Origin of the sequence: Paraburkholderia strydomiana, from assembly GCF_046030495.1 — a bacterium.
Classification (GTDB): Bacteria; Pseudomonadota; Gammaproteobacteria; order Burkholderiales; family Burkholderiaceae; genus Paraburkholderia; species Paraburkholderia strydomiana_A.
This window is the reverse complement of the sequence record NZ_JAQQCJ010000008.1, coordinates 1-115,343: the sequence shown is the minus strand read 5'-3', so window position 1 is coordinate 115,343 and position 115,343 is coordinate 1. Positions and strand designations below refer to the sequence as shown.

96 protein-coding genes and 3 tRNA genes are annotated in these 115,343 nt (G+C 64.5%); 33 read left to right on the top strand and 66 right to left on the bottom strand.

Annotated features, from left to right (window positions below; genetic code table 11):
- Positions 1-168 precede the first annotated feature (168 nt).
- The 6 genes from PQQ53_RS12995 to mltG form a co-directional block, all read right to left on the bottom strand.
- Positions 169-909: an ankyrin repeat domain-containing protein gene (locus tag PQQ53_RS12995; RefSeq protein ID WP_408324359.1), complete on the bottom strand. Its 741-nt coding sequence runs from the start codon at positions 907-909 to the stop codon at positions 169-171.
- 52 nt (positions 910-961) lie between these two features.
- Positions 962-1,753 carry a TatD family hydrolase gene (locus PQQ53_RS12990; protein ID WP_408152607.1) on the bottom strand — a complete coding sequence of 264 codons (792 nt, stop codon included), beginning with the start codon at positions 1,751-1,753 and terminating at the stop codon, positions 962-964.
- 33 nt (positions 1,754-1,786) lie between these two features.
- Positions 1,787-2,311: a GNAT family N-acetyltransferase gene (locus PQQ53_RS12985; RefSeq protein WP_408142342.1), complete on the bottom strand. Its 525-nt coding sequence runs from the start codon at positions 2,309-2,311 to the stop codon at positions 1,787-1,789.
- Positions 2,312-2,428: 117 nt separating this feature from the next.
- Positions 2,429-3,463 (bottom strand): DNA polymerase III subunit delta', encoded by a 1,035-nt coding sequence (locus tag PQQ53_RS12980; protein ID WP_408324358.1) that lies wholly within the window; start codon positions 3,461-3,463, stop codon positions 2,429-2,431.
- A gap of 94 nt (positions 3,464-3,557) precedes the next feature.
- On the bottom strand, positions 3,558-4,178 hold the full coding sequence (gene tmk, locus PQQ53_RS12975; protein ID WP_408142346.1) for a dTMP kinase: 621 nt from the start codon (positions 4,176-4,178) through the stop codon (positions 3,558-3,560).
- Positions 4,178-5,188 carry an endolytic transglycosylase MltG gene (mltG, locus tag PQQ53_RS12970; protein WP_408142347.1) on the bottom strand — a complete coding sequence of 337 codons (1,011 nt, stop codon included), beginning with the start codon at positions 5,186-5,188 and terminating at the stop codon, positions 4,178-4,180. The genes tmk and mltG overlap by 1 nt, the downstream gene beginning before the upstream one ends.
- Positions 5,189-5,266: 78 nt before the next feature.
- Here mltG and ygfZ point away from each other — a divergent pair, with 78 nt between their 5' ends.
- Together ygfZ and PQQ53_RS12960 are read left to right on the top strand one after the other, a co-directional pair.
- Positions 5,267-6,340 carry a CAF17-like 4Fe-4S cluster assembly/insertion protein YgfZ gene (ygfZ, locus tag PQQ53_RS12965; RefSeq protein ID WP_408324356.1) on the top strand — a complete coding sequence of 358 codons (1,074 nt, stop codon included), beginning with the start codon at positions 5,267-5,269 and terminating at the stop codon, positions 6,338-6,340.
- A 115-nt stretch (positions 6,341-6,455) separates the two neighbouring features.
- The gene (locus PQQ53_RS12960; RefSeq protein WP_408324354.1) at positions 6,456-7,301 is read left to right on the top strand and encodes an NRDE family protein; all 846 of its coding nucleotides are present in this window, start codon (positions 6,456-6,458) and stop codon (positions 7,299-7,301) included.
- A gap of 134 nt (positions 7,302-7,435) precedes the next feature.
- On the opposite strand, the gene PQQ53_RS12955 is transcribed toward PQQ53_RS12960, so the two are convergent.
- The 5 genes from PQQ53_RS12955 to PQQ53_RS12935 all read right to left on the bottom strand — a co-directional run bounded on the left by PQQ53_RS12955 (position 7,436) and on the right by PQQ53_RS12935 (position 12,877).
- Positions 7,436-8,395 carry an alpha/beta hydrolase gene (locus PQQ53_RS12955; RefSeq protein ID WP_408324352.1) on the bottom strand — a complete coding sequence of 320 codons (960 nt, stop codon included), beginning with the start codon at positions 8,393-8,395 and terminating at the stop codon, positions 7,436-7,438.
- A 132-nt stretch (positions 8,396-8,527) separates the two neighbouring features.
- Positions 8,528-9,436 (bottom strand): SDR family oxidoreductase, encoded by a 909-nt coding sequence (locus PQQ53_RS12950; RefSeq protein WP_408142353.1) that lies wholly within the window; start codon positions 9,434-9,436, stop codon positions 8,528-8,530.
- A 78-nt stretch (positions 9,437-9,514) separates the two neighbouring features.
- Complete coding sequence (locus tag PQQ53_RS12945; RefSeq protein WP_408324350.1) at positions 9,515-10,513, bottom strand: NADP-dependent oxidoreductase; 999 nt, start codon at positions 10,511-10,513, stop codon at positions 9,515-9,517.
- A 131-nt stretch (positions 10,514-10,644) separates the two neighbouring features.
- Positions 10,645-11,133, bottom strand: coding sequence for a PaaI family thioesterase (locus PQQ53_RS12940; RefSeq protein WP_121318223.1), 489 nt, complete (start codon positions 11,131-11,133; stop codon positions 10,645-10,647).
- Between the two features lie 241 nt (positions 11,134-11,374).
- On the bottom strand, positions 11,375-12,877 hold the full coding sequence (locus PQQ53_RS12935) for an aminotransferase-like domain-containing protein (protein WP_408324348.1): 1,503 nt from the start codon (positions 12,875-12,877) through the stop codon (positions 11,375-11,377).
- Positions 12,878-13,055: 178 nt separating this feature from the next.
- Here PQQ53_RS12935 and PQQ53_RS12930 point away from each other — a divergent pair, with 178 nt between their 5' ends.
- Positions 13,056-13,448 (top strand): hypothetical protein, encoded by a 393-nt coding sequence (locus PQQ53_RS12930; RefSeq protein ID WP_408324346.1) that lies wholly within the window; start codon positions 13,056-13,058, stop codon positions 13,446-13,448.
- A gap of 143 nt (positions 13,449-13,591) precedes the next feature.
- The gene (locus PQQ53_RS12925; protein ID WP_408324460.1) at positions 13,592-14,038 is read left to right on the top strand and encodes an LEA/WHy family protein; all 447 of its coding nucleotides are present in this window, start codon (positions 13,592-13,594) and stop codon (positions 14,036-14,038) included.
- A 137-nt stretch (positions 14,039-14,175) separates the two neighbouring features.
- Here the strand turns inward: PQQ53_RS12925 and PQQ53_RS12920 are convergent, their stop codons facing one another.
- The 3 genes from PQQ53_RS12920 to PQQ53_RS12910 form a co-directional block, all read right to left on the bottom strand.
- Positions 14,176-15,354, bottom strand: coding sequence for an acetyl-CoA C-acyltransferase (locus PQQ53_RS12920; RefSeq protein ID WP_408152599.1), 1,179 nt, complete (start codon positions 15,352-15,354; stop codon positions 14,176-14,178).
- 291 nt (positions 15,355-15,645) lie between these two features.
- Positions 15,646-17,736, bottom strand: coding sequence for a 3-hydroxyacyl-CoA dehydrogenase NAD-binding domain-containing protein (locus PQQ53_RS12915; protein ID WP_408324344.1), 2,091 nt, complete (start codon positions 17,734-17,736; stop codon positions 15,646-15,648).
- 169 nt (positions 17,737-17,905) lie between these two features.
- Positions 17,906-19,585 carry a 3-(methylthio)propionyl-CoA ligase gene (locus PQQ53_RS12910; RefSeq protein WP_408324342.1) on the bottom strand — a complete coding sequence of 560 codons (1,680 nt, stop codon included), beginning with the start codon at positions 19,583-19,585 and terminating at the stop codon, positions 17,906-17,908.
- Between the two features lie 196 nt (positions 19,586-19,781).
- On the opposite strand from PQQ53_RS12910, the gene PQQ53_RS12905 reads away from it, so the two are divergent.
- The 5 genes from PQQ53_RS12905 to PQQ53_RS12885 all read left to right on the top strand — a co-directional run bounded on the left by PQQ53_RS12905 (position 19,782) and on the right by PQQ53_RS12885 (position 23,742).
- The gene (locus PQQ53_RS12905; RefSeq protein WP_408142370.1) at positions 19,782-21,338 is read left to right on the top strand and encodes a protein adenylyltransferase SelO; all 1,557 of its coding nucleotides are present in this window, start codon (positions 19,782-19,784) and stop codon (positions 21,336-21,338) included.
- Positions 21,339-21,411: 73 nt separating this feature from the next.
- A complete protein-coding gene (gene msrB / locus PQQ53_RS12900) occupies positions 21,412-21,834 on the top strand; it encodes a peptide-methionine (R)-S-oxide reductase MsrB (RefSeq protein WP_408324340.1) in 423 nt (140 codons plus the stop codon).
- 272 nt (positions 21,835-22,106) lie between these two features.
- Positions 22,107-22,637 (top strand): septation protein A, encoded by a 531-nt coding sequence (locus PQQ53_RS12895; protein WP_121318237.1) that lies wholly within the window; start codon positions 22,107-22,109, stop codon positions 22,635-22,637.
- 1 nt (position 22,638) lies between these two features.
- Entirely contained in the window at positions 22,639-22,953 is a 315-nt protein-coding gene (locus tag PQQ53_RS12890) for a BolA family protein (RefSeq protein ID WP_121318239.1), read from the top strand.
- A gap of 9 nt (positions 22,954-22,962) precedes the next feature.
- Positions 22,963-23,742 (top strand): peptidylprolyl isomerase, encoded by a 780-nt coding sequence (locus PQQ53_RS12885; protein ID WP_408142374.1) that lies wholly within the window; start codon positions 22,963-22,965, stop codon positions 23,740-23,742.
- 131 nt (positions 23,743-23,873) lie between these two features.
- Here PQQ53_RS12885 and purL read toward each other — a convergent pair whose 3' ends face one another.
- Complete coding sequence (gene purL / locus PQQ53_RS12880) at positions 23,874-27,959, bottom strand: phosphoribosylformylglycinamidine synthase (protein ID WP_408324338.1); 4,086 nt, start codon at positions 27,957-27,959, stop codon at positions 23,874-23,876.
- Positions 27,960-28,252: 293 nt separating this feature from the next.
- Here purL and PQQ53_RS12875 point away from each other — a divergent pair, with 293 nt between their 5' ends.
- From PQQ53_RS12875 to pgi, 3 genes are all read left to right on the top strand, one after another.
- Positions 28,253-29,551, top strand: a complete 1,299-nt coding sequence (locus PQQ53_RS12875) for an FAD-dependent oxidoreductase (RefSeq protein ID WP_408324336.1) — start codon at positions 28,253-28,255, stop codon at positions 29,549-29,551.
- 147 nt (positions 29,552-29,698) lie between these two features.
- Positions 29,699-31,291 (top strand): NAD(P)H-hydrate dehydratase, encoded by a 1,593-nt coding sequence (locus tag PQQ53_RS12870; RefSeq protein ID WP_408142380.1) that lies wholly within the window; start codon positions 29,699-29,701, stop codon positions 31,289-31,291.
- Between the two features lie 284 nt (positions 31,292-31,575).
- On the top strand, positions 31,576-33,198 hold the full coding sequence (pgi, locus tag PQQ53_RS12865; protein ID WP_408324334.1) for a glucose-6-phosphate isomerase: 1,623 nt from the start codon (positions 31,576-31,578) through the stop codon (positions 33,196-33,198).
- Between the two features lie 248 nt (positions 33,199-33,446).
- Here the strand turns inward: pgi and PQQ53_RS12860 are convergent, their stop codons facing one another.
- On the bottom strand, positions 33,447-34,133 hold the full coding sequence (locus PQQ53_RS12860) for an ABC transporter ATP-binding protein (protein WP_408152594.1): 687 nt from the start codon (positions 34,131-34,133) through the stop codon (positions 33,447-33,449).
- Here PQQ53_RS12860 and PQQ53_RS12855 point away from each other — a divergent pair.
- The gene (locus PQQ53_RS12855; RefSeq protein ID WP_408142385.1) at positions 34,132-34,836 is read left to right on the top strand and encodes an arylesterase; all 705 of its coding nucleotides are present in this window, start codon (positions 34,132-34,134) and stop codon (positions 34,834-34,836) included. The genes PQQ53_RS12860 and PQQ53_RS12855 overlap by 2 nt on opposite strands.
- Positions 34,837-34,953: 117 nt before the next feature.
- Positions 34,954-35,292: a hypothetical protein gene (locus PQQ53_RS12850; RefSeq protein WP_408152593.1), complete on the top strand. Its 339-nt coding sequence runs from the start codon at positions 34,954-34,956 to the stop codon at positions 35,290-35,292.
- Positions 35,293-35,411: 119 nt separating this feature from the next.
- Here PQQ53_RS12850 and PQQ53_RS12845 read toward each other — a convergent pair whose 3' ends face one another.
- From PQQ53_RS12845 to tig, 8 genes are all read right to left on the bottom strand, one after another.
- Positions 35,412-37,349 (bottom strand): SurA N-terminal domain-containing protein, encoded by a 1,938-nt coding sequence (locus PQQ53_RS12845; RefSeq protein ID WP_408142389.1) that lies wholly within the window; start codon positions 37,347-37,349, stop codon positions 35,412-35,414.
- 86 nt (positions 37,350-37,435) lie between these two features.
- Positions 37,436-37,512: transfer RNA gene (locus PQQ53_RS12840), tRNA-Asp, on the bottom strand.
- 47 nt (positions 37,513-37,559) lie between these two features.
- Positions 37,560-37,635, bottom strand: a tRNA-Val gene (locus tag PQQ53_RS12835).
- A gap of 56 nt (positions 37,636-37,691) precedes the next feature.
- Positions 37,692-37,964 (bottom strand): HU family DNA-binding protein, encoded by a 273-nt coding sequence (locus PQQ53_RS12830; RefSeq protein WP_408142391.1) that lies wholly within the window; start codon positions 37,962-37,964, stop codon positions 37,692-37,694.
- Between the two features lie 338 nt (positions 37,965-38,302).
- On the bottom strand, positions 38,303-40,723 hold the full coding sequence (gene lon / locus PQQ53_RS12825) for an endopeptidase La (RefSeq protein WP_408142393.1): 2,421 nt from the start codon (positions 40,721-40,723) through the stop codon (positions 38,303-38,305).
- Positions 40,724-40,923: 200 nt separating this feature from the next.
- The gene (clpX, locus tag PQQ53_RS12820; protein ID WP_121318261.1) at positions 40,924-42,195 is read right to left on the bottom strand and encodes an ATP-dependent Clp protease ATP-binding subunit ClpX; all 1,272 of its coding nucleotides are present in this window, start codon (positions 42,193-42,195) and stop codon (positions 40,924-40,926) included.
- Between the two features lie 187 nt (positions 42,196-42,382).
- Positions 42,383-43,036: an ATP-dependent Clp endopeptidase proteolytic subunit ClpP gene (gene clpP / locus PQQ53_RS12815; RefSeq protein ID WP_007182010.1), complete on the bottom strand. Its 654-nt coding sequence runs from the start codon at positions 43,034-43,036 to the stop codon at positions 42,383-42,385.
- A 186-nt stretch (positions 43,037-43,222) separates the two neighbouring features.
- Positions 43,223-44,569: a trigger factor gene (gene tig, locus PQQ53_RS12810; protein ID WP_408142396.1), complete on the bottom strand. Its 1,347-nt coding sequence runs from the start codon at positions 44,567-44,569 to the stop codon at positions 43,223-43,225.
- A gap of 624 nt (positions 44,570-45,193) precedes the next feature.
- Between tig and PQQ53_RS12805 the strand changes: the two genes are divergently transcribed.
- Complete coding sequence (locus tag PQQ53_RS12805; RefSeq protein ID WP_408324332.1) at positions 45,194-46,339, top strand: glycerate kinase; 1,146 nt, start codon at positions 45,194-45,196, stop codon at positions 46,337-46,339.
- 63 nt (positions 46,340-46,402) lie between these two features.
- The gene (locus tag PQQ53_RS12800) at positions 46,403-46,855 is read left to right on the top strand and encodes a MarR family winged helix-turn-helix transcriptional regulator (RefSeq protein WP_408142400.1); all 453 of its coding nucleotides are present in this window, start codon (positions 46,403-46,405) and stop codon (positions 46,853-46,855) included.
- A 143-nt stretch (positions 46,856-46,998) separates the two neighbouring features.
- Here the strand turns inward: PQQ53_RS12800 and PQQ53_RS12795 are convergent, their stop codons facing one another.
- On the bottom strand, positions 46,999-48,483 hold the full coding sequence (locus PQQ53_RS12795; RefSeq protein WP_408324330.1) for a DUF3999 domain-containing protein: 1,485 nt from the start codon (positions 48,481-48,483) through the stop codon (positions 46,999-47,001).
- 348 nt (positions 48,484-48,831) lie between these two features.
- On the opposite strand from PQQ53_RS12795, the gene PQQ53_RS12790 reads away from it, so the two are divergent.
- Positions 48,832-49,119, top strand: coding sequence for a hypothetical protein (locus tag PQQ53_RS12790; protein WP_408152685.1), 288 nt, complete (start codon positions 48,832-48,834; stop codon positions 49,117-49,119).
- Between the two features lie 104 nt (positions 49,120-49,223).
- Here PQQ53_RS12790 and PQQ53_RS12785 read toward each other — a convergent pair.
- Positions 49,224-49,310: transfer RNA gene (locus PQQ53_RS12785), tRNA-Leu, on the bottom strand.
- 220 nt (positions 49,311-49,530) lie between these two features.
- Between PQQ53_RS12785 and PQQ53_RS12780 the strand changes: the two genes are divergently transcribed.
- Positions 49,531-50,355, top strand: coding sequence for a squalene/phytoene synthase family protein (locus PQQ53_RS12780; RefSeq protein WP_408324328.1), 825 nt, complete (start codon positions 49,531-49,533; stop codon positions 50,353-50,355).
- A 116-nt stretch (positions 50,356-50,471) separates the two neighbouring features.
- Here the strand turns inward: PQQ53_RS12780 and PQQ53_RS12775 are convergent, their stop codons facing one another.
- Positions 50,472-51,701 carry a DUF1501 domain-containing protein gene (locus PQQ53_RS12775; RefSeq protein WP_408324326.1) on the bottom strand — a complete coding sequence of 410 codons (1,230 nt, stop codon included), beginning with the start codon at positions 51,699-51,701 and terminating at the stop codon, positions 50,472-50,474.
- Between the two features lie 765 nt (positions 51,702-52,466).
- Positions 52,467-52,796, bottom strand: coding sequence for a hypothetical protein (locus PQQ53_RS12770; RefSeq protein WP_408152588.1), 330 nt, complete (start codon positions 52,794-52,796; stop codon positions 52,467-52,469).
- 229 nt (positions 52,797-53,025) lie between these two features.
- Here PQQ53_RS12770 and gluR point away from each other — a divergent pair, with 229 nt between their 5' ends.
- From gluR to PQQ53_RS12750, 4 genes are all read left to right on the top strand, one after another.
- The gene (gluR, locus tag PQQ53_RS12765) at positions 53,026-53,760 is read left to right on the top strand and encodes a two-component system response regulator GluR (RefSeq protein ID WP_006048917.1); all 735 of its coding nucleotides are present in this window, start codon (positions 53,026-53,028) and stop codon (positions 53,758-53,760) included.
- Positions 53,761-53,804: 44 nt separating this feature from the next.
- Complete coding sequence (gene gluS / locus PQQ53_RS12760; RefSeq protein WP_408142411.1) at positions 53,805-55,154, top strand: two-component system sensor histidine kinase GluS; 1,350 nt, start codon at positions 53,805-53,807, stop codon at positions 55,152-55,154.
- A 185-nt stretch (positions 55,155-55,339) separates the two neighbouring features.
- Positions 55,340-55,888 (top strand): peroxiredoxin, encoded by a 549-nt coding sequence (locus PQQ53_RS12755; protein ID WP_408152587.1) that lies wholly within the window; start codon positions 55,340-55,342, stop codon positions 55,886-55,888.
- Between the two features lie 72 nt (positions 55,889-55,960).
- Positions 55,961-56,503, top strand: a complete 543-nt coding sequence (locus tag PQQ53_RS12750) for a carboxymuconolactone decarboxylase family protein (RefSeq protein WP_408142415.1) — start codon at positions 55,961-55,963, stop codon at positions 56,501-56,503.
- Positions 56,504-56,618: 115 nt separating this feature from the next.
- On the opposite strand, the gene ispF is transcribed toward PQQ53_RS12750, so the two are convergent.
- A complete protein-coding gene (ispF, locus tag PQQ53_RS12745; protein WP_408142417.1) occupies positions 56,619-57,098 on the bottom strand; it encodes a 2-C-methyl-D-erythritol 2,4-cyclodiphosphate synthase in 480 nt (159 codons plus the stop codon).
- A 43-nt stretch (positions 57,099-57,141) separates the two neighbouring features.
- A complete protein-coding gene (gene ispD, locus PQQ53_RS12740) occupies positions 57,142-57,855 on the bottom strand; it encodes a 2-C-methyl-D-erythritol 4-phosphate cytidylyltransferase (RefSeq protein ID WP_408152585.1) in 714 nt (237 codons plus the stop codon).
- A 120-nt stretch (positions 57,856-57,975) separates the two neighbouring features.
- Here ispD and mfd point away from each other — a divergent pair, with 120 nt between their 5' ends.
- The 4 genes from mfd to mscL all read left to right on the top strand — a co-directional run bounded on the left by mfd (position 57,976) and on the right by mscL (position 64,499).
- The gene (gene mfd, locus PQQ53_RS12735; RefSeq protein ID WP_408324323.1) at positions 57,976-61,458 is read left to right on the top strand and encodes a transcription-repair coupling factor; all 3,483 of its coding nucleotides are present in this window, start codon (positions 57,976-57,978) and stop codon (positions 61,456-61,458) included.
- Positions 61,459-61,624: 166 nt separating this feature from the next.
- Positions 61,625-62,857 carry an acetylornithine deacetylase gene (gene argE, locus PQQ53_RS12730; RefSeq protein ID WP_408142422.1) on the top strand — a complete coding sequence of 411 codons (1,233 nt, stop codon included), beginning with the start codon at positions 61,625-61,627 and terminating at the stop codon, positions 62,855-62,857.
- Between the two features lie 70 nt (positions 62,858-62,927).
- The gene (locus tag PQQ53_RS12725) at positions 62,928-63,962 is read left to right on the top strand and encodes a threonine/serine dehydratase family protein (protein WP_408142424.1); all 1,035 of its coding nucleotides are present in this window, start codon (positions 62,928-62,930) and stop codon (positions 63,960-63,962) included.
- A 90-nt stretch (positions 63,963-64,052) separates the two neighbouring features.
- On the top strand, positions 64,053-64,499 hold the full coding sequence (gene mscL / locus PQQ53_RS12720; RefSeq protein WP_408142426.1) for a large conductance mechanosensitive channel protein MscL: 447 nt from the start codon (positions 64,053-64,055) through the stop codon (positions 64,497-64,499).
- 126 nt (positions 64,500-64,625) lie between these two features.
- Here the strand turns inward: mscL and PQQ53_RS12715 are convergent, their stop codons facing one another.
- From PQQ53_RS12715 to PQQ53_RS12705, 3 genes are all read right to left on the bottom strand, one after another.
- Positions 64,626-66,599 (bottom strand): hybrid sensor histidine kinase/response regulator, encoded by a 1,974-nt coding sequence (locus PQQ53_RS12715; protein WP_408324321.1) that lies wholly within the window; start codon positions 66,597-66,599, stop codon positions 64,626-64,628.
- A gap of 110 nt (positions 66,600-66,709) precedes the next feature.
- Positions 66,710-67,213, bottom strand: a complete 504-nt coding sequence (locus tag PQQ53_RS12710; RefSeq protein ID WP_408324319.1) for a response regulator — start codon at positions 67,211-67,213, stop codon at positions 66,710-66,712.
- Between the two features lie 105 nt (positions 67,214-67,318).
- Positions 67,319-68,929: a sensor histidine kinase gene (locus PQQ53_RS12705; protein ID WP_408324317.1), complete on the bottom strand. Its 1,611-nt coding sequence runs from the start codon at positions 68,927-68,929 to the stop codon at positions 67,319-67,321.
- 388 nt (positions 68,930-69,317) lie between these two features.
- Here PQQ53_RS12705 and PQQ53_RS12700 point away from each other — a divergent pair, with 388 nt between their 5' ends.
- Positions 69,318-69,809: a hypothetical protein gene (locus tag PQQ53_RS12700; protein WP_408142482.1), complete on the top strand. Its 492-nt coding sequence runs from the start codon at positions 69,318-69,320 to the stop codon at positions 69,807-69,809.
- Between the two features lie 167 nt (positions 69,810-69,976).
- Here the strand turns inward: PQQ53_RS12700 and PQQ53_RS12695 are convergent, their stop codons facing one another.
- Both PQQ53_RS12695 and PQQ53_RS12690 read right to left on the bottom strand, forming a co-directional pair.
- Positions 69,977-70,111, bottom strand: a complete 135-nt coding sequence (locus PQQ53_RS12695) for a hypothetical protein (RefSeq protein WP_408142433.1) — start codon at positions 70,109-70,111, stop codon at positions 69,977-69,979.
- Positions 70,111-72,591: an AsmA family protein gene (locus PQQ53_RS12690; protein ID WP_408324315.1), complete on the bottom strand. Its 2,481-nt coding sequence runs from the start codon at positions 72,589-72,591 to the stop codon at positions 70,111-70,113. The genes PQQ53_RS12695 and PQQ53_RS12690 overlap by 1 nt, the downstream gene beginning before the upstream one ends.
- A gap of 214 nt (positions 72,592-72,805) precedes the next feature.
- On the opposite strand from PQQ53_RS12690, the gene PQQ53_RS12685 reads away from it, so the two are divergent.
- Positions 72,806-73,519: an ABC transporter ATP-binding protein gene (locus PQQ53_RS12685; RefSeq protein WP_408324313.1), complete on the top strand. Its 714-nt coding sequence runs from the start codon at positions 72,806-72,808 to the stop codon at positions 73,517-73,519.
- Complete coding sequence (locus PQQ53_RS12680) at positions 73,516-74,322, top strand: ABC transporter permease (RefSeq protein WP_408142441.1); 807 nt, start codon at positions 73,516-73,518, stop codon at positions 74,320-74,322. The genes PQQ53_RS12685 and PQQ53_RS12680 overlap by 4 nt, the downstream gene beginning before the upstream one ends.
- A 314-nt stretch (positions 74,323-74,636) precedes the next feature.
- Here the strand turns inward: PQQ53_RS12680 and PQQ53_RS12675 are convergent, their stop codons facing one another.
- Together PQQ53_RS12675 and PQQ53_RS12670 are read right to left on the bottom strand one after the other, a co-directional pair.
- A complete protein-coding gene (locus PQQ53_RS12675) occupies positions 74,637-75,200 on the bottom strand; it encodes a DUF6013 family protein (RefSeq protein ID WP_408324312.1) in 564 nt (187 codons plus the stop codon).
- Positions 75,201-75,585: 385 nt separating this feature from the next.
- Positions 75,586-76,602, bottom strand: coding sequence for a zinc-binding alcohol dehydrogenase family protein (locus tag PQQ53_RS12670; protein ID WP_408152578.1), 1,017 nt, complete (start codon positions 76,600-76,602; stop codon positions 75,586-75,588).
- A 139-nt stretch (positions 76,603-76,741) separates the two neighbouring features.
- On the opposite strand from PQQ53_RS12670, the gene PQQ53_RS12665 reads away from it, so the two are divergent.
- Positions 76,742-77,701, top strand: a complete 960-nt coding sequence (locus tag PQQ53_RS12665) for a LysR family transcriptional regulator (RefSeq protein WP_408152577.1) — start codon at positions 76,742-76,744, stop codon at positions 77,699-77,701.
- Positions 77,702-77,921: 220 nt separating this feature from the next.
- Here PQQ53_RS12665 and PQQ53_RS12660 read toward each other — a convergent pair whose 3' ends face one another.
- The 4 genes from PQQ53_RS12660 to PQQ53_RS12645 all read right to left on the bottom strand — a co-directional run bounded on the left by PQQ53_RS12660 (position 77,922) and on the right by PQQ53_RS12645 (position 83,870).
- Positions 77,922-78,227, bottom strand: a complete 306-nt coding sequence (locus tag PQQ53_RS12660) for a hypothetical protein (RefSeq protein ID WP_408324310.1) — start codon at positions 78,225-78,227, stop codon at positions 77,922-77,924.
- A 43-nt stretch (positions 78,228-78,270) separates the two neighbouring features.
- Positions 78,271-81,336 carry a DNA ligase D gene (gene ligD, locus PQQ53_RS12655; protein ID WP_408324308.1) on the bottom strand — a complete coding sequence of 1,022 codons (3,066 nt, stop codon included), beginning with the start codon at positions 81,334-81,336 and terminating at the stop codon, positions 78,271-78,273.
- Positions 81,337-81,408: 72 nt separating this feature from the next.
- Positions 81,409-82,437, bottom strand: coding sequence for a non-homologous end joining protein Ku (ku, locus tag PQQ53_RS12650; protein ID WP_408324306.1), 1,029 nt, complete (start codon positions 82,435-82,437; stop codon positions 81,409-81,411).
- A gap of 182 nt (positions 82,438-82,619) precedes the next feature.
- Entirely contained in the window at positions 82,620-83,870 is a 1,251-nt protein-coding gene (locus tag PQQ53_RS12645; protein ID WP_408142456.1) for a cytochrome P450, read from the bottom strand.
- 512 nt (positions 83,871-84,382) lie between these two features.
- On the opposite strand from PQQ53_RS12645, the gene serB reads away from it, so the two are divergent.
- Positions 84,383-85,222 (top strand): phosphoserine phosphatase SerB, encoded by an 840-nt coding sequence (gene serB, locus PQQ53_RS12640; protein ID WP_408142458.1) that lies wholly within the window; start codon positions 84,383-84,385, stop codon positions 85,220-85,222.
- A gap of 452 nt (positions 85,223-85,674) precedes the next feature.
- Here the strand turns inward: serB and PQQ53_RS12635 are convergent, their stop codons facing one another.
- The 12 genes from PQQ53_RS12635 to PQQ53_RS12580 form a co-directional block, all read right to left on the bottom strand.
- Entirely contained in the window at positions 85,675-86,859 is a 1,185-nt protein-coding gene (locus PQQ53_RS12635; protein WP_408142460.1) for a cystathionine beta-lyase, read from the bottom strand.
- A gap of 157 nt (positions 86,860-87,016) precedes the next feature.
- Positions 87,017-87,709 (bottom strand): hypothetical protein, encoded by a 693-nt coding sequence (locus tag PQQ53_RS12630; protein ID WP_408324303.1) that lies wholly within the window; start codon positions 87,707-87,709, stop codon positions 87,017-87,019.
- A gap of 53 nt (positions 87,710-87,762) precedes the next feature.
- Entirely contained in the window at positions 87,763-88,947 is a 1,185-nt protein-coding gene (bktB, locus tag PQQ53_RS12625; RefSeq protein WP_408324301.1) for a beta-ketothiolase BktB, read from the bottom strand.
- A gap of 84 nt (positions 88,948-89,031) precedes the next feature.
- A complete protein-coding gene (locus tag PQQ53_RS12620; RefSeq protein WP_408142465.1) occupies positions 89,032-89,982 on the bottom strand; it encodes a sugar kinase in 951 nt (316 codons plus the stop codon).
- A gap of 3 nt (positions 89,983-89,985) precedes the next feature.
- The gene (rimO, locus tag PQQ53_RS12615; RefSeq protein WP_408324299.1) at positions 89,986-91,383 is read right to left on the bottom strand and encodes a 30S ribosomal protein S12 methylthiotransferase RimO; all 1,398 of its coding nucleotides are present in this window, start codon (positions 91,381-91,383) and stop codon (positions 89,986-89,988) included.
- Positions 91,384-91,464: 81 nt separating this feature from the next.
- Complete coding sequence (locus PQQ53_RS12610; RefSeq protein ID WP_408324297.1) at positions 91,465-92,487, bottom strand: tRNA dihydrouridine synthase; 1,023 nt, start codon at positions 92,485-92,487, stop codon at positions 91,465-91,467.
- A gap of 375 nt (positions 92,488-92,862) precedes the next feature.
- Entirely contained in the window at positions 92,863-93,480 is a 618-nt protein-coding gene (gene phaR / locus PQQ53_RS12605) for a polyhydroxyalkanoate synthesis repressor PhaR (protein ID WP_408142471.1), read from the bottom strand.
- 132 nt (positions 93,481-93,612) lie between these two features.
- Entirely contained in the window at positions 93,613-94,353 is a 741-nt protein-coding gene (locus tag PQQ53_RS12600; RefSeq protein WP_408143228.1) for a 3-ketoacyl-ACP reductase, read from the bottom strand.
- A gap of 201 nt (positions 94,354-94,554) precedes the next feature.
- Complete coding sequence (locus tag PQQ53_RS12595; RefSeq protein WP_408152568.1) at positions 94,555-95,736, bottom strand: acetyl-CoA C-acetyltransferase; 1,182 nt, start codon at positions 95,734-95,736, stop codon at positions 94,555-94,557.
- Between the two features lie 132 nt (positions 95,737-95,868).
- On the bottom strand, positions 95,869-97,689 hold the full coding sequence (gene phaC, locus PQQ53_RS12590) for a class I poly(R)-hydroxyalkanoic acid synthase (protein WP_408143249.1): 1,821 nt from the start codon (positions 97,687-97,689) through the stop codon (positions 95,869-95,871).
- 624 nt (positions 97,690-98,313) lie between these two features.
- On the bottom strand, positions 98,314-99,177 hold the full coding sequence (gene pgeF, locus PQQ53_RS12585; protein WP_408324295.1) for a peptidoglycan editing factor PgeF: 864 nt from the start codon (positions 99,175-99,177) through the stop codon (positions 98,314-98,316).
- Positions 99,174-100,460, bottom strand: a complete 1,287-nt coding sequence (locus tag PQQ53_RS12580; protein WP_408324294.1) for an RluA family pseudouridine synthase — start codon at positions 100,458-100,460, stop codon at positions 99,174-99,176. Before PQQ53_RS12580 ends, pgeF begins: the two co-directional genes overlap by 4 nt.
- Before the next feature lie 38 nt (positions 100,461-100,498).
- On the opposite strand from PQQ53_RS12580, the gene PQQ53_RS12575 reads away from it, so the two are divergent.
- Complete coding sequence (locus tag PQQ53_RS12575; RefSeq protein ID WP_168668490.1) at positions 100,499-101,359, top strand: outer membrane protein assembly factor BamD; 861 nt, start codon at positions 100,499-100,501, stop codon at positions 101,357-101,359.
- A gap of 125 nt (positions 101,360-101,484) precedes the next feature.
- Here PQQ53_RS12575 and rlmD read toward each other — a convergent pair whose 3' ends face one another.
- From rlmD to surE, 6 genes are all read right to left on the bottom strand, one after another.
- Positions 101,485-102,915: a 23S rRNA (uracil(1939)-C(5))-methyltransferase RlmD gene (gene rlmD / locus PQQ53_RS12570; RefSeq protein ID WP_408143219.1), complete on the bottom strand. Its 1,431-nt coding sequence runs from the start codon at positions 102,913-102,915 to the stop codon at positions 101,485-101,487.
- Positions 102,916-103,076: 161 nt separating this feature from the next.
- Positions 103,077-103,853 carry a 3'-5' exonuclease gene (locus PQQ53_RS12565; protein ID WP_408143218.1) on the bottom strand — a complete coding sequence of 259 codons (777 nt, stop codon included), beginning with the start codon at positions 103,851-103,853 and terminating at the stop codon, positions 103,077-103,079.
- Between the two features lie 4 nt (positions 103,854-103,857).
- Positions 103,858-104,940, bottom strand: a complete 1,083-nt coding sequence (gene rpoS / locus PQQ53_RS12560) for an RNA polymerase sigma factor RpoS (RefSeq protein WP_408143216.1) — start codon at positions 104,938-104,940, stop codon at positions 103,858-103,860.
- Between the two features lie 11 nt (positions 104,941-104,951).
- Complete coding sequence (locus PQQ53_RS12555) at positions 104,952-105,881, bottom strand: peptidoglycan DD-metalloendopeptidase family protein (RefSeq protein WP_408324292.1); 930 nt, start codon at positions 105,879-105,881, stop codon at positions 104,952-104,954.
- Between the two features lie 5 nt (positions 105,882-105,886).
- Complete coding sequence (locus PQQ53_RS12550) at positions 105,887-106,999, bottom strand: protein-L-isoaspartate(D-aspartate) O-methyltransferase (protein WP_408324290.1); 1,113 nt, start codon at positions 106,997-106,999, stop codon at positions 105,887-105,889.
- The gene (gene surE / locus PQQ53_RS12545) at positions 106,996-107,754 is read right to left on the bottom strand and encodes a 5'/3'-nucleotidase SurE (protein ID WP_408143210.1); all 759 of its coding nucleotides are present in this window, start codon (positions 107,752-107,754) and stop codon (positions 106,996-106,998) included. The genes PQQ53_RS12550 and surE overlap by 4 nt, the downstream gene beginning before the upstream one ends.
- 232 nt (positions 107,755-107,986) lie before the next feature.
- Here surE and PQQ53_RS12540 point away from each other — a divergent pair, with 232 nt between their 5' ends.
- On the top strand, positions 107,987-108,961 hold the full coding sequence (locus PQQ53_RS12540) for an NADPH:quinone oxidoreductase family protein (RefSeq protein ID WP_408324288.1): 975 nt from the start codon (positions 107,987-107,989) through the stop codon (positions 108,959-108,961).
- A gap of 118 nt (positions 108,962-109,079) precedes the next feature.
- On the opposite strand, the gene PQQ53_RS12535 is transcribed toward PQQ53_RS12540, so the two are convergent.
- The 7 genes from PQQ53_RS12535 to PQQ53_RS12505 all read right to left on the bottom strand — a co-directional run.
- Positions 109,080-109,904 (bottom strand): ABC transporter permease, encoded by an 825-nt coding sequence (locus PQQ53_RS12535; RefSeq protein WP_042323772.1) that lies wholly within the window; start codon positions 109,902-109,904, stop codon positions 109,080-109,082.
- Positions 109,905-109,996: 92 nt separating this feature from the next.
- Entirely contained in the window at positions 109,997-110,809 is an 813-nt protein-coding gene (locus PQQ53_RS12530; RefSeq protein ID WP_121318369.1) for an ABC transporter ATP-binding protein, read from the bottom strand.
- 151 nt (positions 110,810-110,960) lie between these two features.
- Positions 110,961-111,998 carry an ABC transporter substrate-binding protein gene (locus PQQ53_RS12525; RefSeq protein WP_408143205.1) on the bottom strand — a complete coding sequence of 346 codons (1,038 nt, stop codon included), beginning with the start codon at positions 111,996-111,998 and terminating at the stop codon, positions 110,961-110,963.
- 214 nt (positions 111,999-112,212) lie between these two features.
- Positions 112,213-113,466 carry a CaiB/BaiF CoA transferase family protein gene (locus PQQ53_RS12520; RefSeq protein WP_408324287.1) on the bottom strand — a complete coding sequence of 418 codons (1,254 nt, stop codon included), beginning with the start codon at positions 113,464-113,466 and terminating at the stop codon, positions 112,213-112,215.
- Positions 113,467-113,605: 139 nt separating this feature from the next.
- Entirely contained in the window at positions 113,606-114,202 is a 597-nt protein-coding gene (gene recR, locus PQQ53_RS12515) for a recombination mediator RecR (protein WP_168668462.1), read from the bottom strand.
- Between the two features lie 306 nt (positions 114,203-114,508).
- On the bottom strand, positions 114,509-114,835 hold the full coding sequence (locus PQQ53_RS12510) for a YbaB/EbfC family nucleoid-associated protein (RefSeq protein ID WP_007182071.1): 327 nt from the start codon (positions 114,833-114,835) through the stop codon (positions 114,509-114,511).
- Between the two features lie 67 nt (positions 114,836-114,902).
- Positions 114,903-115,343: DNA polymerase III subunit gamma/tau C-terminal domain-containing protein (locus tag PQQ53_RS12505; protein ID WP_408324285.1), on the bottom strand; the 441-nt coding region annotated here is incomplete at its 5' end.

Below are 115,343 nucleotides of genomic sequence, written 5' to 3'. Positions count from 1 at the left end.
CTTTCGAGGGTCGTTTATCAGGCGGTCTTTCGCCGCATCCAGACGGCGCGCCGGCTGGCGCGCCAAGTCGTCATTCTGCACTGTTTTACGCAAGCGCAGCAGGCAGGGCGCCGCCATCTTCAGGCCAATGCGCGGCGAATCCGGCGAGCGGCCAGGCCGCCGCGCGGTTCACTTCTGCTGCGTCTGCTGCAGGCGCGCGGTCAGCCCTTCGACGACGTCCGGCTCCTTGTAAGTCTTCGCGAAATCGAGCGCCGTCATGCCGATCTGGTTCTTCACCGTCAGATCCGCGCCGTTGTCGAGCAGCAGCTTTACCGTCGACACATGGCCACCGCGCGCGGCCATCATCAGCGGCGTGGTGCCGTTCGGCGAACCCGCGTCGACGTAGGCCGAGTGGTCGAGCAGCACCTTGACGATGTCGTCGTGGCCGTTCGCGGCCGCGTAGTGCAGCGGCGCCCAGCCCTTCTTGTTGACCTCGGCGTCTTTCGCGATCAGCAGGTTGACGAAGTCCAGGTCGCCGACCAGCGCAGCCATCATCAGCGCGTTCTCGCCGGCTTTGTCTTCGATCTCGATGTTGGTTTTCGGGTTCGCGAGCAGCGCCGCGCCCACCTTGTCCGATTTCTCGCGCGCGGCGATCACCAGCAGCGGAATGCCCTGGTTGTCGATGCTGTTCGGGTCCATGCCCTTCGCGAGCAGCTTGTTCACGCCATCGACATCGTCGAACTTGACCGACTTGATCAGCGAGTCGATCGGCGCCGCCTGCGCCGGCGCCGTGACCAGCGCGCTCACCGCCGCGCACACGAAAGCGGCCGCGAGCGCGGCACGCGATGCGCCGCGGCGCGCCGAAGCCAGCGCGCCGTGCACGGCGGAAGTCGGTTGGAAGGCGGCGGACGACATCGGAATATTTTTCATATTTTACTTTAGGAGACTTTCCTATCCTGTTGATATTGCTAGACTTTATGAATCACTCGCCGGCCGGGACCGGGATCTTGAACAGCCGGAAGAAGTTTTGCGTGGTCGCGGCGGCCAGCGCCTCGTCCGGCATCTCACGCTGTTGCGCGATGAAGCGTCCGACATAACTTACGTACGCAGGTTCATTGGGCTTGCCGCGATATGGCACCGGCGCGAGGTACGGCGAGTCGGTTTCGATCAGCAGGCGCTCGAGCGGCACACGGCGCGCGACGTCCTGCACGTCGGTCGCGCTCTTGAACGTGACGATACCCGACAGCGAGATGTAAAAGTTCTGCGCCAGGGCCTGCTCGGCCACCGCCCACGGCTCGGTGAAACAATGCATCACGCCGCCCGGCTCGCTCGCGCGTTCCTCGGCCATGATCCGCAGCGTGTCTTCCGCCGACGAGCGCGTATGGATGATCAGCGGCTTCTTCGTCGCATGCGCGGCGCGGATGTGCGTGCGAAAGCGCTCGCGCTGCCATTCCATGTCGGCGATCGTGCGGCCTTCGAGCCGGTAGTAGTCGAGCCCGGTCTCGCCGATCGCGACCACTTTCGGATGTACGGCCAGCTCGATCAGCTCGGCGAGACTCGGCTCACGCATGTCTTCGTGATCCGGATGCACGCCGACCGACGCGTAGACGTTCTCGTACCGGCTCGCGATGTCCAGCACGGACGGCAGCGTCTCCAGATCGACCGACACGCACAGCGCATGCGTAACCGAATGGCTGCGCATGTTCTCGAGCACTTGCGGCAGGCGGTCGGCGAGTCCTTCGAAATTGATGTGACAGTGCGAATCGACAAACATGATGAGGTCCTGCGAAAAGTGGCTTGAGGCAGATCAGGCGGCGGCGTGAGCCGAATCGAGGCGCTTGCCGAGAATCACCAGATCGCGCTCCACGCCGTCCAGCACGGCCACGCGCGGCAGCGAGCCCCATGTGTCGAAGCCGAAGCCGCGGAACAGCCGCAGGCTTGCGTCGTTGTGGCCGAACACGAAGCCCAGCACGGTGTCGATGCCGAGCGCCGGCGCCGCCGCGAGCGAGGCCGTCAGCAGCTTTTTGCCGAGGCCCTGGCCGCGCGCGCTTTCGTCGAGATAGATGCTGACTTCGGCGGTGCGCAGGTAGGCCGGACGACCGTAGAAATCCGAAAAGCTCAGCCACGCGATCACGCGGCCGGGCTGTTGTGGGTCTTCCACCACCCACAGCGGGCGCTTGTGCGGGCCGTGCGCGTGAAACCACGCGAGCCGGCTCTCGACCGTGACCGGTTCGAGGTCGGCCGTCACTTGCCGCGACGGCACGGTCGAGTTGTAGATGGCGACGATCGCGGGCAGATCGTCGAGCGTGGCATCGCGGTAGGCAAGGCTCATGGTGCTTATATTTGAAATGAAAGACCGATTACGGGACGAACAACCGGGCCGGGGCGCGCAGCGCAAAGCCCTTTCCGGCCTGGGCAGCGAGCCGTTTGCGCTCGCCGCCGACGCGGCTTACGCGAACAGCGCGCGGTAGCCGATAAACAGTTCCTCGAACACCAGCCGCGCGTTCAGCGGATGGTTCTCGACGGCGCGCTGACGCGTCACGGTGCGCGTGAAGCGCGCAAACGCGCTGGCATCCGCCTGCGAAGCGCAGCGCGTCAACGCCGCCGAGGCCTGCGGAAAATAACGCGGCGCACCGGCAGTGCGCTGCGCCAGCAGATCGTACATCCAGCGCTGCAACCAGCCCAGTACCAGCGGCACCGGCAGCTTCTGCAGCGCCTCGCCGCAGGCGAAGGCGTCGCAATCGGGACCGGCGGCCAGTTGCTTGAGCGTCCAGTCGCGCAGCGTGCGGTTTTCGTCGCTGGCGAGCGCGAGCGCCGCGAGCGGCGCGCCGCCGGCTTCGGCGAGCAGCGCGGGCGCTTCGGCAACGCCTTGCGCGGCCAGCCACTTCGTCGCCACCTCGGGCGCGGGCACGCTCATCGGCCACTGGCGGCAGCGGCTGATGATGGTGGGCAGCAAACGGTCGATGCGCGCCGACACCATCAGGAACACGACGCCCGCCGGCGGCTCTTCCAGCGTCTTGAGCAGGGCGTTGGCTGCCGCGATGTTCAGCGCCTCGGCCGGATATAAAACGACCACACGCGCGCCGCCGCGATGCGAACCGACGCCGACAAAGTCGAGCAGGCCGCGAATCTGTTCGATCTTGATTTCCTTGCTGGGCGCGCGGGTCTTCTTGCCTTCGTCGGCGTCGGCTTTGTCGGCTTTTTCGTCGGCGCCGCCGCTCACGCCGGCTTCGGCCGCGAGTGCCTCGGGTACAACGATCCGGTAGTCAGGATGATTGCCCTGCGCAAACCAGTTGCAGGCCACGCACGCACCGCACGGCTCGCCATTGGTCTGCTGCGCCTCGCACAGCAGACCTTGCGCGAGATGCTGCGCGAAGCGCAGCTTGCCGATGCCCGCCTGCCCATGCAGCAGCAAGGCGTGCGGCCAGTGGCCGCGCAGTTGCTGCAGGCGGTTCCAGTCATCGGTTTGCCACAGATAAATCATCGTTTCTCTTTGAATTCAATCAGTTGAAAGCGTTACGTGAGATCTGACGCGAACTCTAGGTATTGCTATAAAAGGAAATTATATTTCCTTAAAATCAGAGACTTGAAATCAATTCTTCAAGCTGCTTCTGAATGCGCGCGATGCTCAGCGAGGAGTCGATGATAGCGAAACGGTAAGGCGCCTCTTCCGCGCGTCGCAAGTATTCGGCGCGCGTGCGTTCGAAAAACGCCGCCGACTCGCTCTCGAAGCGGTCCGGATCGCGCGCCGCGCTGCGCCGTTCGTTGGCGATCTCGGGCGGCAGATCGAACAGCACGGTCAGATCCGGCTGAAATCCGCCCTGCACCCAGCGCTCCAGCGTTTCCAGCTTGTCGCGCGGCAAGCCGCGGCCGCCGCCCTGATAGGCGAACGTCGCGTCGGTGAAACGGTCCGACAGCACCCAGTCGCCGCGTGCGAGCGCCGGCTCGATCACTTCGGCCAGATGCTGGCGGCGCAGCGCGAACATCAGCAGCGCCTCGGTTTCGAGGTCCATCTTCTGATGCAGCACGATCTCGCGAATCTGTTCGCCCAGCGGCGTGCCGCCCGGCTCGCGCGTCATGACGACCGAGCGGCCGGTGCTCGCGACCTTCTCTCCTAGCCGTTCGCGAAACCAGCCGAGGTGGGTCGTCTTGCCGGCACCGTCGATGCCCTCAAACGTGATGAATTTGCCCCGCGCCATCATTGCCCTCGAATGTATTTGTCCACGGCTTTGTTGTGATCGCCGAGGGTGTCTGAAAAGATGCTGCTGCCGTCGCCGCGCGACACGAAGTACAACGCGGTGCTTTGCGCCGGGTTCAGCGCCGCCTGCAGCGACGCGACCCCGGGCAGCGCAATGGGAGTGGGCGGCAAGCCCATCCGGGTGTAGGTATTGTAGGGAGTGTCGGTCTGCAGGTCTTTCTTTCTGATGTGGCCGGTGTAGCTCTCGCCCATGCCGTAGATCACGGTCGGATCGGTCTGCAGCGGCATGCCCGTGCGCAGGCGGTTCGCGAACACCGCAGCCACCATCGGCCGGTCCGAGGGTTTGCCGGTTTCCTTTTCGATGATCGACGCCATCGTCAACGCATCGTACGGCGTTTTGTACGGCAGGTTCGGCGCGCGCGCGAGCCAGGCTTCGTCGAGCCGCACGCGCATCAGCCGGTACGCGCGGCGGTAGATCTCGAGGTCGCTGGTGTTCTTGTCGAACAGATACGTGTCCGGGAAAAACAGCCCTTCACCCGTACCGAGCGAGGCCTCGGGCGCGCCGATCGCCGTCAGCAGGTCGGCGTCGCTCATGCCGAGCGTGTCGTGTTTGAGCGCCGGATTGGCGTCGAGTTCGGCGCGCATGCGCTTGAAAGTCCAGCCCTCGATGATCGTCGCCACGTATTCGTTGACGTCGCCTCGCGCGATTTTCTGCAGCACTTCGTACGGCGTCACGCCCGTCTTGAACTCGTAGTTGCCCGACTTCAGATCGGTCTGCAAGCCAAGCAGCCGCGTCATCAGGATGAACAGCTCGGGCTCGACCGGCACACCGCCGCGATTGAGCTGCAGCGCGACGCTGCGCAGGCTGCTGTGCGGTTTGACGGTGACGTCGAGTTGCGCGGGAGTCAGCTCGAGCGGGCTGGTCGCCCAGTGATATCCGCCAGCAATTGCGGCTGCGGCCAGCACAACGACGATTGAGCCGGCGACGAAACATTTCTTCAGGAGGGACATGCGAAACGGGACATGGGTGGACTGCATATAATAGCTGTTTGCTTTAGCCAAAGTCAGAATTGACTGCTCCCGGGATCCATGAACACACCGCTCGCTACCGCTTCAGGCGCTCCTTCAGGCACTCCGTCCAGCACCGCGCCGGGTTCCGCCGCTGCGCTTGCCGTGCTGCCGCGCCCGTCGGCCGATGAATTCGACGCCGTGCTCCATCACGGCGCCTACATGCCGCTCACGCAGTTCGGCGTGATCGACGCCACCGGCGACGACGCGGCGAGCTTCCTGCATGGCCAGCTGACCAACGACACCCAGCATCTCGACGCCGCCAACGCGCGGCTCGCGGGCTACTGCTCGGCGAAGGGCCGTCTGCTGGCGTCGTTCCTGACGTGGCGCAGCGGCGACACGATCCGCCTGCTGCTGTCGAAGGACGTGCAGCCCGCCGTGCAGAAGCGGCTGTCCATGTTCATCCTGCGCGCCAAAGCGAAACTGGCCGACGCGAGCGGCGAACTGGCGGTGGTGGGTCTCGCCGGCGACGTCCGCAAGGCATTGTCCGGCGTGTTCGACGCGCTGCCCGACGGCGTGCACGTGCAAGTGGACGGCACGGCGGGTTCGCTGATTCGCGTGCCCGATGCGCTCGAACGGCTGCGCTATCTGTGGATCGGCCCGAAGGCGCAGGTCGAGGCGCTGCTGCCCTCGCTCGACGACAAACTCAAGCGTGTGTCGCCGGCCGTGTGGGACTGGCTCGACATCCGCGCGGGCGAGCCGCGCATCACGCAGCCGGTGGTCGAGCAGTTCGTGCCGCAAATGGTCAACTTCGACGTGCTCGGCGCGGTGAATTTCCGCAAGGGCTGCTATCCCGGCCAGGAAGTGGTCGCGCGCAGCCAGTATCGCGGCACGATCAAGCGGCGCACGTCGCTCGCCAACGTTGATGGCGAACTGGCAGACGTCAGGCCCGGCGCGGAACTGTTCCACTCGGACGATCCGGGCCAGCCGTGCGGGATGATCGTGAACGCGGCGTCGGCGCATGTCGGCGGGGTCGATCTGCTGGTCGAGATCAAACTCGCGGCGCTGGAAAGCGGCTCGGTGCATCTGGGCGCGGCCGACGGTCCGGCGCTGCGCTTCCTCGCGCTGCCCTACGGGTTGCCGACCGAAGTCTGACGCATCGCATGACTCGAAGCGGCGCACTCAGGCGCCGCTTTTTGCTGGCCGCTTTCGCTCACCGCCTTTGCCGGCCTCTTCAACGCCCACGCCCTTCAGCGGGAGACGCCCCCCGATGTGCCTGATCGTTTTCGACTGGCGGCCCGATGCGCTCGACGGCCCGCTTTTCACGCTCGCCGCGAATCGCGACGAATTCTTTCGCCGCACGGCCGATCCGATCAGCTGGTGGCAGGACGCGCCGGGCGTCCTGGCCGGCCGCGATCTGGTGGGCGGCGGCACGTGGCTCGGCCTGTCGCGCGACGGCCGCTTTGCCGCGCTGACCAATTACCGCGCGCCGCACGAAATGCGCGCCGACGCGCCGACTCGCGGCACGCTCGTGAGCGACTGGCTAAACGGTTCGGCGCGCGCGTCGAACGGCAGCCCGCACGAGACCCCGCTCGCGTATCTGCAGCACGTCGCGCAAACCGGCGACATCTATAACGGCTTCAATCTGCTGGTGGGCGACTGGGCGCGCCGCGAGCTCGCCTGGTATTGCAACCGGGCCGAGCGCGAGCCCGCTCTGCTCTCACCCGGCACGCACGGCATCTCGAATGCGGTGCTCGATACCGCGTGGCCTAAGCTCGTCAAAAAACGCGCCGAGCTTGGGACGCTGCTCACGCGCGACGCCATGCCGCCGCTCGAACGTCTGATCGATATCATGCGAGACCCGCGTGTTGCTCGCGACGACGAATTGCCCTCCACCGGCATTCCGCTCGAACGCGAACGGGTGTTGTCAGCGGCGTTCATCGAGTCGCCGGACTACGGCACGCGCGGCACGACCGCTTTGCGGGTGACCGCGCATGGCGAGGTGGTGAGCGTGGCGATCGCCGAGCATAGCGACGACAACGGCTCGCATCGGATCGTGCGGCCCGGCGATTTCGAGCGCAGCTTCGCGTTCAACATCGAACGCGAGATTGCGTGAAATAGTCCGGCACGGTCCGTACTGCTGCGCGCCTCGTCTTCTTTCACATCACGCCGGGTCGTGCGCAAGACCGGCTGAGCCGCTTCGTCACAGCGTCACGACGATCGCACCGACGGGCGTGGAGACCGCCGCGGCTACTCCACCCCGAACGCCGCCCGCAACGCCGCCGCGGCGTCCGCATGCGCCTTCACGACATCGCGCACAAAGCCCCCCATCTTGAAGAACTCGTGGATCATGCCCGGATAGCGCGTGAGCACGACTTCGTTGCCGAACGCGCGCAGTTTGCGCGCATACGCATCGCCTTCGTCGCTCAGCGGATCGTATTCAGCAGTCGCGATCCATGCTGGCGCGACGCCGCGAAAATCGGGCGCGCCGCGCTCGCCGTCGAGCGGCGCGAAACGCCAGTCGTCGCGATTGCTTTTGTCGCGCACGTACTGCTCGAAGAACCATTGAATCGTGTCGCCCGACAGCAGGAAACCATCGGCGAAGCGCGCGTGCGAATCGGTTTGCTGATAGCCGGTCGTGCCGGGATAGATCAGCAATTGCAGCGCGAGCCGGATGCCGGCGTCGCGGGCGAGTACCGCGCAGACGGTCGCCAGCGTGCCACCCGCGCTATCGCCACCGACCGCGAGCCGTTCCCCGTCCACGCCGAATTGCGCGGCGTGCTCGTGCAGCCAGCTCAACGCGTCGAACGCGTCCTCGACCGCGGTGGGGAATTTGTGCTCGGGCGCGAGCCGGTAATCGACCGACAACACCGTGCATTGGCCGTCGCGCGCGAACATCCGGCACAACGCATCGTGCGTATCGACGCTGCCTACCGTGAAGCCGCCGCCGTGGTAATAGACCAGCGCCGGCGCGGGCTGAGCCCAGCTCGGCTCGAGCGCCTGGTACAAACGGGCGCGAATTGCCGCGCCGTCGCGCGTGGGAATGGAGAGGTCGTCGAGCGTGAACATCGGCGCGCTCGCGATCTCCAGGATCGGCGCGCTTTTCTCGTACGCGGCGCGCGCCTGTTGCGCGGTCATCTGATGATACAGCGGGCGCTTCGCCCGCACGATCATGTTGAGTATCTGCTCGATCGTTGGATTCAGCGGCATGGTGCGCGTGGTGGACCAAAAGGCGCCTGTGCGCCGAAGATTGGAAAAAAACCGGCACGCAACGCGCCGGCGATCGGACAATGTTCAGACCATGAACGCGCGCGCAATACGACGAGCAGCCACGCCTGATGCCTAGCCCGCGTTCTTCACCTCGGGCTTGAGCGACATCGGATCGGTGGGATTGCGCAATTGCTCGATGTCCTCGTGACGCAGTTTCACCGTCGCCATGATGCCCGGATGCGTGATGATATAGAAACGCCGCGCGGCGATCGCTTCGAACGTGATGTCGGCGACATCGGCGGCGCTCAGCTTGCCCGACTGCACCGCGCGCTGCAGTTGCTTGCCGGCGGCGATCTGCGAGCGCGTCGGGCGGCCGGCGTTGCGCAGTGGCTCGGGACGCGCGCGCTCCGCATCGGCGATGCCGGTCGGCACGAAGGCCGGGCACAGCAGCGAGCAGCCGACGAGACCACCCGCCGTCTGCGCGCCCTCTTCGTGCGTCGCCGGCGCCTGGGCGAGTTGCAGGTCGTGATGAAGCGTCTCGGTCAGCGCCACCACTGCATGCTTCGACGCGTTGTAGATGCCCATCGCAGGCGGCGACAGCAGGCCCGCCACCGACGCTGTATTGACGATATGCGCGGGCTCGTTCTGCGCCAGCATGATAGGCGTGAAGACCCGCACGCCGTGCGCGACGCCCATCACGTTGACACCGAACACCCACGACCAGTCGTTCGCCGTGCTCTCCCACAGGAAACCGCCCGAGCCCACGCCCGCGTTGTTGAAAAGCAGGTGCACCTTGCCGAACGCGGCGAGCGCCGCTTGCGCGAGGGCTTCGACCTGGGCCGGGTCGGACACGTCGGTCGGCACGCCGATCGCGTCGGCACCATTGCCGCGCAACGCGTCGACGGTTTGCGCGAGCGCGTCGGGATTCACATCGGCGAGCACGAGCTTCATGCCGAGCGCCGCGCCCTTCTGCGCGAACGCGCGGCCGAAGCCGCTGCCCGCCCCGGTGATCACCGCCACCTTGCCTGCGAATTCCAACATCGTCTGACTCCTGGCTTAAGCGGCGGGTTGATCCGCTCGCCCCTGGGTGCGTGAGTGACTGCTGTCGTGTTGCCGCGCTCAGATCAGCTTGACGAGCTGCTTGCCGAAGTTGCGGCCTTTGAGCAGGCCGATGAACGCTTCGGGCGCCGCGTCGAGCCCCTGCGCGATGGTCTCGCGATAGTGCAGCTTCTTCTGCGCGACCAGCGTGCCGAGCTGCTTGAGCGCTTCCGGCCACACCTCCATATGCTCGCTGACGATAAAGCCCTGCACGAGCAGCCGCTGCGTGAGCATCAACGACGGATGCTTGAGCGGCATCGGCTGGCCGTCGTAGCCCGCGATGAACCCGCACAGCGCGATGCGCCCGAACGCGTTCATACGCGCGAGCGTCGCATCGAGCACTTCGCCGCCGACGTTCTCGAAACAGCCGTCCACGCCATCGGGCGTCACGGCCTTGAGGTCCTGATACAGATTGCCGCCCTTGTAGTCGACACAGGCATCGAAGCCGAGCGTGTCGGTCACGTAGCGGCACTTGTCCGCGCCGCCCGCGATGCCGACCGCGCGCGCGCCGGCCGCCTTCGCCAGTTGCCCGACCACGCTGCCCACCGCACCGCTCGCCGCGCTGACCACCACCGTCTCGCCCGCTTTCGGCGCGATGATGCGGTTCAGCCCGTACCACGCGGTGACGCCGGGCATGCCGACCGGGCCGAGATAGGCCGACAGCGGCACGTGCGTGTCGTCGACTTTCTGCACACCGGCGCCGTTCGACGTGCCGTGCTCCTGCCAGCCGAACATCGCGACCACCTTGTCGCCGACCGCGAACTTCGGATTCTTCGACTCCACCACTTCGCCGACCGTGCCGCCGATCATCACTTCGTTCAGCGGTTGCGGCGCCGCGTACGACTTGCTGTCGTTCATGCGGCCGCGCATGTAAGGGTCGAGCGACAGGTAGTGATTGCGCACGCGCAATTCGCCATCGGCCAGCGGTGCGAGCGGCGTTTCGACGAGCCTGAAATTGTCGGGCGTAACCGCGCCTTGCGGGCGCGAAGCCAGCACGAGTTGACGGTTGATCTGGGACATGACGGTTGTCTCCTTGAGTTACCGATTGGATCGGTGAATTGTTGGAACGGCATGCATGGTTTACACCACGCGTGCCCAAGCCGCGACAGGCGCATGCGACCCGCTCGGCAGGCGCGCCGCGCAGCGGTGGTTCAGCCGTCGCTCGGGCCGGGTTTCGCCGACGGGTCGCTGCGCAAACGCTGTTGCGTCACGCCACGGCCGACCGCGAGGCGTCGCATGTATTTGAAGGTGCCGAGCGCCTTGGCGACGAAGTGGCCTTCGCTGTCGCGGATCTCGCCTTCGCAATAGGCCATCGTGGTCGAGCGGTGCAGCACGCGACCGGTCGCGCGCAACTCGCCCCGCCCCGGCTGCATGAAGTTGACCTTCATCTCGACGGTGACCACGCCGACGCCATCGCCGGCGAGACTGCGCGCGGCCATCGCGAGCGCGACGTCGGCGAGCGTCATCGTGACGCCGCCGTGCGCGACGTCCCACGTGTTCATGTGATCGGGCTGCAACGGCAGCACGACTTCGCTGACGCCATCGGCAGCGGACAACAACTGCGCGCCGAGACGATCGACGAACGGGCTTTCGGGCAACGTCGCGTTGCCGGCTTTCGGTGATGAGGATGAATCGGTCATTGCGTATTCAGGTTTCGTAGTCGGCGGAGTGCGGAGCGGGTTAGCTGCATCGTTGATTCTTGACATCGCAACATGATGGATCGCGGCCACACCCCGTTCGCCTCAGCTCGGTTCAATTCGATTCGAAGCGTCGGGCCGCGGCCTGACGTTCGTCGCACTGTCTGTCTTGCGTTTTGACGCATGACGTATGCGTTCGCGCGCATGCGCAACATGCGTGAGGCGCAGCGGGAAATGATACCCGCTATCGCTTCGACGCATGCGCCGCCATCCGTCCCGCCAATCTGCCTAACCTGCGCACCGCTTCGTCGGCCCGATCGAGATCCGTGCTCGGACAGCTGAGCCGGATGAAGTGATCGAAACGCCCCGCGTTCGAGAACACCGTCCCCGGCATCACGCGAATGCCGTCATCCAGTGCGGCCGCGAAGAAAGCCGCCGATGACACCTCGCGCGGCAACTCGATCCAGAAGAACAGGCCGCCGCGCGGCGGCGTGAAGCGCGTGCCGTCGGGAAACGACGCAGCCACCGCCGCGGCCATCCGTTCGCGCTGAAGCCGCAAGCCGTCGCGCAAGCGCCGCAGATGCCGCTCATACGCGCTCGTCTCCAGAAACCCGGCGAGCACGACCTGGGAAAGTTGCTCGTTGTGCCGCGACTGCGCGAACTTCAGCATGCCGATGCGCGGATGCCAACGCCCGCCATTGATCCAGCCGACCCGCATGCCCGGCGCGAGCGTCTTGTTGAACGACGTACAGTGGATCACGGTGCCGTCGGTGTCCCAGGCTTTCAGTGAGCGCGGCGGCGCAGCGGCATCGACGAGTTCGCGATACGGGTCGTCCTCGATCAGCGGAATGCCGGCACGCGCGCACAGTTCGACGAGGCTCGCCTTGTGCGCGTCGGGCATCACGCTGCCGAGCGGATTCTGCAGGTTCGGCACGACCACCACCGCCTTGATGTCGGGATGTGTTTGCAGCGCGAACGCGAGCGCTTCGATCGCGAGGCCCGTGCTCGGGCTGGTCGGAATTTCGAGCGCGCGCAGGCCGAGGCTTTCGAGCGCCTGCAGCAACCCGAAAAAACACGGCGATTCGACCGCGACGGTATCGCCCGGCTGCGTCACCGCGCGCAACGCGAGGTTCACGGCTTCGATGCCGCCGTGCGTCATGATGATGTCGTCCGCGCCGATCTGGATACCTGCTTCGAGCGCACGCCGCGCGATGATCGCGCGCAACGCCGGGTCGCCCTGATCGGGACCGGCGGCGGTCAGCAGCGTAGGCCGCGCGCGCAACGCGCGCAGCGCGGCTTTCTGCAATGCGTCGGTCGGATAGAGGTCGGGCGAGGCGGTCGCTCCGCCGAGATTGAGCGCCTGCGGATAGCGCTGGTAGGTCGACACGAGCGTGGAAATCGCCGAGTGAATGCCGACGAACTGCGCGGCGCCCGGCACGACCGCAGGATCGGGTTCGGCGGCGGCGGGCAACGCGGCCGCGGGTGGTACGCGCACGAAATAGCCGGCGCGTGGCCGGGCATCGATCAGCGCGGCGCGCTCCAGCACACGGTAGCTCTCGGTGGCGGTCGCGAGGCTCACACCGTGTCGCTGCATGAACGCGCGCATCGACGGCATGCGATCGCCGGGGCGCAACACGCCATTGCCGATCGCGCGGCGGTATTGATCGGCCAGTTGCCGGTAAAGCGGCTGGCTGTTCGCGCACGGCTCACTCGACGGCTCCGGCCGGTTGAGGATGGGTTCGGTCATGAGCCGATGGTGCGGACAGTTCGCGCGCCGCGACAGATACACCTTGGCCCGATTCGGACCAATACAGCATGCTGAAATGTTGCGCTGTACCGGTTCAGATTGTCGACGGCTGCGGCTGTTTTCACGTGGACGGACTCAATAAGCTGTGTGACATGAAAACGGTTTAAGGGACTCTGTCATGCATGCTCGTGAATCTCGCGCCGGTTTGCGCCGCCCCCCGGCCTTGTCTTTCGTGGCCGGTCAGGTGGCCGTGCATGACCTGCGTGCCGGTAGTTCGATCGTGGCCGTCGAGGGCGATCTGCAACTCGATTTCCGCGATCGTTCGCTCGCCTGGCTGGGCGAGGCCGTCCCGCTCACGTCGATCACCTTGCTCGAAGGTGAGCGGTTTGTGACGCCACAACGTGGCATGGTGTCGATCAGCGCCATGTGCGCACCCGGTGCGAGCCGCACAGACCCCGCCGCGTTCATCGTGCTGCCCCCGCATACCGCGACAGGCGTTCGTGACTGGCTTCGCCTGGCCGCTCGCCATCTGATCGAACTCGTCAGAACACGCTGGCGGCGCACTGCCTGACACGCCCCTGTGCACGCGACGCTGCCCGGTACAATGCATCACCAACCGCTTCATTCGAGGTGCCGGTCATGCCTTTCCAGTGCGCGCCGCTGTCCGGCCGTCTGTCCAGCCTTCGCGGCTTGTCCGCCCTCGTCGCCCTACTCATGATCGTCACGCTGACGCTCACCGGCTGCGCCGGCCTGTTCGGCGCCGATCCGTTGCGCGTCAGCGTGGCCGGCATCGAGCCGCTCGAGGGCCAAGGGCTGGAGATGCGCTTCAACGTCAAACTGCGCGTGCAGAATCCCAACGACTCGACGGTCAGCTTCAGCGGCGTGTCGCTCGATCTCGAAGTGAACGGCAAGTCGTTCGCGAGCGGCGTCAGCGACCAGGGCGGCACGGTGCCGCGCTTCGGCGAAACCATCGTCACCGTGCCGCTGACGGTGCCTGCGTTCGCCGCAGTTCGCCAGGCCTTCGCATTCGCCGGAGCCGCCGACTCGGGACAGATTCCGTACATCCTGCGCGGCAAGCTCGCGGGTGGCTTGACCGGTACGACACGATTCATCAGTCAGGGTACGTTGAGTCTGGCATCGCTCGGCGCAGCTTCGCGCTGATGCCGGCAATCGGTCCTGGCAAGCGGCTTCGACGAAGCGCGGATAGTAAGCGCGGCTAATACAGTCGGGGGCACAGGTTGGTCACGTCCGCGCCGTTATCGCCAACAGTTATCGCCAACAACGGCGCCCCCACCCCATCACACCACTTCGAACAGCCCCGCCGCGCCCTGCCCACCGCCGATACACATCGTCACGACGACCAGCTTCGCACCGCGCCGCTTGCCCTCGATCAACGCATGGCCGGTCAGCCGCGCGCCGGACACGCCGTACGGATGGCCAACCGCAATCGCGCCGCCGTTCACGTTCAGACGGTCCTGCGCAATGCCGAGCTTGTCCGCGCAATACAGCACCTGCACCGCGAACGCTTCGTTCAGTTCCCACAGGTCGATGTCCTCGACCTTCAGACCCGCCTGCTTGAGCAGCTTCGGCACTGCAAACACCGGGCCGATGCCCATTTCGTCCGGCTCGCAACCGGCCACCGCGAAGCCGCGGAAAATGCCGAGCGGCTGCAGGCCCTCGCGCTCCGCGACCTTCGCGTTCATCACGACGCAAGCGGACGCGCCGTCGGAGAACTGGCTTGCATTGCCGGCGGTAATCACGCCACCCGGCATCGCGGTGCGAATCTTCGACACACCTTCGAGCGTCGTGTCGGTGCGAATGCCTTCGTCACTGCTAACGGTCACTTCCTTCGTGAAGAGACGGCCGCTTGCCTTGTCGGCGACGCCGGCGAGCACCGTCAACGGCACGATCTCGTCCTTGAACCTGCCCGCTTCGAGCGCGGCTGCCGCACGTTGTTGCGAGCGCACGCCGTATTCGTCCTGACGTTCCTTCGAGATCGAATAGCGTTTCGCGACGTTCTCGGCGGTCTGCAGCATCGACCAGTAGATTTCCGGCTTGTTTTTGCTCAACCAGCCTTCGGCCATCATGTGGCGGTTCATCTCGTTCTGCACGCACGAGATCGACTCGACCCCGCCCGCGACGAACACGTCGCCTTCGCCGGCGATCACGCGTTGCGCGGCGAGCGCGATAGTTTGCAATCCCGACGAACAGAAACGGTTCACCGTCATGCCCGGCACGCTGACCGGCAAGCCGGCGCGCAGCGCGATCTGACGCGCGATGTTGCCGCCCGTCGCGCCTTCCGGATTCGCGCAGCCCATGATTACGTCTTCCACGCGCGCCGGGTCGAGCTTCGCGCGTTCGACGGCGGCCTGCGTCACGTGGCCGCCGAGCGTCGCGCCGTGCGTCATGTTGAAACCGCCGCGCCATGATTTGGCGAGGCCCGTGCGGGCGGTCGATACGATTACGGCGTCAGTCATGCTTGTCTCCTGTGTCGACCGGAGTCGGTGTTTTAGCGTGTCGATCCGGAGTGGGTGCTTTAGCGCCTACTCCGGTCCCATGCTTGAGCACTTACTCTGGTCTCGTGCGATTTTTGCGGTCGACCAGAGTTGGCGCTTCAGCACTTACTCCGATCTTGATGCAAGTTGGTCGTGCTTCCAGATGTCGATAGTGGCGCGCGGGCGCTTTCCCGTGCGCATCGCGCTACACGCGCAGCACCGCGCCACCTTAGTCGTTTGATTCGAGCAGCCTCGAAGGCTCGCTCAGCCTGCTCAGCCGTTGAACCCGCGCCCCTCGGCCGCCAGCTTCGCGATGCTCGGCGCGAGTTGCCACGCGTCACCATTCGGCCGCGCGGCATAACGGCGAATCGCGCGCTCCACGTTGTAGAGCCCGACCGTATCCGCGTACAGCATCGGGCCGCCGCGATGAAGCGGGAAACCGTAGCCGGTCAGATAGACCATGTCGATATCCGACGCCTTCGACGCGATGCCTTCTTCGAGAATCTTCGCGCCTTCGTTGACGAGCGCGAACACGAGGCGCTCGACGATTTCCTCGTCGCCGATCTTGCGGCGCTCGGCGTTGGTTTCCTTCGAGAACGCGCCGATCATTTCGTCGACCACCTTCGACGGATACGCAGTGCGATCGCCCGCCTTGTAGTCGTACCAGCCGCCGCCGGTCTTCTGACCGAAGCGCCCCATCTCGCACAGACGGTCGGCGATCTTCGAGTAATGCATCTCCGGATGCTCCTGATAGCGGCGCTTGCGGATTGCCCAGCCGATGTCGTTGCCGGCCAGATCGCTCATGCGAAACGGGCCCATCGCGAAGCCGAACTTCTCGATGGCCTTATCCACTTGCGCGGGCAGCGCGCCTTCTTCGAGCATGAAGAGCGCCTGACGGATGTACTGCTCGATCATCCGGTTGCCGATGAAGCCGTCGCACACGCCCGACACCACCGCCGTCTTTTTGATCTTCTTCGCGAGCTTCATCACGGTGGCGAGCACGTCTTTCGCGGTGTCCTTGCCGCGCACCACTTCGAGCAGCTTCATCACGTTGGCCGGGCTGAAGAAGTGCATGCCGACCACGTCCTGCGGACGCTTCGTGAACGCGGCGATCTTGTCGACGTCGAGCGTCGACGTATTCGACGCGAGGATCGCGCCGCGTTTGGCGACTTCGTCGAGACGCGTGAACACCTGCTCTTTCACGCCGAGCTCTTCGAACACGGCCTCGACGATCAGATCCGCGTGCTTCAGGTCGTCATAGGACAGCGTGGGCGTGATCAGCGCCATGCGCTGTTCGAGCGCTTCGGGCTTGAGCTTGCCCTTCTTCAGGGAGGTTTCGTAGTTCTTGCGGATCGTCGCGACGCCGCGCTCGAGCGCTTCCTGTTTCGTTTCCAGCAGCGTGACCGGAATGCCTGCGTTGATGAAGTTCATCGCGATACCGCCGCCCATCGTGCCCGCGCCGATCACGCCAACCTTGCCGATCTCGCGCACCGGCGTATCGGCGGGCACGTCGGGAATCTTGCTGGCCGCGCGTTCGCCGAAGAACGCATGACGCAGCGCGTGGCTTTCCGGCGTCTGCACCAGCGCGACGAAGCATTCGCGCTCGAATGCGAGGCCCTTGTCGAAACCGTTCTGCAGGCCCGCTTCCACCGCGTCGATGCATTTGTGCGGCGCCGGGAAGTTCTTCGCGATCGCCGCGACGCTATTGCGTGCGAACTGGATGAAGCCAGCCGCGTTCGGATGCTCGATCTTGCGATCACGCACTTTCGGATGCGGGCCCGTCTTCGCGCCGACCTTGCGGGCAAATGTGAGCGCCGCTGCCGGCAGATCGTCCTGGCTCGCGACGACTTCGTCGAACAGCCCCGAGTCGGCCAGCTTCTCCGACAACACCGGCGCGCCGGACACGATCATGTTCAACGACGCTTCGAGGCCGATCGCGCGCGGCAGACGCTGCGTGCCGCCCGCGCCCGGCAGGATGCCGAGCTTCACTTCCGGCAGCGCGATCTGCGCGCCGGGCGCGGCGATGCGGTAATGCGCGCCGAGCGCCAGTTCCAGCCCGCCACCCATCGCGACGCTGTGAATGGCCGCGACCACCGGCTTCGCGCTGCCTTCGACGATCCGGATGACGGTGGCGAGCGTCGGCTCCTGGGTGGCCTTCGGGGTGTTGAATTCGGTGATGTCGGCGCCGCCCGAGAAGGCCTTGCCCGCACCCGTCAGCACGATGGCCTTGACAGCCGGATCGTTCTGCGCGCGCTCGATGCCGTCGGCGATGCCCGCTCGCGTCGAGAGGCCGAGGCCATTCACCGGAGGATTGTTCAGCGTGATGACGGCCACGCCGTCATGAGTTGTGTAGTCCACTGCCATCTGCCTGCCTCCATGCGATCCATGCAATGAAGCGGCGCCTTGCGCGCCGCCTGTCCGGTTTTGCGAGCCGCTGAATGTTCAATTCATGTCCGGCTCATTGTCCATCTTTCAACCGATTGTTTCCGGGTCTGCAGGCAGGATACACAGAAAAGCACGATCGTTCAATTTATCAGGGTGCGGGGTTTCCCCTGGTAAGCGGGCAGTTCGCTTCGTCGGCGAGCGCGGACGGCAGCACGTGGTCGCGGAAAATGTCGCGCAGCTTCAGCTTTTGCAGCTTGCCGGTGGCGGTGTGCGGCAGTTCGTCGACGAACGCCACGTCGTCGGGAATCCACCATTTGGCGACCTTGCCTTCGTAGAACGCGAGCAGTTCCTCGCGCGTGAGCTCGAAACCCGCGCGCTTGACCACTACCAGCAACGGACGCTCGGTCCAGCGCGGATGCGCACACGCGATGCACGCCGCTTCCGCCACCGCCGGATGCGCAATCGCGACGTTCTCGAGGTCGATCGAACTGATCCATTCGCCGCCGGATTTGATGACATCCTTCGAGCGGTCGGTGATGTGCAGGAAGCTGTCGCGGTCGATGGTGGCGACGTCGCCGGTCGGAAACCAACCGTCCACGAGCGGCGAGTCGTCCTTGCGGAAGTAACGGTCGATCACCCACGGCCCGCGCACGTGCAGATCGCCGAACGCGACGCCGTCCCACGGCAATTCGCGCCCGTCTTCGCCGACGATCTTCATGTCGACGCCATACATCACATGGCCTTGCTTTTCGAGCAACGCACGCTGCTCGGCGAGCGGCCGCTGGCTCTGCTCCCACGTCAGTTTCGAGAGGGTGCCGAGCGGCGACATCTCGGTCATGCCCCACGCATGGATCACCTGCACGCCGTAGTCGTCCTCGAACGTGCGCAGCATCGCGGGCGGACACGCGGAGCCGCCGATCACCGTGCGTTGCAGCGACGAGAACTTCACGCCCGCCTCGCGCATGTAGTTCAGCAAGCCGAGCCACACGGTCGGCACGCCCGCCGAATAGGTGACGCGCTCGCTCTCCATGAGTTCATAAAGCGACTTGCCGTCGAGGTCCTTGCCGGGGAATACCAGCTTCGCGCCGGTCAGCGGCGCGGCGTGCGGAATGCCCCAGGCGTTCACATGGAACATCGGCACGACCGGCAGCACCGCGTCGCGCGCGGACAGGCCCATCGCATCGGGCAACGACGCGCCGAACGCATGCAGCACCGTCGAGCGGTGCGAATACAGCGCGCCTTTCGGATTGCCGGTGGTGCCGGACGTATAGCAAAGGTACGAGGCCTGACGCTCGTCGATAGCCGGCCATTCGAAGTCGCCGTCCTGCGCGCTCACCAGCGTTTCGTAGCTGAGCGCGGGCGTTTGCATGGCCGGCAGATGCGCCGTGTCGGCGAGCGCGATCCAGCCGCGCACTTTCGGGCATTGCGGCGCGAGCACGTCGACGAGCGGCGCGAACGTGGTGTCGAACAGCACGTAGGCATCGTCGGCGTGATTGATGATGTAGGCGATCTGATCCGGGAACAGGCGCGGGTTGATCGTGTGGCACACGGCGCCGAAGCCGGTCGTGCCGTAATACGCTTCCAGATGCCGGTAGCCGTTCCACGCGAGGGTCGCGACGCGCTCGCCGGGCTCGACGCCCAGCGCGATCAGCGCCTGCGCGAGCTGCTTCGCCCGCTTCTCGCAATCGCGATAGGTGTAGCGGTGCAGATCGCCTTCGATACGCCGCGAGACGATCTCGGTGCTGCCGAAATGCCGCGCGGCATGCGCGAGCAGCGAGGACACAGTGAGCGGCACATCCATCATCTGGCCCAGCAGCGGCGTCGTCATAAAGCGTGGTCTCCTCGGCTTGTCTGTTTCGATCGGATGGGGTCCGGGAGCCGTGGGGGCGCAATGGCGCGCTTCTCCATGCGCCGCCGGCAAAATCCGCACGACCGGCGAAAGATGGATGCAGCATCGTCCAACAGCCGGCCAGCAGCTCCGCGGGCGCGGACTTACAATATCGGTTAATCCAGAGGCGCTCAATATGTCGTTTTCCCCAAGCATTGCAGGGTTATCCGAAGCTTTAACGGCTTTTTCCAACGCTCTTCTCAGCTCCCCCGAAAGCGCGTTCGCGCGGCTCGGCAGCACGTTCCTGACGCGTCTGCCCGCCGCGCCGCTCAACGCGCCGTACATGGTCGGCTTCTCCGGCGAGACCGCCGCGCTGCTCGGTCTCGCGCCCGACCTTCAGAACGATCCGGGCTTCGTCGAGCTGTTCTCCGGCAACGTCACGCGCGAGTGGCCGGCCGATACGCTGCCTTATGCCTCGGTGTATTCGGGGCATCAGTTCGGCGTGTGGGCGGGCCAGCTCGGCGACGGCCGCGCGCTGGGTCTCGGCGAAATCGAACACGACGGCCAGCGCTTCGAATTGCAGTTGAAGGGCGCGGGACGCACGCCCTATTCACGCATGGGCGACGGCCGCGCCGTGTTGCGTTCGTCGATCCGCGAGTATCTGTGTTCGGAAGCGATGCATCACCTCGGCATTCCGACCACGCGCGCGCTGTGCGTGATCGGCTCCGATCAGCCGGTGCGGCGCGAGAGCGTCGAAACCGCCGCGGTGGTCACGCGCGTCGCACCGAGCTTCGTGCGCTTCGGCCACTTCGAGCATTTCTATTCGAACGATCGCACCGACGCGCTGCGCGCGCTCGCCGATCACGTGATCGAGCGTTTCTATCCGCATTGCCGCGACGCCGACGATCCCTATCTCGCGCTGCTCAACGAAGCGGTGCTCTCCTCCGCCGACCTGATGGTCGAGTGGCAGGCGGTCGGCTTCTGCCACGGCGTGATGAACACGGACAACATGTCGATCCTCGGCCTGACGATCGACTACGGCCCGTTCGGTTTCATGGACGGCTTCGACGCCGGCTACATCTGCAATCATTCCGATACGCAAGGCCGTTACGCGTACAAAATGCAGCCGCAAATCGCCTACTGGAACCTGTTCTGCCTCGCGCAAGGTTTGCTGCCTCTGCTCGGCGAACAGCACGACGAAAGCGTGCGCGGCGACAAGGCGATCGAAGACGCGCAGCGAGTGCTCGGCGGTTTCAAGGAGCGCTTCGCACCGGCGCTGGAGCGGCGTATGCGCGCGAAGCTGGGCCTCGACATCGAGCGCGACGGCGACGACACGCTGGTCAATCGTCTGTTCGAAGTCATGCACGCGAACCGCGCCGATTTCACGCTGACCTTCCGCCATCTCGCGCGCGTGTCGAAACACGACGCGAGCGGCGACGCGCCGGTACGCGACCTGTTTCTCGATCGCGCCGCGTTCGACGCGTGGGCGAACGACTATCGCGCGCGGCTGTCCCATGAAACACGCGACGACGCCGCGCGCGCCATTGCAATGAACCGTGTGAACCCCAAATTCGTACTTCGCAATCACCTGGCGGAAACGGCGATCCGCCGCGCGAAAGAGAAAGATTTTTCCGAAGTGGAGCGTCTGGCGGCGGTGCTGCGCCGCCCGTTCGACGAACAGCCCGAGCACGAAGCGTATGCGGGCTTGCCGCCGGACTGGGCGAGCTCGCTGGAAGTGAGCTGCTCCTCGTGACGCACCAGACCGGACCGAAACCGTTCGCCTTCACCGTGCATCCCCAAAACAAGCCCGAGACAGGAACCCGACCATGAACCAGCCCGACGACCTCCACACCGACGTGCCCGCCGTGCAGAAAGACGACGCCGAGTGGCGCCAGCAGCTCTCCGACATCGAATATCAGGTGACGCGCCACGCGGCCACCGAGCGCCCCTTTACGGGCCGCTATCACGATCACTGGGATCGCGGCATCTACGATTGCGTGTGCTGCGGTACGCCGCTGTTCGAATCGGACACCAAGTTCGACGCCGGCTGCGGCTGGCCGAGCTACTTCAAGCCGATCAACGGCGAGGTGATCGCCGAGAAGACCGACCGCTCGCACGGCATGCTGCGCATTGAGGTGCAATGCAAGAACTGCGGCGCGCATCTGGGCCACGTGTTCGAAGACGGCCCCGCGCCGACGGGTCTGCGCTACTGCATCAATTCGGCTGCGTTACAATTCGAGCCCAAGTAAAGCGCAGCGGCGCGGAGTCTGGTGCGTTGCCGGCCGGCGTGGCCGGCAGGATTCGAGCCGCCTGCGCGAGGCCGTTGATCGGCTCCGGCCCGCGCACCGCCACCTTGGCGCTGCGGGTCTGCCGCTTACGGCCTGGCAAGAAGCCGCCTGTCAGCCAGCTTGCCATGACGCCCATGGCAAATTGGCGCGGCGGCTTTCCGGCCGCTTACACACCACCGGGCGCTTCGCCGCGCTCTCACCTTAGACTCACTCTCCGTATTCCCGACCAGATAATGAAATTCCTGTTCGATCTGTTCCCGATCATCCTGTTCTTCGTCGCCTTCAAGATCTGGGGCATTTTCACGGCGACGGCAGTGGCGATCGTCGCCACGCTGGTGCAGATCGCGTGGGTGGCCTTCCGCCACCGCAAGGTCGATCCGATGTTGTGGGTGAGCCTCGGCGTCGTCACCGTATTCGGCGGCGCCACGCTCGTGCTGCACAACGACACCTTCATCAAGTGGAAGCCGACCGTGCTGTACTGGGCGTTTTCCGTCGCGCTGATCGTCTCGCAACTGGGCTTCAACAAGAACCTGATCGAGGCGATGATGGGCAAGCAGATCACGCTGCCCCACGCGATCTGGGGCAAGCTGAACATCATCTGGGCGGTGTTCTTCGTGCTGCTCGGACTCGTCAATCTGTTCGTCGCGTATCACTACACGACCGACCAATGGGTCAATTTCAAGCTGTTCGGCGCAACCGGCTGCCTGCTGGTGTTCATCGTCGGGCAGAGTTTGTGGCTGTCGAAGTACATGAAGGAAGAATGACATGACGAGCGATGTGTTCATGCACGCCACCACCGCCGAGCGCGCCGCGCTGATCGAAGCGCGCCTCACGGCCGCGCTCGCGCCGGTCGAATCGATCCGCATCACCGACGACAGCGCGCAGCACGCGGGCCACGCCGGCGCCTCCGCCGGCGGTCATTTCAGTGTCACGATCGTGGCGGCCGCATTTGCCGGCAAGGCCCGCGTGGCGCGGCATCGCATGGTGTATGATGCGCTGGCCGATGCCATGCAGCGCGGCATTCATGCCCTTGCCATCACGGCGTATACGCCCGAAGAATTTGCTTTGTTGCCCCGCTAGGAACTTCCGATGACCTTGAAGAAAACCCGCCTTTGGGTATTGCTGGCTGCATTTGCAGCCGCACCTGCATTTGCACAGAACATCGCTGTCGTCAACGGCACGCCGATTCCGAAAGCGCGCGCCGATGCGCTGATCGATCAACTGGTTCATCAAGGCCAGCAAAACACGCCGCAACTGCAAATGGCCGTGCGTGAAGAACTGGTGAACCGCGAAATCCTGATGCAGGAAGCGCTGCGCCGCGGCCTGCCGAATCGTCCGGACGTCAAGGCGCAAATCGCCGTCGCGCAACAGACCGTCGTGCTGCGCGCGCTGATCGAAGACTTCGTGAAGAACAACCAGCCGACCGACGCCGAAGTCACCGCGCGCTACAACGCGCTGATCAAGGATGCGGGCGGCAAGGAATATCACCTGCACCACATCCTCGTCGACAACGAGCAGCAGGCGAAGGACCTGATCGCGAAGATCAAGGGCGGCGCAAGCTTCGAAGAACTCGCAAAGCAATACTCGAAGGACCCGGGATCGGGCAAGAACGGCGGCGACCTCGACTGGTCGGATCCGAAGGCCTACGTGCCTGAATTCGCGGCAGCGGCCACGCATCTGCAGAAAGGCCAGATGACCGACACGCCGGTGCGCACGCAATTCGGCTGGCACATCATCCGTGTCGACGACGTGCGTGCTATCACGCCGCCGCCGCTGGAGCAGGTGCGTGCGCAGATCGTCCAGCAGATCCAGCAGGAAAAGCTGCAAGCGTTCGAAGAAGGTTTGCGCAAGAACGCGAAGATTCAGTAACGGGTTGTCGAGTCACCGCTTCTTCGTTTGAAGTTTGAATGCAAAAAAGCCGCCTGTTGGGCGGCTTTTTTTGTTTGCTGCGGGGGTAAGGCACAACAAGGCCGCCGCCCGAAGCGGCGGCCCTGCCCCAATCAACCCAGCCAGCGACGCGCGTTCTGGAACACGCGCAGCCACGGGCTCGCGTCCGTGCCGTTCTCGCCCCAGCCTTCCGGATGCCAGCTCATCTGCACGGCACGATGCACGCGCTCGGTGTGCGGCATCAGCACGGTGAAGCGGCCATCCGCGGTCGTGACCGACGTGATGCCGTCCGGCGAACCGTTCGGATTGAACGGATATTGCTCGGTCGCCTGACCACGGTGATCGACATAACGCATCGCCACCGCCACCTTCGACGCATCGCCCTGCTGCGAGAAATCCGCGTAGCCTTCGCCGTGCGCCACCGCCACCGGAATGCGCGAGCCTTCCATGCCGGCGAAAAAGATCGACGGCGAAGCCTGGACTTCGACCAGCGAGAAGCGCGCTTCGAATTTCTCCGACTTGTTGCGCGTGAACTTCGGCCACGCTTCGGCGCCGGGGATCATCGATGCAAGGCTGCTCATCATCTGGCAGCCGTTGCAGATGCCGAGCGCGAACGTGTCTTCGCGGCCGAAGAACGCGGCGAACATGTCGGCCAGTTGCGCGTTGAAGCGGATCGCTTTCGCCCAGCCTTCGCCGGCGCCGAGCGTATCGCCGTACGAGAAGCCGCCGCACGCCACCGCGCCGGCGAAGTCCGCCAGGTTCGCGCGGCCCGCGAGCAGATCGCTCATGTGTACGTCGTGCGCGTCGAAGCCGGCGCGGTCGAACGCATAGGCCGTTTCGAGGTGCGAGTTGACGCCCTGCTCGCGCAGGATCGCAACACGCGGACGCGCGCTCTTGCCCACGAAAGGCGCAGCGACATCTTCAGCCGGATCGAAGCTCAGCACCGGCGTGATGCCCGGATCGGCAGCATCCAGCAGCGCATCGTATTCGGCATCGGCGCAAGCCGGGTTGTCGCGCAGACGCGCGATGCGCCAGCTCACTTCGCTCCACGTGCGATGCAGTTCGGTGCGCGATGCTTCGTAGATCTTCTTCGCGTCGCGGTAGATTTCGATCGCGTCGCGCTCGTTGAGCTTGCCGATCACATGCGAGCACGCCGACAGGCCGTGCTCGCGCAACGCGCCGAGCACCGCGTCGCGGTCCGCCGCACGCACCTGGATCACGCCGCCGAGTTCTTCGTTGAAGAGCGCGCGAATCGTGCGGTCTTCACGACGGCCGCTGGTCTGTTTCGCCCAGTCTTTCGCGTCGCCGTAATCGGATTCGTGATGCGGATCGAGCACGAGCATGTCCACATTCAGCGACACGCCGACGTGACCCGCAAACGCCATTTCGCAGACCGTCGCCCACAGGCCGCCGTCCGAACGGTCGTGGTAAGCGAGCAGTTTGCCATCGCTGTTCAGTGCCTGAATCACGTTGAAGAAGCGCTTCAGGTCTTCCGGGTCGTCGACGTCCGGCACCGTGTCGCCGACCTGCTGCGTCACTTGCGCGAGGATACTGCCGCCGAGGCGATGCTTGCCGCGGCCGAGATCGATCGCGATCAGCACGGAGTCGCCTGCATCGCTGATGCGGCGCAGTTGCGGCGTGAGGTGCTTGCGCACGTCTGCGACCGGCGCGAACGCCGAGATGATCAGCGAGACCGGCGCGACCACTTCCTTCGCGACACCGCGGTCTTCCCACTTCGTGCGCATCGACAGCGAATCCTTGCCGACCGGAATGCTGATGCCGAGCGCGGGGCACAGTTCCATGCCGATCGCCTTGACCGTGTCGTAGAGCGCGGCGTCTTCGCCCGGCGCGCCGCACGCGGCCATCCAGTTCGCCGACAGCTTCAGCTTGTCGAGCGACGCGATCGGCGCCGCCACGATGTTGGTGATCGCCTCGCCGACCGCCATACGGCCCGACGCGGGCGCATTGATGACGGCGAGCGGCGTGCGCTCGGCCATCGTCATCGCTTCGCCGCTAAAGCCCGCATAGTCCATCGTCGTGATCGCGACGTCGGCCACCGGCACCTGCCACGGGCCGACCATCTGATCGCGCGCGGTCGTGCCGCCCACCGAGCGGTCGCCGATCGTGATCAGGAACGACTTGCTCGCGACCGTCGGATGACGCAGCACGCTGGCCGCCACATCCGGCAACGCGATGCCGGTGACATCGACCGGTTCGAGCTTCTGCTCGACGCGTTTGACGTCGCGGTGCATGCGCGGCGCCTTGCCGAGCAATACTTCCATCGGCATGTCGACCGGCTGGTGCGCGGCGGCGTCGTTCAGTTCGGCGTCGATCAGCTTCAGCTGACGTTCGGCGGTGGCCGTGCCGATCACCGCGAACGGGCAGCGCTCGCGCTGGCACATTGCTTCGAAGGCCGGCAGATCGGCCGGCGCGATCGCCAGCACGTAGCGTTCTTGCGCTTCGTTCGACCAGATTTCGCGCGGCGACAAACCGCTTTCTTCCAGCTGGATCTTGCGCAGTTCGAACAGCGCACCCTTGCCCGCGCCGTCCACCACTTCCGGGAACGCGTTCGACAAACCGCCCGCGCCGACGTCGTGAATGCTCAGGATCGGATTCTTGTCGCCAAGCTGCCAGCACGCGTTGATCACTTCCTGCGCACGGCGTTCGATTTCCGGGTTGCCGCGCTGCACCGAGTCGAAGTCGAGTTCGGCGGTGTTGGTGCCGGTCGCCATCGAGCTGGCGGCGCCGCCGCCCATGCCGATGCGCATGCCCGGGCCGCCGATCTGGATCAGCAGCGACCCTTCCGGCAGATCGTGCTTGTGCGTGTGCTGGTCCGAGATATTGCCGATGCCGCCGGCGATCATGATGGGCTTGTGATAGCCGCGCACCAGACCCGCGACGTTCTGCTCATAAGCGCGGAAATAACCGCCGAGGTTCGGCCGGCCGAACTCGTTGTTGAACGCGGCGCCGCCGAGCGGGCCGTCGATCATGATCTGCAGCGGCGACGCGATGCGGTCGGGGCGGCCATACGCTTCGTGCTGGTCGTCCGGATTGCGGTGCGCGAGCGGCTGCGCGGCGTCGCGTGCGTTTTCCCATGCCTCGACGCCGTCCGGCAAGGCCAGGTTCGACACCGTGAAGCCCGCCAGACCCGCCTTCGGACGCGCGCCGCGGCCGGTCGCGCCTTCATCGCGGATTTCACCGCCCGCGCCGGTCGCGGCGCCCGGGAACGGCGAGATCGCGGTCGGGTGATTGTGCGTCTCCACCTTCATCAGCGTGTGCGTGAGTTCGACGCTGCGACGATAGTGCTCCGGCAATCCGTTCGCGCCGAGTTCAGCCGGCGTGCGCGGGAACCAGCGCTCGGCCATGCCGCCCGCCATGATCGCCGAGTTGTCCGAATACGCGACGATCGTGCCTTGCGGGTTCAGCTTCTCGGTGTTGCGGATCATGTTGAACAGCGAGATGTCCTGCTTCTCGCCGTCGATGGTCCAGTCCGCGTTGAAAATCTTGTGGCGGCAGTGTTCGCTGTTGGCCTGCGCGAACATCATCAGTTCGACGTCGGTCGGGTTGCGGCCGAGCTTCGTGAACGCGTCGACGAGATAATCGATTTCGTCGTCGGCGAGCGCGAGGCCCAGTTCCGTGTTCGCCGCTTCCAGCGCGCCACGGCCGTGGCCGAGCACGTCGACGGTTTGCAGCGGCTTGGCCGGCAGTTCGTCGAACAGATGCAGCGCGTGCTCGCGCGAGCTCGACACGCTCTCGGTCATGCGGTCGTGCAGCGCCGCGGCGACGGCCGCGCGCGCTTCGTCGGAGAGCGCTTTCTTGCCGCCCAGCAGGCCGCTTTTCAGCGTGACCGTGTACTCGACACCGCGCTCGATGCGGCGCACCTGCGTGAGGCCGCACAGGTGGGCGATGTCGGTGGCCTTGCTGGCCCACGGCGACACCGTGCCGAAACGCGGCACCACGAGGAAGGTTTCGACGGCGCCGCGCTCCTTGCTTTCTTCGAGCGGATCGCCGTAGTGCATCAGCGCCTCGACTTTCGCGCTGTCTTCAGCGGACAGAGGGGTCTGGGCATTGACGAAATGCAGATACTGCCCGCGCACGCCGGTGATATTCGGGTCGATGCGCGTGAGCGTTTCGAGCAGGCGGGTTTGACGGAAATCGGAAAGGGCCGAAGCGCCGGGGAAACACGAGAAGTGGGCCATGGACTTGACGTTGCGTCGCTCAATGATGCCGAGAAGCCGCGCATGCAGGCGACGTGAGGCGGAAAGGAAGTCCGGGATTATACCCCGGGAACGGGCTTCCAGCGGGCTTCGCGGTGCGCTTTCGGTCCGCGCGCGCGATGCGCTGCGCGTGGCCGCAGCGGTGCTTTGACTGCTATCATTCGCCCTTTCACCAGATCGGCGCGAGCCGCCCGAGCCATGCCGGGCCGCGCCGCATGCCACGCTCAACGGGAATGCGCCGCTTCGGCGCCCCCTTCGGCAATTCGAATCAAAACATGGATGTCATCGTCATTGGCGGCGGGATAGCGGGCGTCGCCACCGCTTATCACCTGCGCGCGGCCGGCCACCGCGTGTGTGTCGTCGAGCGCCACGCCACCGTCGCGCAGGGCGCGACCTACGGGCACGGCGGCACCGTTCTGCCGACCCCGCTCGACGTCTGGTTCGGCCCGACCTTTCTCGCGAGCCGTCAGAACGCGAAAAACGGCGTCGTCAACAAGATCGGCTTCAACGGCGCGGCGCGTCAGTTCGTCAAGCAGCTCGGCGCATTGCAGGAGCCGGAGGCGTTCGCCCGCCAGTTCGGGCGGCTGCGGCCGCTGATCGAGGCGTCGCGCGACGCGCTCGCGGACATCGAAGCGCGCTTCGGGCTCGAATTCGAACAGGCGAGCGGACTGCTTCATCTGGTGCGCAGCGAGCACGAATGGGAGCAGACCCAGCCCGCGCTCGACCTGCTGCGCCAGTACGAGGTGCCGCACCACGTGCTGACGCCGGACGAATGCGCCGCCTACGAGCACTCCGTGCGCACGGAGCCTGAATTCGCCGGCGGCGTGCTATTCGATCAGGAGCGCACGGCCAACAGCCCGCTGTTCACCAAGCTCCTCAAGCAGACCCTCGACGCGCAAGGCGGCGTGCAGTTCATGCACGGCTGCGAAGTTTCGGCAATCCGTCTCGAGGGCCAGCGCGCCGCGGTGGAACTGGCGCCGCGCGCGGGTACGGCCCCGCGTTCGCGCGAAGTCGACGTGATTCATGCCGACGCGGTCGTGGTAGCCGCCGGTTACGGCAGCCTCGCGCTGCTCGAGCGCCTCGGCCTGCAGCTGCCGTTGCATCCGCTGCGGCTGCACACGCTGGTGGCGCCGATCGCGCACGAGGAATGCGCGCCGCACGTGGCGATCGTCGACGCGGTCAAGCGGATCGGCATCAGCCGCATGAATCACCGGCTGCGCATCGCCGGGGGCGCGGTGCTGCAAGCCGCCGGCCAGATCGACAAGCCGCTCGGCGAAGCCGTGACCAAGGAAGCGCTGGCGCTGCTCGGCCAGGCGACCCACGACTGGATTCCCGGCGCCGCGCGCATTTCGGCGGCCCTGCCGTGGGAAGGCGTCAAACTGCTGTCGCCGGATGGCTTGCCGGTGATCGGCAACGCGCTGCACCCGCGTCTGTTCGTCAATGTCGGCCACGGCCCGTCGGGCTGGGGACTCGCATGCGGAGCGGGCAAACTGGTCGCCGACCTGCTGTCGGGCCAGACGCCGGAGCTTTCCGCCGACACGCTGGCCGCGCTGCGCGCCGACCGCTTCCAGTAAATCCCCTGCTTTCGATCTGCGATGTCAGGCCCGCTCGCGAGCGGGCCCGTTATTGCAGGTCGAGCCGCGCGCGGCGCGCGTATCGGCACTAACATAGCGATTCCCTGGTTTTCCCGCCCGGCGGCGCAAGCCACGCCGGGTTTCGCCATGACAGACGCCGAAAACACGCCGCCGACGCTCATCACCCCACACCAGCGCGCGCTGCCCCTGCTGACGCTGACCGATCTGCGGGTCGCGGAAGCGCAGGCCGCCGCGGGGCTGCCGGCGCACACGCTGATGGCGCGCGCCGGCCAGTCGGCCGCGAGCTTCCTGCGCGAGCAGATCACCCGCGACACGTCGATCGAAAAATCGAAGCAACGCGTCTGGCTGATCGCCGGCCCAGGCAACAACGGCGGCGACGCGCTGGTCCTCGCGACCGCGCTGCACGAGGCCGGCATCGCGGTGGAGGTATGCATGCCGGTCGAAGTGAAACCGGACGACGCCCGCTGGGCGCTCGCCACGGCTCGCGCCGCCGGCGTGCCGATCTCGACGGCGCCGCCCGCTTCGCTCGACGGCTATCGCTGGCTCGTGGACGGCATGTTCGGCATTGGCCTCACGCGGCCACTCGACGGCGTGTTCGCGAGCGTCGCCCGGCAGTTGTCGCAACGCGCGAAGGCCCGCCCGAGGAAAGGCGGCGTGCTCGCGCTGGACATCCCCAGCGGCCTCGACAGCGACACCGGCACGGTCGTCGCCGATGGCAAGGACGGCGCCGCCGTCCACGCCACCCACACGATTACCTTCATTGCCGCGAAGCCCGGCCTGTTCACCGCGCAAGGTCGCGACCTTGCCGGGGCCGTGACGCTCGCGCCGATCGGCGTCGACAGCGGCCAGCGCACGGCCGTGCAACTGAGCGCGCCCGAGCTGTTCGGCGCGTTCCTGCCGCCGCGCGATTTCGCCACCAACAAGGGCACTTTCGGCAGCCTCGCGGTGGTCGGCGGCGACACCGGCATGTGTGGCGCCCCGATCCTCGCGGCGCGCGCGGCGCTCTACAGCGGCGCGGGCAAGGTGCACGTCGCGCTGCTCGGCGCAGGCGCCCCGCCCTACGATCCGCCGCATCCCGAACTGATGCTGCATGCGCTCGACGATCTGCCGCTCGACAAGATGGATGCGCTCGCCGTCGGCTGCGGCATGGGGCATCGCGAGCGCGCGACGCAGGTGATGCACGACGTGCTGCAGCTCGACGTGCCGAAGCTGTTCGATGCGGACGCACTGAACCTGATCGCCAAAGATCCCGCGCTCGCCGCCGAAGTGACCGCGCGCGGCGTGCAAGGCGACCCATGCATCCTCACGCCGCATCCGCTGGAAGCGGCGCGTCTGCTCGGCAGCGACGCGCCAGGTGTGCAACGCGACCGGCTCGGCGCCGCACGTGCGCTGGCCGCGCGCTTCGCGAGCGTCGTGGTGCTGAAAGGCATCGGCACGATCATTGCCGCACCGGACGGCCGCCTCGCGATCAACCCGACGGGCAACGCCGCGCTCGCGACGGGCGGCACCGGCGACGTGCTCGGCGGCATCATCGGCGCGCTGCTCGCGCAGCATCTGCCGCGCTACGAAGCGGCGCTGGCGGGCGTCTACCTGCACGGCCTCGCCGCCGACACGCTCAGCGCGCAAGGCCACGGGCCGGCCGGCTTGACGGCGGGTGAACTCGCGCCGATGGTGCGCACGTTGCTCAACCGTCTGTTCTATCCGCCTGCCGATATGTGAACTCGCGAAACGCGGCGTCCCAACTTGTGCGCGGCAATGCCAAACCGATGCAGCCTGTCACGCAACGCCGCTATACTGATTAACTGCGCCGCGCGTCGGGTCGATCGCGGGTGGCGGCGAAACTTCAACGGCTGGGCCCGCGTTGTTTGACGGCTCGTCGAGGCTTCGCCGGCACCCGTGGACGAACCCGGGCGGGTGGCATCGCTCTAACAGCATCGTTGCATCATCCTCGGCAGCGCTTCATGCGCGCGCCTTTCTTCGTGCCCCTTGGTTAGACGGACGCTATGACCCAGAACTCGCTCCCCTCCTGGTCCTCGCTGCAAACGCATTACGAGAAGATTCGCGATGCACACATGCGCGACTGGTTCGCCCCCGAGAACGACCCTGCCCCTACCCGAGCCGAACGCTTCACGTTCGCGGGCGGCGGTCTCGCGGCCGATTTCTCGAAGCACCGCATCACCACCGACACCCTGCAACTGCTCGTGCAACTCGCCCGCGAAGCCGGCGTCGAGAAACGCCGCGAAGCGATGTTCGCGGGCGACGTGGTCAACCCGACCGAAGGCCGCGCCGCGCTGCACACCGCGTTGCGCGCCACCGATCCGAAAGCGCCGTTCTTCGCCGAAGTCCAGGCCGAGCGCGCCAGGATGGCCGCGTTCGCCGACCAGGTGCGCAGCGGCGCATGGACCGGCTACACCGGCAAGCGGATTCGCTATGTCGTGAACATCGGCATCGGCGGCTCGGACCTCGGGCCGAAGATGGTCGTGCACGCGCTGCATCATCTCGCTTCGCCGGAGATCACCACGCACTTCGTGTCGAACGTCGACGGCGCGGATCTGTACAACGTGATGCAGCAGATCGATCCCGAAGAGACGCTCGCCATCATCGTCTCGAAGACCTTCACGACGCTCGAAACCATGACCAACGCGCGCTCGCTGCGCGACTGGTTCGTCGAGAAAGGCTGCCCGGAAAGCGCGCTCGCGAAACACTTCGTCGGCGTGTCGGCGAACCCCGCGGAAGTGGTCAAGTTCGGCATCGCGAAAGAGAACGTGTTCGAGATGTGGGACTGGGTCGGCGGACGTTATTCGCTGTGGTCGGCGGTGGGTCTGTCGATCATGATCGCGGTCGGCCCGCAGCAGTTCGGCGAACTGCTCGCCGGTGCCAACGAGATGGACCAGCATTTCCGCGACGCGCCGCTCGAAAAGAACCTCCCGGTGCTGCTCGGCATGATCGGCATCTGGTATCGCAACTTCTTCGGCTCGCAAAGCTATCTGGTCGCGCCGTATTCGGAAGCGCTGCATTTCCTGCCGTCGTATTTGCAGCAACTGGAGATGGAGAGCAACGGCAAGTCCGCGCGGCTCGATGGTGCAATGGTCGACTACCCGACTTCCGCCGTGACGTGGGGCGAACCGGGTACGAATGGCCAGCATGCGTTCTTCCAGATGCTGCATCAAGGGCCGACCATCGTCCCGATCGACTTCATCGCGGTGCTGACGCCGGAGCATCCGCTCGCGAGCCATCACCCGAAGCTGCTTGCCAACTGCTTTGCGCAGAGCGAGGCGCTGATGCTCGGCCGCACGCTGGAAGAAGCGAGGAAAGTGGCCGGCCCGGACAAGCCGGAACTCGCGCCGCACCTGGTGTTTCCAGGCAACCGGCCGACCGCTACGTTGCTCGTCGACGCGCTCACCGCGCGTTCGCTCGGCGCGTTGATCGCGCTGTACGAGCACAAGGTGCTGGTGCAGGCGTCGGTGTGGAACATCAATCCGTTCGATCAATGGGGCGTCGAACTGGGCAAGATTCTCGGCAAGGTGGTCGAGGCCGATCTGACCGCGGCGAGCGTGGATGAGAAGAAGCATGACTCGTCGACGTCGGCGTTGATCGCGCGGGCGCGGGCTGCCTTGAAGCGGTGAGCGGTGAGTTGGAGCGGCGCGTGCTCGGGGGAGTCATTCGGTGATTGCTTCGATGCGCGCGTCGGTAAGTAGCTCGTTGAGCGCGATTAGGTGCTTCTACAGGTTGGCCGCATATTGGCCGCATGTTGCTCTATCGCGCTCGGCTGCCCGCCAAAAGCCGCAATGAAAAAAAGCGGGCCATTGCGGCCCGCTTCTGCTTTTATATCGAAGCGCGCGCCTGGATCATCCACACTCGCGAGCGTACTCGTTCACGCAAGCCGCCCTGCTTCGATCGTCACAGTCGTATCGCAACGTCGCGCCAGCTCGACGTCGTGCGTGACGAGAATCAGTGTGGCGCCATTCGCGCGGTTCATCTCGAACATCAGATCGATCACCGCATGGCCGGTCGCGGCGTCAAGACTGCCTGTCGGCTCGTCGGCGAACAGGATGGCGGGATGCGTGACGAACGCCCGCGCCAACGCGACGCGCTGCTGCTCGCCACCCGACAGAAGCTTCGGATAATGACCGGTGCGCTGCCCGAGTCCCACCTGCTCCAGCAGATCACGCGCCCGCGCCGCGGCCTCGCGTGTGCCGATGCCGCCCTGCAGTTCGAGCGGCAACGTGACGTTCTCGAGCGCCGTCAAATGCGGCATCAGTTGAAACGACTGGAACACGAAGCCGACCGAGCCGCTGCGCAACGCGGCCCGTTCGTCTTCGGTCAATTCGGTGAGCTCGCGGCCCAGCAACCGAACCGAGCCCGAACTCGCGCTGTCCAATCCCGCGAGCAAGCCGAGCAGCGTAGACTTGCCCGATCCGGATGCACCGACGATCGCTACACTGCTGCCGGCAGCGATAGCAAGATCGATGTCGTCGAGAATCGTCAGTTCGCCCGTTGCATCCTTAACTTTCTTGCACAAACCCCGCACTTCAATGACTGGATCAGTTTTGTTTAGCATGGTGAAGCGTAGGTTGAAAGTGCTCGCCATTGCCCCGCGCGCCACGGCGCTGACTACGGCATTCGGCTCGGCCGTCGTGGCCGCCGCCCTGTTTTCGATGCCCCTGCCGGTTCACGCCGCCAACGCGCCGGACCCGGCCAGACCGGTGATCGTCGTGCTCGGCGACAGCATCTCCGCCGAGTACGGCTTGCCCCGCGACACCGGCTGGGTTGCATTGATGCGCCAGCGCCTCACCGACGAGCGAATCGATTATAGCGTCGCCAATGCGAGCATTAGCGGCGACACCACGAGCGGCGGGCGGGCCCGCTTGCCGGCGCTGATGCAGCGTTTGAAGCCGAGCATCGTGATCGTCGAACTCGGCGCCAACGACGCGTTGCGCGGCGTGCCGCTCTCCACCACCGAAGACAACCTGCGCACGATCATCGAACAGGCTCAGCAGGGCCATGCGAAAGTGGTGCTGGTGGGCATGTATGTCCCGCCCAATTACGGCCCGGACTACACGCAAAAGTTCCATGGACTATATGGTGAGCTGTCGAAGCAATTGCGCGTGCCGCTGGTGCCTTTCCTGCTCGCAGGCATTGCCGACAAGCCCGAGATGTTCCAGGCGGATCAGATTCATCCGACGCAGCAGGCACAGCCAGTGCTACTGAACAACGTGTGGCCGACTGTTAAGCCACTTCTTCGCACAAGTTCGCCGCGCTGACAAGCTAGCTAACAACTTGTTTCTAGAACTTTGGGAACACGGATCGGTAAAGGTCGCTCAGACACTTTCGTATCCCGTGTAATCCAGCTCGAATCTGAGCGCCTCTGAGGAGATAACGTGAAATACTTACCGTTAATCGCTTTGACCGTGGCAATCTCTGCCTGCGCCGCTCAACCGCCTGCTGGCGTTCAATCCGTCGGTCAAAGCCAGCAACCGCCGAAGGCCGTGGCCAGTTGCATCGCGCAGAAGTGGGCCGACGCCTCGCAGCAGCAGGTCGTTTCGCAAAACACGCTGGCGAACGATCAGGCGATGGACGTCTATGTTCCCGGTCAACAGCCGCCTAACGGCGCAGCCGCCGTGGTACGTCCGTCGTACAGCGGCCCGGGTACGTGGGTCGGCTTCCGCGGCAACGCTGCGGGCAGTCAGGCCACGGGTGCGATCAGCGGTTGCCTCTAACGCGCCGCTACTTACGGTGTGATGGGCATCGTGCCCGTCAAATGAAAAAGCCCCGCAATTGCGGGGCTTTTTCTATTTGCGCGCCGTGTTCCGCGCGCAAGCTGTATGGCTTTTCAGGCTTACTCGTCGCTCTGCTGGGCGTTGCTGCTGTCGAGCGAGCCGTAGAACTTCACCTTCGAGCGGGCCCGCAGTGCCTCGACATAGGCCTCGGCTTCAGACTGCGCATCGACCTGCGCAATCTGCTGCTGCGCGGCGGCCAAACGCTGCGGATCGATCGGTGCACCCGCCGCTACAGCATTCACGCGATAGATCGCATAGCCGTCGTCACCGAGGTCCACACCGACGTAAGCTGGCAATTTTTGCGCATCCGCCTTGTAGATTGCGCTCAATGCGGCCGGCGGCACGCCTTGCGCATCGTTGCGCGAGACCTTCAGCGTCGACGAGAAACCAGCGGTGGATTTCGACTTCTCGAACTCAGCCAGCTTCGCCGCGCCGTCCTTATGCGCGGCTTCGTTCGACTGCACCGCGATCACCTTCTGACGCACGGCATCCTTGACGGCGTCGAACGCCGGCACGGCCGCCGGCTTGTAGTCGGTGACGCGCGCAGCGATCAGCGTATTGCCGCCGACGTCGATTGCCTGCGTGTTGTTACGCTGGACCGCCGCGTCGTTCGCGAACACTGCGGTGAGGAACTTCGCATTGTTCAGCGGGCTGTCGGGCGGCAGCTTCGGATCCGGTTGCGGCGTCACCGTCGCGGTCTGCAGTTGCAGCTTGTACTTGTCAGCGGCCGGCTGCAGGCTCTTTGCCTTTTCATACACGAGCGACGTGAAGCCTTCCGAAGCATCGCTGAAGGCCTTGCTTGCCAACTGCGTCTTCAGATCCTTCGCGATCTGATCTTTCACTTCGTCGAACGGCTTCGTGACCGCCGGCTTCACGTCCGTCACCTTGACGATGTGAAAGCCGAAGTCGGTCTGCACGATGCCGCTGACTTCGTCCTTCTTCAGCGCGAACACGGCGTCGTCGAACGCCTGGCCACCGGCGATCATGCCGCGGCTGAAGTAACCCAGATCACCACCTTTCGACGCCGAACCCGGGTCCTGCGAATTCGCCTGCGCGATCTGCGCGAACTGGTCCGGATGCGCCTTGATCTGCGCGAGCAACGCTTCGGCCTTCTGCTTCGCCTTCGCCTTGTCGGCCGTGCTCGCGTCTTTCGGCGCCGAGATCAGAATGTGGCTCGCACGCACTTCGCCTTCGGTGCGGAAGTGCGCGACGTTGTCATCGTAGTACTTCTTCAGATCGGCGTCGCTCGGCTGGAGGGACGCGCCCAGGCTTGCCGGCGACATCACCAGGTACTGGATCGTCGCGGTGGCCGGCGTCGCGAAGTCGTTGCGATGCGCGTCGTAGTAGGCCTGCAGTTGCGCGTCGGTGGGCTGCACCTTTGCCGCATAGTCACGCGGATGGAACGCGATGCCCTGCACTTCACGCTGCTGTTCGGCAAGCTCGGTCAGATGCTGCGCGAGCGTCTTCGACGTGAACGCGCTGCCTTGAATGCTCGCCGGCAACTGCTGCATCGCGAGGCCGTAGCGCACACGTTCGTCGTATTGATCGGGCGTCATGCCCTGCATCGCGAGCAACTGCTTGTAACGGTCGACATCGATCGAACCGTCAGGATTCTTGAGCGACGAAATCACCGGATCGTTGAGCAGCACGCGGCGCACTGCGTCGTCGGATGCGGTCAAATGCAGGCGCTGCGTCTCATCGGCCAGCACGCGCTGCTCGATCAGACCGTCGAGCATCTGGCGACGGCGCTCCGGCGTATCGAACGACTTCATGTCGAACTGCGCGCCGAGCATCTGACGGGCGCGGTCGAGTTGCTGACGCGTCGCGTCGTCGTACTCTGCGCGGGTGATCTTGTGACCGTTGACGCTCGCGACGTTTGCACTTTCGTCAAAAAAGCCGCGGAAGCCCTGAATACCCACAAAACCCAACCCCGGCACAATGACGAGGATGAGCATGAACATCATCAGGCGTTTGTGATTGCGGAAAAAATCGAGCATGCGAAAGGAGTGCCAAAAACAGAACGCCCGATCTTACAACAGCGGGCAATAAAAAAGGCGAACCGGAGTTCGCCTTTCGTGGATACTGGCGGAGTGGACGGGACTCGAACCCGCGACCCCCGGCGTGACAGGCCGGTATTCTAACCGACTGAACTACCACTCCTTATACTGCGCTTTGCTGCACTGAAACACTTGAGCCGAATCTGAAACTGGTGGGTGCTGAGAGGCTCGAACTCCCGACCTACGCCTTGTAAGGGCGCCGCTCTACCAACTGAGCTAAGCACCCGTTTCGTGATTCAGTGTGCTTCGTTGCTGCCGCTTGCTTCTCAAGCAGCAAGCCCATTAGTTTAGCGCATCCTTCAGAGCTTTGCCAGGCCTAAATTTAGGGACCTTTGCCGCCTTGATTTTAATCGCGGCGCCGGTGCGCGGATTGCGGCCCGTACGCGCGGTGCGCTTGCCGACCGCAAACGTGCCGAAGCCGACCAGAGTCACCGAACCGCCTGTCTTCAGTGTAGCTTTGACGCCACCGATCACTGCATCGAGTGCACGGCCTGCCGCAGCCTTCGAAATGTCGGCCTGCTGTGAAATGTGATCGATCAATTCCGTCTTGTTCATTCCAACCCCCGAGAATGTTTATGACAATCGTGACGGTGCTCTGTCGCACCTGGCATCACGCGGCCGGCGGGCAACGCCGGGCCGCCTCATTAGAATTGGCCGAAACCCTTGTGTCAAGCGGGGTTGAGCCTGATTCGACGCGTTTTAAGGGGATTTTTATAAGCAAATCTTGTCGGCCGTCACCGCGCAGGCAATCTGTCACCCGGAGCACTTCGTGCGATGCTCACAAGGTGGGAAAACGTGACCCACGAACGCATTGCAAAATCGCGCGGGCAATAAAAAACCCGCGGCCGTAACCGCGGGTTTCTGTTCAGCAAGCAGCTTCGCTTCTGAATGCTTTAGTGCTTCACAACCTCTGATGCCGCGTCTTTGCCCGGCTCGGCCGCGACAGGCGCAGCAGGCTTCGGCTCTTCTTCCGGCAATGCTTGCGGCACACGTTCGAGCGCCAGTTCGAGCACCTTGTCGATCCAACGGACCGGCACGATTTCGATCGCGTTCTTCACGTTGTCCGGAATCTCCGTCAAGTCCTTGACGTTTTCTTCCGGAATCAGCACCAGCTTGATGCCGCCGCGATGCGCCGCCAGCAGCTTTTCCTTCAGACCGCCGATCGGCAGGACTTCGCCACGCAACGTGATTTCGCCCGTCATCGCGACGTCGGCACGTACCGGAATACCGGTCAATACCGACACCAGCGCGGTCGTCATCGCGATACCGGCCGAAGGACCGTCTTTCGGCGTCGCCCCTTCCGGCACGTGGATGTGAATGTCCTGCTTCTCGAACGCTTCGTCCTTGACACCCAGACGACGCGAACGCGAACGCACGACCGAGCGCGCCGCTTCGACGGATTCCTTCATCACGTCGCCGAGCGAACCCGTGCGAATCACATTGCCCTTGCCCGGCATCACCGCGGCTTCGATGGTCAGCAGATCGCCGCCCACTTCCGTCCACGCAAGGCCCGTGACCTGGCCAACCTGATTTTCCTTCGCAGCCAGACCGAAGTCGTATTTGCGCACACCAAGGAAAGTGTCGAGATTGCTGCCGTCGACCTTCACCGCACCTTCCGCCTTCTTCAGCAGAAGCATCTTCACGACCTTGCGGCAGATCTTCGAAATTTCACGCTCGAGCGAACGCACACCCGCTTCACGCGTGTAGTAACGAATGATGTCGCGGATCGCGGTTTCCGTCACATCGACCTCGCCATCCTTGAGGCCGTTGTTCTTCTTCTGCTTCGGCAACAGATAACGCTGCGCGATGCTGACTTTCTCGTCTTCCGTGTAGCCCGACAAGCGGATCACTTCCATCCGGTCGAGCAGCGGCGGCGGAATGTTCAGCGAGTTCGACGTCGCCACGAACATCACATCCGACAGATCGAAGTCGACTTCGACGTAGTGATCGGCGAACGTGTGGTTCTGTTCCGGATCGAGCACTTCGAGCAACGCCGACGACGGATCGCCGCGAAAATCCTGACCCATCTTGTCGACTTCGTCGAGCAGGAAGAGCGGATTGCGCACGCCGACTTTGGTCAGACTTTGCAGAATCTTGCCGGGCATCGAACCGATGTACGTACGACGGTGACCGCGAATCTCGGCTTCGTCGCGCACGCCGCCGAGCGCCATGCGCACGAACTTGCGGTTCGTGGCGCGAGCGATCGACTGACCCAGCGACGTCTTACCGACACCCGGAGGCCCAACGAGGCACAGGATCGGCGCTTTGACCTTGTCGACACGTTGCTGGACCGCGAGATACTCGAGAATGCGTTCCTTCACCTTCTCGAGACCAAAGTGGTCTTCGTCGAGCACGCGCTCCGCATTCGAGAGGTCATTGTTGACCTTGCTCTTCTTGCGCCACGGCAAGCCGATCAGCGTGTCGATATAGTTGCGCACGACCGTCGCTTCCGCCGACATCGGTGACATCAGCTTGAGCTTCTTCAGCTCGGCGTCGGCCTTCTTCTTCGCTTCCTTCGGCATGCGGGCAGCCGTGATGCGCTTCTCGAGCTCTTCGAGGTCTGCACCTTCTTCGCCTTCGCCGAGTTCCTTCTGGATCGCCTTGACCTGTTCGTTCAGGTAGTACTCGCGCTGGCTCTTCTCCATCTGGCGCTTCACACGCCCACGGATGCGCTTTTCGACCTGCAGGATGTCGATCTCGGCTTCGAGTTGCGCGAGCAGATGCTCGAGTCGCTCGATCACCGGGAACATTTCGAGGATGTGCTGCTTCTGGTCGAGCTTGAGCGGCAGATGCGCCGCGATCGTGTCGGCCAGACGCCCGGCTTCGTCGATACCCGACAGCGATGTCAGGATCTCCGGCGGGATCTTCTTGTTCAGCTTCACATACTGGTCGAACTGCGACACGATCGCGCGGCGCAACGCTTCGGTTTCAGCGCTGTCGGCGTGGTCGGGTTCGAGCGGCATGACTTCGCACGAGAACTGCGTTTCCTGCTCTTCGATGGAAAGCGTTTTCGCGCGCTGCAAGCCTTCGACGAGCACCTTCACGGTGCCATCGGGCAGCTTGAGCATCTGCAGGATGTTAGCAACACACCCTACTTCGTACATGTCCTTTTCGGTCGGCTCATCTTTCGCAGCCGTTTTCTGGGCGACGAGCATGATGTGCTTGCCGCCTTCCATCGCTGCTTCGAGAGCCTTGATCGACTTCGGGCGGCCTACGAAGAGCGGAATCACCATGTGCGGGAAGACGACTACGTCACGCAGCGGGAGCAGCGGGAGCGTAATGCGTTCCGGCGGGAGGAGTTGGGTTCCTGACATTTCATTTCCCCATGAGTGGAATCAGTTCGTTCGATAGGTGAGGCCAGCAGAAAATATTGCAAGCCTCCGCGTGTGGGAAAAGTTCAGTGACTCCGAAGGTTCAGTGACTCCATAGTGAAAACAACCATCCTGACCACACGATAAACGAAAAAGCCGTTCACGTCGCCATGAACGGCTTTTTTACAGAACCCGAAAGCCGATCAGTTCGAACCCGCGACCTTGGGCGCGTCTTCGTAGATCAGTAGCGGTTTGCCGTCGCCGTCAATCACGTTATCGTCGATGATGACCTTGCTAACGCCTTTCATTTGCGGCAGGTCGTACATCACGTCAAGCAACGCCTGTTCCAGGATGGAGCGCAAACCACGCGCCCCTGTCTTGCGACGGATGGCTTTCCGCGCCACAGCCTGCAACGCACCCGGACGGATTTCCAACTCGACGCGTTCCATGTTGAACAGCTTGTGGTACTGCTTCACCAATGCGTTCTTCGGTTCGACGAGGATTTTCATCAGCGCCGCTTCATCGAGCTTGCCGAGCGTGGCGACCACAGGCAGACGGCCAATCAGCTCAGGAATCAGGCCGAACTTGATCAGATCTTCCGGCTCCACTTCGCGCAGCACTTCGCCGGCGTCACGGTCCTGCTTGCTCTTCACGCTCGCGCCGAAACCAATACCGGTCTTCTCGGTACGATCGACAATGACCTTCTCGAGCCCGTCGAATGCGCCACCGCAAATGAACAGAATGTTGGTGGTGTCGACCTGGATGAAATCCTGATTCGGATGCTTGCGACCACCCTGCGGCGGCACCGACGCCATCGTGCCCTCGACCAGCTTCAGCAAAGCCTGCTGCACACCTTCGCCCGACACATCGCGGGTGATCGACGGGTTGTCGGACTTGCGGCTGATCTTGTCGATCTCGTCGATATAGACGATGCCGCGCTGAGCCTTGTCGACTTCGTAATTGCAGTTCTGCAGCAGCTTCTGGATGATGTTCTCGACGTCCTCGCCGACATAGCCGGCTTCCGTCAGCGTGGTTGCATCGGCAATCACGAACGGGACGTTCAGAAGGCGCGCGAGCGTCTGCGCGAGCAGCGTCTTGCCGGAACCGGTCGGACCGATCAGCAGGATGTTGCTCTTGGACAGCTCGATCTCATCCTTCTTGTCGAGATGCTTGAGGCGCTTGTAGTGGTTGTACACCGCGACCGCGAGAATCTTCTTCGCGCGTTCCTGACCGATCACGTACTGGTCGAGAATCTCACGGATTTCCTGCGGACTCGGCAGATCGGACTTCGACAAGCCCGCTTCGATGCCCGCGCCGGCAGCCTCGTCGCGAATGATTTCGTTGCACAGGTCGATACATTCATCGCAGATGAATACCGACGGGCCGGCAATCAGTTTCTTGACTTCATGCTGGCTCTTGCCGCAAAACGAGCAATACAACAGCTTTTCGCTGTTAGAACTTTTCTTGTCCGCCATAGATGTGTGAGCCTCCGGACACTCAATTACATGATACGCCGTTTGCCCCCTGCCTCGCAGTGGGCCGCACCGCAGGGAACTTGAGCCAAGGTGACGGCGCTTGCCGCAGGCGCTCGGACGGGTCTTGATTATTTCACAATCGATCCGATGGCGGTTTTGCCCCAATTACGGGCAAAACCGCACCAGATCAAGGACGCTTGTGTGCGACCTGGTCAACCAGACCGTAAGCTTGCGCGTCGTCACCGGACATGAAGTTGTCACGATCGGTGTCGCGCGCAATACGTTCGACGGGCTGGCCCGTATGGTGCGCGAGCAGATGGTTCAACCGCTCCTTCAAATACAGAATTTCGCGCGCCTGGATCTCGATGTCCGACGCCTGACCGCGCGCACCGCCCAACGGCTGGTGAATCATCACGCGCGAATTCGGCAGCGCAAACCGCTTGCCCTTCGCGCCCGCCGCCAGCAGGAACGCACCCATGCTCGCCGCGAGACCCATGCACAGTGTGGAGACGTCCGGCTTGATGAACTGCATCGTATCGTAGATCGCCATGCCGGCCGACACCGAACCGCCCGGGCTGTTGATGTAGAAGCTGATGTCTTTGTCCGGATTCTCGCTCTCCAGAAACAGCATCTGTGCCACGACGAGATTCGCCGTCTGGTCGTTCACTTCACCGACCAGGAACACGATGCGTTCCTTGAGCAGACGCGAATAGATGTCATACGAGCGCTCGCCCCGGCCGCTCGTTTCCACGACGATCGGCACCAGTCCGAGCGCCTGCGCTTCGAGATCCCGGGACGACTGGGAGGTCAACGTGTCCAGCATTTGAGCGCGAAAGGTCATGCAATGGATCCTTGTCTGGAAATATTCTAAATATCAGATGCTGGACAGGTGGTGTGCGACGAGCCCGTATTCAAGTGCGCGATCAGCGCAAACGCGTTGCGCGACACAACGCAATGCACAGTCACAGCACAAAAAAACGGCGTGCGGGCCGTCACTTCGACAGCCGGCACGCCGTTGCAGCGACGCTTACGCTTGCGCCGTTGCGCTTGCCAGTTCTTCGAAGCTCACTTCCTTGTCCGTCACCTTGGCCTTGCTGAGCACGAATTCGACGACGTTGGCTTCAACGACGTACGCTTCCATTTCAGCAAGACGTTGCTGGTTGGAATAATACCAGCGGACGACTTCCTTCGGGTCTTCGTAGCTTTTCGCGAATTCGTCGACTTCGGCGCGAATCTGCTCCGGCTTGGCTTGCAGCTCGTTGGCCTTGACCAGCTCGGCCAGCACGAGGCCCAGCTTGACGCGGCGCTCGGCTTGTTCCTTGAACATGGCGGCCGGGATCGGCGCGTCTTTGGCGTTCGGCACGCCGCGTTGCTCCAGATCCTGGCGCGCCATTGCGACGAGGCGTTCCTGGTCCTGTTCGATCAGCGCGTTCGGCACGTCGAGTTCCGAAATCTTCAGCAGTGCGTCCATCACCTGGTTCTTGACGATGGCTTGCGTGCGGCGCTTCGCTTCGCGTTCGAGGTTGTCCTTGATCTCTGCGCGCATCTTGGTCTGATCGCCGTCTTCGATACCGAGCGACTTCGCGAAGTCAGCGTCGATTTCCGGCAGGTGCGGCCATTCGATCTTCTTCATCGTGATCGTGAATTGCGCCGTTTTGCCCGCCACGTCCTTGCCGTGGTAGTCCTCAGGGAACGCCAGATCGAATTCCTTCGTCTCGCCGACCTTCAGGCCTTGCGCCGCCTTTTCGAATTCCGGCAGCATGCGGCCTTCGCCCAGCACGAACGCGAAGTCTTCCGCGCTGCCGCCCTGGAACACTTCACCGTCGATCTTGCCGACGAAGTCGACCGTCACGCGGTCGCCGTCTTTCGCCGCCGTATCCGCGCCGCCGTCGCCATGCTCGCCGGCTTCGCCGCGAGCGTGGAAGTGCACGCGCTGCTTGCGCAGGATTTCCAGCGTGCGGTCGATTTCCGCTTCGCTGATGGTGGTCGTGGTGCGCTCGATCTCAGCCGTGGCGACGTCGCCCAGCTGCACTTCCGGGTACACCTCGAAGGTCGCATCGAACGCGTAGTCGCCTTCGACTGCGTCGGCCTTCGGCGCGAAGCTCGGCTGACCGGCAACGCGCAGGTTCTCGGTGCGGCTGATGTCGAAGAACTCCTTGCCGACCTTGTCGCTCAGCACTTCGGCTTCCACCTGGCCCGAATACTGTTGCGTCACCATCTTGAGCGGCACCTTGCCCGGGCGGAAACCCGGCATGCGCACGTTCTTCGCGAGTTGACGGATACGCGAGTCCACTTCCTTCTGCACGGCGTCCTTCGGCAGGGAAATCGTTACGCGGCGTTCGAGCTTGCCGAGGTTCTCAACAACGTTAGCCATGGCTTCAATCGTCCTAAAATTATTCGAGCGAATCAGTTATCTTCTCCGTGCCGCTTTTCGATGTCGCGTTTGCGTCGTTTAGCATCGATTGCGCGCCTGCGCCGCGGGCTTGCAGGCCGCCGGCAGCACGGTTGGGTCCAAAGAGCCGAATATTTTAGCAAACTATTTGCGCACCTAGCCGGGATTCGATGAATGCGCGCGTTTTTATCGGCATTCCGGGGGCTTTCCGGGCTGTTTCGGCACGGTTTCGGTGCGGGTGGCGTGCCGCTCCCGACATCCTGGCGCACGCTCGCAGGCATATTTCTCCGCACCTGCGTCGTCGGCTGAGCGAAGGTAACGCGGCACGAGCGGGTGGTCGCGTCGATTGCGAATCTCCCGATTCGCCTTGGGTAAACGATTCCGATCCGGTGGCGTTGCGGCGTACTGGCTGGCAGCGGCAACCGGCAACCGGCAACCGGCAACCATTGCACACTCAACGCGCGCCACGACGGACGATCCCGGCTATGCCTTTCGACATATTCAGTCGGCCCGCCCATGCTGATAAGCTAACGAACGCGCTCGGGGCTGCGTCCGCATCGCTTCATTTCCCCGCCCTCGCAACAATTCCAACCATTTAGAGACACCATGCCGAACTCGCCGTCCTCGCCTGTCGTCGTCATTGCCCCCGACTCCTTCAAAGGCTCGCTTAGCGCGGAGCAGGTCGCGCAGGCGATCGCATCCGGCATCCTGCGCGCCCGCCCCGATGCCAGCGTGCGCATCTGCCCGATGGCCGACGGCGGCGAAGGCACCCTCGACGCCATGCTCACGAGCGGCGGCGAACGCCGCAAGCTGAGCGTGTGCGGCGCGGCCGGCCCGCTGCGCGAAGCGCTGACGGGCCTGCTCGCGGACGGCAGCGCGATCATCGAGACGGCGGAAATCGTCGGCATTACGGATCCGGTCGGGATGGGCGTGCCCGTCGAAGCTCGCAGCACGCGCGGCATGGGCGAAGCCATTCGCGCGCTGCTCGACGCCGGCGTGCGGCGCTTTTTCGTCGCGCTCGGCGGGAGCAGCACGAACGACGGCGGCGCCGGCCTGCTAACAGGCCTCGGCCTGAGGCTATTCGATGCGCAAGGCAACGAGCTCGAGGGCACACCCGAACAGTTGGCGCGCGTTGCGCGCCTCGACGTCTCGCAACTCGACGCCCGGCTCGCGGACACGCAGTTCGTGGGCATGTCGGACGTGGATAACCCGCTCACCGGCGAGCACGGCGCGACAGCCGTGTTCGGTCCGCAAAAAGGCGTCAAGCACGACCAGATTGCGCCGATCGACGCCGCCCTCACCCGCTTTGCCGACCTGCTCGAGGCCGCGCTCGGACGCGTGGCGCGCGATCAGCCCGGTGCGGGCGCGGCCGGCGGCCTCGGCTTCGCGCTGCATATGCTCGGCGCGCAGTTCGAGCCGGGCGCGGAAACGGTCGCGCGGCAGATCGGCCTCGATGTGGCGCTCGAAGGCGCGAACTGGCTGATCACCGGCGAAGGCCGTTCGGACGTGCAGACGCTACACGGCAAAGCGCCTTTTATCGCGTGCGGTCATGCGCGCGCGGCCGGCGTGCCCGCCACGCTGCTCTCCGGAGGGGTCGACTCCGCCGCGTTGCCGCGTCTCGCCGAATACTTCAGCGGCTGCTTCTCTCCGGCACCCGGGCCGATTACGCTCGACGTCGCGATTCGCGATGCGGCACGCCTGCTCGCCGACGAGGCCGAACAACTGACGCGCCTCAAATACGGCTCGCGTTGACCGGCGGAACGGTTGCGGCAACAATCACAGCGCCGCGACCGCTCCACTCACCACGGGATCACCATGAAGGACTCCGCCAAAGCCGGGCTCGAACAGTTCCTCACGTATCGTCTCCACGTGCTGAACAAACTCGCGGAGCGTGGCATCAGCGAGCGCTATCAGGCGAAGCTCGGCGTGACCTTGCCGGAAGCGCGGGTGATTGCATCGGTGGGTTCGTTCGGACCATTCTCCATCATGGAGCTGGCGAGGCATGCCAATCTCGACAAAAGCCAGGCGAGCCGCGCGGCCGAAGCGATGATCCGGCAAGGACTCGTGCAGCGCCGGCCGAGCGCCGAAGACGGCCGCGTGGTGCTGGTGTCGCTGACACCGGAGGGCCGCGCGCTGTACAGGAAGGTGATGCCGATCGCGCGCAAATGGAACGACGATATGTTCGATTGTCTCGACGAGCGGGAAAAGGCCGCGTTCGGCGACGCGCTCGACAAGATCATCGAGACGATGATAGAGCGCGTGGCGTAAGCGGTGGAGCGTGAATGGACGGCACGTGCCCTGCGATGATCTGCCTTGCATACGGCTCGCTCTGCGCGGGTTGATTCGCCGCAGCGCTCAACTCTGCTCCATTCGTTTGACTGCGTGGCGGCCACCCTCATCCACCCGCACAATCACCTTTTCTCCCCGTCCGGCCCTTCGAGATTCGCATTGCGAACGATTCCCGCATCATCCACCGCGGAGCTTGTCACGCCGGGCACGGCGGGCACGGCGGGCACATCAGCCGCCACTTTCCGCTCGCGTGACTGCGCGACGCGCGCGAGCCACCACACGATCATTCCGAGCGAACTCACGGCCAGCACTAAAGCCAGCCACGACAGATAGCGGCGCCGCACATCCGGATCGCTGACCACCGACGAGCCCGCACTCGTGCCTTGCGCAACGGGCAGCAGTACATCACCCAGACGCGCCCTCGCCACTGTCGACGACGCGCCCGCCAGCAACTCGTCCCGCCCCACCGCCGCCGATGACGCAGCCGCGCTTCCCACCATGAGCACGAACGGTGCGGCCCCGCGCGCGGCAAAACTCAGTGTCGCCGGCTGCCAGCCTGCAGCAACGGTCAAACTGCCACCGCCCAGTCCGCCATTGCGCGCATCGACCACCACCCGCCATTGACGATCTGTGTCCGGCTTCAATTCGAGCGATGGATTGTTCTGTTCCACCGCGCCGTTATGCAAGCGGAACAGCATCGCACGGGAGACCTCGCGCCAAGGCGCGTCCAGTCCGGCTCGCGAGTACACGACGGCAGGCGCCACCATATTGGGCTGCGGCAGGATCACGCGCAAACGGTCTACCGGATATGGGCCGCCTGTCGTGAAGAAATACTCGCCGGCTCTCGGACCCGCGTGAGCGACGATGCCTTCGCGCCATTCGCGCTGCGCGTCGCCCCGTCGCGCCGGTCCGGCGATGCCCGTCTGCACTTCCGCGTCCATCGACTCGACATACGGCGCGCCATCGAGCCAGCGCAGTCGCAGGTAACGCGCGTGGGCGCCGTCCAGTTCGATGCGGTCCTGACTCAGCAGGCTGCCGTTGTAGTTGACCTTCAGCAGCTGTGCATCGCCCGCGGGTTGCCAGTGACGCAAATCGTCGCTCGACTCGATGCTCACGCGGCCCTGGTAGTTGTCGTCACGCAGATGCACGCGCAGCGCGACGACTTGCCCAGATCGCGGCGCGCGCCCGGTATCGATCAGATCTACGTCATGCTGGGCGCGCGGCGGTGGCGCCGAGGTCGCGCGCAACGAGCCATCGGCCGCCATCGCTACCCCGACCGGTGCGCCGTTGCCGCCTGCCGCGGCCCGCGGCACGGGACACCAGCTCACGGCACGCAGAGCCGGCGCAGGGCGCGCGGGTTCGCGCGGCGCGTCGAGCGAGTACGGCACCGCTTCGCCGGCGCCGTTGAATACGCGCACGTCACCGAGGTCGTTGCGCTGGCTGGCCGCATAGACCGCCGCCGGCAGCGTCACGCTGTAGGACGCGGCGCCGTCTTCGAGCTGGAGCGCAAAACGTTGCGCGAAATGGTCGGCCGCGGCTGCGGGCGGCGGCAGCCACGCAGCGGCGATTGCAAAGCACCAGCCGGTCAGTCTCAAAGCATGCGTCATTGTTCAGTTTCCAGGACCACTGCTCGGGAGTGAAACGGGTAGATAACCAGACAGGTCAGACAGCGAAAGGAAGACGACGATTGCCGTCTGAGCGCACCGCCAGCGAGGCAGAACGTCCGGCTCATCCTCCACGTGATCGACGTAATACACAGACCATCGAGAATACCTAAACTGACGCCTGCGTGCGTCGAGGTGACATCCGCCGGCCGCGAACCGGCGCCCCCATGCCGCGATACTGCACAACCCGCGCGGCCATCCCGCCGAATTCGCGACACCCCGGCAACCATGTCAAAATTCGGCACCGGCCACCGAGCCTTCACCCCCCACTTTTCATCCAAGGAAGTTTCAGTGGACATCAACAAACAGGTCGCAGCCCTCACCGCTTCGGAACTCCAGACCGCCGGCGCGAGCCAGGCGACGGCGATCGCGGTCAGCGTACTGCTGCGTCATCTTCGCTCGCCCGAATTGGTAAAACTGTTGTCGTCGGCATTCGAAAACCATCAGGCGGTCATGCTGCAGACGCCGTGGCCGGATCAGATGCTGCAGGCTTTCGAATCGACCCGCCGTTTCCTCGAAGGCGCAGCGCAGGCGGAACTGCCGGGCGCACCGGCGCAATCGGACACGCCAGGCGCCTGAAGCGATGTCGGGCAGACTCTGTCCGAGCTGCGCGCCAGAGCCGGACCAGAAACAAAAAACCCCGTCAGTCCAACGACTTAACGGGGTTTTTCGCTACAGATAAATGGTGCGAGGGAGGGGACTCGAACCCCTACACCCTTGCGGGCGTCAGGACCTAAACCTGGTGCGTCTACCAATTTCGCCACCCTCGCAGCCGGGCACGCCACCAAGCGCCCTGCCCGATGTCCTGCCTGCTTTCGGCCGCGCCAGAAACACGCGCCCGAAAGCGTAAGCGCGAGATTCTAACCGATTGATTCGCGCTTGTCTGCATCTGTCCGGTGTCTGTAGAAGCGGCGCCGATGCTAGAATTTCCGGCTTGACGCAGGCACGCCGTGCCCTTCTTCGCCTGCCCTTGCCCACATTTCCAATCCAGTGAATTTCGACGAATATTGCCAGCAGAAAGCGGCGCCGCCCGGATCGAGCACTTACTATGCGCTTCGGCAGGCGCCCACAGCAAGTCAGCCATTGTTGACGGCGCTGTTCGCATTGCGCCGCGAGTTCGAGGAAACGGTCAAGGAAACCAGCGACCCGACCATCGGCCGCACGAAGCTCGCATGGTGGCAAAACGAGATCGCCGCGCTGTCTTCGGGTTCGCCCTCGCATCCGGTTTCCAAGGCGCTGGCCGCCTATCTGCCCGACGTGAAGGTGGCATATCCGGCGCTGCAGGCATTGCTCGCCGGTTTCGAAATCGATCTCGACCAGGCGCGTTACCTCGACTATCCGAATCTGCGGCGTTATATGCAAAGCGTGGGGGGCACCTTTGCGTCGCTGGTGGCACGCACGACGGCGCAGGACGCCACGCAGGCACCGGCCTGGTCGGCGCCGCTAGGCGAGGCGCTGACGCTCGCGCAGTTCGTCGCCGAAACCGGCAACGACGCGCGGCACGGCCGCATCTATATTCCGATCGACGAAATGCAGCGCTTCAACGTCACCGCAGCCGATCTGATCAACCGGAAATACAGTGACGCGTTCACCGAGCTGATGCGCTTCGAAACCGGCCGCGCGCGCGCCGCGCTGCAGACCGCGCTCGCCGCGGTGCCCGCGCACGAGCGCCGCGCGCAGCGCACGCTGCTCGCATTGGCGGCGCTGGCGTTGGCCCTGCTGGATGAAATCGAACGCGACGGTTATCACGTTCTGCATCAACGCATCGCATTGACGCCGATCCGCAAACTCTGGATTGCGTGGCGCGCGAAATAGAAGCGACCGGCCGACGCGGCACGGTACGCCGCCCGGTACTGTTTGGCTCCACTTCGCGCAGCTGGACGCTCAGGCGATCAATCGTCGAAAGCATCGCCATCGCGCTCGATTCACCATCAAACGTTCAATAGCGGCAAGGGCTCGAACCGCTGTTGCAATATCGCCGATGCATCGAGCCCCCACCAGGAGCCCAGCACGGTTGCATAGAGTTGCCGAAAATCGACGCCGAGCGGCAAATTGCCGTTGCCGTCGAGCCGTGCGAGGGCGGGCGGCATGCCGTACAAGCCGCCCCGCACACGTCCGCCCATCACGAAATGCGGTGCGACGGTGCCGTGCTCGGTGCCCCTGCTCTCGTTCTCTCGCGGACAACGCCCGAACTCGGCATAAGTCATCACCAGCGTGCTCTCCCAGCGGCCGAGCTCGACGAGCGCCGACTTCATCGCGGACAGCCCTTCCCCGAGTTGCCTGAGCAAGGCGGCCTGCTGAGCCGGCTGGTTCTGGTGCGTATCGAAACCACTCAGCGTCAGGCGGATGACTGCGACACCCTGCCCGCTTTTCGTCGAGTCGCGCGCGGTGTTCGCAAAGGGGAGTTCCTTCGGCGCATCGCGAGTGGCGAACATTTGCATCGCCGTTCTGATCGAACTACCGAATGCGCCGTCGGGAAACTTCGTCTTCAATTGCGCATGACCCTGCGTGGGACGCAGGCGATAGGCGGCTTTCGGGATACTGTTCCCGACGTTGTTGTGAAGACGCGTCTGCGGCGACCCCAGCGTCGCGGGCCACGTCACGTCGACGAACTGTGCCGGATTGGGCAGAGAGAGAACACGTGCACCGTGCGCGAGCGGGCCCTGTTCGGCGCTGCCGATCACCACACCATCTGCGGCAAAGCCGGCGGGCACCGGCATTTGGGCGAACGCGCGTGTCAACCAGCCTTCGCGCAGATACTGGTCGGAGCGCGACGCGGTGTCCCAGATTTCGGTCGATCGGAAATGCGAGACGTTCGGCTGCGCATAGCCGACGCCCTGCACGATTGCCAGCTGCCGGCCGCGCCAAAGCGGGAGCAGCGGCCGCAACGAAGGATGCAGCGCGGTATGCTCATCGAGTTGAATCGCCTGCTCGCGCTTGATGCCGATGTTCCTGCGCAGCGTGTAGTAAGTGGGATCGGCAAACGGAATTACGGTATTCAAACCGTCGTTGCCGCCTTTCAACTCGATGAGGATCAGGAGATTGTCGTACCCACGGCTTTGGGATATGCCAGCCGCCATCGTCTGCGCGCCGAACGAACGCGGCAACCAGAGCGTCGCGCCGGAAGCTGCGCCGATCGACAGAAAGCTGCGTCGTTTCATTATTACCCTCGTTCTATTGGTATGGCGCGGGTCGTGTCTGCGTCGATACGTCCAGCGAGGCGCACGCAGTCGAACGGGTCGTCATCACGGCGACTGTCGGGAGCGGCAAGACCATGCGCTGCAACGACTGATTAATCCGCAACCCCCAGTTCGCCATCGGCGTAGTGTTGCAAGGCGGGAGTGAGGCTCGCGACATCGAAGCGTACGCCACCTTGGCCGGCTCGCGCTCTGTGCGTTCCAACGACGGCCGCTTCTCCATCCTGGACGATGCGTTGTTCGCCCGCGAACTTCGAGTATCGACAATCCGATGAGCTTGAATGCTACGGGCGAAGTTCTCACGTGAGCTTGCTCTTGCGACGGGCGGTGTCATCGAGCCGCCTCGGCATCCCGGCACAATGGCTTGCGCCGTCATGCAGACTGGCTTTCCCAAACCTCAGCGTGAAACGGCTATTTGAGAGCAGCATCGACGGCGTGTTCGTCGGCTTCCGCACACAGGTCGAGCGTAATGTTTCGTAACGCTGCGCACGCGCACGCTGCCATTCGACATGCTGCTCATCGGCACCCGCGACGGCCCCACCCCGGCAAGCCCCAGCAATCATCCTGATTGACGGCGCAGAAAAAAGTCTCCGCACAGGCGCACGCAGATCGCTCCTCGCTGCTCAAAAGCAGAGGAGACGCAAATTGCTCAATGGGAGGTACAACGAGATTTTTTCTTCACGCGGCGAGGCTGCGCGACCTGTGTGCCGCGAGCGGGCACGAAAAAAGCTACCGCTTATAGAGTTCACGCACAGCATCTTCGATGTGCTGCCGCAGCAGGCGCCGTTCGTCGGGCGTCATATGGCCATCACGACGACGCTGATCAAGATCGGGGGGAACTGCAGTGCGCAACATGATGTCTGACGCGGGGCGATCGGCATTCGGGCTACTGCGGCGATTGGTCCGCGCGTTCCCGGGCCTGGGCGCGTGTTCACTCGCAGCTCTGTCGGCGGAAGGCTGGGCATGGGCGGGCGTTGGTCCCAGTGAGCCTGCAAGCGTACCGGCAACCGCCAGTGCAATGACGCTCAGGCGCACATTCGGCCAAACCCCTCCTTTCATGTTGTTCCCTTCGTGGCGCGGCAACCGGCTACCTCAAATGCGTATACAAACCCCGGTAACGAGCCGGGAGCGAGAGTTGTGGTCGGGTGAAGTATCCACCGAACAGCCGCATTCAGTAAAGGAGTCTACCTGCCCGAGCTTTACGTCGTGCCACAGTGCGGGTAAATTTTGTAACTGACTGTAACCCCGTAAACGATGCAACCGCGCACCACTTTCTAATCGCGCTAAGATGCCGACCATGGAAACCAAAAACCCTTCGAAAATCCTCGTCGTCGATGACGATCCACGTCTGCGCGATCTGCTGCGCCGCTATCTCGGCGAACAGGGCTTCAACGTCTACGTCGCCGAGAACGCGCCGTCGATGAACAAGCTCTGGGTACGTGAGCGCTTCGATCTGCTGGTGCTCGATCTGATGCTGCCCGGCGAGGACGGCCTGTCGATCTGCCGCCGCCTGCGCGGCAGCAACGACCGTACGCCGATCATCATGCTGACGGCCAAGGGTGAAGACGTCGATCGTATCGTCGGCCTCGAAATGGGCGCTGACGACTATCTGCCCAAGCCGTTCAATCCGCGCGAGCTGGTCGCGCGCATTCACGCGGTGCTGCGCCGCCAGTCGCCCTCGGAATTGCCGGGCGCGCCGTCCGAAACGACCGAAGTGTTCGAGTTCGGCGAGTTCGCGCTGAATCTCGCCACCCGCACGCTCACCAAGGCCGGCCAGGAAATTCCGCTGACCACGGGTGAGTTCTCGGTGCTCAAGGTGTTCGCGCGTCATCCGCGCCAGCCGCTGTCGCGTGAAAAGCTGATGGAACTCGCGCGCGGCCGTGAATACGAAGTCTTCGACCGCAGTCTCGACGTGCAGATCTCGCGTCTGCGCAAGCTGATCGAACCCGATCCGGGCAGCCCACGTTTCATTCAGACCGTGTGGGGTCTGGGCTACGTCTTCATCCCCGACGGTGCGGCCTGAGTTTGTTTCAGTTTCCTGTCTCTGATTTCAGATAAGAAGGGCCCATGCGGATCGACCGGCGCCTCCTGACGCTCGCGTTCGGCGGCCTTTTCTGGCGGACCTTCCTGTTGATCGCGCTGTTGATCGCAGTCAGTCTCGCCGCGTGGTTCCAGAGCTTCCGCGTGATCGAACGCGAGCCGCGCGCACAGCGCGTGGCGTTGCAGCTCGTCGCGATCGTCAAGCTCACGCGCACCGCACTCCTCTATTCCGATCCCGACCTGCGGCGCGCGCTGCTGCAGGATCTGGAAAGCAATGAAGGGGTGCGCGTGTATCCGCGCGAAGCCACCGACAAATACAAACTCCAGCCCGACGAATCGCTGAACCGCCTGATCGAACACGACATCCGCGGGCGCCTCGGCGACGACACCGTCATCGCGCAAAGCGTGAACGACATCAACGGCGTGTGGATCAGCTTCAAGATCGACGACGACGACTACTGGGTCGCGCTCGACCGTGATCAGCTCGACAACGCGACCGGTCTGCAATGGGCCGGCTGGGGCGTGTTCGCGCTGGCGCTGTCGCTGTTCGGCGCGGCCTTCATCACGAGTCTCGTGAACCGGCCATTCGCCAGGCTCGCGATGGCCGCGCGTAAAGTCGGCTCGGGCCAGTCGCCCGAGCCGCTGCCTGAGCGCGGCATGGGCGTGGCCGCTGAAACCAACCGCAGTTTCAACCAGATGGTGCAGGACCTCGAACAGCTCGAGGCCGACCGCGCGCTGATGCTCGCGGGCATCTCGCACGATCTGCGCACGCCGCTCGCGCGGTTGCGGCTCGAAACCGAAATGAGCCCGTCGGACCAGAACACGAAAGACGCGATGGTGGACGACATCGAGCAGATGGATATGATCATCGGCCGCTTCCTCGATTACGCGCGCCCGGTGCAGCGCGTGCCGGAGCCGGTTGACCTGTCCGTGATCGCCAGCGAACTGGCTGCGCGCATGCAGAGCGAGGACAGCATGCGCCTGATCACGCGGCTCGCGCCGTCGGCGGTAATCGAGGCCGACGAAACCGATATGCGGCGCGTCGTCGGCAATCTGCTGGAAAACGCGCGCAAATACGGCCTGAGCGACGGCGACGGCGTCCCGCACGTCATTCTGGAAACGCGGGTGTCGCATTCGCGGGTCGAACTGTCAGTGGTCGACGAAGGTCCCGGCATTCCTGAAGATCAGTTGGCGCTTGTCACCCGGCCGTTCTACCGGGTGAATTCGGCGCGCACCCAGGCCAACGGCACGGGCCTCGGCATGGCGATCGTTCAGCGCCTCGTGGGCCGCTATCGCGGTGCGCTGCGCTTACGCAATCGCACGCCAGGGCCCGGCCTCGAAGTCACGATCGAGTTTCCGCTCGCCAAAGGCGTCTGAACAAAACGGGCGCCCCCCTTCTCTGCAACGCTGTTGACGCGTTGAATAATAACTATCCAGATCGGTAGAAAAAACTATTAGGCCCATATTTTTATAGAAATATAGTGGGACGGTGTAACGCGCTCGTTGCAACGAGTTGCTAGCCTCAACATGCTGTTTTTTCCAACCCACGAAGGAGCACTCGCATGAAAACCGTTGGCGATAAAGTCGAAGCGTTCACCGTCACCGCTGCCAAGCCGGGCTTCAACCACCATGAAGAAAACGGCGCGTCGGCGTTCGAAGAAATCACGGAGCAGTCGTTCCCGGGCAAGTGGAAAATCATCTATTTCTACCCGAAGGATTTCACGTTCGTGTGTCCGACAGAGATCGTCGAGTTCGGCAAGTTTGCCGGCGATTTCGAAGAGCGCGACGCTGTGTTGATGGGCGGCAGCGTCGACAACGAATTCGTGAAACTGGCCTGGCGCCGCGAACACAAGGACCTGAGCAAGCTGAATCACTATTCGTTCGGCGACGTGAAGGGCGAACTGATCGACCAGCTCGGCGTGCGCGACAAGGAAGCGGGCGTCGCGCTGCGCGCCACCTTCATCGTCGATCCGGACAATACGATCCAGCACGTGTCGGTGAACAACCTGAACGTCGGCCGTAATCCGGAAGAAGTACTGCGTCTTCTCGACGGCCTGCAAACGGATGAACTGTGTCCTTGCAACCGCGCAGTCGGCGGTGCAACGCTTTAAGCCGTGCCGTCAAAAACCCGCCGGGCTTGAACAGGCAACGGGTTTTTTATCGACAGTTCGACAGGAGATGCCATGGAATTCCTGGCTTCGATCAAGGCACGCGTGCCCGACTACGCGAAAGACATCCGGCTGAATCTCGACGGGACGATTGCCCGCTCGTCGCTCGAAGGCAACGATGCGGTCGGCGTTGCGCTGGCGGCGGCGTTTGCCGCCAAAAGCACGCTGATCGTCGACGCGATCCGCCATGCCGGCGTGTTGTCGCCGGAAGAAACCCAGGGCGCGCTGACGGCCGCTGCGCTGATGGGCATGAACAACGTCTGGTACCCGTACGTCGAGATGACGCAGAGCGCAGATATTAAATCGCAACCGGCGCAGTTACGGATGAACGCTTATGCGTCGCATGGCGGCGTGGACAAGCGGCGTTTCGAGATGTATGCGTTGGCGGCTTCGATTATCGGCAAATGCCATTTTTGCGTGAAGTCGCACTTCGATACGCTGGTCGCCGAGGGCATGAGTTCCACGCAATTGCGCGACGTGGGCCGTATTGCGGCGGTGATCAACGCGGCTGCGCAGTGCATTGCTGCCGAGGGCGCAGAGGGCGCAGAGGGCAAATAGCGGGTTGACCGCGCGGTGCGCGGCTAGGGTCGCCACGCGCGCGTCATGTGACCGGATGATGTGGGTAGCCTTCGTTCGCCCGCAAGCGCGCTCGCGCGAAGGCCGTTCACCCGGATCAGTTCTTGACCAGCAGCGCCACGGCTTGCGCTTCAATCCCCTCGCTTCTGCCGAGATAGCCGAGCTTCTCGTTGGTCTTCGCCTTGACATTGACCCGCTCGACCGGCAGACCGAGATCGGCGGCGATGTTCGCGCGCATGCCTTCGATATGAGGCGCCAGCTTCGGCGCCTGAGCGACCACGCTGCTATCCACGTTGGCAATCGCAAAACCCGCCGCCTTCACGCGGGCGACGCACTCGCGCAACAGCACGCGGCTGTCCGCGCCGGCGAACTTCGCGTCGGTGTCGGAGAAATGGCGGCCGATATCGCCCAGCGCGGCAGCACCGAACAGCGCGTCGGTAATCGCATGCAGCAGCACGTCCGCGTCCGAATGGCCGAGCAGGCCGCGCTCATAAGGGATCGTCACGCCGCCGATAATCAACGGACGCCCCGGCACCAGCGCATGCACGTCGTACCCTTGCCCAATTCTCAAATCCATATGCGTCAAGTCCTCAAAGTCCGCCAGCAAAAATTGAAATCACTCACGAAGCCGCAGGCCGGCTCAGAATCGCCTCGGCCAGGTCGAAATCTTCCGGATAGGTCACCTTGAAGTTTCGCAAGCTGCCTTGTACCAGCTTCGGCGCATGCCCGAGCCATTCGATCGCGCTCGCTTCGTCGGTGAGATCGTGACCGTCGGCCTGCGCGCGCAGGATCGCTTCACGCAACATACCGATGCGGAACATCTGCGGCGTCTGCGCCTGCCACAAGCCGTCGCGCGGCTCGGTGCGGCCGATGCGGCCATCGGCGGACGCGGCGTCGATCCGCTTCAGCGTATCGGCCACCGGCAACGCCATGATGCCGCCCACCGGGTCGTCCTTGAGCGAGCCGATCAGCGTGCGGATCAGCGCGGGCGTGATGCCCGGGCGCGCCGCATCGTGCACCAGCACCCAGTCGTCGTCGCGCGCGCCGAACTCGGCGAGCGCATGCAGGCCGTTCAGCACCGACGCCTGGCGCGACGCACCGCCCGAGCGGCGCACCGCGAAGCGCAAGCCGCCGAAGCGGCGGGCGTCGAAGTGCTGGTCGTCGGGCGCGATCACGACCAGGGTTTGCGCAAACTCGCTGCACGCGTCGAACGCGGCGAGCGAGTAATGCAACATGTCGCGACCGGCGACAGTGCGATATTGTTTGGGCATCGCGGCGCCGGAACGGCTGCCGGTGCCTGCGCACGGAATCAGGGCAAATAGACGGGAAGTCACGAGTGCGGATGCCGCGAGGTTAAAGTAAAGGACGGATTTTATAATAGGTGCTTCGCATCCACGCCCCGAGGCGCGTAAACTTGGCCGTCCGTGTGAGCCCGAGGCCGCTTTTTCTCTTCTATGCCAGACATCGCCGCATCATTGCAGTCCTCCCCGCCCGTCGCGCTCGTCAAGGCCGGCCAGCGTTTCGTCTTCGACGGCACGCACGGCTCGTCCGACGCGCTGCTGATCGCCCGCTACCATCTCGCCTGGCGCGAGAAGGTGCCACTGCTGGCGGTCGTGTGCGAAAGCGCTGTCGATGCGCAGCGTCTGTCGCAGGAAATCGGCTTTTTCGCGCCCGAGGCGCGGGTGCGTCTGCTGCCCGATTGGGAAACGCTGCCTTACGATACCTTTTCGCCGCACCAGGACCTCGTCTCCGAGCGCCTCGCCACGCTGCACGATCTCGGCGAAGGCCGCTGCGACATCCTGCTGGTGCCCGCCACCACGGCGCTGTACCGGATGCCGCCCGCCTCGTTCCTCGCGGCCTATACGTTCTCCTTCTCGCAAGGCGAGCGTCTCGACGAAGCGAAACTCAAGGCGCAACTGACGCTCGCCGGCTACGAGCACGTGAGCCAGGTCGTGCGGCCCGGCGAGTATTGCGTGCGCGGCTCGCTGCTCGACCTCTATCCGATGGGCTCGCCGCTGCCTTACCGGATCGACCTGTTCGACGATCAGGTCGACTCGATTCGCGCGTTCGATCCGGACACGCAGCGCAGCCTCTATCCGGTGAAGGACGTGCGCTTGCTGCCAGGCCGCGAATTCCCGTTCGACGAAGCCGCGCGCACCGCTTTTCGCAGCCGCTGGCGCGAGACCTTCGAGGGCGATCCGAGCCGCGCGTCGATCTATAAGGACATCGGCAACGGCGTGCCGTCGGCGGGCATCGAATACTATCTGCCGCTCTTCTTCGACGAGACGGCGACACTGTTCCACTACCTGCCGCAAGGCGCGCAACTGGCGTTCGTCGGCGATCTCGACGCCGCCATCCGGCGCTTCACGAACGACACGAAGCAGCGCTACAACTTCCTGTCGCATGACCGCGACCGGCCGATCCTCGAGCCGGAGCGGCTGTTCCTGTCGGACGAAGATTTCTTCGCGTTCGCCAAGCCGTTCGCGCGGCTCGCGCTGCCCGCCAACGCGGGCGGCGGCTGGTCCACCCCGCTGCCGAATCTCGCGATCGACCGTCATGCGGACGATCCGGTGCTGGCCTTACGCGCGTATCTCGACACCACGCCGAATCGCGTGCTGTTCGCGGCGGAGTCGGCGGGCCGGCGCGAAACGCTGCTGCAGTTGCTGGCCGACAACCATCTGAAGCCCGCCTCGAGCGACAGCTTCCAGGACTGGCTGCTCGGCGACGCGCATTTTTCGTTAGGCGTCGCGCCGCTCGCCAACGGCTTCGCCGTGCCGGCCGACGGCATTGCGATCATCACCGAGACCGAGTTGTACGGGCCGCTCGCGCGGCGCTCGGGGCGCCGCCGCCAGGAACAGGCGAGCAACGTCGATTCGATGGTGCGCGATCTGTCCGAGCTGAAAGTGGGCGACCCCGTCGTGCATTCGCAGCACGGTATCGGCCGCTATATGGGTCTCGTCACGATGGACCTCGGCGAAGGCGAGACCGAGTTCCTGCACCTCGAATACTCGGGTGACAGCAAGCTCTACGTGCCGGTCGCGCAATTGCACGTGATCTCGCGCTACAGCGGCGCCGATCCGGAAAGCGCGCCGCTGCACGCGCTCGGCTCGGGCCAGTGGGAAAAGGCCAAACGCAAGGCCGCGCAGCAGATTCGCGACACCGCGGCCGAGCTGCTCAATCTGTACGCGCGCCGCGCCGCGCGTTCGGGCCATGCGTTCCCGCTCGAACCGAAAGACTACGTGAAGTTCGCCGAGAGCTTCGGCTTCGAGGAAACGCCTGACCAGGCCGCCGCGATCGCTGCCGTGATCGGCGACATGACGAGCGGCAAGCCGATGGATCGCCTCGTCTGCGGCGACGTCGGCTTCGGCAAGACCGAAGTGGCCTTGCGCGCGGCGTTCATCGCGGTGATGGGCGGCAAGCAGGTGGCGCTGCTCTCGCCTACCACGCTGCTCGCCGAACAGCATACGCAGACCTTCACCGACCGCTTCTCCGACTGGCCGGTGCGCATCGCGGAGTTGTCGCGCTTCAAGTCGACCAAGGAAGTCAACGCCGCGATCCAGCAGATCAACGAAGGCACGGTCGACATCGTGATCGGCACGCACAAGCTGCTGTCCTCGGACGTGCAGTTCAAGCGGCTCGGGCTCGTGATCATCGACGAGGAACACCGTTTCGGCGTGCGCCAGAAAGAGGCGCTCAAGGCGCTGCGCGCGGAAGTGGACGTGCTCACGCTGACCGCCACGCCGATCCCGCGTACCCTCGGCATGGCGCTCGAAGGGCTGCGCGATTTTTCGGTCATCGCGACCGCGCCGCAAAAGCGTCTCGCGATCAAAACCTTCGTGCGTCGCGAGGAAGACAGCGTGATTCGCGAAGCGATGCTGCGCGAGCTGAAACGCGGCGGCCAGGTCTACTTCCTGCACAACGAAGTCGAAACCATCGAGAACCGCCGGCACATGCTCGAAGCGCTCGTGCCCGAAGCGCGCATCGCGGTCGCGCACGGTCAGATGCATGAACGCGAACTCGAACGCGTGATGCGCGACTTCGTCGCCCAGCGCGCGAACGTGCTGCTGTGTACGACGATCATCGAAACCGGCATCGACGTGCCGAGCGCCAACACGATCCTGATTCATCGCTCCGACAAGTTCGGCCTCGCGCAGTTGCATCAGTTGCGTGGGCGCGTGGGCCGCTCGCATCACCAGGCGTATTCGTATCTGCTCGTGCATGATCCGCAAGGGCTCACCAAGCAGGCGCAGCGCCGGCTCGAAGCGATCCAGCAGATGGAGGAACTCGGTTCGGGCTTCTATCTGGCGATGCACGACCTCGAAATTCGCGGCACCGGCGAAGTGCTCGGCGACAAGCAGTCGGGCGAGATTCACGAGATCGGTTTCCAGCTCTACACCGACATGTTGAACGACGCGGTGAAGGCGCTCAAGGAAGGCAAGGAGCCCGACCTCACCGCGCCGCTCGCCGCGACCACCGAGATCAATCTGCACGCGCCGGCCATTCTGCCGGCCGACTATTGCGGCGATGTGCAGGAACGTCTATCGCTTTACAAGCGCCTTGCCAACTGCGAACTCAGCGACTCGATCGACGGCATCCAGGAAGAGCTGATCGACCGCTTCGGCAAGTTGCCGCCGCAAGCGCATGCGCTCGTGGAGACGCATCGTCTGCGGCTCGCCGCGAAGCCGCTCGGCATTTCGAAGATCGATGCGGGCGAAGCGGTGATCGGCTTGCAGTTCATCCCGAATCCGCCGATCGACGCGATGCGGATCATCGAGATGGTTCAGAAGCACAAGCACATCAAGCTCGCAGGGCAGGACAAGCTGCGTATCGAAACGCGCAGCCCCGATCTCGCGGTGCGGGTCGCGACGGTCAAGGAGACCCTGCGCGCGCTCGGCGCGCCGAGCCGCGGCACGGCGCCCGCTGCCGCCGCGCGTTGAGTCGGCCACGCGGCTCCCGCACACCTCCCCGTTAGCGTCGCGCGTCAGAAAACGGGGGGGCGTGCTGCGCTTTTATGCTCATGCTGCGGTGCGCCAATGGCCGCCGCAGCATACGGGCGCATTTTTTTTGGGTATGATCGAAAGACTCAAATGCTGGAGTCTTGTCATGTCTCATGTCGCTGAATCGGCGCAGTCCTCGCAATCGCCCACCTCCGCTTCAGATTCCTCTCCCGTTTCGCTGCCCTGGGTCACCCGTCTCGTGTCGATGGACACGGTCAGCCGCAATCCGAATTTCGGCCTGATCGAAACCGTGCGCGACGAACTGCGCGCCGCCGGTATCGAAGCCACGCTCACGCACGACGAACGCGGCGGCAAATGGGCGAACCTGTTCGCCACGATCCCCGCGCATGATGGCGAAACGAATGGCGGCGTGGTGCTATCGGGTCATACCGACGTCGTGCCGGTGGACGGCCAGCAATGGGACAGCGATCCGTTCAAGCCGGAAATTCGCGGCGACAAGCTGTATGGCCGCGGCACTTGCGACATGAAGGGCTTCATCGGCGCGGCGCTCGCGCTCGTACCGGAGATGCAGCGCGCGAAGCTCGCCAAACCGATTCACTTCGCGCTGTCGTTCGACGAGGAAGTGGGCTGCGCAGGCGCCCCGCTCCTGATCGCCGACCTGATGAAGCGCGGCGTGAAGCCGGACGGCTGCATCGTCGGCGAGCCGACCAGCATGCGCCCGATCGTGGCGCACAAGGGCATCAACGCGTACCAGTGCTGCGTGCGCGGCCAGGCGGCGCATTCGTCGCTGACGCCGAAGGGCTTGAACGCGATCGAGTACGCCGCCCGTCTGATCTGCTACATCCGCGACATGGCCGATCAGTTCCGCGAGCAAGGTCCGTTCGACGAACTGTACGACGTGCCCTTCACCACCGCGCAAACCAGCACGATCAGCGGCGGCAACGCGATCAACACGGTGCCGGCCGAATGCAAGTTCCAGTTCGAATTCCGTAATCTGCCCACGCTCGATCCCGAACCGATCTTCGCGCGCATCGATCAATACGCCCGTGAAACGCTGTTGCCGAAGATGCTGCGCGAACATCCGTCGGCGGCCATCGAGATCACGAAGATCGCCGCGGCGCCCGGCCTCGATTCATCTGAACAAGCGGCGATCACGCAGCTCGTGCGCGCGCTGACCGCCGATCAGGACAAGCGCAAGGTCGCTTACGGCACCGAAGCGGGGTTGTTTTCGCTGGCGGGCATTCCGAGCATCGTGTGCGGCCCCGGCGACATCCAGCAGGCGCACAAGGCCAACGAATTCGTCGCGCTGGACCAGCTGGTGGCCTGCGAGCGCTTCCTGCAGAAATTCGTCCGCAGCATGTCGGTCGACGCTCACTGAAACGGCGCGCGGCGGAACGGTTACTGCATCAAACCGGTCTTACTCTCATCGAGGACAACACGCTCCCGCCATGTCAACCGCCACGCCGCAGCACACCGACCACACGATCGACGGCGAGCCGATCCCTACGCTCGACGACATCGCCACACAGCATTTTGCGTTGACGCCGTGGGTCATGCGAACGCCGGTGTTCGACCGGCTCGACTTTTCATCGCTGGAACGCACGGTGGTGAATTTCAAGTTCGAACTGCTGCAGGCGGGTGGCAGCTTCAAGGCGCGCGGCGCGTTCACGAACCTGCTCGCGCTCGACGAAACCCAACGCAGCGCGGGCGTCACGTGTGTGTCGGGCGGCAATCACGCGGTAGCGCTCGCGTATGCGGCCATGCGTCTGGGCATCAGCGCCAAGGTCGTGCTGTTTCGCGCGGCCAATCCGGCGCGTATTGCGTTGTGCCGGCAATATCGCGCCGACATCGTGTTCGCGGAAGATATTGCCGAGGCGTTCGAACTGGTGCGCCGTATCGAAGCCGAAGAGGGCCGCTATTTCGTGCATCCGTTCAACGGTTATCGCACGGTGCTGGGCTCGGCCACGCTCGGCTACGAATGGGCCACGCAAACGCCCGACCTCGAAGCGGTGATCGTGCCGGTCGGCGGCGGCGGTCTTGCCGCCGGCGTCTCCACCGCCATGCGGCTCGCCAATCCCAATGTGCATGTGTACGGTGTCGAACCCGAAGGCTCGGATGTGATGAGCAAGAGTTTTGCCGCCAATCACACGGTCAAGATGGGCCACATGCACAGCATTGCCGATTCGCTGATGTCGCCGCATACCGAGGAATACAGCTACGAGTTGTGCCGCCGTCACATCGACCAGTTGGTGACCGTTTCCGACGACCAGTTGCGCGCGGCCATGCTGATCCTCTTCGAACAACTGAAGCTGGCGGTGGAACCGGCGTGCGCGGCGGCGACCGCAGCGTTGCTCGGGCCGCTGCGCGAGCAGTTGCAGGGCAAACGCGTGGGCGTGCTGCTGTGCGGCACCAATACCGACCCGGTCAGTTTCGCCGCGCATCTCGAACGTGCGCGCCATAGCGAGTCGCAGTTTCCTCAATAGAAACATTCGTCGGCGCAGGCCGGCCCAAAACACTGGCCTATCCTTCTCAGGTTGGTATCATGCGGCTATTGATATCTGGGAGGAACCTCTATGAGCATGATCAAGGAATTCAAGGAATTCGCCCTCAAGGGCAACGTAATGGATCTCGCGGTCGGCGTGATTATCGGCGGCGCTTTTTCCACCATCGTTAATTCAATTGTCAAAGACCTGATCATGCCGATCGTCGGGATTGCCACGGGCGGTCTCGATTTCTCCAATATGTTCATTCGCCTCGGCGAGATTCCGCCCACTTATCACGGCAATCCCACTTCGTATAAAGACCTGCAGACGGCGGGCGTCGCGGTGATCGGTTATGGCTCGTTCATCACCGTGCTCATCAACTTCATCATTCTCGCCTTCATCATTTTCCTGATGGTCAAGTTCATCAACAATCTGCGCAAGCCGGCTGCGGCCGCACCGGCAGAGCCGCCGCCGACGCCGGAAGATGTGCTGCTGCTGCGCGAAATCCGCGATTCGTTGAAGAATTCACCACGTTGAGCCTTAATGATCCGGCGCATTCAGTGCGCCGGATCAAGGCAGAAGAAAGGCCTGTTGCGACAACAGTCGCAACAGGCCTTTCTCTTTTGCATGAGCGAGAAACAACGCGCTCATGCGGCATACGCGTCACGCCTGCTTTTGCGCCTTCAGATTCACCGCGCTTTCGATCATCGTTTCGAGCTGGCCGAAATTGACAGGCTTGGTCAGATGCGACGTGAAGCCCGCGCTCAGACAGCGGCGCACGTCTTCATCGGTGCCGAAGCCGGTCAACGCGACGGCGGGCGCATCCGAGTGCTCGCGAAACGCCTTGATGAAATCGAGACCCGTGCCGTCCGGCAAGCCGACGTCGCTGACGATCAGATCGAAAGCCTGCTGCTGGGTGGCGGCCAGCGCATCGTCGACCCGGCCCACCACGGTCACGTCGTGACCCAGGCCACGGATCAGCTGCGCCATCACCTCGGCGGTATCGACGTGATCCTCGATCAGCAGGATGGTCAGCAATCCGCCCGAATGCACCGCAGCGGGGGCCGCGACCGGTTGCACCTCCGATGGCGGTGCCGCGGTCGGCAGCGTGATCGTGAAGGTCGCGCCGCAGTGCGCACCGGGGCTCTGTGCGGTGACGGTGCCGCCGTGCACGTCGGTCAACGCCTTCGTGATCGCGAGGCCCAGACCCAGCCCGCCGAATTGCCGCGTCATGTTCTGGCTGCCCTGCTCGAACGCGTTGAACAGCTTGCCGATCTGTTCCGGCTCGATACCGATGCCGGTATCTTCGACGCAGATCTGCACGTGCATGCGTTCGTCGCGCGTGCGCACGTAGATATGGCCGCCGTCCGGCGTGAACTTCGCGGCGTTGCGAATCAGGTTCCACAGCATCTGTTGCAGGCGCGCGCGATCGGCCAGCACGTAATGATGGGTCGCGTGCTTGTCGACGTGCACGTCCTGCTGCTTGACCTGAATCTCGCTGCGAAAGAGTTCGAGCACACTGTCCATCACTTCATGCACATCGACCGTTTCGAGCGACAGCCGCAGCTTGCCGTTCGCCACGCGCGTCAGATCGAGCAGGTCGTCGATCAGCCGCGCTTCCAGTTCGACGTTGCGGCGGATCATGCGCACGCTGTTGCGCGCCTGGTCGGGCAGATCGGGAATCATCTCCAGCACGCGGGCGCCGGCCAGCACCGGCGTGAGCGGTGTGCGCAATTCATGCGACAGCATCGCCAGGAAGCGGTCTTTCGCGCGGTTTGCTTCTTCGGCGGTCTGACGGGCCGCCTGCTCCGATGCGAGCAGCCGCTCGCGTTCCTCGATCGCCTCGCGCTGCGAATGAATGTCCGTGCAACTGCCGAACCACTTGACGACGTTGCGTTCGGCGTCACGCACCGCCACCACGCGCGTGTCGAACCAGCGGTATTCGCCGTCGTGGCGGCGAATCCGCATCTCGCGCCGATAGTCGCCGGTCGGGCTCGCCACCGCCTTGAGCCAACTGCGGCGGATCGCGTCGCGATCCTCGGGGTGTACCGCGTCCAGCCATGCGAGACCATACGAACTCTGGTCGGAAAGCCCCGTGTAGTCGCACCACTGCTTCGAGAGAAAATCGCAGTCGCCCGCCGCGTTGCAGGTCAGCACGAGGTGCGGCAACGCTTCCGACAACGTGCGGTAATGCTGCTCGCGATCGCGCAGCAGCAAGGCCTCGTCCGACGCTCTTTGCATGCGCACTTGCGACAGCACGCGCTCGACGGCTTCCGGCAGGTAATCGAGGTAATCGCCGGCCTTCGGCACCACGTCGGAGACGCCCGCGCGCAATGCTTCGATCACGCGCGATTCGTCGGTAAAGCCGGTCACGAGGATCGCGGGAATCCGCACGCCTTCCGCGCGCAGGCGGCGAAAGAAGTCGAGTCCGGTTTCCGGTCCGCTCAACTGGTAGTCCAGCACCAGCAGATCGGGGCCGCCGTCGGCGAGCCGCGCGCGGGCGGCATCGGCGCCCGCGCAGATCGCGACGCGGCAGCCGGCGCGTTCGAGCGACTTGCGCGCGAGCCGCAGAATGCCTTCGTCGTCATCGACGACGAGCACATAGGCGGCGTGCGGCGTGGACACTTCTTCGGTCATGCGGACTGTTCTCTGGCTGATCGGTTGGTCTATCGCTGGCTCTATCTTGTCATGAGCGGCTTTTGGGCAGCTTTGGACTGCGCCGGGCACGCCCGCGCGCAAGCCCGCGATCAAGGCGCGCCGAGCCGATGGCCGGGCGGCAGCTTGACCACTTGCAGGAAGAAGCCCAGACGGCGCACCGCTTCGATGAACGCATCGTATTCGACCGGTTTGCAGATGTAGACGTTGCAGCCGAGTTCGTAGCAGCGGGCGATTTCGCGCGGATCGTCGGTCGTGGTCAGCACGATCACCGGCACCGAGGCGGTCCGCGGCGATTCCTTCAGACGCCGCAGCACTTCGAAGCCGTCCACCCGCGGCATTTTCAGATCGAGCAGCACGACGAAATGAGTCAGATCTCCGCACGGCGGATGGACGTCCGCGACGGGGCTCGGCATCGAACCGCCCGCGCCTTCGGGCGGCGCCGGGCCAAAGAAGTAATCGAGAGCCTGCTGCCCGTCACGAAAACGTATGAAACCGTTCGATATGCCGGCGCGGCGCAGATTGCGCTCGACCAGCGTGGCGTGGCCGTCGTCATCCTCAATCAGCACGATGCTGACCGTTTCCCCGTGACTCATATGCGCTCCGTGCTAATCATTCGTCCAGCCATGCGGCCTTTCATGTCCGCCATGTCTGTCACGCCCGTCATGTCCGCACCGCTGCCGTGCGTCCCCCGTGCCGCGTCAGAGGCGTATCGGCTGTTCGGGCAACGCGACGAAGAAGGTCGATCCCGCACCTTCGGCCGACTCGACCCACACCCGCCCGCCATGCCGCTCCACCGCGCGCCGCACCACCGCGAGCCCGATGCCGTCGCCGCGCGCGACCTCGCCATGCAGACGCTGGAACGCGCGGAACACCTTCGACATATACGCTGCCGGTATCCCAAGGCCGTTATCGCGGACGTAATACGTGCGCATGCGCACCGCACGCGGGTCGGTTTCATCGACCGGTTCGGGCTCCAGTGCGCCGACCTCGATACGTCCGTTACGCGCCGGGTCGAGAAAATTCAGCGCGTTGCCGATCAGGTTGCTGAAGATCTGCTCGACCGCGGCGGGGTCGCCCCACGCGGGCGGCAACTCACGCACCGTGACGACCGCCTGGCGCTCGCTGATGGCGCCCCGCAGCGCGTCGACCACCCGGCCCACCACGCGCCCCACACTGACCCGCTGCCATTGATATTCGAGCCGCCCCACGCGCGAAATCCGCAACAGCGCGTCGATGATCGACGCCGCCCGTGTCACCGCGGTGCGCAAATAGTGCAACGACTCGCGCACGTCGCCGTCGAGAATATGCGCCATGCGCCGACGCTCCGCCTCCGGCAATCCGGCCTGCGCCACGATGGTATCCAGTTCGTCGCACGACACCTGCAATTCCTTCGAAAAGCCTTGCAGATTCACCAGCGGCGAGCGCAAATCATGCGACACGCTGTAGATGAACATTTCGTTGTCTTGTGTTTCCTGACGCAGTTCCTCGTTGACGCTCGCAAGCTCCAGCGCGCGCGCTTCGAGCCGCGTCTTGAGCGTGGCCTGCTCCTTGTCCGCTTCGCGCAGACGCGCACCGGTTTGATGCAGCACGGCGTCGAGCGTCGAGATTTCGTCGTTGCCCGACAGCGGTACTGCGAGCGGCCGACCGTTGCCAAGGCGCTCGGCGTTGTCGGTCAACACTTCCAGGCGCCGCCCGATGCTACGCGCGAACACCGCCGCCGTGGCCGCCCAGATCAGCATCGAGCCTAGCACCGCTGCGATCAGCGCGTTTTGCTGACGCTCACGGCGCCGTGCGAGCGCGGCCGAACGGTCGGCATCGAGCCGCGTAGCCTCGTTGCCGAACGCGGTGAGTTCGTCGCGAAACAGCACGATCTGCCGCGGCAATGCGCCGGTCTCCCGTGCGATGAACGGCGCGAGGCCGCGCCCCTCGTGCAGCGCCTGCGAAATGGCGAGCGTGTGCGCGCGATAGGCATCGACCACGCGCTGCATGTTGCGCACGCGCTCGACCTGCTGCTGCGTGCCGGCGACCAGCGCGTCGAGTTTCGACAGACGGTCGCCGAGGTCGACCCACACCGTATGACGCTCGAGCAGCGAGGCGTCGCGGGTCGCCATGGCCGTGCGCACGCGCGCGGCCTGACGCAGCAGCGGATCGACGAGGGCCGATGACTGATAGAGGATCTGCTTGCTGTTGTCGACCCACTGCGCGGCCTGCGCTGTCTGCTCCTGGGTATCGAAGACGACGCCAAGAAGCGCCAGCTCGACCACGCTCGGCACTGCAATCAGCAGCAGACCCTTCGTGAATAATTTCATGGTCACCCGAAGGGTCGTTCGAGCCGAGGCGGCTCGCGAGCACCGGTTGCGCGCGCCCCGCTCACGCGCCAGAGGCAAGCGCCTCGCGCGCTGCGCAATGCAGCCGGCCGGGCCATTATCGACGTGAACGCGAGATATTTCAACGCAACCACAAGATGCGCTCGCCCACATAAAAATGACTTTTTTATTGATATCGGATGTTTTTTCGGCGGCTCGTGCGTCTATGATGGAGACAGATGTGATGGGATGCGAAAGCGCGCGGCGAGGCGGTTCGGCATGATTCGTGCGGGAGGCGATGAGGCGGCGAAGTCGTCGATTCATCGTGAATCCGACCTTGTCGTATGCTATAAAAGATCGACGTGCGGCGCGCGAAGCCGGGAGTTGTCGCATGAGGACGCAGCGTTTCTTGCAATTCTTTTTCAGGCGAATTTTTATGTCCTTCCCGAAAAAGCGTAGACGCGCGAAGGTGGACGGCGATGAGTCGTTCCTCGCGGTACTGCGGCATTTCAAGCCGTTCGGTCAGCTCGACACCAAGATTGCGCGTGCTCGTGCACAAGACGAGCCGGTGTTGTATGCCCACGTGTTGCCCGGGCTCGACGTGCTCCTGTGCAGCGTACGCGGCGCGCAACCACCCTATCCGGCGCCCGCCGAGTTGAGGCGGCGCTGCATCGAATCCATCACCAATGCGTTGGAACAGCCGCTCGACGGGCTCGAGAACGGCGGGTACTGGTACGAGGCGGACGGCTTCGGCTTCCTTGTCTTCGCCAGCCGTGCGCGCGGCAAGATTCTCACGGAATTCGGCGCCACGCGCGTGGGTACGCGTCGGGGCGTGCGTCGCCAGGATGCGGCAGGCGATGCCACACCGCGCTCGCTCAGGTAGATATGTCGCGTTAGCTCCGGCAGTTCATTCCTGCACTTGCTTTGCTGCGCCCGGCAGCGCCGCCGGTTTGATCCAGGCGGCGCTGTATCCCTTCTCTTCAGTTGAACTTGCCATGTCCGGCGCTGCATGGGTATGCGCGCGCCCCACAGGCGGCGTGATGCTGTCCGTTACTCCGTGATCGATTCGTCGGCGTGGCCGCCCACGGGCGGCATGCTGATCAGCCACAGGAAGATGAACGACAGGCAGCCGCCGAAGCTCCAGCCCGGCCAGTCCGCGGGCAGCACCGGTAGCATGGAAAACATCAGCTCCCCTTATATTCGGCCGCGCTCGCCGGCGACATGACAGCGGGCTTTCGATTCGCCGCGGCAGGCGACGACGCACCTCCCCCAGACTTGTTGACCGGTGCGCCTTCGAGCGACAGTGGCGCCTTGGGCTTCTGCTTGACGCCTGGCGGCGGCGCCGTCGGCGCCTGACGAACCTGCGACAGCAATTGCGCACACGGCAGCGGCTTGTTGTTGCTAGGCGCGAGCAATGGAATCAGCGCCGCGAACGGATTGATCAGGCCGAGCCCGATTACCGCGCCGCCTCGCAACGCGAGCGCCGCCACGTTCACGCCCACATGCGGGTCCTTGAAGGTGCCCTTCACGTAGAGCGGCGAGCGCAGCGAAAACACGCGGAAGCCCTTGGTATGAGGATGCACGCCAAGATCGAGCGTCTCGTCGCGCAGATTGACGGTGCCGTCGATGTTGATCACCGCATCGTCGGTATCGAGTGCGAATATGCGCGACTCGAGCACGCCGTTGGTCGCGACGAAATCGGCGGCCGCGCAATTGATCTTCACGTCGCGATTGCCGAACAGTTTTTCATACACGACGTTCGCCACGTTCAGCCCCGCCGCTTCCATCAGCAGACGGCTCACGGTGCCGTCCGTCACCAGTGCCTTCAACTCGCCGTTTGAGGTGGCCGCGAGCGCCGCCGGCGAATTGCCGGTCGCGGTCAAGGCGGCATCGCCGTTGATCTCGCCGAGGGCGTTTTGCATCGTCTTGAAGTTCGGGAACAACTGCTTGAGCTTCAGATGACGCGCCGAGGTTGCAAAGCGCCCCTTCAGCGGCACCACGCTGCCGTCCAGATGAATGTCCGATGCGAGCGAGCCGCCCGCTACGCCAAATTTCAGCGGCTCCAGCGACAAGACCCCATCGGTCATGACGACATGCGTGTACAGGTCCGTGATCGGCAGATCGGTGGTCTTGACGATGCGCCGGCCGGTGAACTTGACGTCGGCGTCGATCGCCTTCCAGCGGTCGGTACGGAATTCCTCGACCGGCAGCACGCGGCCGCTCGGCTGCGCCGTCGCATCGCCGCGTTTGGCCTTGCTCGCGTTCGAGTCCGCGCCGATCACCGGCGCCAGATCCGAGAACTGCAGCAGATGTGACACCAGTTCGCCCTGCAGCAGCGGACGCGGCTCACGCGCCGTATAGGTCAACGACCCGTTCAGATCGCTGCCGCCGACCCGGCCTGTAAAATTTTCATACTTGAAGACGTTGCCGCTCGACTTGAACTGACCGATCAGCCGGCCTTCGGTCGCATACGGCGGGGTGTCGGGCAAGGTCACGTCCGTCAGCGAATAGAGACGCGCCATGCTGTTGCCTTGCAGCCAGAGGCGCAGATCGACCGCAGCAAGATGCGCGGGATCGGTGATCGTGCCGACGAGACCCACGTGCAAGTCGCCCGCCTTCACGTCGGCCTGCACGGGGAACGGCCGGTTCGCGTCCTGGAGCGCCAGCACGCCGCCGACCTTGCCGCTGCCCGCCACCGGTGTCTTGTTATAGGTGCCCTTGATGGTCCAGCCGATCGCATACGGCGGGATCTCCCGCTTCGCCCCAGCCGAGGCGCTCGCCTGCGCCTTCGTTTCGCTCGTGCCCGATGTCGCTGCCGCGCCGCTCGCGCCCTCGCTGGCCGCGCGGGAACCGCCGGCCATCAGCGCGCCCGAGGCACCCGACGCCGCGGTTGCGCCTGACGCATCGATATCGGTCGCCGAGGCGCCCGACGCGGCCGCCGCCGATGCCGCCGCAGCCTCCGAGGCCGCCTGCGCATTCGCCTGCGCCGTCAGCTTGCTCGCACCCGCCTTGCCGATCGCCTGCGCCGACGCGCTGCGCGAGGCCTCTTCCTGCTGCTTCATCGCCTCGCCGATCGGAATCGGCTGGCCGAGCGTGTCGATGACCATCTGCACGTCGACTTTCTTCTGCTGGTCGGACAGCGCGATATTGCCCTTCGCAAACGCGATGTCGTGCAGATCGAGCTTCCATTCGGATGGCCCGCTCGATGCAGGCAATTTGAAAGTCCAGTTGTTGCGCCCGTCGAGCAGACGTTCGAGATCGACGGACGGATTCACGAGGTTGATCGCCGGAATCACGATGTCGTGCGCAAGCAGCGGCAGCACCTTGACCTGGAAATCGATTTCATCGAGCGTGGCGAAGTTCGGCTGTTTGGTCCAGTCGGGATTGCCCACCGTGATGTTCGCCGCCGAGAAGCGCGGCCAGGGCACCCAGCCGCGCCAGCCGGTCTCGCCGACCGGATGCCGCCAGCCCACCTTCAGATCCCCATTGATCGCGAACGGCCGGCCGATGGCTTGCGTGACCTTGTCGTTGACATAAGGCCGGGCACGATTCCAGTCGAAGGTCAGAATAAAAATGGTCAGCGCGATAATCAGAAGGACGATAGCCGCCAGCAGCCATGCGATGATTTTTCCGATCCGCCGTCCGATGGTGCTCGACCCTGCCATTGTGAAGCTCCGTCATTGTTCTACGTTATCGACCGGCCAGCAGATATCGTGCCCGGCGCCTGGCGACGCAGCGCGTTGTCGTTCGCGCTGCCGTTCGTGTTGTCGTTCGCGTTGTCGTTTTATCATGCTGCACGCCTCGACGGCGAATCGGCGGCACGGAGTGCCGCCTCGCACGTCATCCCGGCCATGACACAACCCCACTGCGACCCAACTCATGACCGATGTTCCTTTCGTCCTCGCCGACGGTATCGTCCGGCGCGATGCGCTGCGCGGCCAGACGCTGTTGCTGCCGACGACCTTCGCGCTGCACGCCGGCGAGCGTGTCGCGATCACCGGCGCGTCCGGCTCGGGCAAGAGCGTGTTGCTGCGCGCGCTCGCCTTGCTCGATCCACTCGATGCTGGACGCATCCTGTGGCACGGTGCGACGGTCGAGCGCGGCGCGATTCCGCGTTACCGGCGCAGCGTCGCCTATATCCGGCAGCGTCCCGCGCTGCTCGACGGCAGTGTCGAAGACAACCTGCGCTATCCGTTCGAATTGCGCGCCTATCGCGACGTGCGCTTCGATCGCACGCGGGCGGCTAGTCTCGCCACTCAGGCGGGACGTGCCGGCGACTTTCTCGACAAACGCGCGAGCGAACTGTCCGGCGGCGAAGCGCAGATCACCGCGCTGATCCGCGTGCTGCAACTCGCGCCCGAGGTGCTGCTGCTCGACGAACCTACCGCATCGCTCGACCCGGAGTCGTCGCTCGCGATCGAGGCGCTGGTGCGCGCGTGGTTCGACGCCGATCCCGCCCGTCATGCGTCGATCTGGGTGTCGCACGATCCGGCGCAAGCCGCGCGCATGAGCGAGCGCCATCTGACAATGCGCGCCGGCACGCTCGACGAAATCGCCGCGCCGATGTCCGCGCATCAGGAGCCCGCTCCATGACATTGCAGAACCTGAGTTTGTGGGACGTCGCGATCGCCGCGCTGCTGATCGTGGTGAACGGCGCGGTATCGGTGGCGCTGAAGCTCGATCTCGAACGCAAGCTCGCGTGGGCCGCGCTACGCACCGTGGTGCAGTTGCTCGCGATCGGCTATGTGCTCGGCTGGGTGTTCAGTTACGACCGCTGGTACGTCGTGCTGCCGCTGATGATCGTGATGACGCTGATCGCCGGCTTCGCGGGCGCGGGGCGCGGCACCCGCACCTATGCCGGGCAGCGCGCCGACAGCGTGCTGTCGATCTGGGTCAGTTCGTGGCTGGTGGCCGCGGTCGGCCTGTTCGTCGTAATCCGCATTCATCCCTGGTACGAGCCGCAGTATGCGATTCCGATCCTCGGGATGATCCTCGGCAATACGCTAACCGGCGTGTCGCTCGGCATCGAACGGATGACCGAGGAATTGACGGCGCGGCGCGACCGCGTCGACATGGCGCTCGCGCTCGGCGCGACACGCTGGGAAGCGGCGCAGGCGCCGGCGCGGCAAGCCGTGCGCGCGGGCATGATGCCGACATTGAACCAGATGGCGGTGGTCGGCGTGGTGAGCCTGCCCGGCATGATGACGGGCCAGGTGCTGGCGGGGCAGTCGCCATTGCAGGCAGTGCGCTATCAGATCGTCATTATGTTTCTGATCGCGGCGTCATCGACGCTGGGGACCGTGGGTGCGGTGCTGCTGACGTACCGGCGGCTGTTCTCGGCGGAGCACCGCTTCTTGTCGGCGCGGCTGATGGAGCGGGCGGTGAAGCGTCGCTGAGGGGTGTGCAGGCGGGCCGTGCCTGGAGACTGAGGCAGATGTCGCGGCAAGCCTCGCTCGCAAACACAACACGGTGACAAGACATGCTCAGTCAGTGCTAAAGACATCGTGACAAACGTCGCGCGAAGACGCAGCGGCAGACATGCTCAGGCTTGCTCGATGCGCCGCCGCATACCCTGCTCGACGACGCAGCGGCGTGCCAGGTTCACGGGCCGCGGAAGGCATCGCGCCAAGGCCTGCTCACCTGTCCAGCGGCAGGCCGCGCCCAGCAGCACGCATGCGGCGCGCCGCCGACGCCCCCTCTTCAACCGGCTTCAGCGCTTGGCGCTGACCGCCACTTCAGTGCCGTCGCCGAGCGTGAGCGTTTTCGTGCTGCCGTTGACCGGCATCGTAAAGCGCAGAATCTGACTCACGCGCACATCGTTCGGACACTTGATCGTTTTTCCGCCGCTCGTCACGGTCTTCACCCCATGCGGCGCTTGCGCCTGGAAGCTCATCTGCACGCTCGCCGTGCCGTCGCTGCCGACGACCGGTGCAAAGCGGATCTGTGTCTGCCGGATCATCGCGCCGTTGGTATCGACCGGCAGCGACGCATAGTTCGGACACGCATCCGTGCCGGTCACCGGGCCGCCCGGCGGCACGGTCTTCCATGTGAAGTCGTCGGTCTCGCCCGAGCGGATCGTGCGGGTTTCCTGTGAGTTGCCGAACTGCTTCGACGTGACGCGAACCGTGTAGCGGATCGGACCGTCGAGCGCGGACTGGGTCGTCACCGTGATCGGCGTGGCTGCGTGAGCCGCCGGCACGAGCATGACGGGCGCGAGCGCGCAAGCGAGAGAAGCGACAACTGAAACGGCGGAGAGTTTGAAGCTGGAGCTCATACTGTCACCTCGTTGTTGTGCCGCTGCGCGCCCCGCTTCAACGCTACTGTCTATGATGCACCGCCCGAGCCGGGCGGTTGGCCCGGCGAACCGGTGCGCGAGACACGCAACTGTTTTCGCATGATGCACCGCCAGTCTAACGCCAAGCGCGGCACCGCGCGTGCCGCCTGGGCTCGGGTGTTAACCCGCTTGCGGGGACGCGTTTTCTGCGTGTGCAATCGCCAAAACGCTGCGATTGCGGGAGGCTCTGGCCGCCGCTTCGATCGCCCCACCTCGCGGCACACCGCATTGCGTTGTCTCGGATGGTGCGCGGCAACTGAACATGGCCGGCGCGCATGACTGCGGCACCGGCCATATCGAATCATGCATCCGCGCACGGTGCGGCTTAGAAGCCCGTCAAGACCAGCTTGCCGATCGCGCGCCCTTCTTCGAGCAGCCGATGCGCACGGCGCAGATTCGCCGCGTTGATCGTCCCGAGTTCTTCTCCGACGGTCGTGCGCAGCGTGCCCGCGTCGAAGAGGCGCGCCACTTCGGTCAGCAGCTTGTGCTGTTCGATCATGTCGGGCGTGCCGAACATCGAGCGGGTGAACATGAACTCCCAATGCAACGCGGCGCTTTTCGCCTTCAGCAGTTCGACCGGCACAGGCCCGCTGTTCTCGACGATCGTGCAAATGCCGCCTTGCGGCTTGATGATTTGCGCGGCCACCGGAAAATTCTTGTCGGTGTCGTTGAACATCAGCACGTAATCGACCTGCTCGATGCCGAGCTTTTTCAACTGCGCGGGAATGTCGCCGAAGTGATCGACGGTATGGTCCGCGCCCAGTTCGGTCGCCCATTTCGCCGATTCGGGACGCGACGCGGTCGCGATCACTTTCAGCTTCGCCAACTGCTTCGCCAGTTGAATGCCGATCGAGCCGACGCCGCCCGCGCCGCCGAAAATCAGCACCGTGCGGCCTGCGTCCGCGCCTTGCGGCGACACGCCGAGGCGGTCGAACAACGCTTCCCACGCGGTGATCGCGGTCAGCGGCAGCGCGGCCGCGTGCGTGAAATCGAGCGACGCCGGTTTGCGCCCGACGATCCGCTCGTCGACCAGATGGAACTCGCTGTTCGCGCCCGGCCGCGTGATGCTGCCCGCATAGAACACCGGATCGCCGACCTTGAACAGCGTGACGTCCGGGCCGACAGCGGCCACCGTGCCGGCGGCATCCCAGCCCAGCACGCGCGGCGTCTTTTCGACGGTGTCTTTCGGCGCGCGCACCTTGGTGTCGACCGGATTGACGGAGATCGCCTCGACCTTCACCAGCAGGTCGCGCCCCGTGGCTTCGGGTTTCGGAATGTCGACGTCGACCAGCGCTTCGGTTTGATCGATCGGCAAGTAGCGGTAGAGACCGACGGCTTTCATGGAGGCTCCTGTTCTGTCCGTTTCAATGAGATGAAGGGTCGGCGAGCCTTGCCGCCGATCCATGCGTGTGATCCTACGGCGATTCTTACTCTTATAAAACCGGCATAATGACTGAAACATCTTTTTGTATTTCAGAATAATGAATCTTCCCGATCCCACCGCGCGATCCTCGTCCAGCGAACGGGAGCGGCTCGATCTGCTCGACGTCGCCCTGTTCGTGCGCGCCGCGCTGCTCGCGAACGTGTCGGCGGCCGGGCGCGAGTTCGGCTTGTCGGCGGCGGTCGCGAGCTCGCGCATCGCGCAACTGGAACGGCTCCTCGGCGCGCGCCTGCTGCACCGGACGACCCGCCGCATCAGTCTCACTCAGGACGGCGAAGTGTTCATGACACGCGCCGAAGCGCTGCTCGACGCGGCAGCCGCCGCGCGCGCGTCGGTGGGCCGCGCACAAGCCGAGCCGCAGGGCCGCTTGCGGGTGTCGATGCCGTCGTCGTTCGGGCGGCAGCACGTGTCGCCGGTGATCAGCGAATTTCTGCGCCGCCATCCCGGCGTCAGCGTCGATTTGCGGCTGACCGATCAAGTGATCGATCTGGTCGATGCGGGGATCGACGTGGCGATCCGCGTCGGCGTGCTGAAGGATTCGTCGCTGGTCGCGCGGCGCCTCGCGGTGAACCGGCGGGTGCTGTGCGCCGCGCCCGCCTATCTCGCCGCACACGGCCTACCGCATCATCCGTCAGATCTCGCTCGGCACGAATGCATGATTCTGTCGGACCAGCGGGACTGGGCCTTCGTCACGCCCGCCGGGCCGCTCGACGTGCGCGTGAGCGGGCGGCTCATCACCGACAACGGCGAGGTGATCCGCGATGCGCTGCTCGCGGGCTTCGGCATCGCGCTGAAATCGACGTGGGACGTGGCGCCCTATTTGCGCAGCGGCGCACTGGTCCGCGTGCTCGACGCCTATCCCCTGGCCGAGGAGGTGGCGATCTGGGCGGTGTATCCAAGCCGCGCGTTCGTGCCGCCGAAGACGCTCGCGTTCATCGAGTTTTTGGCGGCGCATTTTGGTGATCCGCCTTATTGGGATGGTGTGGCTGGGTTAGGTTAGGGTTAGGTTAGGTTTGGATCGGTTTCGAGCTGAGTTTGGGCGGGCTTTGGATTGCTTTGAGCCCGGCTCGCTTTGAGTCGACTTTGAGTCGGCGCTGAATCGGCGCTGAATCGGCTTCGGGGCGGTTTCTGGCTGACGTCGAGTCGGCTTGAGCCGAACCGGCGGCAACGCCGCGCCCGACTCAGCCTGCCCCTTCCATCAGCGCTCGAGGCCCCCTCAGTCAGCGCTTGCCCGGCCGCCCCGCATCACCCTGTTTGCCGTCCGAATTTACATCGGTGTGCGTATCGTTCTGCGTCTGCTGCTGATACTCGTCGCCGCCACGGCGGTCGGTATCTTTCAACCCGCGTTCGAGATCCCGATGCGCCTGCTTGCCGACATGGCGCGGCTCATCCTCGTGCTGCGATTCGGGATCCTGATCGATTTCATGCGGTAACGGCGCGGCGGCATCCTGCAACGAACGCGGCTGTTTCTGCCCATGCGGATCGGCCTGCTTGTCGCCGTCCGACGATTGCGGTGAGGTCTTCATGATGTGCTCCTTCCCGTATTGAGTGAGATCGACTGGCAAACGCTCATCGCGCTTCGTCCAGGCGTTTTTTCATCGCGGCGGTAATGCGCTGGCGCGTCTTCGCATAGTCCGCCCAAGGATCGCGTGCGAGATCGGCGAGGCGTTCGTGCAGGTTCGCGATGGTCCACTGATCGCCGCCCGTGGTGGCTGCGACTTCGTCCCATGACAGCGGCACCGACACACCCAGCCCCGGCCGCGCGCGTGCCGAGAATGCGGCCACCGTGCTGGAGCCGCGGTTGTTGCGCAGGTAATCGACGAAGATCTTCTGCTTGCGATTCTGTGCGCCCATCTTCGCGCTGAATTGCTTGGGCAGCGTCGTCGCCATATGTTGCGCGACGGCTTGAGAGAAGTCTTTCACCTCGTCCCAGCCGGCCTGCTTCGCGAGCGGCACGACGACATGCAAGCCCTTGCCGCCGCTCGTCTTGCAGAACGACTTGAGGCCGAGTTCGTCGAGCAGCGAACGCGTGAGTTGCGCGGCTTCGATCATGCGCTCCCAACCGAGCGCCGCGTCGGGATCGAGATCGAACACCATGCGATCGGGCTTTTCGATATTGGCGGCAAGCGCATTCCACGTGTGAAATTCGACCGTGCCCATTTGCGCGGCGCCGACCAGCGCCTCGATCGTCTCGACGGTGATCAGCGGCGGATGGCCGGGGTCGAGACCGGGATGCTGCGTGACGTTCGGAATCGACAGCTTCTGGCTGTGCTTCTGAAAGAACAACTCGCCGCCGATGTCCTCGGGCGCGCGCACCAGCGACACCGGCCGGTCCTGCAGATGCGGCAGCATCCAGTCGGCGATGGACTCGTAGTACCGCACGAGGTCGATTTTGCGCGTGCCGGTGCTTTTGTCGATGACGCGGTCGGGGTGGGAGATGCGCACGCTTGCGACCTCGCTGGGGGTGGTTGTTCTGGTAGCGGTCTTTGCGGCTGTGGTCTTTGCGGCTGTGGTCTTCGAAGCGGTGGTCTTCGAAGCGGTGGTCTTCGAAGCGGTGGTCTTCGAAGCGGTAGTCTTCGAGGCGGTAGTCTTCGAGGCGGTAGTCTTTGAAGCGGCGGTCTTTGACCCACCCGCCTTCGACACCGCCCGCTTCTTCGGCGCGGCATCGGACCCGTTATCGGTTAGCTGTTGCACGTCGGCTCCTTGGCGGGATGTTTCCTTGACGATCTGACGCGCCGGCTTGTCGTCGCGCAGACTCACGAACGACGCCTGGCGCACGATGCCGTCGCTCGTCCACTCGGCGAAGTTGCATTCGGCGACGAGTACCGGTTCGACCCAGTGCACCGGTGTGCGGCTGCGCTCGCGCGGCGCGGCGGCGAACGGCATGCGCTTCGTCTCGTGCGCGTCGAGTGCTTTCTTGACCGAGCGCAGCAACGCGGCGTCGAAGCCCGTGCCGACCCGCCCGGCGTAGCGCAGCCGCCCGTCGCCGTCGTAGACGCCGAGCAGCAGCGCACCGAACGCCGCGCGGCTGCCGCCCGGTTCCGAATATCCGCCGATCACGAACTCCTGGCGCCGCCGGCACTTCAGTTTGATCCACGTCTGCGAGCGCCCCGACAGATAGCCGCTATCGCGCCGCTTGCCGATGATGCCTTCGAGCGCCATGTCGCACGCACTCCTGAGCAGTTCGTCGGCACTGAAGGCGAAGTCGTTCGAGAAGCGCAGCACGCTGTCGTTGACCTCCTCCAGCAGGGCGTGCAGAATCGCGCGGCGCTGTTCGAGGGGCACGCCGCGTAAGTCGTAGCCGTTCAGAAACGGCACGTCGAACAGATAGATGACGATGTCCTGCGGACGGTTCGAGTCGAACGCGTTTTGCAGCGCCTGAAAACTCGGCACGCCCTGTTCGTCGAGCACGACCGCTTCGCCATCGAGCCATGCGCTTTCGAGGCCGAGTCGGTCGAGCGCCTGAACCTGCTTGCCGAACTTCGCGGTCCAGTCGTTGCCCGCGCGCGTGAACACCTTGACGGCACTCCCTTTGGCGGACCGCTCGATGCGCGCCAGTACGCGATAGCCGTCGAATTTGATTTCGTAGGTCCAGTCGTCGCCGGGTGGAGCGGCGTCGACGAGTGTCGCCAGTTGCGGCTTGAACGTGGCGGGCAAGCGAGCCTTGAGCGCCCCTTCGATCGACGGCGACGCGGCGAGCTCGCGCAGAGATTCCCCGGTACGGGTGGAAACGATGTCGGGCCGCTTCGGGTCCGCACGGCTCGATGGCGCGGATTTTGTGTTGCGTCGGGCGGTGGCTTGTACAGCGGCCGGGAAAGTCCTGTTGGGAGGCGAATTCGTTGTCGAAGCCGTGGCAGGCTCTCTTGCGATGCTGCTTGCGCCCTTCCGTGTTTTGCCTTCGCCAGGGATCTCGTTTGCAATTTCGTCTTCGCTGCCGAGTGCAGTTTTACCCGCACGCCCGCTTGCGGCTTTCCCTTTCCCTTTGCTCGCAGTTTTGCCGGTGGCACCTTTCGAGTTCGCCCCACTCCCCGCTGCCGACCCGCCACCGAGCACACTCCCGGGACGCTTCTTCAGAACGTCATACTCGCTCTCGTCGCGCGCTTCATCGTCGCGCTCCTTGATCAACAGCCACTGTTCCTTGTCGCCGCTGCCGCGCATGTGACTGCGCACCAGTGTCCAGCCGCCGCGCAGCTTCTCGCCGTGAAGCTGGAATTTGAGCTTGCCGGCCGCATAGGCGCGCGCCGCCTCCGCCGCGCCGCCGACCGGTTCCCACGAACCGCGATCCCACACGAGCACGCTGCCCGCCCCGTAGTTGCCGGCGGGGATCTCTCCCTCGAACGAGCCGTATTCGACCGGGTGATCTTCGACGTGCACCGCCAGCCGCTTCACCGACGGATCGAGACTCGGCCCCTTCGGCACCGCCCATGACAACAACGTGCCATTGAGTTCGAGCCGGAAGTCGTAATGCAGCCGCCGTGCGTCATGCTCCTGAATCACGTACGCGAGCGTCGGGTCCTTCGAGCGGGACGCCGTTTTGCGGCCGGTGGAACGCTTCGATCCTGTCCGGGCGCCGGCGGGCTCCGGCGTTTCGTCGAAGCGACGCTTGCGGTGGTAGAGGTCGAGTCTGTCGTTCATGGCGATGACGTCGTCCAAAGTGATTGGGGTGTGGCGTTACCCGTTAGCGCAACGCTCAGGTGGCCGGGGCGTTCATGCGGCCGCGCGGCGCTTACGGGCCGCTGGCGCCGCGGCGGTTTTGCCCGCCGTCGCGCGGCCGCCGGCAGTACCGCCGCCGCTACTGCGACCGCGCGACGTGCTCGCCGCACGCGTCGTACGAGGCTTCTTGCGGGCCGGTTCCGAGGCCTTGCCGTCAGCATCGGCGTCGTCCTGATCGTCGTCATCGTCTGCCGCGCGCTTGCGAGCGCCTGCCGCCGGTTTGCCTTTGCCTCGGCCCAGGCTCCGTTTGAGCAGATCGGACAGATCGAGAATATCGGCCGATTGACGCGACTCGTGCGGCGCCTCGACCTCGGTGATTTCCTCGGTCTTGCCCGCGCGAATCTTGCGATCGACCAGCGCCAGGATGTCGTCGCGGAACGTGTCGTGATACTGCGAGGGATCCCACGCATCGCTCATGTCGTCGATCAGTTTCTTCGCCATGTCGAGTTCCCGCGCCGACACGCCCGCGGCCTTCATCCCTTCGGGCGGCAGCTTGAATTCGTCGAAGCCGCGCACCTCGGCGGCCCAGCGCAGCGTGTTCAGCGCCAGCACCGGGCCGACCGGAATCAGCGCTGCCAGATGCTGCTTGTTGTGCAGCACGACGCTCGCGACGCCGACCTTGCCCGACGCCTTCATCGCTTCGCGCAGCAATGCGTACACCTTCTCACCCTTGCGGTCGGGCGTCAGGAAATACGGCGTGTCGAGGTAGAGGAACGAGATATCGGGTGCGTCGACGAAGGCGAGGATGTCGACCGTCTGCGTCGACTCGGGATTCGCCGCGCGGATCTCGTCGTCCGACAGGACGACGTACTTATCCTTTTCGTACTCGAAGCCGCGCACGATGTTTTCGCGGCTCACGTCCTTGCCCGTGCGCTTGTTGATCTGTTTGTAGCCGACCGGATCGATCGTGCGCTTATCGAGCAGATTGAAGCCGACCTTTTCCGACTGCGTCGCCGGATACAACTGCACCGGCACGTGGACGAGCCCGAAACTGATTGCGCCTTTCCAGATCATGTGTGCCATCGTGCGCTCCCGTGTGCCGAAGACTAGAAACGAAGCAGCAAGCGTGCCACGGGTTGGCGGCCGTAGCCGGGCGCGGCGCGGGCGCGGCGCGGGCGTGGCGCCCGGCTACGGCGAGCGCAGCGGGCCCTGCTACACAGGCGGTAAGTCTTGCGTCAGGACGGCAAAAGCTACGGTGCGCGGCGCTATGCGGGCCCAGCCTCGGGCGCGACATCGACCGGCACGGCCGCGAAGCCGCGAAAGCGTACGCGTCCGCCACGCGTCGGCTCGCCAGCGAGGCGATACGTCGGAAAACGCTGCACGAAACGTCCGATTGCGATGCGCGCCTCAAGTCGCGCCAACGATAGCCCGGCGCATTGATGGATGCCGAAGCCGAACGCGAGATGCCGGTTCGGATCGCGGCGAATGTCGAAGCGGTCCGGCTCCGCAAACTGTTCCGGATCGCGATTGGCCGCGCCGATGCACAGCGTGACCGGCGTGCCGCGCGCGACCGCGGCGCCGCCGATCTCGGTGTCGACGGTCGCCATCCGGTTGCCGAGCTGGTTCGAACTCTCGTACCGCAGGCATTCCTCGACCGCCGTCTCGATCAGCGACGGCTCGCGCAGCAGCGCGGCGAGCTGGTCGGGCCATTCGGTGAGCGTGACGAGACCGTTGCCGATCAGGTTGGTGGTGGTCTCGTGCCCGGCATTCAGAATGAAAATGCAGTTCTGCAGCAACTCCGCTTCCGACAATTGCTCGCCACCGGCTTCGCCCTGGATGAGCCGTGTCAGCACGTCGTGCTGCGGGTCGCCCGGTTCGCGCCGGCGCCGCGCGACCAGTTCGCGCAGATAGTCGACGAACTCGCTCACCGCGCGATTGCCGCGTTCGAGCTGCGCGTCGCTAAGCGACGGTTCGAGCGCGCCGAGAATCGCGAGCGACCAGTCGCGCAGGGGCTCGCGCTCCTCGTGCGGAACGTCCAGCAGATTACCGATGATCTCGACCGGAATCGCTGATGCGAACTCGCCGATCAGATCGATGCGGCCACGCCGGGCCGCCGCATCGAGCAAGCCATCGACGAGGCGGATCAGGCCCGGCTCCATCGCCGCGATCGCGCGCGCCGTGAGCGCACCGGCGATCAGCTTGCGCACACGCGTGTGACGCGGCGGGTCGTTGAAGACGAGGCTGGTGGTGTGATGCGTATAGAGCGGCGAGTCGCCGTATTTCGGCTTGAACTCGACGGTCTTGTCGGAGCTGAAGGTTTTCGGGTCGCGGTAGACCGCTTGCACGTCGCGAAAGCGCGTCAGAAACAGCGAACCGTCCGGCATGCGCCGGATCGGCTCGTGGCTACGCAGCGCGTGGTAGACCGGATAGGGATTGGCGTAGAACGCGGGACTCAGGTGGCGAAGATCGAAGTCGCGTGCAAGGGAGGATGCGTCGCTGGCGGTCGCCGGGGTCATGCGGTTGTCTCCGTAGGGGTGCGCCTTGTTGCTTGTGCCAGTGTGTTGATTCTGACCTGCGCTGGCGGTGTCGGGCGCGCGAGGTCGGGACAGGCACGGGCTGGTGGGCGTCGTTGGAAGCGACAGTATGAACCGGGCGTGGAGGGATTGCACGATAGAAGCGCAACGGGATTCGCATGCGGACTCGCCCGGGTTGATTGGGCCTCGTCGTGGTAGTGCGACGCGTATGTCTCTCTCGGCGCGTTTGCACGCTCCGCACGCGCGGCACGGTGGCGCTGCTGAGAAACGGCGGCAGGTCCCGTCGCGTTTAGCGGTGACGTTTGACAGACGAGCCTGATGGACGCGTCCAACGGCGCGACGCATTCAACCGCCCCGCCTTTCGTTCCTGTTCTCGCAACCCGTCCCCGTGCCGCCTCCTGGGCGCTCACGATGGCACGTCCCACGGAACCGATACAATAGCGGGATTTTCCGCGCGCGCCGCGCGCCCTCTTTCCTGCGTCACTGCGTCGTCCATGAACCTCGTCATTCAAAGCCCCGCGCCTCTTTCGGCCGACCACCACACCACGCTCATCGCGCTCGCACGCGGCTCGCACGCCACCGTCATCGACGCGAACGCGCTTCGCATCGCCGACGCGAGCGTCGCGCAGCGCGGCGATGTCGAGGTCTATTGCGCGACCCATCAACTGGACTACGCGTTTGTCGAGGCTGGCCGCCAGTTGCGCGATTTCGGGCTGGTCGCGATGGACATGGATTCGACGCTGATCACGATCGAATGCATCGATGAGATCGCCGACTTCTGCGGGCTGAAAGCCGAAGTGGCGGCGATTACCGAGGCTTCGATGCGCGGCGAGATCAAGGACTTCAACGAAAGCCTGACGCGCCGCGTCGCGCTGCTCAAGGGTCTCGACGCGAGCGCGCTCGAACGCGTTTATGAAGAGCGCCTGCAACTGTCGCCAGGCGCGGAGCGGATGCTGGCCGGTGCGAAAGAAGCGGGATTGAAAACACTGCTGGTGTCGGGCGGATTCACGTTCTTCACCGAGAAACTGAAAGCACGCCTGGGTCTCGATTTCACGCACGCAAACACGCTCGAAATCATGGACGGCAAGCTGACCGGCAAGGTGATCGGCGAGATCGTGAACGCCGATGTGAAGGCACGCACGCTGTGCGAAACATGCGCCACGCTCGGCATCGAACCGACCCGCGCGATTGCGATGGGCGACGGTTCGAACGATCTGAAAATGATGGCCGCCGCGGGTCTGTCTGTCGCTTTCCGCGCGAAGCCGGTGGTACGTGAAGCGGCCAGCGTGGCGTTCAACCAGGTTGGACTGGACGGCTTACTGCGGTTGTTCTGACGCATTGAGGGAAACACCGCGCGGTGCAGCGCAGCGAGCGCTGCACCGTGTCGGTCTATCCGGACCGACACGCTTTCGCATCACAATGGCTGGCAGGAGCAGCGCCATATCACTGACGAAAGCGATGATCTTGACGATAGTCGCCCCGTCAAAATGCGCGCATGATTTTTTCCGATCCCAGCCAAATGAGTAGCTTCTTCATGCGTTCCTCCACGAGCGAACCGGCATAAGTGCAGCATTGTCTAAAAATTAGAATTCAGGCATACGTGTAGGATTGCCAACATAATCGCCACCGCATCGGCAAGAAGGATCGACAGCCCTAACGCATTTTCAGACAAATGCTTAGGCTTACTAGCTACTGGGGCAAAAAAAAGCCCACCGGGAAGGTGTCCCGATGGGCTTACATATGGCATCACCGTGGGGGTATCCCCGCAGCGAACGCACTCAGCCGTCTAGTTCAGCGCAGCGAGGCACTGCTCGATGTCCGCGCGCAAATCGGCCTCTTCTTCGAGGCCGATGTAGAACCGCACCAAGGTCCCGCGATGCGGCCACTGCCCGGCGGTGCGCATCGACGCGACGTCGTACGGCATGGCGAGGCTGTGCGCACCGCCCCAGCTCCAGCCGAGCGAGAAGAGTTCGAGCGACTCGCAGAACGTATCGATTTGCGCCGCGCTGTAACGCTCGTCGAATACGACCGAAAACAGCCCGCCCGCGCCCGTGAAATCGCGCTTGTAAAACTCGTGGCCAGGACAGTCGGCGATGGCCGGATGCAACACCGCGGAAATTTCCGGGCGGCTCTTCAGCCATGTCGCAAGACCGAGCGCCGCGCGGTCATGCTGCGCGAAGCGCAACTGCATGGACGGCAGACTGCGCAGTATCAGCGAGCAGTCGTCCGAGGAGACGCCGATCCCCATGCGCATGCGCGCCGCCTTCAGCTTCAGATGCAATTCGCGGTCGACCGTGATCGTCGCGCCCATCAGCACGTCGCCGCCGCCCGACTGATACTTGGTCAGCGCCTGCACCGAGATGTCGACGCCGTGCTCGAACGGCCGGAACGCGAGCCCTGCGGACCACGTGTTGTCGATGGCCGTGACGACGTTGCGCGCGCGCGCCGCCGCCGTGATCGCGGGCACGTCGGCCACTTCCATCGTCACCGAGCCCGGCGCTTCGATCCAGATGAGGCGCGTATTCGGCTGGATCAGATCAGCGATGCCCGCGCCGATCAGCGGATCGTAATAACGCACGCTGACGCCGAAATCGCGCGCCAGCCAGTCGCCATGATCGCGATTCGGCGAGTAGACATTATCGGGAATCAGCACGTCGTCGCCGGCCTTCACGAGGCCGAAGTACACATTCGAAATCGACGACAGCCCCGACGGCTGCAGCAGCGCATGCTTGCCGCCTTCGATCGCGGCGAGGCGCTGTGCGAGTGCGAGGGAAGTCGGCGTCGCATGCAGGCCGTAGCGCCATTGCGCGTCGTTTTTCCAGTCGAGCGCGCGCATGGTCGCGAGATCGGGGAACACGACCGTCGACGCTCGCGTGACCGGCATCGAGAACGACTCGAAGCCCGGCGTCAACTGGTCCTCGGCGCGCACGGTGCGGGTTTGCAGACCGCGTTTGAGTTTGGATTGGGTCATGGCGAAGTTCGATGAAAGCTGAGAGAAACGGATAAAAGCGGACAGAAGCGAGACGGAAGTGGCGAGCGCGTGGTTTCGGCACACGCGCCGCCTATGCAAGCGTAGACGAGCCAGCGAAATTGCGTCGGATCGACCGACGGCGCGCGTGGCAGCGGTTTCACTCGCCGGTTTGCAGATTGCTGACGCCGCCCACCGGCTGGCCGCCGGTCCTGGCGGCTGGAGCGGGTGCCGCAGCGGACCCGGCGGCGCGGCCGCTGGCCGAAGGTTGCTGCGCCGCTCCCGCTGCGGGCGTGACTCTGCCCGCCGCAGCGGGCACCGCCTGCCCCGCCGCGAGCGGCTTCAGATTGAACGGCTGCGGATCGGAATCGTCGACGTTCATCCGATCGCCCTCCACCGAGCCGTCCGCGGCGAACGTGCCGACCCAGTTACCGGTAATATGGGTGCCGTCGTTCGATTCCTCGACTTCGAGCGTATCCCCATTACGGTCGCCGGCGATCAGGATCACCTCGCCGGTATCGGTGTACTGATACTCGCCGTGCACGCCGGACGGATCGTCGGTTTTCGCACCGAGCCGCAGCACGATCTGACGCGAGCCCAGCGTGCCGGCGTAACGCGGGAATTTTGCGAACTCGGGGCTCGGCTTGAGCGGCAACTGGATCGCCGGAGGCGCCGCCAGTTGCTTGACCGCATCGCTTTCCGCCCAGGCCTGCGCGGGTGTCAACGCCACCGTGCCGGCGCACAGCAACGCGGCCGCGCTCATGATCGCCCAACCGCGCCGCGCCGTCGCGCCCTTCAGCGCATCCCTCATCGCGCCCTTCGCCGCGCCCTTCATCGCTTTCGATTCCCGCATCCGTTCCTTCCTCATTACCTTGATACCTGCTTGCTACCGGTTCACCACGCGCGTCAAATCCGCTCGAAGATCGCCGCAATACCCTGCCCGCCGCCGATGCACATCGTGACCAGCGCATAGCGCCCGCCGATCCGCTGCAATTCGTACAGCGCCTTGACGGCGATCAGCGCGCCGGTCGCGCCGATCGGATGGCCCAGCGAAATGCCCGAGCCGTTCGGATTCACCTTCGCCGGATCGAAGCCGAGTTCCTTGCTGACCGCGCAGGCCTGCGCGGCGAACGCTTCGTTCGCCTCGATCACGTCGAGATCGGCGACCGTCAGGCCGGCGCGTTCGAGCGCCTTGCGGGAGGCCGGCACCGGACCGATGCCCATGTACGCCGGATCGACGCCGGCGTGCGCATACGACACCAGCCGCGCGAGCGGCTTCACGCCGCGCTGTTCGGCGACACCGCGCTCCATCAGCACGAGCGCCGCGGCGGCGTCGTTGATGCCCGACGCGTTACCGGCCGTCACCGTGCCGTTTTCCTTCGCGAACACCGGCTTCAGCTTCGAGAAGTCTTCCGCCGACGCGTTCATGCGCGTGTGTTCGTCCGTGTCGAACACGGTGTCGCCTTTCTTCGACGCCAGCGTGATTGGCAGGATCTGTTCCTTGAAGTAGCCGCTCGTGATCGCGTGAGCCGCGCGGCGGTGCGATTCGAGCGCGAGCGCATCCTGGGCTTCGCGCGAAATGTCATATTTGCGCGCGATGTTTTCGGCGGTCACGCCCATGTGGATCGACTGGAACGGGTCATTCAGCGCGCCCACCATCATGTCGACGAGGCGCGCGTCGCCCATGCGCTGACCGAAGCGCGCGGCGGGCATCGAATAAGGCGCGCGGCTCATGTTTTCCGCGCCGCCGCCGATCGCGATGTCGGCGTCGCCGAGCAGGATGCTCTGTGCGGCCGAGACGATCGCCTGCAGGCCCGAGCCGCACAGGCGGTTCACGGTCAACGCGGGCGTGTGCTGCGCGACGCCGCCGTTGATCGCGGCGACGCGCGCCAGATACATGTCTTTCGGTTCGGTGTGCACGACGTTGCCGAACACCACGTGGCCGACTTCGTCGCCCGATACGCCGGCGCGCGTCAGCACTTCACGCACCACCCGCGCGCCGAGATCGGTCGGCGAAAAATCCTTCAGACTGCCGCCAAAGCCGCCAATTGCCGTACGCACACCGCTTACCACCACCACGTCCCGTTGCATCGCTCGCTCCTCTCTAGTCTATGAAAGTCTCATATAGATGATCTTGACTTGGCGGGCCGCGCGTCGCGGCGCATGGTTTTGCGTTCAGCCCGCCAGAATTCGTTCGACGCTGGCACGCGAAGGAATCGGCGCCACCGCGCCGTAGCCTTGCGTGGACAGCGCCGCGGCGACGTTCGCGTAGCGCGCCGCCGCAAAAGGATCGTCGCCCTCGACAATGCGCGCGATGAACGCGCCGCCGAAACAGTCGCCCGCGCCGGTCGCATCGACCGCGTTGACGACGTGGCCCGGCACGACGCGCCGCTCGTCGGGCGTCGCGATATACGAGCCTTCCTTGCCGAGCTTCAGCGCAACCACACGCGGACCCTGTGCGAGCAGGAAATCGACGATCTCGTCACGCCCCGTCAAGCCGGTTAGGTCGGTGACGTCGTCCCAGCTCGGCAGACAAATGTCGGTCTGGCGGATCGCTTCGAGCATCACCGCGCGGGCCCGCGCGAGCGGCCACAGCTTCAGGCGCAGGTTGGTGTCGAAGCTCACGCGCACACCGTTGGCGCGTGCATGCGCGATCGCTTCCAGCGCGGCATCGCAGGCGCTCAGGCTGATCGCGAGGCTGATGCCGGACAGATGCACGACCTTGGCCGCGGCGATCGCGTCGCGCGGCAAATCGTGCGGCGCGTAGCGGCTCGCCGCCGAACCGGCGCGCAGGTAATCGAACGCGTGGCCGTTCGGGCCATGCGACACGAAATAGACGCCGGTGGGCGCGTTCGGATCGACGCGCACGAGCGACGTATCCACCTGCTCGCGCTCCCACAGATCGACCAGCAGACGCCCGAAATGATCCGCGCCGACCGCCGACACGAAACCGGCGCGCGCGCCCTGGCGCGCCGCCGCGATGCAGAAGTTCGACGTGTCGCCGCCGAAGCCCTGCAAATAGTTCGGCTGGTCTTTCGCCGACTGGTTGAATTCGATCATCGCCTCGCCGAGGGCGAGGATCGCTGCGGGCTGGCTTTCCGGCGTTGCGGCAATGCTGACGGTCATCGCTTAGACCTCGCCCCACAGGTCGTGGCCGTCGGCGCCGGTGATCTTCACCGACACGAAATCGCCAACCTTATAGCGTTTGGACGCCTTGGTCGCCGGCGCGATATACACGACGCCGTCGATCTCCGGCGCATCCGCCGCGGTGCGGCCAATGCCGCCGTCGGCGTTGATCTCGTCGACCAGCACCTTCAGCGTCTTGCCAACCTTCTTCGCGATCCGTTTCGCCGACACTTCCTCCGCCACTTCCATGAAACGCGCGCGACGTTCTTCTCGCACTTCGTCGGGCAACGCGCCGTCGAGTTCATTGGCGCTCGCGCCCTCGACCGGCGAATACGCAAAGCAGCCGACGCGGTCCAGTTCCGCCTCACGGATGAAGTCGAGCAGCGTCTCGAACTGCTCCTCGGTCTCGCCCGGGAAGCCGGCGATGAAGGTACTGCGAATCGTCAGATCCGGGCACATCTCACGCCATGCCTTGACGCGCTCCATCACCTTCTCGGCGTTGGCCGGGCGCTTCATGCGCTTGAGCACTTCGGGATGCGCGTGCTGGAACGGCACGTCGAGATACGGCAGCACGTGGCCCTTGTACGGGCCTTCGGCCATCATCGGAATCACTTCGTCGACGCTCGGGTACGGATACACGTAATGCAGACGCACCCACGCACCGTATTGCGCGGCGAGTTCGCCGAGCGCGCCGACCAGATCGGTCATGCGCGTCTTGATCGGCTTGCCGTTCCAGAAACCGGTGCGATATTTGACGTCGACGCCGTAGGCGCTCGTGTCCTGAGAAATCACCAGCAATTCCTTCACGCCGGACTTGAACAGGTTTTCCGCTTCGAGCATCACTTCGGCGACGGGGCGCGACACGAGGTCGCCGCGCATCGACGGGATGATGCAGAACGTGCAGCGGTGGTTGCAGCCTTCGGAAATCTTCAGATACGCGTAGTGACGCGGCGTGAGCTTGATGCCCGCCGCGGGCACCAGGTCGACGAACGGGTCGTGCGGCTTCGGCAGATGCGTGTGCACGTGCTGCATCACTTCGCCGACCGCGTGCGGGCCGGTCACGGCCAGCACCTTCGGATGCACCTCTTCGATCAGCCCCGAGCCGCTGCCGCTCTTCTTCGCGCCGAGGCAGCCGGTGACGATCACCTTGCCGTTCTCGTTGAGCGCTTCACCAATTGCGTCGAGGCTTTCCTGCACCGCTTCGTCGATGAAGCCGCAGGTGTTGACGACCACGAGGTCCGCGCCGTCGTACGTACCGGAAATTTCGTAACCTTCGGCGCGCAGCTGGGTGATGATCTGCTCGGAGTCGACTAGCGCTTTCGGGCAGCCGAGCGAGACAAAACCGACTTTAGGTGCGGCCGCGGGCGCGGCGGTCAAGGCAATCGTGGGGGTGGCAGACATGGGGGACCGCATGAAGACGTTAAACCTTGAATTGTAGCGGTTCGGCACGGCCGCCGCTCGTAAGTCTTTGAATTTTAGCGCTCAACCGGCCACGGCCTCGGCCGGATCGAACTGCTCGGCGTATTCGGGTCGAGCTGCGCGGAGCGCCGCACCGGAAGCCAGCGCCTGCTCGATCACGCCGAGAATTTCGTGCGAATCCTGCACCCGCCGGATCGCCGCGTGCAGTTCGGCCGCCTGCGGCCAGGTCCGCTGCAGGTAGCTGAGCCACTTCTTGACGCGGCCATGCTCGTGGCTGTGCGTCGCGCGGGCCTGCAACTTCTTCAGATATCCGGCGATATCGCGAAGCACACGCCGCCATTCCACATCGGACGGGAACGGATCCATCTGTCCGCGGATTCGCAGCGCGAGGAACGGGTCCGACACGGCGCCGCGACCGAGCATCACGTCCGCGCAGCCGCTAACGGCCCGGCACCGCTCCCAGTCCGCCACGCTCCAGACTTCGCCGTTCGCGATGACCGGTACGCGGACGGCCGCGTCGATGTGCGCGATCCATTCCCAGTGGGCCGGCGGCCGGTAGGCCTGATCGCGCGTGCGCGCATGGACGACGAGCGAGGCCGCGCCGCCCTCCGCAAGCGCGACTGCGCAATCGATCGCCCGCGCAGTGTCGGACAGACCGAGGCGCATTTTCGCCGTCACGGCGACGCTGGCCGGCACCGCCGCGCGAACGGCCGAGACGATCCGGTGCAATTGCTCGGGGTCGGCCAGCAGCATGGCGCCGCCGCCGTGCTGATTAACCAGCTTGGCGGGACAGCCGAAGTTCAGGTCGACGCCGTACGGCGACAAGGTGGCCGCTTGCGCCGCGTTGCGGGCCATCCACCCGGGATCGCTGCCGAGCAGCTGAATCACCATCGGCGTGCCGCTCGCGGTGCGGCTTCCGTGGAGGACTTCGGGCGCCTCTCTCTCGTAGACGCGGGGGGGCAGCAACGACCCCGTCACGCGAACGAACTCCGACACGCAGCCGTCGAAGCCGCCCGTGCCGGTCAGCACGTCGCGCAATACGTAGTCCGCGAGCCCCTCCATCGGGGCGAGAAACAGCCGGCTCATGCGGGGGCCTGCGTAAGCGGTCCGCCGGTCAAACGAGGCTGACCGGTCCGGCCTTCAGAGTCGAAGGGGGCGGTGCGGTGGGGAAAGTGATCTGCGACGTAAAGCAAAGCGGGCCCGGCTGGAGCGGTGACGATGGCGATGACGAGAATGGGGGAGCGGTGAAGCAAGGGGTCAAGGGTTATGAAAACCCCACCCTATGGAAGAGCACCTACACGCTCAACCCGTAATTGTACCGCGCCGGCGGCTATGCGCCTGTGCGATGCATGGGCACAAGCGCGGAGGCAGTGCAGGCGGCGCCGCAAACAGCGGCATGCCAAATGTCGCCGCTGCCCCCTTGAAGGCGTCACGTCAGAAACACGCGCACACCCTACGCTGTTACTTCTTCTCCGGCTCCGGATCGGTTTGCGGCGTACCCGGTGCGTTGCCGACATTGCCGGCATTGACCGCGCCGCCAGGCGTAAACGGGAAGGTGGCGAACATCGACTTCGCCTGGTTCTGCATCTGCTCCTGCATCTGCACGAACATGTTCTTCGACTGCTCGATATAGCTGGTCATCATGCCCTGCATCATCGGGGCCTGCATGTTCATGAACTGCGACCAGACTTCCGGATTCATCGCCTTGCCTTCATACAGATTCTTCGACTGGTCGGCGAGCTTCGCCTGAATGTCGATGAAGGCCTGGATGTTCTTTTCCAGATACGTGCCCATCATGCCCTGCATCGCATGACCGTAAAAACGGATGATCTGCGACAGCATCGACGACGAGAACATCGGCAAGCCGCCGCTCTCCTCCTCGAGGATGATCTGCAACAGGATGGCGCGCGTCAGGTCCTCGTTGCTCTTCGCATCGATGACCTTGAAATCTTCCTGATCGAGCACGAGCTGCTTGACATCCGTGAGCGTGATGTACGTGCTTGTCTCGGTATCGTAGAGCCGACGATTCGGATATTTCTTGATCAGTCGATCGGCTGTTTTCTTTGTAGTAGTGGTCATGTAACGCCTTTGAGCGCGAGTTGAGCGCGGAAACGGCGTCAGCCGGCTGCGCAATCGGGCATTGCGCAACCGGGACGCCGCCGGAACCATCTGAGCCGCAGCGCGCCGCCTTGTGAGCGGCGCGCCGGTGACTCAGCCCATATGCAAACCGCCGTTCAGCGAAAAATCAGCGCCCGTGGAGAAGCCCGACTCATCCGACGCGAGCCACGCCACGATCGAGCCGATTTCGTCCGGCTGACCCAGGCGGCGCACCGGAATCGTCGCCACGATCTTTTCCAGCACGTCCGGACGGATCGACTTGACCATGTCGGTGCCGATGTAGCCCGGCGACACGGTGTTGACCGTCACGCCCTTGGTGGCCACTTCCTGCGCGAGCGACATCGTGAAGCCGTGAATGCCGGCCTTCGCGGTCGAGTAGTTGGTCTGCCCGAACTGGCCTTTCTGGCCGTTCACCGACGAGATGTTGATGACACGGCCCCAGCCACGCTCGACCATGCCGTCGATCACCTGCTTCGTGACGTTGAAGAGGCTGGTCAGGTTGGTGTCGATCACCGCCGTCCAGTCTTCGTGCGTCATTTTACGGAACACGACGTCGCGCGTAATGCCGGCGTTGTTCACCAGCACGTCGATCTCGCCGACTTCGGCCTTGACCTTCTCGAACGCGGCCTTGGTCGACTCCCAGTCGCCGACGTTGCCTTCCGACGCCACGAAATCGAACCCCAGCGCCTTCTGCTCTTCGAGCCACTTCACGCGGCGCGGCGAATTCGGGCCGCAGCCCGCGATCACCTTGAAGCCCTCTTTGTGCAGTCGCTGGCAAATGCTCGTGCCGATACCGCCCATCCCGCCCGTTACGTACGCAATTCGCTGTGTCATAAACTACACTCCGTTATCGTTTTTTCGAGGCGCCGACCGGCAACCTCTCCCCTCGATGGTGCTTCATCTCCAATGCCGCCGGGCGACCGGCCGACGAGGCCACTGCTGACACCACGCGCCATCTGCTTCGCCGTGACGCGCGGCAACCTTGCCTGATGCCTTGCCGGCCGGCGCTTCGCTGCGCCGGTCAGCGCGGCGTACTCAGGCGCGCTCGAGCGCCAGCGCCACACCCATGCCGCCGCCGATACACAGCGACGCCAAACCCTTCTTCGCATCGCGCTTCTGCATTTCGTGCAGCAGCGTGACGAGAATCCGGCAGCCCGACGCGCCGATCGGGTGGCCGATCGCGATCGCGCCGCCGTTCACGTTGATCTTCGACGTGTCCCAGCCCATCTGCTGATTCACGGCGCACGCCTGGGCGGCGAACGCTTCGTTGATTTCCATCAGGTCCAGGTCGGCCGGCGTCCAGCCAGCGCGTTCCAGACAGCGGCGCGAAGCCGGCACCGGGCCCATGCCCATCACCTTCGGATCCAGACCGGAGGTCGCGTAAGCCTTGATGCGCGCAAGCGGCGTGAGGCCGAGCGCCTCGGCCTTCTTCGCCGACATCACCAGCACCGCCGCCGCACCGTCGTTCAGACCGGACGCGTTGGCCGCCGTGACCGAGCCTTCTTTCGAGAACGCCGGCTTCAGGCCCGCCAGCGATTCCGCCGTCACGCCGTGACGCACGAATTCATCGGTAGCGAAACGCAGCGGCTCGCCCTTGCGTTGCGGGATCTCGACCGGCACGATTTCGTCGTCGAAACGGCCCGACTTCTGCGCGGCTTCCGCCTTGTTCTGCGAGAGCGCCGCGAACGCGTCCTGCTGTTCGCGCGTGATACCGTATTCCTTCGCGACGTTTTCCGCCGTCACGCCCATGTGGTACTGGTTGTAGACGTCCCACAGACCGTCGACGATCATCGAGTCGATCAGCTTCGCGTCGCCCATGCGGAAACCGTCGCGCGAACCCGGCAGCACGTGCGGCGCCGCGCTCATGTTTTCCTGACCGCCCGCGACGACGATGTCCGCGTCACCCGCGATGATGGCATTAGCCGCGAGCATGACCGACTTCAGACCCGAGCCGCATACCACGTTGATCGTCATGGCCGGCACTGCCGCGGGCAGGCCCGCCTTGATCAGCGACTGACGCGCCGGGTTCTGGCCGGAGCCGGCCGTCAGCACCTGCCCCAGGATCACTTCGCTCACCTGCTCGGGCTTCATACCGGCCCGTTCGAGCACGGCGCGGATCACCACCGCGCCGAGATCGGGCGCAGCGATCTTCGCCAGCGATCCACCGAATTTGCCTACTGCCGTACGGGCGGCCGATACGATCACAACATCAGTCATTTCCATATCCTCCGGGCACGCCGGCCAACTGCGCCGCAGCCCGTCAAGTTAAAAATTCGTTGCTCTTACGCCCTTGCTCAATCAGACGCTCATTCACACCGCCAAACACCGCACCGTGAAGCGCGTTTAACTTTACTCCCGTTGCCGCACGTAGCGTCCGGGCGCAGGCTCGATCACCGGAAATTCGGCCGAACCGGCCGTGGCGCGCGGCTTGACCTTCTTGCCGCCGTACTGATCGAGCCACGTGGTCCATTCCGGCCACCAGCTGCCCGGCACTTCCGACGCGGCGTCGAGCCATTCGTCGGCGCTCTGCGGCAATGTTTTGGCGTCGCCTTCGAGGGTCCAGTAGTTGCGCTTTTTCTTCGCGGGCGGATTGATCACGCCGGCGATGTGCCCCGACGCGCCGAGGACGAATTTCAGCGGCCCGGCGAGCAGCGGCACCGACGCGTAGGCGGATTGCCACGGCACGATATGGTCTTCGCGTGACCCATAGATGAAGGTGGGCACGTCGATCTTCGACAGGTCGATCGGCTCGCCGCAGGTGGTCAGCGCGCCCGGCTCGCGCAGCCGGTTTTCCAGGTACGTGTTGCGCAGATACCAGACGTACATCGGACCCGGCAGGCTGGTCGAGTCGCTGTTCCAGTACAGCAGATCGAACGGCACCGGCGTGCGTCCCTTCAGGTAATTGTCGACGACGTAGTTCCACACCAGGTCGTTCGGCCGCAGGAACGAGAACGTGTTGGCGAACTCGATGCCGCGCATCAATCCCGGCGCGCCGTTCTTGCCGCCGATGGTCTGCTCGCGCATCTGCACGTGCGCCTCGTCGACGAACACGTCGAGCACGCCCGTGTCGGAGAAGTCGAGCATCGCGGTGAGCAACGTCATCGACGCGGCCGGGTGTTCGCCGCGCGCCGCGGCGACCGCCAGCGCGGTGGCGAGCATCGTGCCGCCGACACAGAAGCCGAGTGTGTTGATCTGCTCGCGCCCGCTGATCTGGCTGACCGTCTTGATGGCGGTGAGCACGCCCTCGTCGATGTAATCGTCCCAGCTTTTATGCGCGATGGATTGATCGGCGTTGCGCCATGAAATCAGGAACACCTGGTGTCCCGAATCGAGACCGTGCGCGACCAGCGAGTTCTCCGGCTGCAGATCGAGAATGTAGAACTTGTTGATGCAAGGCGGCACGATCAGCAGCGGCCGCTCGCGCACGGTAGCCGTGCGCGGCTTGTACTGGATCAATTGCAGCAGGTCGTTCTCGAACACCACCGAGCCTTCGGTGTTCGCAAGATTCTCGCCGACCACGAAACGCGATTCGTCGGTCTGCGAAATCTTGCCGCGCTGCATGTCGCCGAGCAGGTTCATCACGCCCTGGCGCAGGCTCTCACCCTTGCTTTCCAGCAAGGTCTTTTGCGCTTCGGGATTCAACGCGAAGAAGTTGCTCGGCGAGGCCGCCGCGGTCCACTGCTGGACCGCGAAACGGATGCGCTCGCGCACCTTCGGCTCGATGTCGAGCGCGTCGACCATTTCCTGCAGATAGCGCGCGTTCAGCAGATACCAGGCGGCGGTGAATGCATAAGCGGGGGTCGCGCTCCATGCTTCGGCACTGAAGCGGCGGTCCTTGAGTTCGGGCGCTTTGGCCGCCGACGAAGCGGCCTGCTGGATCAACTCCATCGCCTCGCGCGAATAGTCGGCTTGCAGTTTCTGCAGACGTTCAGACGGAATCGCCGCGCTCGGGATATTCAGCCCGGCGAACGACGGCATGGACGGCATCGCGCCCGCGGCCAACTTGCTGAAATCGGGCATGCCGGGAAACGACGGAATCTGGGGAAAGCCCATTTGCGCGACGCTGGGCACCTGCGGCATCTGGGGTATGGAGAACGGTACGCCGCCCGCGCCAGGTGGCGTACCGAGCGAGCGCCACGCGTTCATCCACGTGTCGAATAACTGTTGCATGCCGGCGGCGGGCGTTGCGCCGCTCGTACCGGCCTGCTGCGTCTGCTCCTTCGAGGAGTCCGTGCTAGGGGAAGCTGAGGAATGAGAAGCTGCCATACCTGCTTTTGACCGGTAAGTCCTTACGGACGGGTTGAGAGGCAGGTTCGTGCGCACGTGAGCCATTGCTCGCGACCTCGTCACGCCCTGTCCCATGTACGAGGAGCTCGTGAGGAACATTCTTGCTCCCCATCGCAAGGCATGTCAATGCTTGTTCCCGATTTTGACGCAGTGCGATAGTTTTTTAATTATCGTTTTCCCTGTGTAGCAGATCGCGCTTTTTGAAGTCCGGTGATTGGAGCGGGCCGTGAACGAAAAAAGCTCCCGTAACGCTTGGGTTTATGTGTGTTTATCCGTTCGCGCGCAGACACTTTATGCGGCAGATCTACGCCAGCCCCGCGAATTCCGGCAACGCAGCAAAAATGCACCGCGCCGCTCGGCACAAACCCGCATACGCGAGTCCGCGAAACGCGTGGCTCAGGCCATCCGCGCCCGCCAATGCAGCACGCCCGCATGATGACGGATCAGTGTACGAAGCGTCGTCATGCGGGCGTGGTTTTGTCTGAATCGGGAGCGGCGCAGGCCGCGTTAGTCCGCGAGGGTCTGCGCCTGATCGTCCAGCCAGATCAGCGCGGCCATGCGGCCGGTCTCCCGATCGCGGCGATATGAATAGAAACGCTCACGTTCGGTCACCGTGCAGAGATCGCCGCCGACGACGCGCGTCACGCCCAGCGTCTGCAGACGCAAGCGCGCCAGCCCCGGGAGATCCGCGAGATATTTGCCGGGATTGCGCGGATGCTCGACGAATGCGTTCGCCGTGGCCTCCCGTTGTGCGCCGTCGGCACCGTTCATGAAGGCGTCACGCACGTCGGGGCCGACTTCGAACGCGGCGGGACCGATCGACGGCCCGAGATAAGCATGCAGTGCGCGCGTCTCGACACCGGCGAGCTGCGCGACACGCTGCGCGGTCTGCTCGACGATGCCCGCCGCCAGCCCGCGCCAACCCGCATGCGCCGCACCGACCGCGCGGCCCGCTTCGTCGCACAGCAGCACCGGCATGCAGTCGGCCACCATCACCACGCACACGGTGCCGTGGCGATCGGTGACGCTCGCGTCGGCGCGCGTCGGCGTGCCGTCCGCGCGCGCCTGCGCGAGCACATCTTCAGCTCGCACGATGCTCGCGCCGTGAATCTGTTCGAGCCACGCGGCCTCGCTCACGCCCGCGAGATCGAGCAGCCGCTTGCGGTTCAGCGCGACCGCGGCCGGGTCGTCACCGGCTTTCATGCCGAGATTGAGGCCGCCGGGCTGGTCCGCGTCATTACGCCAGCGGCCGAACGGCGGCTGACTCACGCCGCCGTCGCGCGTCGTGACGAGCGCGCGCACGCGCGGCGACACGTTCCATGCGGGTTGCACGACATCGGCAAAGCTCAACTCCGGCAGATTCGGGCTCATGCGTGATCGTCCTTGTCGTGATCGTCCTTGTCGTGATCGTCTGCGTCTTCGGCATCGTCGTCGTGATCGAGGGCGCCGTCTTCGTCGTCATCGAGCGACGCGTCGTAGTCGTCCTCCTCATAGTACGTCTCGTCGAACTCGCCCGCGTCGTCGCGCCCCAGACCGAGCGCCGCCGACAGCACCTCCATGTCTTCCGGCACGTCGGCGCGCCATTGCATCGTGCGACCGGTTTGCGGATGAATCAGCCCGAGCCGCCACGCATGCAGCGCCTGGCGCGCGAAGCCGTCGGGTAGCGGCGTGACCGAGCGCTTGCCGCGCGCGCGCCCATACACCGGGTCGCCGAGCAGCGGATGGCCGATGTGCGCGCAATGCACGCGAATCTGATGGGTGCGGCCGGTTTCGAGATCGCAGTGAATCGCGGTGACCGGCTGACGCTGCCAGATCGCCGAATCGACCCGGCGGAAATGCGTGCGCGCGGGCTTGCCCGACGCGCTCGTCACCACCGCCATGCGCGTGCGTTCGCGCGGATCGCGGCCGATCGGCGCGTCGATCGTGCCCTCTTCCGGCATGTTGCCCCACACCAGCGCGAGATAGCGGCGCTTCACCGTGCGCGCCTGCAACTGGCGCACGAGGTCGGTCTGCGCTTCGAGCGTGCGCGCCACCACCATCAGCCCGGAGGTCTCCTTGTCGAGGCGGTGCACGATGCCCGCGCGCGGCAGGCCCGCCGCGGCGTCGCCGTAGCGGTACAGCAGACCGTTCAGCACCGTGCCGCTCCAGTTGCCCGCCGCCGGATGTACGACCATGCCGGCCGGCTTGTTGATCACCACCAGCGTGTCGTCTTCGTAGACGATGTCGAGCGGCACCGGCTCGGGCGTGAAGGCAAGCTGCTCGGGCAGCAGATCGGGCACGAGCTCGATGGTCGCGCCGAGCGGCACCGGCTGGCGGATTTTCGCCGGCTTGCCGTCGATGCGCACCCGCTCCGCTTCGATCCAGCTTTGCAGCCGGTTGCGGGAGAATTCGGGAAACACCCGCGCAAGCACCTTGTCGAGGCGCTCGCCGGCCAGTTCGTCGGGCACGACGACGCTGCGCGGGCTTTCGTCGGCGACGCGGCTCGCCACGGTCGGCACCATGGCCGGCGCGGCCGTGGCGGCGAGCGCGTCGCTGCCGAGATCGTCGTCGAGGGAATCGACGCCCAACACGTCGGAGGGGTCAGCGCTTACGCTATAATCTTTGTTGCTATTCCCGGCGCCGGTTGCGGCACCTGGAGTATTTGAGCGGGTCATTGAGTCTGGGTCACCTGGACGTAAAGCTAGACTGGAAAATGCGAGCCTTGAACACCATCACTGAAGCGGCGATCAATTTGGCGGCCATCAAGAAGGCGGCCCGGAAAGTGGCCGGATACATTGCGTGTGCCGCAGCCGTCGTCGCCGTTGCGGCTTGCCACGGCCTGCCGGAAAAGACCGACGAAACGGCAACGTGGAACAACAACAAATTATATACGGAGGCGAACGACGCCTTGTCCGGTGGTGATTTCGGCAAGTGCGCGAAATACTTCGAAATGCTCGAAGGCCGTGACCCGTTCGGCCATTTCGCCCAGCAGGCGCAGATCAACGTCGCGTACTGCAACTGGAAAGACAACGAAAACGCCGCCGCCGACACGGCGATCGACCGCTTCATCCAGCTTCACCCGGATCACCCGGACATCGCTTACGCGTACTACCTGAAGGGCATGATCCACTTCAACGACGACCTCGGTCTGTTCGGCCGCTTCTCCGGCCAGGACATGAGCGAGCGCGATCCGAAGTCGCTGCGCGAGTCGTATGACGCGTTCAAGGTGGTGGTCGACCGGTTCCCGAACAGCAAGTATGCGCCGGATGCCGCGCAACGCATGCGCTACATCGTGAACGCGCTGGCCTCGCACGAGGTCCACGCGGCGGATTACTACTATCGCCGCGGCGCGTATGTCGCGGCGATCAACCGCGCGCAACTGGCGCTGCGGGAGTACAAGAACGCACCGGCTATCGAAGACGCGCTGCACATCATGATGCTGTCGTACCAGAAACTGAACCAGCCGCAACTGGCCGACGATACCAAGCGTGTGCTGGCCGGCACCTTCCCCGACAGCCCGTACATCACGGGCCACGCACGGCCGGGTACGCAGAAGTCGTGGTGGCAGTTCTAACGCGCGCCACGCACTGAAACCCAGCTGGAAATAAAAACGCCACGACTTCCGGTCGTGGCGTTTTTATTTGTGCGAACCGCCTGCATCGTTCCGCTACAGGCGGCCAATAAGGCCGTCAGCGGCGCTCAGTCCCGCTCGAACAACGCGATCGATTCCACGTGCGACGTGTGCGGGAACATGTTCACCACGCCCGCGCCGACCAGCCGGTAACCGGCCTCATGCACGAGCAGGCCCGCATCGCGTGCGAGCGTCGCCGGCGCGCACGACACGTAGACGATGCGCTTCGGCAGCGGCCCGTTGCCGCTCTGCGCGATCTCCGCCAGCGCCTTCGCGACGGCCAGCGCGCCTTCGCGCGGCGGGTCGATGAGGAACTTGTCGAAATGGCCAAGCGCGCGCAGGTCGTCGGCGGTGACTTCGAACAGATTGCGGCACGCGAACGACGTATGCCCCGCCACGCCATTCAGTTCGGCATTGGCGAGCGCCCGCGTGGTCAAGACTTCGCTGCCTTCGATGCCCACCACTTCCTTCGCGATCCGCGCGAGCGGCAGCGTGAAGTTGCCGATCCCGCAGAACAGGTCGAGCACACGATCGGTGCGCGCCGGCGCCAGCAGGCGCAACGCCCGGCTGACCAGCACGCGGTTGATCGCGTGATTTACCTGGGTGAAGTCGGTCGGCTTGAACGGCATGCGAATGTCGTATTCCGGCAGCGTGTAGTCGAGCTGCACGTCGAGCGGATAGAGCGGCGCGACCGTGTCCGGGCCGCCGGGCTGAAGCCAGAACTGCACCTTGTGCTCGTCGGCGAAATCGCGCAGCACCTGTTCGTCGGCGGCGGTGATCGGTTCGAGGTTGCGCACTACCAGCGCCGTGACCGACGAGCCGACCGCCAGTTCAAGCTGCGGCATGCAGTCGTAGATCGACAGCTTGCGAACCATGAAACGCAGCGGCATCAGCATCGCCGAGACATGCGGCGGCAGCACTTCGCAGGTCTTCATGTCGGCGATGTAGCTGCTCTTCTTCTCGTGAAAGCCGATGCGCATGCCGCCCTTCTCCGGCAGAAAGCGCACCGCGAGGCGCGCGCGATAGCGATACCCCCAGGCCGGCCCGTGAATCGGCCGGAACACCGTTTCGGGGCGCAGCTTCGCCAGATGCTGCAGGTTGTCTTCGAGCACGCGCTGCTTGACGGCGACCTGCGCGCGGATATCGACGTGCTGCATCGAACAGCCGCCGCAGATATCGAAGTAGGTGCACTTCGGCTTGGTGCGGATCACGCTCTCGCGGAACACCTGAACGACTTCGGCTTGCTCGAACTTCGGCTTGCTGCGATGCGTCGAGTAGCTGACGCGCTCTCCGGGCAATGCGCCTTCGACGAAAATCACCTTGCCGGGCGTGCCGTCTTCGCTCTCGGTGCGGCCGACGCCGCGCGCTTCCATATCGAGCGAATCGATTTCGATGACCGGTTCATTGCCGGTGATGACGGGCGCGGGCGCGGGCGCCGGCGCCTTCTGGTATTTCGCGGGGCGCTTCGGCGAGCGACGATGGGGGGCAGTTCGGGACACCTGCGACTTCCTGACAGACTTGGGGGAAAGGCGAGATTGTAGACGAAGCGCTGCGGTAGCCGGCCGCGCGTGCGATTCGCTGTTGTGTCGTCAACCGCCGCGGCGGCCGGCGATCCGGCGCGGCGCCTCGTCAGCCGGCTCTGGCGCCGGCCAGCGCAACACTACTGCTCGAACGCCGCCAGATACTCGGCCCATTGCGGCGCGACTTCCAGCGCCAGGGCATTCTTGACCAGGTTGATCTCATCAGCATACTCCGCCGCCGAAAAGGCGCCGCGAATCAGCTGAAACCGGCAATACAGCAGATACGTATTGACGACGTCGGTCTCGCAGTAATTACGGATTTCCTCGATGCGGCCTTCCTGATAGGCATGCCACACCTGGCTGCCGTCCATGCCCATCTTGCCGGGAAAGCCGCACATCTTGGCGAGCGCGTCGAGCGGCGCGTTGGCGCGCGCCTGATACATCGCGAGCACGTCCATCAGATCCGTATGGCGCGCGTGATAGCGGCTGATGTAGTTGTTCCACTTGAACTCGCGGTCGTCCTCGCCGAGATCCCAGAAGCGGCTGGCGGGAATACCGTGGACCAATGCCCGATAGTTCAGCACCGGCAGGTCGAATCCGCCACCGTTCCACGACACGAGCTGTGGCGTGTACTTTTCGATCACGCGATAGAACGACTGGATCAGCGCGGCCTCGCCGTCTTCCAGCGTGCCGAGCGAGCGCACGCGGAAACCGTTGTTGTCGCGGAACACGCAGGAGATCGCGGCGATCCGTTGCAGATGATGCGGCAGAAAATCGCTACCGGTCTTTTCACGGCGAGCGGCGAACGCGTGCTCGGCGACTTCGGCGTCGCTCAGCGTGGCAGGCAAATCTTCGAGGCGGCGAATGCCGGCGACATCGGGAATCGTCTCGATGTCGAAAACAAGAATCGGAGTCATCAGGTTATAGAACGGCGTCCTTCCGAACACCGTTGGAGGCGAAGAAGCGCTTCAGACGCACAAGCGCTTCCTGTTGGATCTGGCGCACACGCTCGCGCGTGAGGCCCATTTCGTCGGCCAGTTCTTCGAGCGTGGCGGGTTCGATGTGATTGAGCCCGAAGCGGCGCTCGATCACATGACGATGCTTGTCCGACAGGCGCGCGAGCCACGCCCGCGTGAGCGTTTCCAGCTCGCGATGCTGCACTTCGGCATCCGGCGACTGGCTCTGGTCGTCGGACAGCAGATCGAGCAGGCTGCTCGCCGGATCGAGGTCGAGCGGCGCATCCAGCGAGGCCGTGTGCTCGTTGAGCGCGAGAATGTCGGTGACTTCGTCGGTGGTCTTGCCGGTCAGATAGGCGATGTCGTCGATGCTGGCGTCGCGGCGCTCGGCGGCCTCACCGGAATTCATCGAGTTCTTTTCCAGATGGCGCTTCGCGCGCAACACCTGGTTGAGCTCACGAATCACGTGCACCGGCAAGCGCACGGTGCGCGCCTGGTTCATGATCGCGCGCTCGATGCTTTGACGAATCCACCAGGTCGCATAAGTCGAAAAGCGGAAGCCGCGCGTCGGATCGAATTTTTCGATCGCGTGCATCAGACCGAGGTTGCCCTCTTCGATCAGATCGAGCAAGGGCACGCCGCGATTCAGATAACCCTTCGCGATACTGACGACCAGCCGCAGATTGCGCTCGATCATCACCTGCCGCGCATCGAACTCGCCCGCTTTGGCAAGACGCGAATATTTCTGCTCCTCCTCGACGGTGAGAAGCGGCTTTACGCTAATGCGATTCAGATAATGCTGGATGGTGTCGGCCGTCAGCTCGGCTTGCAGCAGCGCGCGGAAATCGTCGGCATCCGGCGCGGCTTCGCTCGCACCTTCACGGGCGTCGCCGGCTTCGTCGGTGCCGCTCTGACGCTCGTCGAGATCGCGCTCTTCTGCGATCTCTTCTTCCACTTCCGAAGCGCCGCTTTCATCCACCGCAGCGGACGTGGCTTGGCTGATCGTTTCAGTCTCGGCTTGCGGCGGGCGGCGCTTCGATTTCGGCATGGTCGTATCGCTTATTGCGGCGGCAAATACTTCAGTGGGTCGACAGGTTTACCCTGACGGCGAACTTCGAAATGCAACATCACACGGTCGGAATCGCTATTGCCCATCTCAGCGATCTTCTGGCCTTTCGTCACCGCGTCTCCCTCTTTTACCATCAAAGCGCGGTTGTGTGCATACGCGGTGAGATAAGTTGCGTCATGCTTGATGATAATGAGATTGCCGTAACCACGCAGCCCATTTCCGGCATAGACCACGCGGCCATCCGCGGAAGCCTTCACCGCATCGCCTGCGGCACCACCGATATTGACACCTTTGTTGGTCGAATCGTTGAACGTGCCGAGCAGAGGACCGCGCACCGGCCACGCAAACGCGACGTTGCCGGATGCGCCATTGGCCGAGTCGCTGGCGGCGTTCGGATTGGCCGGCGGCGTCATGGCCTGGTTGTTCGCAGTCGCGCCATACAGCGGCGGCACGGCGACGCCGGCTGCGGCGCCCGTCGACGCACCGCCGAGCGGCGCACTCTGCACCGCGCCAGTGCCGCCGATCGGCGCGGTCGAGACACCCGGCGTCAGCCCGGCCGTATTCGCACCCGGCGGCACGACACGCAACAGCTGGTCGACCTCGATCTGATTCGGGTTGGTCAGGTTGTTCCACGTCGAAATATCGCGGTAGTTCTGGCCGTTCTCCAACGCAATCCGGTACAGCGTGTCGCCCGGCTTCACGCGGTAGTAGCCGGGCGGCGGCGGGCCGAGCGGCACGGCCGGCTGCGCGGCCTGGGTGCCGAGTACACCGCCGCCGGAGCGGTCGACGACAGGCGCCTGGTCGAGCCGGGAAGCACAAGCCGTCATCAACAGGGACAAGGCGAGCACGCACACGCTACGCTGGGTTACGGTCATGGGGACATTCAGGCTGGTTCTTTGCATCGCGCGCAACATACTCATCGGTGTCAAATCACTCCGGATTTTAAGGGTACAAAGAAAACGCGATCAAGCCGCGACTCGCGCCATTGCGCAGGCCCAAGGCGCTCGACCAGCGTCAGCACCTGGTTCTGGCCGTCCTGCGAGCCGACCGGCGCAACCAGACGGCCGCCGATCGCGAGTTGTTCAAGCAAGGCCTGCGGCACGTCGAGTCCGGCCGCGGCGATCACGATCGCATCGAACGGCGCCGCCGACGGCAAACCGAGCCGCCCGTCGCCGTAATGCAACCGTATGTTCGGAATACGCAACGGACGCAGATTCGTCTTCGCGCGCTCGGACAGCGGCTTGATGCGTTCGATCGAATACACCTCGCGCGCGACCTGGCTCAGCACCGCCGCCTGATACCCGCAGCCGGTGCCGATTTCGAGCACGTTGGTCAGCGCGCGGCCGGCCGCGGCCAGTTCGATCATTCGCGCGACCACCGAGGGCTTGGAGATCGTCTGGTGATGACCGATCGGCAACGCCGCATCTTCGTACGCCTGGGCCGCGAGGCCCGGGTCGACGAACATGTGGCGCGGCACCACTGACATCGCGTTCAGCACGCGCTGATCGGTCACGCCGTTCGCACGCAGGCGTTCGACCATCCGTTCGCGGACCCGTTCCGAAGTCAGCGCCAATGCGCCGCTCAACGCGACGTTCGGCGCCGTCATGCGCTCGTTGGCGCGGCCGGCGGGTTTGGCGGACGGTGTGGACTGCGCCGCGGTGCGTGCAGTCGGGCTCGGCGTCTGCGCGGCCTTGCCATGTGCGGTCAGTATCGCGGGCCTGGCCGGCGGTTTGATCGATGACGACAGTAATGTCGACGGCGCGGCCTGCGGCTTCGGCTGCGTAATGACTGCCGATTGGGCTGCGGATTGGCCCGGCGGTCTCGCTTGCGGCACGGCTTGAGCCTTGGGCTGAAGCGCGCTCTGCGCTTTGCCCGGCGTTCTCGCTTGCGGCTTCGCGGGCTGTTGACGCGCATTCAGCGCCGCGCTCGCGGCAAGCGCCGCCGCGCGCACTTCGCCCGGGCGCCCCTCGGGCCGGCGCGGTTCGCGCACCAGGTCCTCGAGGCCGAGCGGAAAACGCTTGGCGCGCTCGCTCGTCATGAAGCGCCGCTGCCGGCGCGCGCCCAGTCGCGCGCCGCGGGCAGCATTTGCGTGTGGGTCAGATCGAGCTGCAGCGGCGTGATCGACACCCGGCCGTTGACGACCGCGTGGAAATCGGTGCCTTCGCTCGCGTCGCGCGCGCTGCCCGACGGACCGATCCAGTAGATCGGCTCGCCGCGCGGGTTGGTCTGGCGGATCACCGGCTGCGATGGATGTCGTTTGCCGAGACGCGTGATATGCCAGCCGTCGAGCTGGTCGTAAGGCAGGTTCGGAATATTGACGTTCAGCAATGGATGCCCGGGCAGCGGCTGCTCGAGATAATGCTTAACGATGTCGGCGGCGACACGGGCCGCGTCTTCGAGATGCACCCAGTCTTTGTCGACGAGCGAGAACGCGATGGCCGGCACGCCGAACATGATGCCTTCGGTGGCGGCGGCGACCGTGCCCGAATAGAGCGTGTCTTCGCCCATGTTCTGGCCGTTGTTGATGCCCGAGACCACCAGATCCGGCGTATGGTCGAGCATGCCCGTCAACGCGATGTGCACCGAGTCGGTGGGCGTGCCGTTCACGTAGTAGAAGCCATTGGCCGAGCGCAGGACCGAGAGCGGCCGCGACAGCGTCAACGAATTCGACGCGCCGCTGCAATTCTGTTCGGGAGCCATCACGGTGACGTCCGCAATCGGCTTGAGCGCTTCGTAAAGCGCAGCAAGGCCCGGCGCCAGGTAACCGTCGTCATTGCTGAGTAGGATTCGCATGCGGCGATTGTAACCGAGGAAAGATGGCACGCGAACGACACGGCAGCCATGCGCGCGCCGTATCCGACGCGCGCGTGCAACGTTTGCGGTGAACGATCTCGGGCCACCCGTCGCCGATGCGCCGCACGCATACCGGTCGCCTGCCGCACGATAAAAACGCACGGTCGTGCTGTTTGTTTTACACTCGGACTGCTTGCGAATGTTTGCGAACCCTGATCGATATGGAGACACGATGCGCGCGATTCGCTGTAATCAATACGGGCCGCCGGAGAGCCTGGTCGTCGACAACCTGCCGGACCTCGTGCCGCCGCCCGGCCACGTCGTGATCGACGTCAAAGCCGCAGCCGTCAACTTCCCCGATGTGCTGATCATCGAAAACAAATACCAGTTCAAACCACCCCTGCCCTTCACGCCCGGCTCGGAAGTCGCGGGCGTCGTGCGTGCGGTCGGCGACGGCGTCACGCAGTTCAAGCCTGGCGCGCGCGTGGTCGCGTACACCGGTTCGGGCGGCTTCGCGCAACAGGCGCTGGCACCGGCCGCGGGCTGCGTGCCGCTCGCGGATGGCGTCGAGTTCGACGTGGCCGCGGCATTCACGCTCGCGTACGGCACCTCGCATCACGCGGTGGTCGATCGCGGCGCGTTGCAGGCCGGCGAAACGATGCTGGTGCTGGGCGCGGCGGGCGGCGTCGGGCTGGCGGCCGTCGAGATCGGCAAGGCGCTCGGCGCGCGCGTGATCGCGGCGGCGTCGAGCGACGAGAAGCTCGCCGCCTGTGTCAAACACGGCGCGGACGCGACCATCAACTACAGCACCGAGGATCTGCGCGAGCGCATCAAGGCGCTCACCGACGGCAAAGGCCCGGACGTGATCTACGATCCGGTCGGCGGCGTGTATTCGGAACCGGCGTTTCGCAGCATCGGCTGGCGTGGGCGCTATCTGGTAGTCGGTTTCGCGAACGGCGAGATTCCGAAGTTGCCGCTCAATCTGACGCTGCTCAAAGGTGCGAGCGTGGTCGGCGTCTTCTGGGGTGACTTCGCGAAGCGCGAGCCGCAGCGCAATCACGCCGCGTTCGAGCAGATGACCGGCTGGATCCGCGAAGGCAAGCTCAAACCGTACGTGTCAGCCCGCTATTCGCTCGACGACACCGGCCGCGCCTTGCGCGATATGGCCGAGCGTCGCGTGATCGGGAAGGTGGTGATTACGCCTTGAGCCGGCGTGCGTTTGATCGAGGGTGAAGCGATGCACGATCGAGCGAGCGGCACAAACGAAGACGGCGTGCGGTAGAAACCCGCACGCCGCTTTTTATCGAGCGCCCGCGCCAGCGCGACTACAGTTTCTCGGTGTCGCCGGTCTTCGGCTGCCACTTCATCAAGCGCCGCTCGCCAATCCCGACGATCGCATCGAGCACCAGTGCGAACGCGGTCAACACCAGAATGCCCGCGAACACCGTATTGATATCGAAGGTGCCTTCGGCTTGCAGAATCAGATAGCCGACCCCGCGCGCCGAGCCGAGATACTCGCCCACCACCGAGCCGACGAACGCGAGGCCGACCGACGTATGCAAGCTGGAAAACACCCAGCTCATCGCGCTCGGCAAATAGACGAAGCGCAGCAACTGCTTGCGGTTCGCACCGAGCATGCGTGCGTTCGCGAGCACGACCGGGCTGACTTCCTTCACGCCCTGGTAGACGTTGAAGAAGACGATAAAGAACACCAGCGTCACGCCCAACGCCACCTTCGACCAGATGCCCAAACCGAACCACACGCCGAAGATCGGCGCGAGAATCACGCGCGGCATCGAGTTGGCGGCCTTCACATACGGATCGAACAACGCGCTCGCAAGCGGCGCGAGCGCGAGCCACAGACCGACGCCGAGTCCGAGCGCGGTGCCGAGCACGAACGCGAGCACGGTCTCGACCAGCGTGATCCATAGATGCAGATAGATCTCGCCGCCCGTGAACCACTCCCAGATCCGCTGCAACACCTTCTGCGGCTCGCCGAAGAAGAACGCGGCCTTGTTGGGATCGTCGAAATAGAACGCCGGCAGCAGCGTCGGGCTGGTCAGCACGTACCAGAGCACGAAGCACAGCACGAGCAGTAGCCATTGCCAGATCACCAGATTCGCCCGCCTCGGGCGTAACGTCTTCCACATGACTCGGTTTGCCTTGGACGATTGGAACAACGCGCTGAGCCAGGCGCGCATACACGCGTGCGGCACGGCACAGCGCCAGACGACACGCGCGATTAGACCGCGCTCAGTTGCTGCTGATACCCCTTGAGCACTTCATCACGCAGCACGCTCCAGATCTGCGCATGCAGCTCGACGAAACGCGGATGCGCACGAATTTCGGCGACGTCACGCGGACGCGGCAAATCGATCGTGAATTCGCCGATCGGATGCGTGCCCGGCCCCGCCGACAACACCACCACGCGATCGGACATCGCAATCGCCTCGTCGAGATCGTGCGTGATGAACAACACCGCCTTGCGCTTGGCGGCCCACAGGTCAAGCAGTTCGTTTTCCATCAATTGGCGCGTCTGGATATCGAGCGCGGAAAACGGCTCGTCCATCAGGATGATGTCCGGATCCAGAATCAGCGTCTGCGCCATCGCGACGCGCTTGCGCATGCCGCCCGAGAGTTGATGCGGATAGCGATCGCCGAAGCCGCCGAGACCGACGCGCTTTAACCACTCGTCGGCTTTGGCGCGCGCTTGCGGCGCCGGCACGCCTTGAAACGAGAGGCCGGCCATCACGTTGTCGATTGCCGAGCGCCACGGCATCAGCGCGTCGGCCTGGAACATGTAGCCGGCGCGCCGGTTGATGCCGTCGAGCGGCTCGCCGAACACGCTGACCGAACCCGAGGACGGCGTCAGCAAGCCCGCGCCGACGTTCAACAGCGTGGATTTACCGCAGCCGGTCGGACCGACCACCGAGACGAACTCGCCCGGCGCGATGCGCAACGTGGTGTCCTTGACCGCCGTGTAGCGCTGCGCGCGATTGTCGCGCGCAGCGAACGTGCAGGTGATGTTGTCGAGCGCCAGGGCGGCTACGGTCATCGTTCAGCTCGCTTGTTCGAAGATCGGTTTGGGTAAGGGGTGGTGTCGTAGCGGCGTCATGGCGGCGCCTTGCGCTCAGAGCGGCGCGGGCGCGGCGAACCCAGCGAACGCCGCGTCTGCGCTGCCTCGCGTGCGCCTGCCCGAGCGCGCTTTACACCTTGACCGTGGTCAGCGCTTTCTTCACGAAGTCGTTGGTCCACGCCTTCGACAGATCGATCGGCTTGCCCTGTATGTTCGGATCGAACGCCTGCAAGGTCTTCAGCGACGTCGCCGGACCATCGGCGGGCATCAGGCCGTCGGGCGACATCGCTTCCTTCACATGCTGCCACGCGTCCAGATACACCGCGCGGTCGCCGAGCAGATAGCCTTCCGGCACCGTGTTGATCAGCTCGCTGCCGGTCGACGCCTGCAGCCACTTGAGCGCGCGCACCATCGCGTTGGTGAGCGCCTGCGTGGTGTTCGGATTCTTCGTGATGAAGCTCTGCGACGCGTACAGGCAGCCCGCCGGCATGTTGCCGCCGAACACGCTGTGCGTATCGGCAAGTGTGCGCGTGTCGGACACGACACGAATCTCGCCGGTGCGCTCGAGCTTGGTCATGACCGGGTCGAGATTGGCAATCGCATCGATCTGCCCCGACTGCAGCGCGGCGATCGCCCCGGCGCCCGCGCCCACGCCGATGAACGCGACATCTTTCGCGCTCAGCCCGGCCTTCGCGAGTACGAAGCTCGCCATGATCGAGGTCGAGGAACCCGGCGCCGTCACGCCGATCTTCTTGCCCTTGAGATCGGCAATGGATTTGTAGTTCGGCATCGTCTTCTTCGATACCGCCAGCACGATCTGCGGCGCGCGTCCTTGCAGCACGAATTCGCGGAACATCTGTTTCTGCGCCTGCAACAGCAGCGTGTGTTCGAACGCACCGGAGACCACGTCCGCGCTGCCGCCGACCGCAGCCTTCAATGCCTGCGAGCCGCCGGCGAAATCGGAAATCTCGACGTCGAGGCCTTCGTCCTTGAAGTAATTGCGACGCTCTGCAATCGTCAGCGGCAGATAGTAGAACAGGTTCTTGCCGCCGACCGCGATCGCTACTTTGGTGGTTTCAGGTTTGCCCTGCGCGAAAGCGAGCGGCGAAGCCGCCAGCGTCGCGCCCGCGAGCGCGGCACTACCGGCGAGGAAGGTTCTGCGTTGCATGGTCTGTCGTCTCCGAACTTTTGTTGTGCGGCTTTTTTGAAGCTTTTTTTTCGCGGCTGCTCGCGGTTGCGCATGATTGTGCGCGGTTGCCATTTACCTGCTTTTTGCAGCCGTTTTCGCAGCCGTTTTTATCGCTGCTGTGTTTTCTTGCGCGGCGCTCGTGGGCGCCGCGTTCGTGTCGCGCGTCGCGCGGCTGCTTGCGCCGCGCCAGGCTTCACACTATCTGTTGCGCATGCAGCCTTGCGATGTCGTCAGCATCATAACCTAGCGATTGCAGGACTTCATCGGTATGTTCACCCAGTTCGGGACCGAGCCAGCGCGTCTCGCCCGGCGTCGCCGAAAGCTTCGGCGTGACCGACGGCAGCGTGATTTCCTTGCCGTCCTGCCACTTGAAGCGCTGGATCATCTGGCGCGCCATGAACTGCGGATCGGTGAACATATCCGCCACGCTGTAGATGCGGCCAACCGGCACATCGGCCGCGTTCAGCACCGCGAGCGCTTCGTCGATGGTGCGCGTGGCGAGCCACGCGGCAATCGCGCCGTCGATCTCCTGTGTGCGCGGCACGCGCCCGTCGTTATGCGCGAGCCCCGGATCGTTCGCGAGGTCCTCGCGCTCGATCGCCATCATCAGCCGCTTGAAGATCGGATCGCTGTTGCCGCCGATCACGATGCTGCCGTCGCGGCACGGATACGTGTTCGACGGCACGATGCCCGGCAGCGATGCGCCGGTGCGCTCGCGCACCATGCCGTACACGCCGTATTCGGGCACCACGCTTTCCATCATGTTGAAGACGGCCTCATACAGCGCGACGTCGACGACCTGCCCCTTGCCGCCGTTGACCTGCTTGTGATGCAGCGCCATCAACGCGCCGATCACGCCGTGCAGCGCGGCGATCGAATCGCCGATCGAAATGCCGATGCGCGGCGGCGGCAAGTCAGGATAGCCGGTGATATGCCGCAAGCCGCCCATCGATTCGGCGATCGCGCCGAAGCCGGGCCGGTCGCGATACGGGCCGCTCTGGCCGTAGCCGGACAGACGCACCATCACGAGGCCGGGGTTATCCGCGGACAGCACGTCATAACCGAGTCCGAGTTTCTCCAGCAGACCCGGCCGGAAATTCTCGACGACGATGTCCGCTTCTTTCGCGAGACGCCGCACGATCTCCTTGCCCTCTTCGGCCTTCAGATTGATCGTGACGGACTTCTTGTTGCGCGCCTGCACGGCCCACCACAGCGAGGTGCCGCCGACTTCCGGATAGAGCTTGCGCCATTTGCGCAGCGGATCGCCGCCTTTGGGGTCTTCGATCTTGATGACGTCGGCGCCGAACTCACCGAGAAAACGCGCGGCGAACGGGCCCGCGATCAGCGTGCCGAGTTCCAGCACCTTGACACCGGCGAGCGGGCCGCGCGGTGCCTGATTCTGGCCATCATGCGCGGCGCTCGCGTCAGATTCGGGGGTAGCGCTCATGTGTCTCCTTTCTTCTGTTTCTGACCTGCGCGGTTTCAACCTGTGCGGTCATAACGGTTCAGGCTGCGGCCGCGACGCGTGCCCGATGCCGCAGCCGCGCCCGTTGCTTGCGCGGCATGGCGTGCAGGTCGCCGTGGTATTACATCGAACGCCGGTCGAGCATCGCGCGCGCGATCGTGCCGGCGTCGACATACTCGAGCTCGCCACCCACCGGCACGCCGCGCGCGAGACGCGTGACGGCGAGACCGCGCGCCTTGAGCGTCTGCCCGAGGTAGTGCGCGGTTGCTTCGCCTTCGTTGGTGAAATTGGTCGCGAGCACGACTTCCTTGACGACCCCGTCTGAGGCGCGCCTGACCAGCCGGTCGAAATGAATCTCCTTCGGGCCGATGCCGTCGAGCGGACTCAGCCGCCCCATCAGCACGAAATACAGGCCGCGATAGGTCATGGTCTGCTCGAGCATGATCTGGTCGGCAGGCGTTTCGACGACGCACAGCAGCGTCGGATCGCGCTCCTCATCGAGGCAGACTTCGCAGATCTGCGCTTCGGTAAAGGTGTTGCACTTCTCGCAGTGCTTCAGATGCTCAGTCGCGAACAGCAACGAGCGGCCGAGCTTCCCGGCGCCCTCCCGATCGTGCTGCATCAGGTGATACGCCATGCGTTGCGCGGACTTCGGCCCGACTCCGGGCAGCGCGCGCAGCGCTTCGACGAGCGCCGACAAGGCGGAAGGTTGTTTCATGCGGATCGGCGTCGAAGTGGATGATGCCCGTGATGGATGCGGGTCGCGATGCAGTGAATTCGGTCAGGCATTGTCTGCCGGCGCGGTCGTGGCCGGGAGGCCTGCGTCCTCGCGTCTGATGGACGGTTCGAGCGACCGGGCGCGCACCGATGCGAATGGACTGCGCATACAAGTCGCGCGCTGCGCTCAGGCCGCCCGGTTCGCACGTTGCCTTCGCGCGTGCCGCTCGGCGGCGCCGGTCTGTACGCTCCGTTCACGCCGCGGCGGCAGCAGCCGCGGCGCTCACGCGCGTGGCGACGGCGTCGTTCAGAACGGCAGCTTGAAGCCCGGCGGCAGCGGCAGACCCGAAGTCATGCCGCCCATCTTTTCCTGGGCGGTGGCTTCGGCCTTGCGCACGGCGTCGTTGAACGCCGCCGCGACGAGGTCTTCCAGCATGTCCTTGTCGTCGGCGAGCAGGCTCGGGTCGATCGACACGCGGCGCACGTCGTTCTTGCAGGTCATCGTCACCTTCACGAGACCGGCGCCCGACTGCCCCTCGACTTCGATCAGCGCGAGTTGCTCCTGCATCTTCTTCATGTTTTCCTGCATCTGCTGGGCTTGCTTCATTAGCCCGGCGAGTTGGCCTTTCATCATGGACATGCTCCTTCTTGATAGCGTGAAATCTGGAAATCGGGCGCGCTACAGCGGATAGCGCGGCGAATCAGTGGGCCGGCGACGCGCCGTTCGCTGCGGCGTCCGGTGTAATCGGGCGGATCGAGCCGGGCACGATGCTCGCGCCGAACTCGCGGATCAGCGACTGCACGAACGGATCGGCGCCGATCTCGCGCTCCGCTTCCTGCTGACGCTGCGCGCGCATCGCGGCGTCGTGCGCGGCGGCGGTGCGGCGCGCCGCACCGACTTCGACCAGCACCTCGATCTGCCGGCCGAGCCTTTCCGCAAGCGCGGCCTTCAGTTTAGCGACCTGCGACGCTTCCGCGTACTGCGGCACCGGTACATTCAGCTTGAGCGTGTTGCCGTCGAGCGCCATCAGTTCGCTGTTGAACGCGAGCTGATACGAAATGCCCTTGAGCGGCAGATCGACGGCGAGCGCGGGCCAGTCGCCGTTGAAACCCAGCGGGTCGAGCGGCACGGCGGGCGGCAG

Coding starts and splice junctions, on each gene's coding strand:
- PQQ53_RS12995 (WP_408324359.1), bottom strand. CDS start 909: ATGAAAAATATTCCGATGTCGTCCGCCGCCTTCCAACCGACTTCCGCC.
- PQQ53_RS12990 (WP_408152607.1), bottom strand. CDS start 1,753: ATGTTTGTCGATTCGCACTGTCACATCAATTTCGAAGGACTCGCCGAC.
- PQQ53_RS12985 (WP_408142342.1), bottom strand. CDS start 2,311: ATGAGCCTTGCCTACCGCGATGCCACGCTCGACGATCTGCCCGCGATC.
- PQQ53_RS12980 (WP_408324358.1), bottom strand. CDS start 3,463: ATGATTTATCTGTGGCAAACCGATGACTGGAACCGCCTGCAGCAACTG.
- tmk (WP_408142346.1), bottom strand. CDS start 4,178: ATGGCGCGGGGCAAATTCATCACGTTTGAGGGCATCGACGGTGCCGGC.
- mltG (WP_408142347.1), bottom strand. CDS start 5,188: ATGTCCCTCCTGAAGAAATGTTTCGTCGCCGGCTCAATCGTCGTTGTG.
- ygfZ (WP_408324356.1), top strand. CDS start 5,267: ATGAACACACCGCTCGCTACCGCTTCAGGCGCTCCTTCAGGCACTCCG.
- PQQ53_RS12960 (WP_408324354.1), top strand. CDS start 6,456: ATGTGCCTGATCGTTTTCGACTGGCGGCCCGATGCGCTCGACGGCCCG.
- PQQ53_RS12955 (WP_408324352.1), bottom strand. CDS start 8,395: ATGCCGCTGAATCCAACGATCGAGCAGATACTCAACATGATCGTGCGG.
- PQQ53_RS12950 (WP_408142353.1), bottom strand. CDS start 9,436: ATGTTGGAATTCGCAGGCAAGGTGGCGGTGATCACCGGGGCGGGCAGC.
- PQQ53_RS12945 (WP_408324350.1), bottom strand. CDS start 10,513: ATGTCCCAGATCAACCGTCAACTCGTGCTGGCTTCGCGCCCGCAAGGC.
- PQQ53_RS12940 (WP_121318223.1), bottom strand. CDS start 11,133: ATGACCGATTCATCCTCATCACCGAAAGCCGGCAACGCGACGTTGCCC.
- PQQ53_RS12935 (WP_408324348.1), bottom strand. CDS start 12,877: ATGACCGAACCCATCCTCAACCGGCCGGAGCCGTCGAGTGAGCCGTGC.
- PQQ53_RS12930 (WP_408324346.1), top strand. CDS start 13,056: ATGCATGCTCGTGAATCTCGCGCCGGTTTGCGCCGCCCCCCGGCCTTG.
- PQQ53_RS12925 (WP_408324460.1), top strand. CDS start 13,592: ATGATCGTCACGCTGACGCTCACCGGCTGCGCCGGCCTGTTCGGCGCC.
- PQQ53_RS12920 (WP_408152599.1), bottom strand. CDS start 15,354: ATGACTGACGCCGTAATCGTATCGACCGCCCGCACGGGCCTCGCCAAA.
- PQQ53_RS12915 (WP_408324344.1), bottom strand. CDS start 17,736: ATGGCAGTGGACTACACAACTCATGACGGCGTGGCCGTCATCACGCTG.
- PQQ53_RS12910 (WP_408324342.1), bottom strand. CDS start 19,585: ATGACGACGCCGCTGCTGGGCCAGATGATGGATGTGCCGCTCACTGTG.
- PQQ53_RS12905 (WP_408142370.1), top strand. CDS start 19,782: ATGTCGTTTTCCCCAAGCATTGCAGGGTTATCCGAAGCTTTAACGGCT.
- msrB (WP_408324340.1), top strand. CDS start 21,412: ATGAACCAGCCCGACGACCTCCACACCGACGTGCCCGCCGTGCAGAAA.
- PQQ53_RS12895 (WP_121318237.1), top strand. CDS start 22,107: ATGAAATTCCTGTTCGATCTGTTCCCGATCATCCTGTTCTTCGTCGCC.
- PQQ53_RS12890 (WP_121318239.1), top strand. CDS start 22,639: ATGACGAGCGATGTGTTCATGCACGCCACCACCGCCGAGCGCGCCGCG.
- PQQ53_RS12885 (WP_408142374.1), top strand. CDS start 22,963: ATGACCTTGAAGAAAACCCGCCTTTGGGTATTGCTGGCTGCATTTGCA.
- purL (WP_408324338.1), bottom strand. CDS start 27,959: ATGGCCCACTTCTCGTGTTTCCCCGGCGCTTCGGCCCTTTCCGATTTC.
- PQQ53_RS12875 (WP_408324336.1), top strand. CDS start 28,253: ATGGATGTCATCGTCATTGGCGGCGGGATAGCGGGCGTCGCCACCGCT.
- PQQ53_RS12870 (WP_408142380.1), top strand. CDS start 29,699: ATGACAGACGCCGAAAACACGCCGCCGACGCTCATCACCCCACACCAG.
- pgi (WP_408324334.1), top strand. CDS start 31,576: ATGACCCAGAACTCGCTCCCCTCCTGGTCCTCGCTGCAAACGCATTAC.
- PQQ53_RS12855 (WP_408142385.1), top strand. CDS start 34,132: ATGGTGAAGCGTAGGTTGAAAGTGCTCGCCATTGCCCCGCGCGCCACG.
- PQQ53_RS12860 (WP_408152594.1), bottom strand. CDS start 34,133: ATGCTAAACAAAACTGATCCAGTCATTGAAGTGCGGGGTTTGTGCAAG.
- PQQ53_RS12845 (WP_408142389.1), bottom strand. CDS start 37,349: ATGCTCGATTTTTTCCGCAATCACAAACGCCTGATGATGTTCATGCTC.
- PQQ53_RS12830 (WP_408142391.1), bottom strand. CDS start 37,964: ATGAACAAGACGGAATTGATCGATCACATTTCACAGCAGGCCGACATT.
- lon (WP_408142393.1), bottom strand. CDS start 40,723: ATGTCAGGAACCCAACTCCTCCCGCCGGAACGCATTACGCTCCCGCTG.
- clpX (WP_121318261.1), bottom strand. CDS start 42,195: ATGGCGGACAAGAAAAGTTCTAACAGCGAAAAGCTGTTGTATTGCTCG.
- clpP (WP_007182010.1), bottom strand. CDS start 43,036: ATGACCTTTCGCGCTCAAATGCTGGACACGTTGACCTCCCAGTCGTCC.
- tig (WP_408142396.1), bottom strand. CDS start 44,569: ATGGCTAACGTTGTTGAGAACCTCGGCAAGCTCGAACGCCGCGTAACG.
- PQQ53_RS12805 (WP_408324332.1), top strand. CDS start 45,194: ATGCCGAACTCGCCGTCCTCGCCTGTCGTCGTCATTGCCCCCGACTCC.
- PQQ53_RS12800 (WP_408142400.1), top strand. CDS start 46,403: ATGAAGGACTCCGCCAAAGCCGGGCTCGAACAGTTCCTCACGTATCGT.
- PQQ53_RS12795 (WP_408324330.1), bottom strand. CDS start 48,483: ATGACGCATGCTTTGAGACTGACCGGCTGGTGCTTTGCAATCGCCGCT.
- PQQ53_RS12775 (WP_408324326.1), bottom strand. CDS start 51,701: ATGAAACGACGCAGCTTTCTGTCGATCGGCGCAGCTTCCGGCGCGACG.
- PQQ53_RS12770 (WP_408152588.1), bottom strand. CDS start 52,796: ATGAAAGGAGGGGTTTGGCCGAATGTGCGCCTGAGCGTCATTGCACTG.
- gluR (WP_006048917.1), top strand. CDS start 53,026: ATGCCGACCATGGAAACCAAAAACCCTTCGAAAATCCTCGTCGTCGAT.
- gluS (WP_408142411.1), top strand. CDS start 53,805: ATGCGGATCGACCGGCGCCTCCTGACGCTCGCGTTCGGCGGCCTTTTC.
- PQQ53_RS12755 (WP_408152587.1), top strand. CDS start 55,340: ATGAAAACCGTTGGCGATAAAGTCGAAGCGTTCACCGTCACCGCTGCC.
- PQQ53_RS12750 (WP_408142415.1), top strand. CDS start 55,961: ATGGAATTCCTGGCTTCGATCAAGGCACGCGTGCCCGACTACGCGAAA.
- ispF (WP_408142417.1), bottom strand. CDS start 57,098: ATGGATTTGAGAATTGGGCAAGGGTACGACGTGCATGCGCTGGTGCCG.
- mfd (WP_408324323.1), top strand. CDS start 57,976: ATGCCAGACATCGCCGCATCATTGCAGTCCTCCCCGCCCGTCGCGCTC.
- argE (WP_408142422.1), top strand. CDS start 61,625: ATGTCTCATGTCGCTGAATCGGCGCAGTCCTCGCAATCGCCCACCTCC.
- PQQ53_RS12725 (WP_408142424.1), top strand. CDS start 62,928: ATGTCAACCGCCACGCCGCAGCACACCGACCACACGATCGACGGCGAG.
- mscL (WP_408142426.1), top strand. CDS start 64,053: ATGAGCATGATCAAGGAATTCAAGGAATTCGCCCTCAAGGGCAACGTA.
- PQQ53_RS12715 (WP_408324321.1), bottom strand. CDS start 66,599: ATGACCGAAGAAGTGTCCACGCCGCACGCCGCCTATGTGCTCGTCGTC.
- PQQ53_RS12710 (WP_408324319.1), bottom strand. CDS start 67,213: ATGAGTCACGGGGAAACGGTCAGCATCGTGCTGATTGAGGATGACGAC.
- PQQ53_RS12705 (WP_408324317.1), bottom strand. CDS start 68,929: ATGAAATTATTCACGAAGGGTCTGCTGCTGATTGCAGTGCCGAGCGTG.
- PQQ53_RS12700 (WP_408142482.1), top strand. CDS start 69,318: ATGAGGACGCAGCGTTTCTTGCAATTCTTTTTCAGGCGAATTTTTATG.
- PQQ53_RS12695 (WP_408142433.1), bottom strand. CDS start 70,111: ATGTTTTCCATGCTACCGGTGCTGCCCGCGGACTGGCCGGGCTGGAGC.
- PQQ53_RS12690 (WP_408324315.1), bottom strand. CDS start 72,591: ATGGCAGGGTCGAGCACCATCGGACGGCGGATCGGAAAAATCATCGCA.
- PQQ53_RS12685 (WP_408324313.1), top strand. CDS start 72,806: ATGACCGATGTTCCTTTCGTCCTCGCCGACGGTATCGTCCGGCGCGAT.
- PQQ53_RS12680 (WP_408142441.1), top strand. CDS start 73,516: ATGACATTGCAGAACCTGAGTTTGTGGGACGTCGCGATCGCCGCGCTG.
- PQQ53_RS12675 (WP_408324312.1), bottom strand. CDS start 75,200: ATGAGCTCCAGCTTCAAACTCTCCGCCGTTTCAGTTGTCGCTTCTCTC.
- PQQ53_RS12670 (WP_408152578.1), bottom strand. CDS start 76,602: ATGAAAGCCGTCGGTCTCTACCGCTACTTGCCGATCGATCAAACCGAA.
- PQQ53_RS12665 (WP_408152577.1), top strand. CDS start 76,742: ATGAATCTTCCCGATCCCACCGCGCGATCCTCGTCCAGCGAACGGGAG.
- PQQ53_RS12660 (WP_408324310.1), bottom strand. CDS start 78,227: ATGAAGACCTCACCGCAATCGTCGGACGGCGACAAGCAGGCCGATCCG.
- ligD (WP_408324308.1), bottom strand. CDS start 81,336: ATGAACGACAGACTCGACCTCTACCACCGCAAGCGTCGCTTCGACGAA.
- ku (WP_408324306.1), bottom strand. CDS start 82,437: ATGGCACACATGATCTGGAAAGGCGCAATCAGTTTCGGGCTCGTCCAC.
- PQQ53_RS12645 (WP_408142456.1), bottom strand. CDS start 83,870: ATGACCCCGGCGACCGCCAGCGACGCATCCTCCCTTGCACGCGACTTC.
- serB (WP_408142458.1), top strand. CDS start 84,383: ATGAACCTCGTCATTCAAAGCCCCGCGCCTCTTTCGGCCGACCACCAC.
- PQQ53_RS12635 (WP_408142460.1), bottom strand. CDS start 86,859: ATGACCCAATCCAAACTCAAACGCGGTCTGCAAACCCGCACCGTGCGC.
- PQQ53_RS12630 (WP_408324303.1), bottom strand. CDS start 87,709: ATGCGGGAATCGAAAGCGATGAAGGGCGCGGCGAAGGGCGCGATGAGG.
- bktB (WP_408324301.1), bottom strand. CDS start 88,947: ATGCAACGGGACGTGGTGGTGGTAAGCGGTGTGCGTACGGCAATTGGC.
- PQQ53_RS12620 (WP_408142465.1), bottom strand. CDS start 89,982: ATGACCGTCAGCATTGCCGCAACGCCGGAAAGCCAGCCCGCAGCGATC.
- rimO (WP_408324299.1), bottom strand. CDS start 91,383: ATGTCTGCCACCCCCACGATTGCCTTGACCGCCGCGCCCGCGGCCGCA.
- PQQ53_RS12610 (WP_408324297.1), bottom strand. CDS start 92,487: ATGAGCCGGCTGTTTCTCGCCCCGATGGAGGGGCTCGCGGACTACGTA.
- phaR (WP_408142471.1), bottom strand. CDS start 93,480: ATGACCACTACTACAAAGAAAACAGCCGATCGACTGATCAAGAAATAT.
- PQQ53_RS12600 (WP_408143228.1), bottom strand. CDS start 94,353: ATGACACAGCGAATTGCGTACGTAACGGGCGGGATGGGCGGTATCGGC.
- PQQ53_RS12595 (WP_408152568.1), bottom strand. CDS start 95,736: ATGACTGATGTTGTGATCGTATCGGCCGCCCGTACGGCAGTAGGCAAA.
- phaC (WP_408143249.1), bottom strand. CDS start 97,689: ATGCAACAGTTATTCGACACGTGGATGAACGCGTGGCGCTCGCTCGGT.
- pgeF (WP_408324295.1), bottom strand. CDS start 99,177: ATGAGCCCGAATCTGCCGGAGTTGAGCTTTGCCGATGTCGTGCAACCC.
- PQQ53_RS12580 (WP_408324294.1), bottom strand. CDS start 100,460: ATGACCCGCTCAAATACTCCAGGTGCCGCAACCGGCGCCGGGAATAGC.
- PQQ53_RS12575 (WP_168668490.1), top strand. CDS start 100,499: ATGCGAGCCTTGAACACCATCACTGAAGCGGCGATCAATTTGGCGGCC.
- PQQ53_RS12565 (WP_408143218.1), bottom strand. CDS start 103,853: ATGACTCCGATTCTTGTTTTCGACATCGAGACGATTCCCGATGTCGCC.
- rpoS (WP_408143216.1), bottom strand. CDS start 104,940: ATGCCGAAATCGAAGCGCCGCCCGCCGCAAGCCGAGACTGAAACGATC.
- PQQ53_RS12555 (WP_408324292.1), bottom strand. CDS start 105,881: ATGAGTATGTTGCGCGCGATGCAAAGAACCAGCCTGAATGTCCCCATG.
- PQQ53_RS12550 (WP_408324290.1), bottom strand. CDS start 106,999: ATGACGAGCGAGCGCGCCAAGCGTTTTCCGCTCGGCCTCGAGGACCTG.
- surE (WP_408143210.1), bottom strand. CDS start 107,754: ATGCGAATCCTACTCAGCAATGACGACGGTTACCTGGCGCCGGGCCTT.
- PQQ53_RS12540 (WP_408324288.1), top strand. CDS start 107,987: ATGCGCGCGATTCGCTGTAATCAATACGGGCCGCCGGAGAGCCTGGTC.
- PQQ53_RS12535 (WP_042323772.1), bottom strand. CDS start 109,904: ATGTGGAAGACGTTACGCCCGAGGCGGGCGAATCTGGTGATCTGGCAA.
- PQQ53_RS12530 (WP_121318369.1), bottom strand. CDS start 110,809: ATGACCGTAGCCGCCCTGGCGCTCGACAACATCACCTGCACGTTCGCT.
- PQQ53_RS12525 (WP_408143205.1), bottom strand. CDS start 111,998: ATGCAACGCAGAACCTTCCTCGCCGGTAGTGCCGCGCTCGCGGGCGCG.
- PQQ53_RS12520 (WP_408324287.1), bottom strand. CDS start 113,466: ATGAGCGCTACCCCCGAATCTGACGCGAGCGCCGCGCATGATGGCCAG.
- recR (WP_168668462.1), bottom strand. CDS start 114,202: ATGAAACAACCTTCCGCCTTGTCGGCGCTCGTCGAAGCGCTGCGCGCG.
- PQQ53_RS12510 (WP_007182071.1), bottom strand. CDS start 114,835: ATGATGAAAGGCCAACTCGCCGGGCTAATGAAGCAAGCCCAGCAGATG.